Consider the following 115,343-nt stretch of genomic DNA (forward strand, 5'->3'; position numbering starts at 1 on the left):
AGATTATAAATCAGAAGATGTATATGTTATTGGGGGAGGAACTATTTACAAACAGATGCTTCATCTGTGTGATGTCGCCCATGTAACAAAGATAGATTACGCTTATCATGCCGATACTTATTTTCCGAATTTGGATGAAATGCCGGAATGGCAAGTGGAAGCAGAGTCAGAGGAACGAACGTATTATGATATTGAATATGCTTTTTATAAATATGTGAAGAAACAGTAATATTGTAATCGCTTATTTCCTCATGATATCCTGTGAAAGCAGTCGTCATAGCCATTGCAAAGCCATATAGCCATGTTGCAGCCATAAGCTATGTTGCAGCCATAAGCTATGTTGCAAAGCCATATAGCCATGTTGCAAAGCCGTAATAGTATGCTATAATTATATATAGTGTTATTAAAGACCACATATAATATCCAGAAAGAAGTATGATAGTCATGATTAAATTAATTATTGACAGTACCTGTGATCTGCCTGAGACATATATTGAAGAGAATGATATTAAAGTTTTGCCCCTTAAAATACTGCTGGAAGACAGAGAGTATCTGGATGGTGAAACGATTGATGTTGACGGAGTATATGCAGCAATGAAGAACGGGACAGTCCCTGTGACTTCACAGCCTGCACCAGACACCATATACAATACCTTCAGCCAGTACGCGAAAAAGGGTTTTGATTTTATTTATCTTGCATTTTCTGCTGCTATGTCCGGAACCTGTCAACTGGCAGCGTCCATACTTTCAGAAATGAAAGAGAAACATCCACAGACACATATGGAGGTTGTGGATTCCAAAGGCGGTTCCTTAGCCACAGGGTTAATCCTGATGGAAACCTGTGAGTATATTAAAACCAATCATTGTAAATTTGAAGAAGCACTGGCTTATATGAAAGAACTGATAAAATCTGTGGAGCATATCTTTACCATAGCAGATTTAAACTGGCTTATAAAAGGCGGACGGATAAGCAAAGCGCAGGGAATATTAGGGAATATTCTGGACCTTCATCCCATACTTGATGTAGAGGACGGCCGGATGGAGGTCGTGGAAAAAATAAGAGGTAGAAAGAAAACCTATACAGAAGTTGTAAATCTGGTTGCGGAACGAGCAGGAGAGCTTAAGGATAAGGTTATTGGAATCAGCCATGCAGATGACGAAGAAGCAGCGCTGGAACTTAAGAAGATGATACAGGAAAGACTCGGGGGTACTCATTTCATTATCCAGAAAATTGGCGGAGTACTGGGCAGTCATTTAGGGCTTGGAGGCGTAGGGATATTCTTTTTTAACAAAAATGTAGCAGAAATCAGCAAAATGGCACTATACAACTGCAATGACCGATAAGAATAGTATGTTGCTCCATACAGCCGGGGTTGTTTTCCTTTGCATGGGATAAAATAGAAAGAATTATGAAAAAAGACTTGAAAAACCTAAGCTGAAAGGCTAATATAAAACCTATACAAAAAATGAGAAGGAAAGAGGAACGTATCATGTTAAATATCAGAATAGAAAAAACCACAACTCCCAAAGAACTGCCAGGTAATGATAATCCGCTAAAATTTGGTACTATATTTACGGATCATATGTTTGTGATGGATTACGAAACCGGCAAAGGCTGGCATGATGCGAGAATTGAACCTTATCAACCAATTAGTCTTGAACCTTCAGCCATGGTATTTCATTATGGGCAGGAGATGTTTGAAGGGTTAAAGGCATATAAAACGGAGGATGGAAGAATCCTTTTGTTCCGTCCGGAGAAGAACATCGAAAGAGCAAATAACACAAACGTAAGAATCTGTATACCGGAGATACCAGAGGAAGACTTTTTGCAGGCAATCAAAGAAGTAGTTAAGCTTGATGAGAGCTGGATTCCTACAAAACCTGGAACTTCCCTGTATATCAGACCATTTATAATAGCTACCGATCCATTTTTAGGAGTAAGACCATCTGATACTTACAAATTCCTTATAATACTGTCACCGGTAGGAGCATATTATCCGGAAGGTTTAAATCCGGTAAAGATATGGATCGAAGATGAATATGTAAGGGCAGTAAAGGGTGGAATCGGAGAAGCCAAAACCGGAGCCAATTATGTTGCTTCCTTAAGATCACAGGTAAAGGCCCATGAAGAAGGTTATTCACAGGTACTCTGGCTGGATGGTGTAGAGAGAAAATACATTGAAGAAGTAGGAGCTATGAATATCTTCTTTAAAATAGGCGGAAAGATTGTTACCCCTGCGTTAAACGGCAGCATACTTCCCGGTGTTACCAGGGCATCCGTAATTCAACTTTGCAAAGAGTGGGGACTTACCGTAGAAGAAAGAAAAATTGATATTAATGAGATTAAAGAGGCGTATGATAACGGAACACTGGAGGAAGTATTTGGCAGTGGTACCGCAGCAGTAATCTCACCTGTAGGACAGTTAAGATGGGAAGATAAGATCATGCAGGTAAAAGATGGCGGTATTGGTGAGTACAGCCAGAAAATCTATGATACGATTACCGGAATACAGCTTGGAAAATTAGAAGATACCTTTAACTGGACAGTCCAGGTTAAATAATATACGAGAACAGCTGCAAACGGCTGCCCAGAAAGCTATTGCTACACCGGCTTCCTTTGGGCAGCTATTTCATATAATACCGCAGCAAAATTTAATTTTGATGTCAGAAAAGCGGAATACTGTCAGAAAATAGGTAATGTCAGGAAAGCGGTAATGTCAGAAAAGCGGTATACTGTCAGGAATGGCCAAAACACGATGCACTATGGATGATTACACCATATTGCAGTATTCTGTATTGGAAATTCCGGTAGGTAGTACTGTTATACATCCCAAGTATTTGCTGATAAAGCGGCGGTTTCGTTTGGTGCAAACAATGTAAAACAAATCCAGGGAAGAGTGACAGAAAATTTATTATGAAAGGTTGCCACATTATGGATCTTTCACTCTTATTAAATTGTGGCGGTATCACTGGTATGCCAGAGATATACAAGAGGTGTAAATATGAAAGAAATTCTTGCTTCATTACAGGAAATAAATACACTTTCCATTATAGCCAGGCTGACGCTGGCAATTCTCTTTGGCGGTTTAATCGGATATGAGAGAGGCAGAAAGCGAAGACCTGCCGGGCTTAGAACACATATCTTGGTCTGCATCGGTGCAGCCCTTGTAATGATTACAAGTCAGTATATGATGGAAATACGGAACTACACAACGGATCCCACCAGGCTTGGTGCACAGGTAATCAGCGGTATCGGTTTTTTAGGTGCGGGAACTATATTAATAACGGGAAAACAGCAGGTCAAAGGACTGACCACAGCCGCAGGGCTTTGGGCATCTGCCTGTATGGGGCTGGCAATCGGTATCGGTTTCTATGAAGGTGCGATTATTGCATGTGCGTTTATCTATATATGCAACACTGTTTTACATCGTTTTGACGTTTATACCATGTCCAGGACCAAGCTGGTTGAGGTCTATGTGCAGGTTACCACTGTAAATGCCATAAGCCGTGTATTTGAAGTAATTCGAACCAACAATATGACAATCTCTGATGTAGAAATCAGTAAAACAAGAAATTCAGAAGATACCGTAGGTTTGTTTATCACAATCAAGCAGCAGGAAAAGCATGACCATGAAAAAATTCTGTTGTTACTCAGCGGACTGGAAGATGTTTTAACAGTAGATGAGATATAATATATTATCATACATTTGTGTTTGGGATTTACTGAATCAGGTTTATCAATACCAGAGGCGACGGAACAGGAGAAACGGTTATAAAGCAAAAGACTGTTTACCAAACTACAAAAATTTAATAACATCAGGAACATCCGATACACAGGAAAGGAGTAAGATGGACAAATTCTATCGACTTTTTGCAGCAATAGATTTTTCAGAGGATCAAAAAGAAAGACTGTACGAGTATGGCAGATTGATAAAGAAGAATTCAGAAAAAGGGAGTTTTACCCGCAAAGAAAATTTCCATTTGACCTTAGCCTTTATCGGTGAAACAAGGAAACTTGAACTGGTGGAGGAGGCTGTAGAGGAGGGCGTGAAATTAAGCAGAGTGGGACCTTTTGTGGTGGAGACGGAAGGGCTTGGAAGGTTTAAGACAGGAACAGGGGACACCTTATGGGTTGGTATTCAGGAGTCCCAGGAATTGATAAGCCTCTATGAGAAAATTACCTGGTGTCTTAAGAAACGGGAATTTCCTGTGGAAGAACAGAGATTTAAGGCTCATTTAACACTTGGGAGAGGAATTCGCCTGAACAAAGATATAAACTTCGCAGAGCTGGCTCAAAAAGCGCCGAAGCAGATTGTTCCGGTAGATACCATCCATCTCATGAACTCCCATAGAGTAGAGGGTAAACTTACCTATACCAGCCTCTTTGAATCCAGCCTCAATAAGTTCTAGTACTACCTTGCGCAGCGTAAGCTTCCTACCCTAGTCAAACAGTTTCCGGTAGCTGAATTCCAGCAAACGGTGATAATGGCTGTGTCCCTGCCCGATATGAAAACAATAGAAAAACGGATCAAAGTTCTGATCGGAGAAAGAAAAAACGTATTCAAATTCAGGGTTATCTACTTCTTTGCAGGAATAAGGCTGACCGGAAGCTTTAAAAACCTCCTGAACCTGTTCCAAATCGAATTTATGGGTGTTCACCAGAGCAATCAGACTCCTTAAGAAATCCGTGGAGGAAGTATCTTTGCTTATTTGTTCTACGCCCTCACCGGAAGCGATAAAGCGAAAGCGGGAGCCTTCCTTTCGAATTGTTATGGGAATTAATCTGGCGCTGGAAAAATCGTTAAAATCCTTTATGTTCTCTAACATGCTTTCTGCATTGGTACAGTCTGTACCTAACAGATAATTTAACAGGTCAAGTTCATAATAGATACCAAAACTTTCCCCTTTTACAATACCAAGTTTTAAGATTCCTTCATATATGGTTGATTTAATATTTCTTAGTAGATTCTCAAATCCGTTAATATTAGCTGTCATAAGCACCTCTTATTTATAAAATCCAGAATTCTTAGGTTATTCTATAATATTACCCGGTATATGTCAAATTTAATACAACGGACAGAAACCTCAAGCTATCAAGCTGGATAAAAGTTAACGAAGATAGATAAAAATTCTCTATATCAATCATTATCGTGCTGATGACAGCATATATTGAAGTAATCCTATAGAAAAATAAGTGTGGACAATGAGTTATTATGATTATAAACAGCAAAGGATATATCCCGCACAAATGGGAACGGAGAGCTTTGGAAAGTTTCAGGTAAATGTAACGACAGAGCAGGGATTCCGGCCGGTACCCAATGCAAAGGTCAGAATTAGTTATACCGGAGAACCGGATTCTACTGTTGAGGAACTGACAACGGATGATTTGGGAAGAACACCTCTGATAGATCTTCAGGCGCCGCCCATAGACTATAGCCTGGACCCTGCACAAGAAGCCCAGCCTTACTCTTTATATAATGTGAATGTAACGGCGGAAGGTTTTGACAGCATTGATGTAAATGGAGCAGAGATATTGCCGGATGTTACGGCAATCCAGCCTATTACCGTAAGACCGCTGCAGGGAACACAACGTTATGTTATACCACCTCATACCCTGTTTGGCGATTATCCGCCTAAAATTGCGGAAGCAGAGATAAAGCCAACCAGTGAAAGCGGAGAAATCGTACTTCCAGGGGTAGTAGTACCTGAATTTGTCATTGTTCATGATGGTCCACCCTCAGATAGCAGTGCCTCCAATTATTATGAGCGATACAGTGATTATATTAAAAATGTCGCCTCCAGTGAAATATATGCAACCTGGCCGGCTTCTACTATTACCGCAAATATTCTCGCAATTATGTCCTTTACTCTTAACAGAGTGTATACAGAATGGTATCGAAACAGAGGTTATACCTTTACCATAACTTCCTCCACAGCCTTTGATCATAAATGGATGAGAGGCAGAAATATATATGATACCATATCACAGGCAGTGGATCAGGTATTTAATAATTATCTGTCTCGCCCTAATGTAAAGCAGCCTATTCTAACCCAATACTGCGATGGCAGAAACGTGACTTGCCCAGGATGGATGACACAGTGGGGATCTAAAGCCTTAGGTGATCAGGGAATGACAGCCATACAGATACTGCGTAATTTCTATGGTTCCAGCATCTATATAAATTCTGCCAACCAGGTATCCGGTGTACCTTCCTCCTGGCCGGGAGCCAATCTTACAGTCGGCTCAAGAGGAGACAGCGTTCGCCAGATGCAGGAGCAGTTAAATGCCATATCACAGGTCTATACGGCAGTACCCACAGTAGCTGTAGACGGAGTATTTGGGGCCCAGACAGAAGAAGCAGTAAAAGCTTTTCAACAGACCTTTGGCCTTCCTGCAAACGGAATTGTAGATTTGCCAACCTGGTACAGAATATCGGGTATTTATGTGGCAGTAACAAGAATAGCAGAATTAAATTAGTTTCGAAAAAGCCTGACACTACCTGTCTGGAAAGAGTGGAAAGGATAACAGCAAGTCGTTATCCAATACTTTCCCGCAGATATTGTCCGGCTTATTTAAATTCAATTCATAGAGTTACTCAATTCAAGTATTTCGTTAAATAGAATTATAAAGTAACTAAAATTAATATGATTTGTACAAACAATATTTGAAAAGTTGAGAAATATGATATTTTTAATAACGCGCTTATTTTGAGAGACTGGAATTCATATGAGATTGAATAATAATTTGTAATAAAAAAATTCCGTAATAAAAAAATTCGTAATAAAAATATCAACGCGTAATAAAATTAACAATTCGTAATGAAAGTAGCAATTCCCAATTCCTACCTTTAGATTCAGAAGAAATAACTCCAGAATAAAATTTTTATCCTGAATTAAGAAATAGCACACCTTTCCATGAGGTGTTTAATGTGTTAAACTTTTAATGTCTGATGTTATTTGCTAACACAAGCTAATACGGATATAGGAAAGGGACTATATCGTATTTTTATACAAAGGAGACAAGCCTATATGATAGAAATAAGCAACATAAGCAAGACATACCGTACAAATGTGAAAGACCCCGGGCTAAAAGGAGCTTTCAAGAATCTGTTTCACTCAGAATGGGTTGAAAAAGCAGCAGTTGATAGCGTTTCCTTTCATGTTGCAGAAGGACAGGCCCTGGCTTGCATCGGAGAAAATGGTGCTGGAAAGTCTACACTTATTAAGATGATGATTGGCATACTTACGCCTACAGCCGGTGAGATCAAAGTGTATGGGAAGGACCCAAGACGCAGCGGCCAGGAGTACCTTAGAAACATAGGAGTCGTATTTGGACAGAAGTCAAATCTATGGATAGATATACCTGTAATTGAGAGCTATAATGCCATACAGACATTATACAAACTGGATAAAAAGGAGTTCCGAAAGAACTTTGAGATGGTAGTGGAGCTGCTGGATTTAGCGCCTATACTGTCATCACCGGCAAGGAAGCTGTCTCTTGGTCAGCGAATGAAATCAGATATTGGTATGGTATTTTTACATAATCCAAAGATACTGTATCTGGATGAGCCAACCATAGGCTTGGATATTAATGTGAAGCATACAATACGTACCTTCCTGCGGCAGATGAATAAAGAAAAAGGAATCAGTATCTTTCTCACAAGCCATGATTTGGATGATATTGATGAAATCTGTGAGGATGCAATTGTACTTTCAAAAGGGAAAATATTCTACGACGGCACACTAGACAATCTAAAGCACAGCTATGTAAAAGAAAAGGTGGTAAAGGTAGCCGGCAATCAAAAAAATGAAATAAAGCTGCTATTACCGGAAGCCAGATTCGAAGCAGAAGGCAGAACAATGAAAATCATGTATCACACGGAACAATATACTTCAGAACAGGTGCTAAGTGCAATATCCAAAGCCTTTGAGATCGAAGATATTACCATACAGGAACCGGATATAGACGAAGTGGTTTCCCGGATCTTTTCGAAGGAGGCCAATGTAGGGTGAAAGCATTTCTAAAACTGACAGGAATATCAATGCAGAGTCATTTATATTATAAAACCAGCTTTATTATGAATCTATTTACACCGATAGTTCTGCTGGCCGGTCAATATCTGCTGTGGCAGGCCTTATATAGCCAGCAAACAGGTACGGTGATAGGTGGAATAAAAAAAGAAGAGATGTTTGCTTATATCTTAATCGCATTTGCTCTGAATAACCTCCTTAGCTGGTCATCAGAGAATACCCTGGCAAGGGAAATCAGGAGTGGAACCATAGTTGCACGTTGTATCCGTCCGGTATCCTTTTTGTCTCAATATGTATCTGAAATGACAGGAGTACTTTTACTGCAAAGTGCCGTAAACCTGATAATTGTTGTTTCAGGTTTCTTTATCTTTGGAAAATATATGATAATACCAACACAAAATACAGTATTGCTATTTATACCATGCTTTCTATTATCCATACTGCTTCGTATACTGCTGGTGGATGTGTTCAGCCTTTTGTGCTTTTTCAGTACAGGCTATTTAGGGATTACCTGGACAAGGATCGCACTCTTTGAGTTCTTCTCAGGAGCCGTACTGCCCCTTGCCATGTTCCCGGAATGGCTTAGAAATATCAGTTATATGACGCCGTTTCCGTATATGGTGCAGATGCCGATAGCGTTATTGCTGGGGCAGGAACTGCCGGTAAGCCTATCAATCATGTTCCTGATTCAAATTGTATGGATAATGTTCTTTGTTCTTCTGCACAATATGATATATGGACTTGTACGAAAGAACTTAAATGTAGCAGGAGGTTGAGAAGATGCTGAGAATATTTTTAAAACTCAAAGAGCAGTATATCAAAACGGAAATGGAATATACCTTTAATTTCTGGATGATGCTGCTTTCAGGAATACTGACACGTATATTAATTATGGCAATCCCCTTTGTAATCTATAAAAATATCCCAAGTATCGCAGGCTGGCAGGAACATGAAATCTATCTGATCATGTCCTTTCTATTTATAGCAGAAGGGCTTAACAGCATACTATTTGAAGGAATCTGGCAAATGCCGGGAATGGTATTCAACGGACAATTCGATTCAATCTTAACCCGCCCTGTATCACCACTCTATCAAGTACTGTCCTATGGAATGGGCTTACAGGGAATAGGCGTGTTCCTATTTGGCATTGTCAGCCTGAATATCTCCCTTCATGCACTGGGAAAATACGACCTCGTCTCAATACTGTTATGCTTCTTTCTCATAGTCTGCGGTACGGTCATCCTGATGTCAGTTTACCTCCTTAGTAATAGTCTAATATTCTGGTATGACTCAGGCGGAAGAACCAGCATACCTTTTACCATAAACAGCATAGGGCAATACGCAAGATACCCCATAAATATATACCCTAAAGGAGTGCAGCTTATCCTGTTATTCATTATCCCTTACGGCTTTATCGGGCTGATACCGGCATACATAGTGCGAGGAGAACATGTCATAAGTTATACGTTGCTACTGATTGGTATGTGTATAGTTTTCTTCCTGGCTGCTCGGTTTGTATTCTATCGGGGAATTAGAAAATACGAAAGTATGGGGATGTAAGGGGGAATACAGCAAAAAATTTAAAAAGGATGGTTTTCACAAGGGGACGGCGATTTGCACAAAGGAGTAAGCTCCAGGCTTCGACTCCAATGTATAAGAAGTCCTAATTCTCTGAGGCTTCTGTGCTTGACATATCCGCAAACAGATAACTCGCTACGCTCAAACAATCTGTTTGTGGATATAGCACAGAAGCTTCAGAGAAAAGGACTTCTAATACATTTCCGTAGGCGCCTGGAGCTTTCTCCTTTGTACAAATCGCCTGCTCGTTGAAGGAGACTATGGATTTAAGAGAATGAATCAAATTGAATAATTGACAGTACCCTTTCGCTTATAACCTGAGGGAGGATTTTATGCTGAAGTGGTCGGACAGTATTTATATCTTAACGTAACATCAACTAACATAAATAACTAGTATAAATGCAAGTACTAATTTCTCAGTTATGCTGAGGAGAATAGAATAGTCGGAGCTGCCAATACCATAAGGTATTTATTCCGAAATATAGAAAGTGTTGTCTGGGAAAGTCAGGGATAATGTAAGAATTATAAGTGTAGTAAATTATGCAAGTACAAAATGTGTATATTATAGCAGGAGTAGTATGCATAGACCATGTGAATATTAGTGTAGCATAGCGGACCAGTAAAAGTGCTTGCGATACCGCCCTTTTGGGCGAGCAGTAATATAGCCCTTATGAGAGCTGATTTCTAAGTCACCAAGCACCAGTTTAACTAAGTTGAACTGGTGCTTGGTGACTTAGAAATCAGCTTCACCTGTATCATAAATTTAACATCTGCGTTCTTTCATGTCATAACCTGGCTGGTTCTTTACAGATGGTTTTCATATCCAATAAATTAAATGGTCTTCTCAGTTCTTTATAATCGATAGCTTTAAAAAATATCTTAATTTCAGATTTGTAAAATCTCGTTCCTCCTTCCTCAAAATAACGGCCGTTATTTAACCTGTGCAAAAAATAGTAAATCTGCTCTGTGAAAAAAAACAGATGATTGGCGGGACTGTTTACGAGTTTTGCATTGAGAGGTTCCTTATGACACTTAAGTTCCGGTAACTGTGAATAGGTCAGATAGTGCCACTGTCTGAGCTCAACAAAGTAGTAATGCCACAGCCTGTCAGCGAGTTTGGCACTATTTGACCTGCCATGAACAGTTACCGGAGCTTTAGGGGAATAAGGGTTCTCGAACAGCAAGACGAATAAACAGTCCCTCCAATCATCGTCCGCCCCCACAACCCAAATTCTCACTCTAAAATCTTTACAAATCTTAAAAACTATCCTCTTGATTATTTTCAATTCCTCATGTATAATTATATAAAATAATGAATAAAAATAAATAACATCTCCTTATAAATCTTTCTTAAAAAACTAATAAAAAAAATTCTTGTTTTTCTAAAAGGGATGTGATAGAATACTAACAATTTGGGTATCAGTGAGCTTAATGGGGAGAGTAGTAGGTAAAAATAATGTATTCTACTCTTTTTTTTCGGGCAAAATCAGGTATAAAGGCAACAATGGCAGCCCAAGGGAACTGTTAAGTGTACGACATTGAAAGGAACAGGTGGAAGTTATGAAAGCTTTCTTAATACTGGAGGACGGCAATATATTTGCAGGAACAAGTATTGGCTCGACAAGGGATGTAATCAGTGAAATTGTATTTAATACATCTATGACTGGTTATTTGGAAATTCTCACAGATCCCTCCTATGCAGGACAGGCAGTCGTTATGACATACCCGCTGATAGGAAATTACGGAATCTGTTATGAGGATATGGAATCGAAAAAGCCCTGGGTAGATGGCTACATTGTAAGGGAAATCGCCAGGACACCCAGTAACTTCCGCAGTGAGGATACAATCGAATATTTCTTAAAGAAGAATGATATACCGGGAATAGCAGGAATAGATACCAGAGCCCTGACAAAGATCCTAAGGGAAAAGGGAACGATGAACGGTATGATTACTTGCAGAGAAGATGTGAAGGTAGAAGAAGTAATCAAGGAATTAAAAGCCCATAAAGTAACAGGTGTCGTAAATAAAGTAACCTGTGCCGAAAAAACCAGCTATAAGGCAGAAGAGTTCAAGCCCACGAAAGCTGATCTGGCAAGAAGCGGATTAAAGGTTAATCCATACAAGACAGGACATTTTAAAGTGGCTTTACTGGATTACGGTTCAAAGGATAATATAAAGGATTGCCTCTTAAAAAGAGGATGCGACGTAACCATCTATCCTGCGCTGACAACAGCAGAGGAAATCTTAGCAGATAAGCCTGATGGCATCATGCTCTCAAACGGACCGGGAGACCCCAAAGAATGTGTGGAAATAATTGAAGAAATCAAAAAGATGTATAACAGTGAGGTTCCCATCTTTGCAATCTGTCTTGGACATCAGCTGATGGCTCTGGCCTGCGGCGGGGATACCAAGAAAATGAAATACGGACACAGAGGTGCCAATCACCCTGTGAAGGATCTTAAGACTGGAAGAGTGTATATATCTTCCCAGAATCACGGATATGTGGTAGAAGACGGTACCTTAAAAACAGAGGTAGCCGAGAAGTATTTTGTAAATGCCAACGACGGAACCATTGAAGGTTATCATTATCTTGGCAAGAACATATTTACCGTACAGTTTCATCCCGAGGCCTGTGCAGGTCCTCAGGATTCCGAGTTCCTTTTTGACGAGTTTATTAACATGATGGAGGTGCAGGTATGCCAAAAATAATGGATATAAAGAAAGTTCTGGTTATCGGTTCCGGACCTATTGTCATCGGTCAGGCAGCTGAGTTTGACTATGCCGGCACACAGGCCTGCCGTTCCTTAAAAGAAGAAGGCATTGAAGTAGTACTGGTAAATTCCAATCCTGCGACCATTATGACAGATAAGGATATTGCAGATAAAGTATATATTGAACCTCTGACACCGGATATGGTTAAGAAGATTCTCTTGTTAGAGCAGCCAGACAGTGTGCTTCCCACTTTAGGCGGGCAGGCAGCATTAAATATTGCAATGGAATTAGAGGAGTCCGGCTTCTTAAAAGACAATGGGATCCGTCTTATCGGAACCACTTCTGAGACCATCAAGAAAGCAGAAGATCGTCTGGAATTTAAAACTACCATGGAAAAGATCGGTGAACCTTGCGCTCCCAGTACCGTTGTAACAGACGTAGAGGCTGCTTTGGTTTTTGCTGAAACCATTGGATATCCGGTAGTTGTAAGACCGGCTTACACCCTTGGTGGCAGCGGCGGCGGTATCGCAGCAGACCCTGAAGCATTAAAAGAAATCTGTTCGAATGGTTTAAGATTAAGCCGTGTTGGACAGTGCCTGATCGAAAGAAGTATTGCTGGCTGGAAAGAAATAGAATATGAAGTAATGAGAGATAAGCAAGGTAACTGTATTACCGTCTGCAACATGGAGAATCTCGATCCTGTTGGTGTTCACACCGGAGACAGTATTGTAGTAGCTCCATCCCAGACCTTATCCGATAAAGAATATCAGATGTTAAGAACCTCTGCTCTTAATATTATCACAGAATTAAAAATCACAGGAGGCTGTAACGTTCAATATGCCCTCCATCCCGATACGTTTGAGTATTGTGTAATCGAAGTTAATCCAAGGGTAAGCCGTTCTTCCGCATTAGCCTCCAAGGCTACGGGATACCCTATTGCCAAGGTAGCCGCTAAAATTGCCTTAGGCTATAATCTGGATGAAATCCCTAATGCTATTACCGGTAAGACTTTTGCCAGCTTTGAGCCCGCACTTGATTATGTGGTCGTAAAAATTCCCAAGTGGCCTTTTGATAAATTCATTATGGCAAAGAGAACCCTTACTACCCAGATGAAAGCTACCGGAGAGGTTATGAGTATCTGCACCAATTTTGAAGGTGCGCTGATGAAAGCCTTACGCTCCCTGGAACTGAATATCTACAGCTTAAATCACGGCAATTACGGACAATATTCCAAAGAAGAAATTATAGAATTCCTGCACCGCATTGATGACCGTCGTCTGTTTGTAGTAGCAGAGGCCATCAGAAGAGGAATCTCTTATGATGAAATCTTTGCAATAACCAGAATTGACAAATGGTTCTTAGATAAAATAGCTATCCTTGTTGAGATGGAAGAGGAGCTTAAGACCAAACCTTTGACAGCCGAACTATTAACAGAAGCCAAGAGACTGGAATACCCGGACCGTGTAATTGCAGATTTAACTGGAAAAAGCCTGGAGGAAATCAAGAAACTTCGTAAGGAAGAATATAAGATACTCCCTGCCTATAAAATGGTTGATACCTGTGCAGCAGAATTTGAAGCCAGTACTCCTTACTATTATTCCTGCTATGCCAGCACAAATGAAGTGGAAGAAACCAGAGACAGAAAGAAAGTAATGGTATTAGGTTCCGGACCTATCCGTATCGGACAGGGAATCGAATTTGATTACTGCTCCGTACACAGTGTATGGGCATTGTCCAAAGCTGGTTATGAAACAATAATTGTAAATAACAACCCGGAGACTGTAAGTACAGACTTTGATATTGCCGATAAGCTTTACTTTGAACCTCTTACACCGGAAGATGTGGAGAGTATAGTAGACTTAGAGAAACCTGACGGTGCAGTAGTTCAGTTTGGCGGACAGACAGCAATCAAACTGACAGAAGCACTCCTTAAAATGGGAGTACCAATCCTTGGAACCAGTGCAGAAGATGTTGATGCAGCAGAAGACAGGGAATTATTTGATGCCATCTTAGAAGAATGCTCCATACCAAGGCCTGCCGGAAAGACAGTATTTACCACAGATGAAGCAATTAAAGTAGCCAATGAATTAGCATATCCGGTATTAGTAAGACCATCCTATGTACTGGGCGGACAGGGAATGCAGATAGCAATATGCGATGAGGATATCAGGGAGTTTATGGATATTATCAACCTGAATGTACAGGAACACCCTATTCTGGTAGATAAATACCTTATGGGAAAAGAAGTGGAAGTTGATGCGGTCTGTGACGGAGAAGAAATCCTGATACCCGGTATCATGGAGCATGTAGAGCGTGCAGGAATCCATTCCGGAGACAGTATATCAGTATATCCGGCCCAGAATGTAACCGAAAAGATACAAGAGGTAATTGTAGAATATACCAGAAGACTTGCAAAATCACTTCATGTAATCGGACTTATAAATATACAGTTCATTGTATATAAGGAAGAGGTATATGTAATAGAAGTAAATCCCCGTTCCAGCCGTACCGTACCTTACATCAGCAAGGTAACAGGAATACCAATTGTAGAACTGGCTTCCCAGGTAATCTTAGGAAATAAATTAAAGGATCTTGGCTTTGGAACAGGTCTTGCACCAAATGCCGGATATATTGCGATAAAGATGCCGGTATTCTCCTTTGAAAAACTTTACGGAGCAGATATCAGCTTAGGGCCAGAAATGAAATCCACCGGTGAGTGCCTCGGTATTGCAAAGACCTTTAACGAAGCGCTGTATAAGGCATTTCTTGGAGCAGGAATCAATCTGCCAAAGCATAAGAAAATGATTATGACTGTAAAAGATGCAGATAAGCCAGAGGCTGTCTTAGTAGCCGGAAGATTCAAGCAGCTTGGATATGAGATCTATGCCACCAGAAGTACAGCGAAATACTTAAATGACAATGGAGTTAAAGCAATCCCAGTTAACAAACTGGATAAGGAAGCACCCACAATCATTGACCTGATAATGGGACACGAAATTGATCTGGTAATCGACACGCCAACCCAGGGAAGAGATAAATCAAGAGATGGTTTCTTAATTCGCAGAACCTCCATAGAAAATGGCGTAACCTGCCTCACTTCATTGGACACAGCAGGAGCACTTGTAACCAGCCTTGAAAATGCAGATTTGGATAATATAACACTGATAGACATTGCAAAGCTGTAGTAAAGATATGGATTGTAATTATTCATAAAAATATAAAATATGGACATGTGTCTACGTTATTGACATATGTCCATTTAGATATAACTTATAATTATTTTTATTTTCAATGACAAAGGATAAATAATTACTATAACTCTATGTTGATTAAATCAGCATTATCTATAGGTGGATAGCTTCCATAATATTTCTTAACACGAACGAAATAAAACGACAAAGCAGAGTACCAAAAATTTATGATTATAAATATTATATGAAATAAAATACAACCTACTATAAAATCAATATAATAAAAAAGTCCCATGACAAACACTGCCTAATAATGAAAGCTACTATACATCTTTCATTATTAGAAGAAGGAGACATGGAATTTTATTAGTTACTTACCAGATTATGAATTGCTTTGAGTGCTAAGCTAACGCGATTTTTTCAAACCACGAGGATAAAAACTGAGAGTAAAAACTGGCGATTGTATTTATATCTCATTCGCTGCCCTTTAATGATTATTTATACCAAACAAAGTAGTAAAGAGGTAAGGAGTCAGCACTCATACAAGAGAACAGGAAAATTACACAAAACAGAAGAACGAATGCGCCTATGGAAAGGCATTAGAAGACCTTTTCTCTGAAGATTTTGTGCTATATTCTAAAACAGATTGTTTGAGCAAAGCGAGTTATCTGTTTTAGAATATGTCAAGCACAAAAACTTCAGAGAATTAGGTCTTCTTATGCCTTGGAATCGAAGCATGAGTTTTTCTGTTTTGTGTAATTTTCCGTCCCCTTGCGAAACACTAATCTTTTGCCTAATAACCCTATCAAAAAGTCTTCAGCAAAAATCCATTTCTCACTGAACACTGCCAGGCACAGTTTCCCCGCGTAAACTGTTAAAAGAGTTGTAAATATCAAGAATCCCATAACCCCAATCTCTGTTTGGATAGGTCAGATTAGGATCTCTTTTCGCGCCTCTGAGCAAAAGATTCTTGATTTCCACGCTGTCAAGCTGTGTATAATAACCCTCTGTTATACCCCATTGAAGTGCCATAGCTGCCACGCCTGTAGTGTGAGCGGCAGCAACACTGGTACCGGATTTGGTGGTATATTGATTTCCCGGTGCAGGGCCAATAAGATTAACCCCCGGGGCGGCAAGATCCGGATTGATGCCGTTCGTTCTTGTGAAACCTCTGCTGGCATTTAAATAAAGGCTGTTATTGGTATAGTTGTATGCTGTTATTATAATAGGAATAATTGTGTTGCCGGGTGAAGTTAAAGTAGTATAGGGATTTGGTTCAACAAAAGCGGTTTCCACTGGAAGAAATTGTGAGATGGGAAGCCAGATGTGAAAATTGGATTGCAAATCACTGCTGGAATAAACTCGAAATCGCCAGATCCCTTCTGTAGGTTCTGAAAAACGCATAAGAATCAACTGATCACCGGTTTGGGATTCCACCAGCTGATAATCAATAAAAATAACGGTTTTCTCAAAAATAAACCGTATAACCCTGGTCTCACCGATACGCGCAGGAATTCGCGGGATATATTCACCGGTAGGGGATAATATATCAACCGAAAAGGTACTTGGAGCATCTCCCCATAGCTCCATGGAAAAACCGGCGACATTGCTGGCGACTCGAAGATCAACCGTAATAAAATCCGTTGTATTCTGAACATTACCATGAAAATGATGCCCGGTATTTCCTTCGTTACCGCCGGCTATGGTTATTGCAACTCCGCTGTAATCTGCCAGTAGTGACAGGTAACTGCTTAAGATACCTCTTTCATCATGGGCCCCCTGAGAAGTTCCGAAGCCGATGCATATAGAAATAGGAAGCCCAAGGTTTCTGGCTACTGCCATAAGGTAATTAACACCGAAGATAATATCATTCTCTGAATAACAGATAGGGCCATCGGGAATACGAAAAAATTGCCGCAGATATGTTTTAGCCTGTTTAAGCTTAACCACTATAATTCCGGATTCAGGTACAACTCCGGAAAAATTCTGTGCATCATTGGTATTACCCGCAGCAATACCAGCTAAGAAAGTTCCATGCCCGTCCTCGTCCACGCTTGGGACAACAGTCAGTGGATTGGGAGCTGACAAAGCTTGATTAATCTGCTCTCTTGTGTATTCACTGCCATATAAAAAGCCCTGAGGAGGAGAACCTGTCTGGATGGTCTGATCCCAGATAGATACAATTCTTGTAGTACCATCTGCATTTTTAAATGCTTCATGGGTATAATCAATGCCGGTATCAATAATTCCTACAAGAATGCCGTTGCCTCTTAAATTAAAGGCTGGAATATTACGTGTTCTGGTAATACCGGAGGCTTCCAGGCTTCCTGTGTCCATAAGTCCGAAACAACTGGGAAATACACTGTAACCATAGGATTGAACGATGTTTTCGGGAACATTAGCAATGGGTACAAATACAGCGGTATGACTGTTTGTAAGGGGGGTCTGGCAGGTGTTTTCTATAGCGGAAAACCGACTTAGCGGAGAACCATTTTCCACAATGAAGTCAGCGTAGTCATCACTAATGATATATTGCCTGCAATCCTGGTCCATGGTCTCAACTCCGGAAATAGTTTTACTAACTAAATATATGAATAAATGTGATTAATATTCGTGGAATATTTAATGTGAAATCCCAAGGAAATGGAGGGAATTCTTACGAGATTCAATAAAGAACCACCCATCCGTTCTGTTTAAAACGATTAAAATTCTTATAATTAGAAAAAAGGTGACAATATATGCAAAAACTTACAAAATTTATCGAAAATATATACGGTATTTACATTTCTGGTTGTGATTTAGCGGTTGTGGAACAGGCAAAAGCATGATATAATGTGTACAATTGTACAAGAAATGATCAGGGATGACAGGAATATACAACATGGATGGTAAGAATACTATATGTCTGACTTAAATAATAATACCTTTAGCAAAAGGTATCTCTATACAAAAGAACAATTGATGGACTTTTTCGCCAGCATTCCCTTACCGGAGGGAGTTATCGCCAACTATGTGCAAAAGGACAATTATATCAAATTTATTTACGATAAAACAATTTATTCAGTACTTATCGATGGCAGTAGCTGGGAGGAAATCAAACAGGAGCTGATGCACCGGAAAGAGCGAAGAATGATGGAAAAAAACATGAAGCTTGCCCAGGAGAAGCAGGATACCCTGACCGGACTGTATAATAAGGAACACAGCAGACAGGTGATCGAGGAATTCTTAAGGACCTCCGTGCCCGGACAATGTCATGGTCTTATGATCGTGGATATTGATAATTTTGATGCAGTCAATGAAAGCCTTGGCTATCTTTTTGGTGATACGGTGCTGGTCAATATCGCCGATGCACTTCGTAAGAATTTTTATGATACGGATATTGCAAGCCGAATAGGCGGCGATGAATTTCTTATATTTATAAAAAATGTATCAAATCTTGAATTGTTAAAAGAAAAAGCTAAAATAATATATTCTGTTTTTGCCAATACATATACCGGAGAGAATAAGAACTATAAGATTTCCTGCAGTATTGGAATCTCAACTTATCCAACAGACGGAAACAATTTCCATGAATTATTTTTAAAGGCTGATGCAGCCCTTTTATATAATAGAGAGAATCAGAATGATAAGAGTCAGTCAAGCTATGGACGTTATTACTCTGAAATACCAAAGCCAGCTCAATATTTAGATGAAGAATGTTTTGATAAATACAAGATAAATCGAACCAAAGGCTTTGGCAGCAGCAATTTTGACAAGGAAATGACGGCTTTTGCATTTGACATCATGTCAAGGACAAAAGATGTTAACAGTGCTATTAATCTGCTGCTCAATAAAGTAAGGACACAATTTGACTGCAATCAAATTTGTATCTTTGAATATGTCTCAGATGCATCCGATTACAAACTGACTTATTTCTGTTCCAATGACAGAATGGAAGCCAGTACAGAAGAAAAAGAAGAGTTCACCAGGTATCTGAAGGGCCATCAGTTTACCTTTAGTGAAAGCGGCGTTTACTCCGTACCAGATATCGCAAATGTTTCTGAACAGGAAGAGGTATTGGAAAAAATCGGTGTCAAAGCCTTGCTGCAATGTGCTATTTTTGAGAATGATACCTTAAAAGGTTGTGTCAGCGTCCATGATCTTAAAAAGAGCAGGGACTGGAGTGACTATGAGCTGGATTCCTTCCTTACCATTACGAAGATAATATCCTCTTATTTACTGAAACTGCGTGCTTCTGAGCGTGCCAGCAGGCAGTTATACATCATGAAGAATTATGATGCATTGACAGGACTGCCTACCCTTCATAAATTTAAGAAGGATGCTAATCATATCGTACTTCATTCCGGCAGCAGATGTGCCATCATCTATCTTGATATTACGAAGTTTAAATATCTGAATAACACCCTTGGTTATGAAACCGGAGACAAGATATTATGTGAGTTCGCTTATATCATATCCGGTGGAGACATTCAAAAAGAAGGTATTGCAAGAAATGCTGAAGATAATTTTGTAATATGCCTGCCTTTTAAGGAAGAACAGGAAATTATTCATTTTATTAATGACATTCACGAGAAATTCAATACTCTGCAAAAGAGTAAATATCCCAGTACCAAGTTTATCGTAGCCAGTGGTATTGCTTTTATCGATCCCGGTGAAGATATAACCGTTGCCATTGACAACGCCAATATCGCCCGTAAGACCATTAAGAATGCATCCACATCCTCCTATTGCTTCTTTGATATCAACATGCAGCTGAACCTGCAGCGAGAAGCGGAAATAAACAACACCATGGAACAGGCTTTAAGAGACCGGGAGTTTGTTGTGTATCTACAGCCTAAGGTCAACCTGACGGATAGCAGTCTGGTTGGTGCAGAAGCATTGGTGCGCTGGATTCGAAATGGTATTATTATAATGCCCGGAGATTTTATCCCTATATTTGAGAATAATGGTTTTGTAGTAAACCTGGATTTTTATATATATGAAGAAGTATGTAAAATTATAAAGAATTGGATGGAAGAGGGGATAACCCCCATACCGATTTCCGTAAATGTATCCAGAGTACATCTTCATGATGAACACTTTGTGGAGGATATCAGAAAGCTGGTTGATTCCTATGGTATACCCTACAATCTATTGGAAATGGAACTTACTGAGAGTATCTTCTTAAATAATACGGAAGCGGCCATTTCAGCCATGAAGGAGCTTAGAAGACTTGGATTCGGAGTATCCATTGATGATTTCGGTGCAGGTTATTCATCCCTGAATCTGTTAAAGGATATGGCGACAGACGTTATTAAGCTGGATAAGGAATTTTTCGGACATGATAACATGCAGAGAGAAGAGCAGATTATCGTATCCAGTATTATCAGTATGGCAAAACAGCTTAATATGAAAGTTTTATCGGAAGGTGTAGAGACACAGAACCAGTCAGATTTCTTAAAAAGCGTACTGTGTGATATGGCTCAGGGCTATCTGTATTCCAAACCTATTCCTGTAGCGGAATTCGAGAAACTGATCGTTACTTTATCAAAATAAATACGGATATACAATTTTTGCTGTACTTTATGGCTAAAAATTATGATTGAAAACCCTCCTCAAAAAAGATATACTTAAACGTATAAGGAATATTTGATGGAGGGTTTTTCCTGCACATACAACAGAAAATATACAAGCAGCTAATATCCGCAAGGGCTTATGGCTTTTTTTTGGACTTTATAGTTTAAAAGGTAAACAAATTACAAAAGCGGAGTATTTCTGCAGAAAGAGGTTAAGATGAAATTCAGTAATGGACAGTGGCTTTCTCAGCCCGGCACCGAAATATTCAGCCCGGCTCAGTTTTTTGAAACCGGCAGAACCGGTAACAGTATTACCTTTAGTGCCTCCACCCATAAAATCAGATACAGAGGTGATACCTTAGGAGGCCCCAATCTTACGATTAAGATTTCCGCACCTGGAAAGGAAGTTCTAAGAGTCCAGACCTTTCATTATATGGGAGTTGTAAATCATGGTCCGGAATTTGAAATAAATACCGACGATAACCTGCAGCTGGATATTAAGGAAGATGAGAACAGCTATGACATTTCAAGCGGTTCCTTAAGACTCCATATTAACAAAGAGAGCGCAGAACTGACTTATTATCGTGGTGATTATAAGCTAACCTCAAGTGCTTTCAAGGATCTTGCCTATGTAAGAACAGATTTTAAAGGATTAGCCTATGAAGTCGACAACAAAGGGGCTTATATGCGAGAGCAGCTGAGTCTTTCCGTAGGCGAATTGATATATGGTCTGGGAGAACGTTTTACACCTTTTGTAAAGAACGGACAATCCGTTGACATATGGAATGAAGACGGAGGAACCTCCTGTGAGCAATCCTATAAGAATATACCTTTCTACTTATCCAACAGAGGTTATGGTGTATTTGTTAACAGTCCTTCCAAAGTATCCTATGAAGTAGGCTCTGAGCAAGTCAAGAAGGTTGGTTTTAGTGTAGAAGGAGAAAGTCTGGATTATGTTATCTTTAACGGACCTACCATGAAAGAAGCACTGGTACGTTATACAGACTTGACCGGCAAACCTTCCCTGCCGCCTACCTGGAGCTTTGGACTATGGCTTTCCACTTCCTTTACCACTCAGTATGATGAAGCAACCGTAACCAGCTTTGTAGACGGAATGGAGGAAAGGGGCATTCCCTTAAGTGTATTCCATTTCGACTGCTTCTGGATGAAAGGCTTCCACTGGACGGATTTCAAATGGGACAAAGAAGTATTCCCGGATCCTGTTGGAATGTTAAAGCGGCTAAAAGCCAAAGGTTTAAAGATCTGCGTATGGATTAACTCCTATATTGCACAGGATTCCGTACTCTTTGCAGAAGGTATGAAGAATGGTTATTTCATTAAGCGGAAGAATGGCGATGTATGGCAGTGGGATATGTGGCAGCCAGGAATGGCAATCGTAGACTTTACCAACCCTGCAGCCTGTGACTGGTTTGCCGGAAAATTAGAAGAACTTGTAGATATGGGTGTGGATTGCTTTAAGACTGATTTCGGCGAACGTATACCCACAGAAGATGTGGTATATTACAATGGAGCAGATCCCAAGGCCATGCACAACTACTATACCCAGTTATATAATCAAACGGTCTTTGATCTCCTTGCCAGAAAAAAAGGAAAAGAAGAGGCAGTAGTTTTTGCCAGAAGTGCAACGGCAGGCGGACAGAAATTCCCTGTACACTGGGGCGGCGATTGCTGGTCCAATTTCGAGTCCATGTCCGAAAGTTTAAGAGGCGGTTTGTCCCTCACCATGTCCGGTTTTGGTTACTGGAGCCATGACATCGGAGGATTTGAAGACACTTCAACTCCGGATGTATACAAGAGATGGGTGGCTTTTGGACTAATGTCCTCTCACTCCAGACTTCATGGAAGCACCTCCTACCGTGTACCCTGGGCTTATGACGAAGAATCCGTAGAAGTGGCAAGATATTTCACCAAACTAAAAGCCTCCCTCATGCCTTACCTGTACACTAATTCCGTACAGACCAGCAGAACAGGAATACCTGTAATGCGAAGCATGATACTGGAGTTTGAAAATGATCCTGCCTGCGGATATCTGGATAAGCAGTACATGTTCGGTGACCGCTTACTGGTAGCTCCCATCTTTAATCCCGAAGGTCAGGCAGAGTATTACCTGCCGGAAGGAATCTGGACAAATTATATCACCGGCGAAGAAATAAACGGCGGCAGATGGATCAGAGAACAGCACGGATACCTCAGCATACCCTGCCTGGTAAGAGAAAATACCATCCTGGCTGTAAAAGACGATGCAGAGAGACCGGTATACGACTATGAAAAAGAAGTTACTTTGAAATTATATTCCTTAATAGAAAATACCTCTGCCAAAACAGAAGTATACAACCAAAAAGGAGAAAGCTGTCTGACAGTAGAAGCTAAAAAAGAAGGTTCAAAAGTAACCGTCCTTCTTAACAGCTCCTCAAACGAAACTACTGTGAAGCTGTATCTTAGCAATATACTTTCCATAAATGAACTTTCAGCAGGAAGTGTGGAAACAGCCGAGAACGGAACCTATGTTAATCTGGGAACCCTGAAAGCAGGCCAAACAGCAGTAACCCTTGTAGTTGAATAAACTCATGTAACTGAATAAGTTTATGTAACTGTATAAACTCATGTATCTGAATAAGCTTATGTAGCTGTATAAACTCATGTAACTGAATAAGCTTATGTAACTGTATAAACTCATATAACTGAATAAGCTTATGTAACTGTATAAACTCATGTAACTATATAAACTTAAATTAGCTCTCTTCACACTCTATGAATGACAGGGTATGAAGGGGGCTTTTTTGAGTTTGCATTATAATGGATATATGATATTATAATCATTGGAAGAAAAGATGCCAATATTTGTAGTCTAGGATCTGAAGCAAGCCAATCCAAAGTACATTGTGGGGCAATAAAGGTGTACGGCAAATTTTAATAATAGAAACGTTTCCTCATAAAGGAGCCAAATATATGCCGACAATATTAATCATAGAAGATAACGAAAATATCCGTATAGAGGTTTCAGAATTTTTCAAGAGAAATAATTTCCAAACGATATGCACAGCAAATATTAAGGATATTGTCTCTTTCGTACATAAAGCAGATGCAATTCTTCTTGATATAAACCTCGAAGAGGAGGATGGTTTTTGTATCTGTAAAAAAGTCAGGGAAATCTCAGGGATTCCAATCTTGTTTGTAACCGGTAGAGAAAGTGAAACAGATGAGCTGAAAGCAATGGCATCAGGTGGAGACGACTATATTCGCAAGCCTTACAGCCTCCCAATATTACTGGCTAAGGTGAGAAGAATGATAGAACGTAACAAAAATCATACAGAAGAATTTGTATTGGGAGATGCCAGTCTGAATGTAATAAAAAGCCAGTTAAAACTTGGAGAGGAACTTCTCGAACTTTCTAAAAACGAGATGAAACTTCTGTCCTGTCTTTTCCTTAATAAAAACCGCATTATATCCCAGGATGAGTTTATAGAGTTTCTGTGGGAGAATAAGCTTTATGTAGATGAAAATATCTTTAATGTAAACTTATCAAGATTAAGAAAACGTCTGACGAGCATCGGGTATCCGGACTTTATTGAGACTGTCCCCAAGGCAGGCTATCGAATCAGGAGAAAGGATACAATATGAGTTTTGCTGCTTACATAAGGGAAAGGGTACTTCTGCTATTGCTGCACATTTTTTGTGCAATTGGGCTGATACTGTTTCTTTATATCATGGATCTTCCTTCAAGCTCAATCATGGTAATCCTGCTATTCTGGATATTCATATTAACGGCTTACCTGGCATCTCATTATATTCAGGCAAAGCATAAATACAACGATATCCTACAGATTATGAAGGTACTCGATCAAAAATATCTCATAAGTGAGATGCTTAAAAAGCCTGCAAATCAGATTGAGCTGATATATTATAATATGCTTACGGAGGCTTCAAAGGATATGATAGAGGAAGTCGGAAAAGCGCAGGAGGCACAGCTTTCCTACAAAGAATATATAGAGAAATGGATACACGAGATAAAAACCCCAATTACCGCCATCCAATTAATTTGCAGGAATCATAAATCGGAAGAAACGAACAGAATTGAAAAGGAATTACAGAGTATTTATTATCTTGTGGAACAGGCGCTGTATTATGCAAGGAGCGAAACGGTAGAACAGGATTATTTTATTAAACGGATACGACTTTTTAGTATTGTACAGGCAGTTATTATGAACCAAAGAACTGCCTTGATGGATCATCAAATTTGCCTTGACATTGATGAAACCGATGATATGGTTTGGACAGACGAGAAATGGGTGAGTTACATAATAGGACAGATCCTTTCCAATTCAATTAAGTACTGTCGGAAAGAGAAGGCCAGAATTCACATATTCACCAAGGTTACAGAGCAGGGGATATATTTATCCATTGAAGATAACGGAATAGGTATCTCAGATTTTGATTTACCCCGGATTTTTGACAAAGGATTTACTGGAACAAACCGTACAAACAAACAATCAACCGGTCTGGGCTTATATCTATGCAAAAAATTATGTGTTAAGCTGGGACTGAATATCACAGCAGAAGCCCTGAGGGACCATTATACCAGAATTACGCTATATTTTCCCATTGGTAAATTTACTTCGGAGGTTTCTCAGAGCCTTACAAATTTGTAAGTAAAAAAGCAGAGGTCTGTATGCTATACTTTATCTGGTCGAGGACGGGTATCGCCGGCAATATACTTTTCCAATCGATATGAAAGGAGTACATGCAGTGGAAGCATTAATGAAAGTTGAAAATTTAGAAAAATATTATGGTACGAAAACCCTCATTACGAAAGCCATAAAGAATATCTCTTTTACCATTGAAAGTCACGAGTTCACTGGAATAATGGGAGCCTCTGGCAGCGGTAAATCCACCCTGCTCAATTGTATATCTACCATAGATACGGCTACAGCCGGGCACATCTATCTGAACGGAAAAGATCTGACAAAGCTAAAAGAGAAAGAATTGGCAAAGTTTCGCCAGCTTAATCTTGGATTTATCTTTCAGGATTTTAACCTCTTAGACACCCTGACTATGGAAGAAAATATTGCTTTGTCACTTACAATAGCCAATGTGGACTCAAAGGAGATTGAAGCCAGAGTGAAAGATATTGCCATAAAACTTGGTATTGGTGACATAATGATGAAATTTCCCTATGAGGTATCTGGAGGGCAAAGACAGCGCTGTGCCTGTGCCAGAGCTATGATTAACAAGCCTGAAATAATTCTTGCCGATGAACCCACAGGGGCACTGGATTCAAAGTCTGCGGCAATGCTTTTAGATACTCTGTATACAATGAATCAAAGTATGGGCGCCACAATACTCATGGTTACTCATGATGTCTTCACGGCAAGCTATTGTAAAAGAATTATATTCTTAAAGGATGGTAAACTGTTCAGTGAAATCTTTCGAGGTAACCAGACGAGAACGGAATTCTTTCATCGAATTCTGGACACAGTAACGCTTCTGGGAGGTGAAAGTGGCGATGCTCAATAAAATAGCTCTGCGTAATGCAAAGCGTTCCCTGAAGGACTACTGTATCTACATAATAAGCATTACTACAATTTTTTCACTGTTGTATGCATTTAATATGATTGTATATTCAGAGGATATTATAAAGCTCAGTGATACCATGCAAAATATGCCGTATCTTGTAACGGTTGTTTCAGTGTTGATTGTATTGGTTTCGGTGTGGCTGGTTTATTATATGAATAATTTTATGTTTCAACGAAGGAGTAAGGAATTTGGAATTTATATGAGTTTAGGAATTAGCAATGGTGCGATAACACGATTGTTTTTCAGGGAAAATATAATTATCGGCTTTCTTTCCTTTCTGATTAGTCTGATAGCAGGCTCTTTTTTATATCAGGTACTCATTACAATAGTCATGCATGTTTTTGAAATGCCTTATGAGATTAAAATAGCCTTCTCAATTAAAGCATTGCTTCAGACAGTATTCTATGTCATTCTAATTTATTCCTTTTCAATGATACGTTCGCAGCGGAAACTGCGTAAGCTGACCATATATAACCTGCTTTATGCTGAAAAGAAAAATGAAACACAGATGTTTCATGGTATAAAAGGAAGCTGGGGTATTTTTATTATATCACTGGCTGCCGGTATTGCCGGTGGCATAACGCTCTGGAATAATTTTAATGATGGTGATAACATTATATCTATGAAATTATTAGGTATCAGTTTTCTTTGTATGATTATATTAATTTATGGTTTTTATTTCTCTGTACCAGCAATAGTAGTTAAGTTATTGACCGGTAATCCCAGACGTAAGTATAAAAAGGGTATTTTTCTTTTGGTTCGCAGCCTGTCCGCTAAAATAAATACAATGCGTATTACACTGGGAACTCTCAGCTTATTGATAACCCTTACCCTGGCCTCTTTTTCAATCGGTATCATGCTGAAAGGCTTTTTTGAATCTCAAGTGGAATCAATTTCTCCTTTTGATATAGCCATTAGCAGCAAAAATACAGAAAATGATCTTAAGAAATATAAGAGCTATATAGGAAAAAACTTAAAGGTAGAGGGTGAGGTTACCTATCTTATTTATAAAAGTGGCAGCACGGACATTTACGACTTGCTTCTTAATACCCCACTGGGCCGTACCCGTGTAAAAGAAGACACCTTTATGAAATACAGTGATTATCAGAAACTGCGCGAATTATTAGGCTACTCGAAAGAAGAGTTAAAGGACGACAGCTTCTTTGTTCAATGTGTTCAGGGAGTGAAAGATGAACTGGATAAAAGAGACAGCTTAACTCTCAGGATAGCCGGCAGAACCCTTGGGTATCAGGGGTGTTTTCTTGAAGACTTCGCATTACAGGGGATTAACGGTCTGAATTATCTCATTGTGGTTCCGGATGAATTTATTAAGACATTAGAACCAGATCGGATTATATATGCAGCGAATACAACGGAAAAAACAACCGTGAATGACTATAATGACTTACGTTCTCTTAATACGGAATTAAAGGCGGAATCCCAGAAGGGGTTCGCTGATAATATCCTGCAGGATGACATAAAGGTAAAAGGGCAACTGCTCGCAGATAGTCGAAGTATATTTACCATATTAGCCTTCTCACTTTTTTACCTTGGGCTGGTATATATCTGTATAGCGGCAACCATCCTGGCTGTACATCATATAAGTGATTCCGTTCGCTACAAGTTCCGGTACAAAATTCTTGACAAACTGGGAATGGAAGGCAGGAAAATTGACAGTTATATACTAAAACAATGCCTTTTTTATTTTGGTTTTCCGATTCTTCTGTCATTTCCTATTGCAATATATATAGCATACTGCTTCAATCCTTTGCTTGAAGCCTTTAGTTCCAGAAATTTCTTCTCTACAGCAATAATGACTTCAGCTGGACTGTTTTTCAGTGTATATATTCTGTATTTTATTGCTACCTTTATCAGCTATAGAAAAAACGTATACGAATGAAATATGAAAGCTCTAATGCAACCCTCATGGCAGTGTACGCCATGAGGGTTGTATTCCTTTCCTCAAAGCAATCAGAGATGAATGAGGCCATACATCCTGCAAAGGTACGCTTGACAAAACTCCTCACTTTTGCTAAAACTGTTCTCATAACAACAGTAAGAGAGGACTAACCATTGAAAAAGCGAACCTTAAATACCAGTACCTGGTTAAAAATAATTAAAATAGCAGCTGGCAGCTGTCTTGCCATCATCCTGGCAGATTTACTGGGGCTGTCCTACAGCGCTTCAGCCGGTATTATAACCCTGTTAAGTATACAGGATACCAAAAAAGAAACCTTGAAAGTGGCAACAAAGAGATTCGCAGCATTTGCCACAGCAGTTCTCATCGCTCTGATAATCTTTCAAAGCCTGGGATATCATCCCGTTACCTTTGGTTTATTTCTCCTGTTTTTTGTGACAGCCAGTTATCTCTTTCACATTACAGAAGGTATTCCTATGTGTTCGGTATTGGTAAGTCATTTCCTGATAGAACAGAATATGAGTCTGGCGTTTATCGGAAATGAAGTTGCAATTTTAGGTATTGGAATTATAATTGGTGTAATCTTAAATCTCTATATGCCGGATAACACAGGTGCTGTGCTAAAAGACATAGTTCTTGTAGAGGAAGAAGTAAAGGATATACTTAAGGACATAGCGGCTGTATTAAGAGTAAAAAATAGAAAAGAACAAGAAGATGGCAGCAAACAAGAAGATGGCAACGAGGTGACTCCTGACCAGGAGAAAATGCAGGAGCTTGACCATATGCTGTCAAGTCTGGAGGAGCATCTTAATCTGGCGCAGAAACAGGCATACGAAAATATGAATAATACCCTGCTAACCGATACCAGATATTATATAGGTTATTTTACCATGAGAAAAGAGCAGGTATTGATGTTAAAGCAAACTCTGGCAGATATGAAACAGCTTAAGCTTATTCCCAAACAAGCCAACCCCCTTGCTTATATGATGGACAAGATCAAAGAGCAGTTCCGTGAATCCAATAATGCAAGAGAGCTCATAAAGGAACTTAATCGGATGAAGGAGCTATTTAAGGAAGAACCAGTGCCTGCCACCAGAGAAGAATTTGAAAACAGAGCAATACTTTATGGTATTATGAATAACATTGAGAGCTTTTTAGTAATAAAAAGAGATTTTGTAGACAGTGTCACTGAGAGTCAGATAGAACGGTTCTGGAAACGGAGCAAAAAGACAAAGCAGTAACGATATAAAAATTTGGGTGTTTTTTATTAATAAATTAGGGTATTTATTCGTACTGGGAGGGATTATAATGCACTTAATGGAAAATATGTTCGTGTAATTCAGGAACATTATCCGAAATATGAGAGTATGTAAGACGATTGGAGGAAGTGCATTGAATCATAGATTGTGGTATACATCTCCTGCTACTCAGTGGCAGAACGGTCTACCCATAGGGACAGGGCGGTTGGCCGGTATGGTGCTTGGAGGTATTGAGACAGAACGGATTGCCTTAAATCATGAGTGGCTTTGTATAGGCAGGAACAAGGATAGAAAGAATGAAGACCGTAGTGCATATCTTCCTAAGGTGAGAGAGCTTTTAATGGAAGAAAACTATGAAGAGGCTACTATTCTCGCCAATGAAGCCTGGGGGGGCAATGGGGGAGTCAGCGACAGACCTACGAGAGAGGATTCCTATCAGCCAGCCGGAGATTTCTATTTCTCCCTGGATCAGGGTGAGGCTGTTAATTATAAGAGAGAACTTAATTTAGAAAGAGCAAGAGTCAAGATAACCTATGATGCAGATGGAAGGAATATTTCCAGAACGGTTATAGGCCATTTAATAGAAGATTGTATCATAGTCAGAATATATGCCAGAGAGGATAAGATAAGCGGTACTTTCTGGCTTGATCGTATACAGGACCCCAATTGTGATGTGGCTTTTGATTCAGGGAATGCAACGATTATTATGCATGGTGCTTTCAAGGGAGGTATGAAATTCTGCGTAAAAGCAGATCTTAAGATCCGTGGCGGCAGGGTATTCCCCCTTGACAATGACAGGCTCCGAGTGGAGGACGCCAAGGAGATTCTTGTATTTATCAATATTGGAACAGATGTAAAGAATGAGCTGCCCTTAGAGGAGTGCAGAAGACATCCTATGCCCGTAAAATCCTGGGAGAGACTTTATAAGGAGAATATGGCGGAGCATGAAAAGAATTATGGAAGACTGCATTTAAACATCTATGCGGAAGAACCTGATATGCCTACCAATGATAGAATCGATGCTTATAGAGAAGGCAGGGAGGATGTGACACTTCCGTTGCTTTACTTTAACTACGGAAGATATTTATTATGTGCTTCCTGTGCCAATGGAGAACTGCCTGCGAACCTCCAGGGAAAGTGGAATGAAGAGCTGGCACCAGCCTGGGACTGTGATTATCATTATGATGTAAATTTACAGATGAATTACTGGCCGGCTGAAAACGGTCATTTAGAAGATTATACGGAATCCTTAATCGTGTATTTGGAGAAAATGATACCTTATGGACGAGAAGCTGCAAAGAAGCTGTTCGGCTGCAATGGTATCTGGCTGCCTTTATCCTCTGATGTATGGGGCTGTGCCACACCGGAAACCTATGGTTGGTCGGTCTGGGTTGGTGTATCCGCCTGGCTGGCCCAGCATATGTGGTGGCATTATGAGTATGGTCAGGATATGGAATTCCTGGAAGACAGAGCTTATCCCTTTATGAAAGAGGTAGCAGCCTTTTATGAAGACTTTTTGGTAAAAGACAAAAATGGAATTTACCAGATAATGCCTTCCCAGTCTCCGGAGAACCGGTTTACCGGAGGTGGAAGCCTGCCGGTTACCATATGTATCTCCTCAACGGTAGATGTTGAAATGGTTATGGATTTATTAAATCATTGTATAGAAGCTGCAGAAATTCTTAAAACGGACAGAGATAAGGTTCTGCTCTGGAAAGAAATAATTGTTAATCTGCCACCTTTGCAGATAGGCAGTAAGGGCCAGCTGCTGGAATGGAATCAGGAGTTTGAAGAAATTGAACCAAACCATAGGCATGTGTCCCATCTCTTTGGGGTATTTCCCGGAGAACAGATTGACAAGGAGCGTACACCTGAATTATTTGCAGCTGCCAGGAAATCCCTGGAACTTAGATTAAGTGCAGGAGGTGCCTATACTGGCTGGAGCCGTGCCTGGGTTGCCTGCCTTTACGCGAGATTCGGAGAAGGTGATTTAGCCTGGGAGCATATCAGGGCTTTGATAGGGGACTTTGCGACAGAATCGCTGTTAGATCTCCATCCCCCCAAGATTTTTCAGATAGACGGTAATTTTGGCGGAACAGCTGCAATCTTAGAGATGCTACTGCAGAGCTATTACAGTGAGCTTGATTTTCTGCCTGCACTGCCCTCTGGCTGGAAGGGTGGTAAAATAAGTGGATTGAGAGCGAGAGGTGGCTTTACCGTTGACATGGAATGGGAAGAAGGAAAGCTAACCAAAGCAAGGATTATTTGCGTAAAAGATCGTAACTGTGTAATCAAAACAGCGGGAAGAAACTACTGTATCAGAGATGGCTGGGGCAATGAAGTGGATTATTACACGGAAAATAACAGAGTAATCTTCCATATGTTAAAAGATAGAATCTATTTTGTCACAGTCACGTAAAAATGAGAAGTTTCTTGCAGTGAATTGGATGAGTGAAATAATGAATGAGGCCTATTAAGGTTTTCTTATCATGAATATAGAGTAAGTTATTAGAGGTTTGGCTTATAAACTAAAAACCCAGCAAGCTAAGTTGTTCGTAATTACATGCATTGATTTAGAATGAAAGTAGAATAAGGGCTGTCGATTATCTGTAAGTAAATTTATCAGTGGCTTCCATAGTTGATATGTTTTGAACCAATAAACGGCAACCCCTGAAAGCACGGGTAAGACAATGGTAAAGCTGAAGTTATTATGTTCGAAGTATCTGAAAATCAGAGAAAAAATGCTCCTTGTTTTTTTAGTGAGCGTAACCATTCCTTTGGTTTGCAGCAGTTTCTTCTATACCACAAATAACCGCAGACAGGCACTTACCAAAGACAGAGAAAGTCAGAGTACAGAGCTGCTGTTGGTAAAGGAGGCGATAAGAAACTATCTGCAGCCTTATAATGAGTTACTGAAGCTGTTAGGTGAAACAGATCTGAGCGGTGTAAGCCTGAAAGAAGCCAGGAAGGAATATGAGAAATATTTCCGGGTGGTTGCAGGGCTTAAAGGAATCCAGCTGATTGGAAGGGATAACACTATATATTATACTGCCTGGGCTGATGGGATGGATTTGCCGAAAGAGAGTATCCTTCCCGTAAACTATGACATAAAAGAAAAGGTTCAGTTAAGCTTATTAAAAACCGGAGAAACCTCTTATCTGATTTTATCCGTTGCGTTACAGTCAGACGGGAATCATGAGGAGGCAATCCTCTCTGTCATAACCGATACCGAGTTTCTGGAGGAGATATGCCTGGTTGGTAATGCTGCTTATCAGATACTTCTGGATGGTCAAGTCCTATTCCCGAACACTGAACGAATTAGTAGTACTAATACCAAAAAGTCCACTGTTTTAAAGGAAGAATTAAATCTTAACAATACAGAAAATCATTTCAGTATAATTAGTGAACGGGAATATCAGGATATTTATGCTGAATATAAAGGTAACAGCTGGTTCTGGCTATATTGGCTGTTTCCTACCATCATGTCTCTTGGTATCATAGCCCTTTACGCCGGCAATTTCAGCAAGCGTTTAAACAACTTCAAAGTGCAGATCCATAAAGCCGCTGCGGGGGATTTCAATCTTTTGGAAGTGAACGGAAATGATGAAATTGCTGATCTGTACAAAGACCTGAATACAATGATTAACAGCCTTCAGCACCTGATTACTACCATATATGAGGAACAGGTACAGAAGGAAAAGCTTAACAGCAGACAAAAAGAGGTTGAGTTTAAAATGCTGGCAAGCCAGATAAACCCTCATTTCCTGTACAATACCCTGGAAACGATCCGAATGAAAGCAAGATGCAACGGTGAAAAGGATATTGAAGAACTGGTAAAAATGCTGGCTAAGATAATGCGGAGAAATATACAGGCAGGAGATACACTGGTAACCTTAAAATCAGAGCTGGAACTGGTAGAGTATTATCTAAAGATACAGCAGTATCGTTTTGGGGAGAGAATACATTTTCATATTAATCTCTATTGTGATGTGGAGGAGCTTAAGATTATGCCTCTTATCATTCAGCCAATTGTAGAAAATGCTTTTATACATGGACTGGAAGCCAAAGAGGGTGAAGGTGAGATTAAAATAGATGTGAGAATGGCAGACCGTTTATATATTATTGTAGAAGATGACGGTATCGGAATGACCAGGGAGACATTGGAAGAAATAAAAGACAGTCTCAATGATTACGCAAGGCTCACCAGAAGCAGCATAGGACTAAATAATGTAAATCAGAGAATTAAACTCTTGTATGGTGACAAATACGGATTGCTGATTGAGAGCGAAGAAAATACGGGAACCAGGATTACCATTCAACTTCCAAAGGATATGAGCTGATACAACATTATAGGATATAAAGGGAATTCTTTTTCCTATTCAAGGATATAACGTAATTAGAATATCTGCCTTGGAGGAAATGAGCATAAACCAACTATTTCGTAAGGGCGAGGAGGGGTTAAATGTATCAGGTTATGATTATAGACGATGAGATGATTGTAAGAGAAGGCATTAAGTGCCTGATCGATTGGGAAGATTACAACTTTGAAGTATGTGCGGAAGGTTATGATGGGAAGGACGGCTTAAAAAAGGTATTGGAATATTCCCCTGACCTGGTGCTGGTGGATGTCAAAATGCCTGGCATGAGTGGAATAGAGTTAATCCGTGAGGCGAAGAAAGCAGGTTTTGAAGGAAAGTTTATTATCCTTACAGGGTATTCGGATTTTGAATTTGCCAAATCAGCCGTATCGCTGGGAGTTCGGGCATATTTACTAAAACCTATAGACGAAGATGAGTTATTAGAGAATGTAAAAGAATTACTGGCAGAGCTGGATGCCAAGAAGCATTTGGATGATTATTATACTCTTAGTGAATTAAAAGCGAGGCAGCAAGTACTGTCCCATCTATTATTGCATACCTCGGACAGAGAAGCCCTGAAGCGGGAAATTAAACTATATGGCATGGACTTTAAATACAATAGTTTCTGTGCGGCAATACTAAAGGATAAGGAAAGCAACGAAGAGGATGGGATCTCCCAGGAAAAAATTGATCTGATGTTATTGAATATGGAGCATGTTGATAAAGTCATTATGGACGATAAGCTGGTGCTGATCTGCAAAGGATTAAGTTATGAGGAGGTTAAAAAGCAGCTGCTTATAAACAATGAAAAGGTAAAGAAACGGTTTACAGAAGGCTTCTTTATTGCAGTAGGACATAGTGTTACCTATTGGCAGGATCTTCATTTCTCCTATGAAAGTGCAAAACTTCTCTCAGAGTATCAGTTTTCCTTTAAAGAAATGGAAGCAGTAGGGATAGAAACCTTAAAGGCCAGTGGAATAACGGAAGACAAAGAGTTTCCGGAGCAGCTGCTTAAGTTTATAGAAATAGGAGATATGGGAGCACTGAAAGCAGCTATCAGGGAGAAAGAGGAACTGTATCGCGGACAGCTGATCAAGGAATGGGATATCAAGGTTCAGGTGACCCAATGCATCTCCTACCTACATCATATCTTGGAGAAAAAGTATGATAAATACCGGGAGCAATTAAAGGATGAGTATCAGAAATATGCAGACCGGATGAAAAAAGCAGAGAGCTTATCAGTCTTACTTAATAATCTCTATGATTTCTGCGATGAAATCTCAAAAGTTATCTGTGTTGTCGCTTCTGAAAACGTAATAAAAAGAATGATAGCTTATATGGAGAAGAATTATGGACAGGACCTAAAGCTTGAGAGTATATCCAAACTATTTAACTACAATAGTGCCTATCTTGGAAAAATCTTTAAAAAAGAAGTAGGAGAGAACTTTAACAACGTTCTGGATGCCATCCGAATAAAGAACGCAAAGAGACTGCTGCAGGAAACAGACCTTAAGGTATACCAGATTTCAGAGCAGGTAGGCTACAGCAATATAGACTACTTCTATTCTAAATTTAAGAAATATGTAGGCATAAGTCCAAAAGAATTTAAAAGAACAGAAGAATAGAAGAAAAGCAGAACAGCAGAACATAAGAACATAAGAATAGATGAACAGCAGAACAGCAGAACATAAGAACATAAGAATAGATGAACAGAAGAACAGTAGAACAGCAGAACAAAAGAATAATAGAATAGAAAAACGAAAAAAAATGTCAGGTGAATTGCACCAAAAAGAAAGAACGAATGCGCCTATGGAAAGGTATTAGAAGTCCTTTTCTCTGGAAATTTTGTGTTATATTATCAAACAGATTGTCTGAGCGAAGCGAGTTATCTGTTTGATAATATGTCCAGCACAAAATTCCCAGAGAATTAGGACTTCTTATACCTTGAAATTGAAGCAAGAGTTCTTTCTTTTTGGTGCAATTCACCGTACCCTTGTGAAAAACTAACCTTCTGTTACTCAAATCAATGTAATTTATTTCTTAATCTTCACCAGATATCCGTCCTGATTTACGAAATCAGCAGTACCGGTTATATAGGCTTTCACATAAACTGCTTTATCCTTAATATCCTGGAATACTTCACCGGATAAAGAATCACTTAATTCCAATTTATCCTTTGCTTTTATTTCAGTAGTGGTAATAACTGCGATAAAGCTCTTATCTGCTGACCAGCGGTACAAAGGCTGTTTTTTAGCATCTAATACTTCAAAATCAAAAACCTGTCCGGAGCTGCTTTCAATAGTAACATCATTTTTGGTAGGATTCTTGATAATAATCTTAAAATCAAGAGAATCCTTATTCAGTAAAGCTTCAGGTTTAATGGAAACCTTCTTCTTAGCAGTCTTCTTATCCTCTTTTTTTGTACCTTTTGAATTATTTTTGGAATCCTGACTTTTGTTTGTGTTGTTCTTCTTATACTGTCCGGCTGCTTGTACCGTTGTTAATGATACGGTAAAGAGCACGAAAGCTAATATTAATAAACCAAGAATATTCTTTTTATTTTTCATAATAATCTCCAATCTGCGTGCTTTGCACAAATAAATAATGATGATAAGTGAAAGTAGTTTGCTTTCACAGTTCCTTTTTCTGCACTGCCTTTATCCTTATCTGGTTTGCAAGGGCAGTTCTTACACAAACTCGATGCTAAAAAGAGAGTTTTTACACTCTTGTTTACTTCCGTATACCTAAATGCTTAACAGGATAAAAGTAAATTGACAGATACTGCTTGATTATTCAATCCCAAGCGGGAATATGACCGGTTATATAGATTAGACGATTAAAAGGAAAAATAGTTCCTGAAAATAATAAAATAAAAGCCATTTTCTACTGTAAGTATTCAACTTACAGTGAAAATGGCTCTTATAATGTATATTATTTAAAGACCAGGACTATTTACCGCTCTCTGTGGGAGTAGCTGTAGCTTCCGGAGTAGCAGTTGCCTCAGGAGTAGTGGTAGCTTCCGGTGTAGGAGTAGAAGTAATTCTCTCTGCTTCAGGAATAGTAGTCTGTCCCATTACAACGGTATCCCATACTTTATCGTTAACGGTTATTGTGTATTCTTTTTTGATTTCATTCTCATACTTATCTGTAAAAGCTTCTGTCTTAGCGTTGTTGATGGCTTCTGTAACAGCGGCATCATAGCTTTCGGTGCTGTTGTTATCTGTCATCTTAATAATGTAGTAACCTTTAGAAGTTTTAATAATTCCATCTGTTACTTCATCGTTCTTAAGTTTCATGGCAGCTTCCTGGTATTCTGCTTCAGCAGTTCCATCATCTTTAACAAAGTTAAGAGTGGTAGTAGATAAAGCTTCATTATCTTTTGCGATATCGGCAAATGCTTTACCAGCCTGTACATCTTTCAGAGCTTGTTCTATGGCATCCTTTGCAGCAGCTTTTTCTTCATCGGTAAGCTCCTCTAACTGATAGCTTTCGTTGTATTTTGAGGTTGCCGCATATAAATACTCTGTATCGTATTGTCTGTATGTTTCTTTGTCAATACCAGCTTTGATTTCATCTTCTTTCACTGTAAGATCATCAAGAACGGTCTGGTAATACTTGTCCGCCAGCTGTAATTTCTCTTGTGCTTTTATCAGGTTCTCTTTTGTAAAACCTGTAAGTTTGAGACGCTCTTCATCATCCTTTAATGAAGTCCAGAGAGATTCAACATCTGTTTCAATGCTTGTCTTTTCTTCGTCAGTAAGAGTATTACCTGCTTCTTTTGATTTCTGATATAGAATATCCCACATAACGGCAGCATCCATAACACTTGTCTTCATCTGATCCCTCATGGTGACACCTTCGGAATATTCCATATCCCAATAGGTAGGGTAGTATTGTGCATACATCTGCCCCTGAGCTTCCATTGCATAAATAAAATACATCATATCCTGCATTGTAAGCTTTTCATCGTTAACTGTTACCACTAAGGTAGAGTCTGTTTTTTTGCTGCATCCTGCAGCGAATATCATTCCCGCTGTTAAAGCCATAACTAACAGTCTGGTAATGATCTTTTTTGATTTCTTCACTGTACTTCCTCCATTATATGTGATTCATGTGACGATTGTAGAAAAGACACATAATATCATTTTAATACTTTTTCCATATAAGTCAAGTTCATTGAATAGATTTTTGGATATATTATATGAAAATTCTGTGAAATCTAGGCAAAAACAGCCCTCTATTTTATACAAATAAGAGTTTTTTGGCATTTTGCCAGAGAGTTTACGATACGATAAATGGATTTTATGAGAAATAAATGGAAATAAAAATACCGGTATTAAAGTATTTGTAGTAAGGAGAACTGTTCAGAGAGTAAAGTATGAAAGTAAAGAAAGTACTGGTTGAGATAAATACTTAACGGTAGATGAAAGTACAGACAAAGGGTATGAAAGCAAGAAAAGTACGGGTTAAAATTTATACTTAACGGTAGATGAAACACAGCCAAAGGGTATGAAAAGGAAAAAAGTATTGGTTGAACTTACGGAGAAGGAAATATGACGGATTCTCTCTGATTAGAAGTAGAAGGGAGCTGAGAAAATTTTTGATACAAAAACTTAAAAGTCAGCAGGCTATGGAGGTTATTACGAAACTTAAGGATTTAGCTTAACGGATAAGTATCAATAATCTGATTATAGAAAAGGAGAAGTAGAATAAAACCTTCTGGCTACTCTTTTATCTGCATAAGAGCTGGTGCATCGACGAAAGATTAACTGCAATCTTAGACTCTCGGAGGAGCTACTGAAAACCCAGGAGGCAACCCGTTATGTCTGCTTTTTGCAGCTCATAAGAAAGCTTTTGCTGCCCACCGGGTTTGATAAAGCTGAGGGTAATTTTCTTATTTATACAGGGTTTTTTTGTGGTATTCAGGTTAAGAAAATCACCTTAAAAATTACTTAAAAGCAGCCAGGTTTTAAGTATAAAAATTGGGGTATTTAATATCAATATATTTGGGTGGTTTCTTTTATGCAGAAAGTTTACAATAAGTTAAGTTAATAAACAATGGAGGAAAAATTATGGGGCAGAAGAAATTAACTGGCATGGGACTGTTAATAAATATTATAAGAATACTGGTTATCTTACTGGCGTTGAGCTTGTTTGTGCCCGCACTGAACCCTGCCAGAATAAGCGGACTGATTAACGATAATCTGTCCCTTTTTACATCAGGATTGGTTTACTCAACAGCTTTTTCGGGGTTTAAAAGAGCCTTAATGAGAGGCTGGGTGGAGCAGGGGACTTTAACCTTATTATTTCTCTCAGCACTGTTATCTTGTCTTGGGTATTTTGCCTGCAGTGCCGGAGGAGCAATCAGTCTTGGACAACTTAAATTAAAAAGATTATCAGCTCGTTTAACAGCTTTCGGTTCTTTTATAAGCTTAATTGGTTTTGGGGGAATTATCTTAGCTTATAATCAGTTACTTGAAAGTACAAATCTTAAAAAGGTAGATCCGGTTCTTCCTGTTGGATTAATCATACTGGCTTGTTTATCAGTGGCCTGTTTGATACTTTCGCTGGCTGCCATCTATTTGTTACCAAGACCTTCCAAGGAAGAAAAATATACCATGGAACCAAAATATTATCTGTTCCTTCTTATGCTTCCTTTCCTTATATTATGTATGGTATTTTCTTATCTCCCTTTATGGGGCTGGCGCTACGGATTGTATGATTATAAGCCGGGACTTGGCTTAAGCGCAGAAAATTTTGTTGGTTTTAAATGGTTTCGATATCTCTTTGAGAACTCCGCAACGAGAAATGATATCTTAAGAGTCTTAAAAAATACACTTGCAATGAGTGGTTTGGGACTTGCAACTTCTATCTTCCCGATGGCCTTTGCAATATTCCTGTCAGAAATCAAGGCTACCAGATATCGTAAGCTGATACAGACGCTGACCACCATACCTAATTTCATCAGCTGGGTATTGGTATATGCTTTTGCTTTCGCCTTGTTTTCAACAGAAGGTTTTATTAATACCGTATTGGTTGATATTGGTGTGCTGAAGGAAGGCGTTAATTTCTTATTAAGCGGAGACCACATTTGGCTGAAGATGTTAGCCTGGAGTTTATGGAAAGGTCTTGGCTGGGGAGCAATTATCTATCTGGCTGCCATATCTGGAATCGATCAGCAGTTATACGAAGCGGCAACGGTAGACGGTGCCGGAAGATTCAAGAAAATGTGGTACATAACAGTACCCGGTCTCTTACCTACCTTCTTTGTATTGTTAATGCTTGCTATAGCAGGTATTCTAAGCAATGGTATGGATCAATATTTTGTTTTCAAGAATTCTGCCAATAAATCGAATATAGAGGTTCTTGACCTCTATGTATATTTACTGGGACTTGGAAGCAGTGATACCGGAAATATTCCGCTGGCAACTGTTGTCGGTATGGTGAAGTCAATCATAAGTATCATATTGCTGTTTATGGCAAACGGACTTTCCAAGTTGATACGTAAAGAAAGCATTATATAGGAGGTGTGAAAATGGGATATACAGGCAAGGGCACGGGGATTAATACAGCAAAAATTCGAAAAGTAAAAAAGAGAATCCCATCTTCTCCCGGAGATATTGTATTTAATATTTTTAATTATGCGTTCTTTTCAATTTTTACGGTTATTTGCTTTTTCCCTTTTTATTATTTGTTCATCAATACCATCAGTGATAATGAACTGATAAAGGCCGGACGTATTACCTTCCTGCCAAAAGGCATTCATTTTGACAATTATTTTGCTCTTACCAGTGTAAGCAATTTAGGAAGCTCTATTATGGTATCCATAGCAAGAACTCTGATTGGTACGCTTATCATGGTATTAGCCTCTGCATTTGTAGGCTATTTGGTAACGAAAACCGAAATGTGGGGCAGAAAGGTGTGGTATCGTCTGCTGGTTGTTACCATGTATTTTAATGCCGGTTTGATACCCTGGTATCTGAATATGTCCATGTTAGGACTTACCAATTCCTTCTTAGGATATATCATTCCCAGTATTGTAGCACCTTACAATATCATACTGGTTAAGACGTATATAGAATCTATACCTGCAGAGCTTGAGGAAAGTGCTTCTATTGATGGTGCTGGATACATTTCCAGATTCAAGGTCATTATCTTCCCTCTCTGTAAACCGATTCTTGCTACCATAGCAATATTTGGTGCTTTAGGGCATTGGAATTCCTTTACGGACTCCATGATATTAATGTCAGGGGCACCTAAGTTATACACACTGCAATACAGACTTTATGTGTACCTGAATCAGTCCTCCAATCTAGCGGCACTGATGAAATCCGGAAGCGGTATTACTTCTGATATGGTACAGCAGGCGTTAAATACAAGAACCATTAAATTTACGGTAGCCATGGTATCTATCATACCAATCCTTCTGGTATACCCCTTTCTTCAAAGATATTTCGAAAAGGGTATTATGATCGGAGCGGTAAAAGGCTGATTGTCTATTGTTAGAATTCGGGAATATTAAGTTGAAAGGTGTCTGCTTATTTATTGGTAAAAGCATTCCCATATGGCATCATCGCTTATTCAACTTATTATAGTACCGATTTTAAGATAAATAAAAAGGAGGGTATTTATTATGAAAAGAGCAAGAAGATTAATATCACTTTTGCTTATTGTAACACTTATGTGCTGGGGACTATGGGGTTGCGGGTCTGGTAATAAGAACGTAAAAAATAGTAGCGGAAATAATGCAGCAACAGAAACACCGGAAGCTACTGACGCAGCAACAGAAGAACCGGAAGAATCCGCTGAGGATCTTTTAGCAGATATTATTCCCAAAGAAACAGTAGAATTAACTGTATACAGCCAGCTGGCTAACTATTCAGGAGAGCAGATCGGATGGTTTGCTCAGGTTATGAAAGATAAGTTTAATGTTAAGCTTAACATTATTCCTTCCGGTGACGGTGTATTCTCTACCCGTATGGAATCCGGTGAACTTGGTGATATTGTTATCTTCGGACAGGATGGAGATGAGTACAAACAGGCAATTCAGGCAGGCTTACTCTTTGACTGGAATGAAGATGAGATTTTACAGGATTACGGTCCTTATATTAACGAAAATATGCAGGTAGCTCTTCAGAAGAACAAAGATATCTCTGGCGGAAAGGTATACGGCTTCGGTCACAACGTTGGTTCTTCCTCTGATGAACATGAATCCTTCTTCTATCATCCTGATATCAGATGGGATTTATATGAGAAACTAGGTTATCCTGAAGTAAATACCTTAGAAGATTTTATCCCTGTACTTGAGAAAATGGTAAAAGAGAACCCTACTTCCGATTCCGGACAGAAGACTTACGCGATGTCTTTATTCAAAGACTGGGACGGTGATATGGTAATGTATGTTAAGGCACTTGGTGCTTTATACGGATATGATGAATTCGGATTTACTTTATATGATGTAAATACACAGACTGCACAGCCTATTCTGGATGATAACAGTATGTATTTAAGAAGTCTTAAATTCTACAACCAGTTATATCAAAAGGGCTTACTGGATCCTGATTCCATGACCCAGACTTATGATGAAGCCAGCGATGCTTACAGAGATGGCTCTGCTGTATTTAATATTTTTAATTTCCTGGGTCAGGCATTATACAATACAGATGCACATACTGCCGATGGAAAAGGTATGTATCCACTTGCAGCGAAAGATATGAAGGTACTCAGCTACGGTCTGAATGTTTACGGTGGTAACAGAGTATGGTCTATCGGTGCAAATACACAGTATCCTGAACTTTGTATGGCTATCATTAACTGGCTAAGTACACCGGATGGTGTTATGACTTATACCTATGGTCCCAAAGGCGTTTCCTGGGATTATGATGATCAGGGTTATGCATACCTTACAGATTTAGGTGCAGCCTGCAAAGCAGATACAAAGACTGAAATGACAGACGGTTACAGCGGAACTTTTGATGATGGTGGCTTCAAGATGAATAACAGTACCTGGGCACTTGACAGTATTAACCCCGAGGGTAACGGAGAATCCTTTAACTACCAGTTCTGGGGTAGTACGTTAAAGAAAGAAACTACTAATGCAGAGCAGGAGTGGAAGAAGTACACCGGATATCTCAGTGCAGATGAGTACTTAAATGATGGCAGATTATCCATAGCTATCGGAACAAACTACGCTACAGGTGCTAAGAGTGATGAGCTCAGTACAACCTGGAATCAGGTAAAAGAAGCTATCAAAACCTATTCCTGGAATGCAATTTATGCGAAGACTGATGCTGAATTTGATACTATTGTAGCTGAATTACAGTCAAAAGCAAAAGAATATGGCTATGATGAGTGTATCGCCTGGTGTATGAATGAAGCGACTTTAAGAAAAGCAGCAGAAGATAAAGCAAAAGCAGCAAACTAATTTAATTATAATTGCAAATTGCTAATACTAACGGGCAGTTCACCATGGTGAACTGCCCGTTGCAGACTGCAGGTAAATGAAGTGCATAATAATAATTATAGATACGAAAGGCACGGAAATTTCCGTGTCTTTCGTATCTATGTCACTAAATTAAAATACTATTTTCACTTAAAAGACAGAACGGTATTACCGCATTTCGAACAAAGTGGCACATTCGTATTCCAAATGCCAAAAGGGATTAATCCTACATTCTATTTCGTAAGCGATAGAACGACATTGCATCTTTGTAGTGGCTTCCATTACTCATGAAGGCGTCGTATCAGTTTATATACTGTGCAATTTTCAATAACCAGAGCTTTCCTGTGAGCAAAGAATATAATACCTTCACTTGGGGCGATAATCTGTGAGATAACTTCCCCCTCGATTGGATCGACCACTTCTGCTAAAAGGTCTCCAAAGGCTACTTCTTCGCCGGGTTCTTTGAATCTTCTGTAGATACCGGATACATCTGCTCTGATGGACATCAGGCTTTCTTCTTCCAGGGTAGTAGCTATAAAGCCGTTATGGCAGTTATATTTGATAATGCCCATACGGGTGAGGAAACGAAGTACAGAGGATACAGCCTGATTAGCTGATTTCTCATCTATATAATCCGTTGCAGAAGTATATACACTAAAGGCATTGGTTCCATTCATCTGCCAGTTATAATTTAAGGTGGCAGTATCAATAGGGCGTGGTTTTCTGGTCACTACATAGGGAAGTCCGAACAGATTTGCAAGGCTGGTATTCTGATACCCGGTTTCCATCATTCTGACATGTGGAATAAAATCACCGGGGGTATGAAAGCTTGCAAACTGGATGCCGTAATTATAGCCTTTTACAGCCTTAAAGATACCATCTGCAATTCGCCTGGTGGTTTCACCTTCCGCGTCACCTGGGAACATACGATTAATATCAGTGTTATCCATAGCCCAGAAGCGTTTTTCAACGTTGATGGAGTAGTGATTTACAGAAGGTATCACCATGATTTCATTGTTATTAACGATAGCACCGGCTTTCTCCAGTTTATCAAGTATTTTAACGATCTGAGAGCAGATGTAGAGCTGCTGTACTTCATTACCACGGGTTGGTCCCACGATACAGGCAGACTTCTCGCCTTTCCCGAAATGATAGGAGGGAATGCTCAGCTCACCGCGAAAAGGAGTCTTGATGGAGTATACTGTGTCTTTTATCATGTAAAATTACCTCCTAATATACGGACTATCAAAGAGCCTTCATTTACTACGGGATATTCCCTTAAGGTAAATACCATACCGTCACAGGGAGCAAGAATATGCTGGTTGATCTCACCGGTAAGACTGTCTACGATGTCTCCGATAACTTCACCTTTCTTTATACCCATCCAGTGCTCTACCTCAGGCAGAAAAATTCCGGAGGCTTCCGCATGAACCATGGTTACTTCACTTCCGCCTTCTGTGGAGATAATTGGTGTCTTAGGTGTGATAACTTCACCCTCCCACATTCCGAGCTCTTTCAGGAGGCAAAAGATACCTTCCGTAATCTGATCCCCAAATTGCTTTGTTATGCGCATTCCGGTACCCATTTCAACGGCTATGGTAGGAACTCCGCTGGTGTTAAGGGCGTGGGTTAAGGTGGCATTTTGTACGGTGGCAGAAGGATGTACCCAAACAAAATCAAGGTTCAAAAGCTTTGCATAAGGCAAAAGCATCTTGGCATTCTCTTCGATCATTCGAACCTGTGGGATCTCACGAAGAAATATATTAGAGGAATGCAAGTCAACACAGAGCTCAGAGCCCAGGATATCTTCAACGATTGCCTGAGCAGCATTTTCTGCCATATCGCCGTTTCGGTTTCCTGGAAAACAACGATTCAAATCCAAATCAAAGGCTGGTATTCCACGTGTAAGAGACTCAATTCCCAGAGGATTCAGACAGGGATATATATCAACGATTCCATGAAGTAAATGAATGTTGGCTTTGATTCGCCGTATGATTTCATAACAGATATACTGACCTTCCAATTCATCACCATGAATTCCGGAGACGATACAGATTCTTTTCTCTGCACCACTCTTATTTAGAGGTTCAATACGGTTTTTCCATATGTGCATATTTTCTAATACCGGTAAGTCGATAGAAAATACGGACTTTATCATAAAACCACATCCTTTCCGCAGTTTTTTCAACTAATCATAACATTTTTCCGTAAGAAAAACAAGAACGGTAATTGCTGAAAATAATACTTGAGGTTGCTGTTATATTTGGGTACAATATGGTGTAATAGTGTTGGAAATGGGTGGTTTTTCGCAAGGGGACGGAGAATTGCACAAAAGAGAAAGGACTCATGTTTCGACTCCAAGGTATAAGAAGTCCTAATCTCTGAAGATTTTGTGCTTGGAATAAGGTAAAACAGATAACTCGCTTCGCTCAAACAATCTGTTTTACCTTATAGCACAAAATCTTCAGAGATAAGGACTTCTAATCCCTTTCCGTAGGCACATTCGTCCTTTCTCTTTTGTACAATTCTCCTGAAATTTTGAAAGCAGGTTTTTTTTTAATATATGAATTATGAATTAGATTAATAATACAAAGAAAGGCTTTGCAATGCAGATTGTTTTCTTCTACCGTGTACTGAATACGCCCAATGATGCGTTGTTCCGCTTTAAGCTTAATGGGCTTGAGACAGTGAACAGGGATATGAACTAGAAGGAACGGAGGAGGTCTTGAAAAGGCTCCCAGTTAATGAATGATGGCTTAAATGTTCCTGGGGATTTATGCTGGGGTGATTTTCAGAGCAAGGTGTATGTACTGAAGGCTAAATAGTATCAAAATGCTGTCCTTTTGTTAAATTGGCATTTGATGCTAAAGGTTATTATAAGATATTTAACAAAAGCATGTAAGAAAGGGGAGTTTCATCAATGGTTATAAGTGCCTCCAGAAGAACAGATATTCCAAGATTTTATACGGACTGGTTTTTTAACCGATTAGACGAAGGCAGCGTCTGTGTCAGAAATCCCATGAATGCGAAGCAGGTCAGCAGAATTATTCTGAACCAAGATACGGTGGACTGTTTTGTTTTCTGGTCAAAAGACCCTGCACCAATGCTCCCTAAGCTATCGCTGCTGCTTCAGAAGGGTTATCCCTTCTACTTTCAATTTACTGTAACACCTTATGAGAGAGAGCTGGAACTTAACTTGCGGGATAAAAAAGATATTCTGGACACTTTTATAGAATTATCTCGTATGATTGGTAGTGATAAGGTCATATGGCGTTATGATCCGATAATTTTAAATGAGAAGTACACCTTTGACTATCACCGACAGGTTTTTGAGGATATGTGCCGCCAATTATGTGGATATACTACGGTGTGTAATATCAGTTTTGTGGATATTTACCAGAAAATAAGAAAACAGGAAGAGTCCGGTATTTTTCGAAGGGTAACAGAGAGTGAGATGCTTGGTCTAAGTACAGAATTAGACGCTATTGCTGGTAAATATGGAATTACCGTTAAAAGTTGTTGCGAGGATATTCTTCAGAAGGCATCCGGTATTCAAAGAGCCAGTTGTATCGACCCGAAGCTGATAAAAGAACTCTTGGGCCGTGAAATTAAAATACGGAAAACAATCGGCCAAAGGGAAGGCTGCGGTTGCATGGAGAGCGTAGATATCGGTGCTTATAATACCTGCTCCAATGGTTGCCTTTATTGTTATGCTAATAGTGGACTGAGATCGGCAGAGAAAAACCGAAAGGAACATAACTGTAGGAATGATTTGCTGATTGGATGCCTTAAGGAAGAGGACAAGATTACGGAAAAGCTTATGAAAAGGATTTAATTCATAAGATATTTACAGGATACCGGAGAAGTAATTGGGAATACTGATTTTATAACTAAGAATGAGAAAGGATGTTATCTTATGAGTTCACCCAATGAAAAGAATAATACGATAAAAGGAGCTTCTAACAATACAAAGCAGGAACTAGAAGAAAAATACAAGAAAACAAGGGACATTTTTGTTGGTTCAGCTATGGTACACAAAGCAGCCTATGAACCTCAGTCGGAATGTAATCCGGATAACGGAGCTTTTTTTGAAGAGAGAAGCAATCCCTTGAGCAGCAAAGGAAATTAATAAATTAAAAGAAATTAAAAAGCCAGTAAAATATACGAAATTTAAGAAATAGAACGTAAATAATAAAGCAATACAAGAAATTAAGAAACGCAAGATAGTGAATAAGTAATACAAAAAAATAAACAACGCAAAAAAATAATCAGCACAAGAAAAAAGATAAGAAATACAAGAAATAATATCAGTAAAGCAAATAATAAAGTGGAAAAAGGTTGTTGCAGGTGGGAATAATTGACTTTATGAAGTCTTTTGTCCTACTGCAACAACCCTTTTTTCATCTCTTAAAGGCAATTAGCTTGTAAGCTGTTCAATAAAATATCTTGCGGCATTCGAGAGAGGTATATTATCATTATAGGCAGCCACCAGTTTTCTGGAGGGCAGTGTTTCCTTTAATTCAATAGGTTCCAGTTTATTCTCCGGGTCTCTTTTATAGCAGAAGTCGGGAATAAAAGCGACTCCAAGACCAATTTTTGCAAGATCTATCAATAAGTCATTGCTGCTTAATTCCACTGCAGGAACCAAATCCAGTGAATGCTGTAAGAAAAGATTATGCAGAAATTCGCTGGTGGTTGAATGTTTCGTAAGCATCAGAATCGGGTATTTAAGCAGTTCCTCTAAGGTAAGGGCTTCCTCTTTCACCGGATAGAAGTCCTTGTTCACAATAAAGGTATCGTTAAATTCCAGAACAGTTTCTATATGCATGCTATTTATCAGAGAAGAGTTCGGTGAGTTTGTGACAATAATGTCTACCTCATTATTTTCTAACATTTTGGCACACTGGAAAGAAGTACCGTTTGTAACCTTAATATGAATTCTGGGATATTTTCGATGGAAGTCTTCTAAAAAGGGTACAAGATAATAACGGCAAATAGTATCACTGGCACCTAGACGCAGCTGGCTCTCACCCAGTGAGGAAGCCTCAAGAAGTTGATTCTCACCTCTGCTGATTAAATTAATAGCGGGCTCAATATGTTTAAATAAAAGCTCTCCTTCTTTGGTTAAGGAGACCTTTTTTGTGCTTCGAAGGAAAAGGGTCTGATTCAGATTTCCCTCCAATACTTTAATAGATTGGCTTACAGCGGACTGTGATATATACAGGGAGGCAGCAGCCTCGGAGAAGCTTAAGGTTTTGGCAACATAATAGAATACCTTATATAGCTCGTAATTAATATCCATGTATTACCTCCTCTCATTGGTAAATATATTTTGGGATTTCTGTGACAGCTTTATTTACCTGGCAGGAATAACCTCCAGCCAATAACCATCGGGATCATTGATGAAATAGATACCCATTGTAGGATTTTCGTAACAGATGCAGCCCATTTCCTTATGCTTTTTGTAAGCACCATCATAATCATCGGTTATAAATGCCAGATGGAATTCATTATCTCCTAAGTCATAGGGATGATCCCAATCACTTAACCAGGTAAGTTCTAATAAATGGGGGGTGGTTTTATCGCCCAGATAAACGATGATAAAGCTTCCGTCTTCCGGTTCATGACGTCTGGTTTCAGTTAAGCCCAAAGCTTCGTTATAAAATTTTAGAGATTTCTCTAAATCCAATACATTGATATTATTGTGTGCAAATGTAAATTTCATATATTCCTCCATTAATGTTCTGCTAAAAGCAGATAAAGTATTAATCTATTTGAAAAGTCTGACCTTCAAACGAAATATCTATAATCTTGTCTCTGTATTTAGAAGCCTCATCCGAATTCTTAAACTTCTCAAGGATGCTGTAATCCAGCCAGAAATGCATGGGAAAAGCTGCAGAAGTCCTGGTGTTTTGCATAAAATAATCAAAGCCGAGACTGTAGAGTTCCTCCTGTCTGGGATCCAGGGGCAGAAAAGCCAGGTCAATTTCTTTGCCGGATATTTTATTTATTTCATCTTTATAATTCTTTGTCATATTATTATATTCAGAGGTAGTATCATCCTTCCAGACCCACCAGTTTAAGTCACCTGCATGGTAAAAAGTCTTGCCTTTTTCACTTATAAGAAAAGCAACACCTTCATCTGTTGAACGAAGCGTATCAACTTTAAGGGAATCTTTCAGGGTTATGGATTCATTTTTTCCGATTGTAATAATATTATAAGATTCTCTGTTCAGTTCTTTTAAACGGATATCTTTCGATAAAATATAAGTAACGTCAGGATATTTCTCTGACAATTCAAAAATCACAGGGTTGAAATGATCCTGATGGAAATGGCTGGAGAAGACAAAAAGGGGTTTTTCTTTCGTAAAATTGGGGATATTACCTTTATAATAATCAAAGAGAAAAATTGATTCTTCTGTTTCAATGCTAAAACAACTGTGATGAATATAAGTAATAAGCATAGGCACCTCCTTATTTCACTGCATTAATAATGATATTCTAACTCATATGCAAACATTTGTACAGCCTTATGGATGAAAATAGCCAGGTTATTTGAGAAATATAATAAGATGTAAATTAATGTTGATTTTTATTGAAAAGACTTGAAAAAAAAGTAAATCTTGTATATTATTAAGTTATATCATTTGCTTGGGAAGCAAGAAATGGTATCGGATTGTACTAAATTTAATATCGTTGTTCGACAGTATTCACACGAAATAGAGGGCAATTAAGGGGTTATGAGATACGGTTGGAGGAGGATAAAATTATGGAAGCTAAGAGCAGGCTTTACAAGAATAAGTATAGTAATCCGGAAGAGAGTGTTGTGAGTGGTTCTAATCTAAGATATTTTGATATTGAGAAAAAGCGTCAGGAGATTCACAGGTTATTAAATGTGTATGATGGTTCATTTGATAGTGTTGAAGTAATCGAATTAGCGAGAGAATTTGATGATGCCATGATTGAATTGTACCAGAGAAAATAAAAGCAATAAGATAGTAATGAAAGCAGCAAATACAATAACAGCTGTAACAGTATAATAAGGTAAATCAGGTGCTGTGCTAAACAAACAGTACCTGATTCAACCTTTTTCAGTTTTATCAGAAGGTGTATTTTTCTGATATAACTGTATCATATGACCCTTAATGTAATCTTTCTGCTCATCACTAAGCCTTCTGTAGTAGCTTAATGTATTCCATTCATCTCTGGTTAAGGATTTATCGGAATGATAAGCAGAACCCTCTTTTATAAGATCCTTAGATTTATCTTGCTTTACATTAAATAAGTAATCAACTGTAACATCAAAGTAAGTTGCTAATTTTAATAAAATATCAGGATCCGGGGTGCTGATATTTCTTTCATAGTTAGACATGGTTGATTTACTCACCCCAAGTATATTAGCAAGTTCGTTCTGGGTGAGGGGTTTGGAAAGCCTCAGGGTTTTTATTTTTTTACCAATATCCATAGAAATCACCTCTCCAATAAATAGTATCATAAATAGTTACATTTAAAATGGTGTTCTATTAATACTGGAATTATTCCAATATAATTTGACAAAGTAGTAAATATGTGTTACAATAAAAAACGTAATTTACTGGATATTTCAGCCATATATTTATAATAAAGCATAAGACAGCTGAAAACTCTATAACCCCTCAATAAAGTTGATTCTGTTTTATGCTTTATTATAAATATATGTATGCCAAATAATAAACTGCCAATAAGTTCTATACATCATTTCCAATTGAGAGCAAATATGTTATAATCTAACTATGTACAAACCTGTGTTGTAACTTAATACTGCAAAGTGTCTCAAATACACCGAAAAGTATATATCAGGGGAAGAATGTACATAATTGAGAAGAATATATTAGAGAGGATGATGGCATATGTTAAACCCGGAAGTATCAAAACTTTTAAATGAACAGGTGAATAAGGAATTCTATTCTGCTTATTTGTATATGGATATGGCTAATTACTATGCAGATCAGAGCCTGGATGGATTTGAGAACTGGTTTTTCGTCCAGATGCAGGAGGAAAGAGATCATGCATTATTATTCCGAAAATATCTATTAAACAACGGAGAGCAGGTAACCTTAACTGAGATTGCAGGACCGGAAGGCGGCTACAAGGATTTTAAAGAGCCTTTAACGCAGGCATTGGAACATGAGCAATTTGTAACTGCCTCTATTAATTCCATATATGAAGCAGCTTATCGTAATAAAGATTTTCGTACCATGCAGTTCCTTGACTGGTTCATCAAAGAACAGGGAGAGGAAGAGAAGAATGCAGAGGACAATATCAAGAAATTTGAACTTTTTGCAGGAGATCCAAAGGGACTGTATATGTTGGATAATGAATTAAAGTCAAGAGTTTATGCAGCACCTTCACTTGTTTTAGATTAATTTTTAATCATACTATTAAATTAAAAAAACCGGCAATTTTCTTATATACCTCCCATGCCTTTGGCTGAGAGCAGATTATATAGAAGATTGCCGGTTTTTTGTACTATATTGATTCAGAAGCAACTTTTAACATACTGCTTTCCGTAGTGCCGCTTGTAAGCAGTATGGAATACGATGGGAGCTAGTGTAAATCTGACTTCCATTTCACCCGCAGAATCAGGATTGTTGTTATAAGTGCAGCTGCATAGTTAGAGAAGAGGTTCCCCCAGAATACGGAATAGTAGCTTAATTGCTGCTCAGTAGCCAGAATAAAGATATATCGCAGCAGCCAAACACGCAGGATACTAAGCACCAGTGTAATCTTTGTCTTACCCAGTCCGATAAAGGCTCCCTGTTCTACCATACAGATTCCAAAGCCGATGACGGAATATGTATATATATGAAGCGCTTTATTGGCGATTGCCAGGACTTCCGGTTCACGGGTAAACAGGACCGTGATGTGGGAGGACAGTGGTACGACTACGGCAATCAATATTGTTGCAGTAATGGCACTGATGATACAGCCTATCAAGCAGGAATATTTTGCCCTTTTGCTTTGTCTGGCTCCGATGTTCATGCTGACCATGGTGGTTACGGCAGAACCAAAGGAGGAAGGGAGGATAAAGCAAACGGAGGTTATGTTATTGGCAATGCCCTGACCATTTAAAACAATTGCTCCGTATTTCTCTACCTCATTGTTGATTAAGAAGAAACCTAAGTTCAGCATGAGACTGGAGAGCATCGAAGGAAAACCGATGAGCAGTAGCTGACGGATGGTAGCTTTCTCAAAATGGAAGCCTTTTAGGTCCAATCTGTCCCCTGATTTTTTAACAAAGAGTTCATAGAACATCCATAGGGTTATAATGATATTAGAGGCCAGGGATGCCATTACAGAACCAATCAAGCCCCAGGAGAATACAGCTACGAACAGGGTATTAAAAAGTACTTTGAGCACCAGCATAATAATCATACGGATAAAGGCATCCTCAGGTTTACCGCTGGCATTTTTGATTGCGTTATATATGGATTCCAGAAATGAGAATGGCAGAACAAGCGCATTCAAAGAGATATAGAGGAATACATAATGTGCAATTTCTTTGTCAACATGGGAGGAGATGGGAAAGGCCAGGCCAACTAACAGCGGAGCCAATACAAAGCCCAGGATAAATGCAAAGACTACTAATTGTATTGTTATACGTCTGCTGGCTTTAAAGTCTCCCCGGCCATTTGACTGCCCGATGATTGCCATTCCTGCGACACTTAAACCCTGTGAGAGGGCGGCAGTCATATTGACGATGGGAGTTGAGTAGGTTACAGCGCTGGCGGCTGTTGTACCTGCAAGATTATTTAGAAACAGACCATCTATAACGGGTATCAGAGATTGTACCACACCCATCATTAGTGCGGGTATTGAAAGGAGCAGGATTGTTGAGAAGACATTTCCATTTAAAATAAGTTCTCGGCGCTGTTCCATGTTTTGATTTAGAAACTTAAACTTCATTGTTTATCACCTGTAAGTTATTCTAACGGAGACTAATGTGACCGTGTAAAAAGGTATTATACGCCTTTTGAGGGGGAAGGTCAAGGGGGAGGGGGATTTGGAGGTTTGGAATGGAGGGGATTTCTGAGGTTTATGGGGAGGAGTAGGTTGTGGAAAGGGGACGAAAATCCGGCTTCCTCTTTGTGCGTTTTGTTCGGACAAGAACCCAGCATCCACTAAGGCTGCAAGGATTGCTTAAGACAGTTCCGATAAAGCCAAACTCGCGATTTTTGGTTGTGGTTGTGGAGGCTTTATGACGCTCAGACATGGCTTTTTCGGAACTTGGCGCAACCCGTGCAGCCTAAGTGGATGCTGGAACCTTTCCGAGACAAAACTCCCAAAGAGGAAGCCGGATTTTCTTTGGATTTCGACGATTAGGGGATTTGATTACTTGGAAAGGATAAGTTTATTGTAAAGTGAAAGAGTAAGGGTGAAAGAGTAAGGAATGAAAATTGAAAGATATTGTCATAACGTAAGAAGGTTTTAATCGAAATAATTTTATATAATTTGAAATATTATCCATATAGTGGTATATTTAAACTAGTATATTAGCGATAATGCGTAATAGAGGATTTGAATTTGTGGAGAAAGGATGTTCAAACTATTAAGAATAAAGTTCGTAGTCTGTTAGAAGACATAATTGATAGTGTGGAATTACAGGAGTGCCAATTGGAGAAAAGATACAAAATGCAGGGAATTGCTATTTTCGGTCTGAATGGAGGTGGGAAGTCGACTCTAACTCATGCTTTAGCAAAACAAATAGGTTATTTTGAGATGGATATGGAAGATTATTATTTTCCTGAGCAAAGAGAATCAAGAAAATTGTCCTTAGAAAATAACAGTGTAGTTGATACAGATCATTTAGACGAACTACCTTTTTCTAATCCCAGAACAAAGAGTGAAGTACAAACTGCAATTATGGAGAATATAAAGACTCATCCTAGGTTTATTATTTCTGGAGTTACAATGAATTGGAGTGATGAAATTCTTTCTCGTATTGATATTGCTTTTTGGGTTCAAACGCCACTTGAAGAAAGATTGAAGAGAGTTCAAGCGAGGGAAGAAAAAAGGTTCGGAACAAGAGTTCTTGATGGTGGCGATATGTTTGCACAACAAATGGAATTCCTAAAAGAAATAAAAAATCGCGATTCAAAAGCAGTTGAAGAATGTGCAATGAAACTTGGTTGTCCTGTTATTGTAATTGATGGAACATTATCTGTAATACACAATCTAGAGAAAATTATAGATATTCTTAATCATTTATTGTGAAGGAATCTAGAACTACAAATTCCAATTTATGAGCAAATTCACTACCCATTATATTTATTAGAGATGATAGTATTAAGAAATTGAGACATGCTGTAGGTGGCGATATGAACTAATGATATATACGTATTTTCGGAGGTGTTATAGTGGCAACTTTTTACTTAATAAGACATGGCGAGGCTGACTATAGTGAATTAATGGAACATCATTTTTTTGGTTTTGGAAGAGACTTAGCCCCATTGTCTGAGAAAGGCATAGCACAAGCAGAGGAAACGGCTAAGGATGAGAGACTAAAAACTGCTGAACTAATTATTTCGTCCCCTTATACTAGGGCATTACAAACAGCTCAGATTATTTCGAGAAACACTAGTATTGTGGTTAAGGTAGAACTTGATTTACATGAATGGCTTCCTGATTTATCAAATAAATATACTACATCTGAAGAAGCTTTTCGCCTAACAGAAGAATTCGTTAAATGTAAAGGTGTTTATCCATTAGGAACTAGAAAGTTATGGGAAACGGTTAACGATATGAGAATAAGGATGAGAAGAGTTGCTGATAAATATGCAGAATATGATAAAGTAATTCTTGTCGGGCATGGGATGTCCTTAAGAACCTTGACTTATATTGAAGAAATGAAACCAGCCGAAATTGTAGAATGCAATTATGAAATAGGAAAGGAACAATGTATCTATTCCTTTTGCTAAGTTCACACTCTTATTGTTATCTTATTTAACAGTTGATAGCGACATCGAACTTCCCATTATATTTACAATGATTAGTTTAAATTTAAGTTACTAAACAGCTTATTATTAGCAAACTGAGAAGTTATGATATTTCTCATTAAGTTTAGAGGTCATGCGTAGTATATAGACAAATAATAATATGTAGGAGAGAAGTTAAATGTTTGAAAGAATTAAAGTTAAGAAATTGAATGATCATATTTATCTGATGGATGATAATGGCGAAGCTACTGGTTATTTGGTAATAGGAGACAAAAAGGCTTTAGTTATTGATACAATGAACGGATATGAGAATGTATATGAGGTGGTTCGTACTTTGACAGATTTACCTCTCATGGTAGTAAATACTCATGGCCACTGTGACCATATATTTGGAAATATATATTTTGACGAGGCATATATGAATCCAGATGACAATGAGGTTGCGAAAGAACATATGGCGTTTCAGGAGTTCGTTGAAGCGTGTAAGAAACACAATTTACATATGCCACCATTTAAACCTATTAAGGATGGTGATGTTATTGACCTTGGTGGGCTAACGCTTGATATTATTTCGTTACCTGGACATACGCCTGGAGGTATCTGCCTTTTACTAAAAGAGGATAGAGTTTTGTTTACAGGGGACGGTATTAACCATGGACTTTGGATGCAGCTTAATGAAAGCAAAATGTTAAAGGAATTATTGAATAATCTCGATAAAATTATGTATGTGACGAAAGAGGCTGATTATATTCTACATGGTCATGCACAAGAAATGGACAATATTTCTTTGATAACTGCATTAAGAGATGGTGTTGCTGATTTAATAGAAACCAAAGGCGAAGGTGATAAGGACTATGAATGGTTTGGTGGAGTAGACAAACAACATCTTTTTGGAGATGGGAAGAGTGCTATTTGCTATTCAATTGATAAACTCTAAAACTGACCTTTGAAGTATTTGCAGAATATGAAGTAAACTTTCAGTTCGTATTTAATTCAGAACTTCCCATTATATTTATTAATCTTATAAAGAATAAACTAATCAGAGATATATGATAGAGGGAATTTGGTTCGCTGTTGTTAGTAACTGTGAACTGATTTTTATTTATATATTAGCGGAGGCTAAAAATGACTACTATTGAAATGGGTTGGGAACGCAATAAAAGATTACATTTTAACGATATAGTCGAAAATTATGATAAAATGCGACCAGAATATCCACAAGAAATTTTTGAAGAGGTTATAAATTATTCCAATGCTCTGACGGGAAAACACGCCGTTGAAATAGGGGCAGGAACAGGAAAAGCCACTCATCCTTTTCTTGATGCAGGATATGACGTAACGGCTATTGAGATAGGTTCAAATATGGCAGACTTTCTTTTGAAAAGATTTAGTGGTCGTAAAGGATTTAATGTTGTCGTTTCTTCTTTTGAAGATGCTGTATTACAAGAAAGTAGTTTTGATTTAATCTATTCTGCGACAGCTTTTCATTGGATAGATGCCGAAATAGGGTGTCCAAAAGCATTTCGCTTGTTAAAAGATGGTGGAACAATTGCCTTGTTTCGTTATAATGCTATTGCTGCTAATGGCGATGAGCTAAATGATGAAATACAAGCTATCTATGAAAAACATTATTATAGTTATTACACATCAGATACAAGGCCAATAAAAAAATCAAAAAAAGATTTTGAAAAGCCATCCGAAATTTACAATTCCTTTAGATTTGAGGATTTAAGGACTTATGGTTTCAAGGATGTATCTATGAAATTTTATGATAGTTATAAAGTATTTAATGCAGATGAATATATTACCTGGCTTGAAACTATGTCTGACCATAGAGGCTTACCAGACAGTAATCGAAAGTTACTTTATGCTGGGATAAAAGAAGCAATCATAGAACACGGCAATCACAATAAAATAGATTTCATTTTCCAATTATATATGGGCAGAAAATAAACATAATCTGACATTGCTTAGCTTGCAATCTTAATAAACAACGAACAAAAACATAACAACAACTTCCAATTCCTAGGGAGCATGAACTTAACATTATATTTATAATGAACCAATGAGGATGTACCTCGATAATTGGAATGAGAAGTTATAAATTCTAATTTTATGAGATTCTGAACATTCCATCTTATTATAAATGAACAGGTGAGGAGAAATAATTGTGAAGAGAAAAGTAGTAACTTTATGTGGTTCGGTAAGGTTTTGGAATAAAATACAAGAGATGTCTGAACGATTAGAATTAGAAAATGAATATGCTGTAATAGGAATTATACCTCATGTTATGGATAGAGATTTAACAGAAAATGAAAAAAATACATTAGGTGAATTACATAGAATAAAAATTGCTTTGTCTGATGCAATTTTTGTTGTAAATGTTAATGGTTATATAGGAGAAAGTGTAAAAAAAGAAATAGAATATGCTAAACAAGAAGGAAAAGAAATAATTTATTTAGAAAGTGCTGATTAAGCAAATTTAAATCTATAGATATACTGTTACTTCCCATTATTTTTATTGGGTTATAAAGAATAAACAAATAAGAATTTGTAAGGAATTGTTAATACGCTATTGTTTTTTATTGTGATATAAAAATATTTATATTTAGAGGTGTAGAATGCTGAAAACAAAACGGCTTGCATTGGTTGGGTTTGATGTTAAATATGCAAACGATTTCTTTGAATTATGGAGCGATTTTGAATTAGTAAAATATACATTTACACCTTTAGTGAATACCATTGATGAATGTATTAACTTAATTGAACATCAGATAAATCGGACAGACAAAGACTTCATAGACCGCTTTGTTATTCTGCTAAATAATAAAGCTATTGGTATGGTTGGTTGCATTTGTATGGATAAAGCTAATTTTGTTTATGGGCTTTATTATCAAATATCTCGAGTTTACTGGGGGTGTGGTTATGCAAGCGAAGCAGCGAGTGCAATAATGAATTATGTTTTAAATGAGTACCCAAATGCAATTTTTAAAGCAGAAGCAGTATCTGAAAATCCAGCAAGTGTAGCTGTATTGATGAAAATTGGATTAAAATTAACGCATGTGGAAGAAAATGGATTTAAGCGAAATAATTTTGTACTTGATTTAATACATTATTCTAATGCTTAATCCTATAAAATGAGCGTATTTTTATTTCGTATTCTTTCAAAAAGCGAATCAAATCTAAGAGAACAGTTCCAATTTTTATAGGATTCTGTACGGAACAGAGATGGGAACGGGGCGGCGTTCGACATGGTGATTTGAAATATTAAAAGTATGATAAAGTCCAGACGATAGACTGTTTCGAAAGCAAAAAATAATGGGTCATAACATGGAGGAATAGTATTGTATATAAAAGAGGAGGATTGAAAGGAAGAAATGAAACATGAAAAAAATAAAGCGAATAAGGTAACAATTATTTTATTTATCATATATTTAATTGCTGTGTTTGAAATTATTGTATTCAAATTAGAACTGCCGTTTAGTAATATAGGATATCTCAGAAATATAAATTTAATTCCATTTCATGAATCCCTAGTAGTAAACGGAAAAATTGATTTTTCAGAAATTATTATGAATTTAGTAATTTTTGTACCTCTAGGTATTTATGTAGAGATACTATTTTCGAAATGGTCCACTGCGAAGAAGTTTTTATTATTTTTTGTTATAAGTTTGATATGTGAAGTAGTGCAATTTATATTTGCTGTAGGGGCTTCTGATATTACTGATATCATCGATAATACGTTGGGAGGAATTATAGGTTTCCTGATATTTAAGGTAATTGACAAATTATTTAGTAATAGGGATAAAGCCCATAAATTTGTTAATCTAATTGCAACAATCGGAACTGTTTTAATGTTATTACTCCTTGCTATCATTTTAATCACTAATTTGTAATCGTTTGATTTAAAAATAGAATTCAGTAAAATCAAAATCCTTCGTCACACGGTAATTATGTGCCATAAAGGAAATTTTCTGTATAAAAAGTCATTAACAATATAATTTGAAATACTAATTTTTGATATTTATAATGGGGTATCTTTATGAAAATGAGAAAAATTTTTTTCTTGGTAATGGTATTGATGTTAATATTATCATTATATGGATGCAAACAAAGAGTGTTATCAGAAGAATCACATCTCACCAGGAGTGAAACGACAGAAATTATATTGCCATCAGACACGGTGAAAAATACCTCTGTTAATGATGAGTTTCAAGCTTTTGTTGAAAAATGGGAACTTTTCGGACTTTTACCCGAGAGCCGTACTCTGACAACAGAGAATCAGAATGAATTTGTGAAATATTTTAATCAGTATGATGATGTTACAAGAAATTATATAATATTACTTTTACAGGGGATAGCGGCTGGTACAACAACATTAGGCGACGACACCAACGACCATAAATACGGTGTTTATCTTATGAATTGCCAGTATTGCTTATATGATATGAACCAGGATGGAGCACCAGAATTTATATTAAAGACGGGTGATTGTGAGGCTGCTTACAAGTATACAGTCTTTACGGTCGTTAATGGTAAACTGATTTATTGTGGGGAACTTTACGGTAGCCATTCCAGTTTGTATACCAATGGTTCTGGCAGTTTTGTGCGGTATGAGGGTCATATGGGGGTATATAATATTGATGTATCAATATTGGAGGGAACAACTCTACAAACACAAAAAATCGCAGAGGGTGTGATTGACTTCGAGAAGAAGGAGGATTACCCTGAATTGGGTAAATATGACTATGGTGATTACGATCAGCTTTTGTCGTTTAACGGTATATCGACACTTTTTCTCGCTCCAGCAGGCTGATAAAAAATATCAGTGAATCATAGAGTATTATCACCGCATTATAAGTGCTAATAGGATACAAGAGAAAGAAAAAGACTGAACTCCCCACGAATTTGTACAATGTAAAGTTAAGTTGCGGAACTGTAAAGTTGATGTGGTGGCATCAGAATGAGTATTTTACTATAATGATATTACCATATCAAAGGAGAACTACATATGAAATTAGCAGAAAAAATATTAAACCTTAGAAAGCTGCAAGGAATGTCACAGGATGATTTGGCTGAAAAACTGAATGTTTCCAGACAGGCGGTTTCTCGTTGGGAATTGCAAACAGCGCAGCCTGAAACATCAAATGTGTTGCAGTTGAGCAAGCTCTTTGGTGTTACGACTGATTACCTGTTGAACGATGATTATGAAAGTGACTATGATGTACCCGTTGTGAAAGAAACTGAAAACAGTACAAAGTACGAAGTTAATCGACAATTATCATTCATTATTCTAACTGGTCTAAATGTTATGATTTTAATTCATCAGTTGATTGTTTGCTTTATCTTTCAAAATCCTATCTTCTCTTTGAGTGGAACAATAGTCAGTATTGTTGTAGTTGTCAGCTTTGAACTTGGATACCGTAAAATTGCAATTAAGTCAGAGAATTCAAAGTTATACTACCATAAATTTCATATTGTTGCTTTTTGGCTTGCAGCATATTTTCCTATTAGAGTATTGGCAAATATGGCAATGATGCTTTACCCACATTCCTACTCTGGTCTTGTATTTGAGATTATTGTGGTGTTGGTGTACTTGCTAACCTCTATTATTGCCACTCATTTGATTATGAAAAAGACAAAATAAAAGCAATAACAACTTTCATGTTGTATATCCTTATTTAGATGAGTGTGATAATGTTGTTCTTGCAGCACCAATTTGGTTTTCATCATTAAGTGGACCACTCCTTAATATTGCAAGCCGTTTTCAAACGCTTTTTGCAGCTGCATATTTTCGTAAAGAGCAGAAGGCTGTAAAACAGAAAAATGGAGTAATACTCATGGTAGGAGCAGAAAAAGGTACGGAAGTAATCCCGACCAAAAACGCACTGACCATAATGAAATTTATGAATGTCAAACGTCCCAGTGTTGCAACTGTGTATTCCCTTGATACAGACAAAATCCCTGTTGTAAAAGATAGAACAGCCATAAAGAAAGCCCATGAAGCAGCCCTCCTACTTAACCGCTTGTGTGATAATAATCTCGACGGATGAGATCTATAACAAAGTTTGGAAAATACTTAAGTGTATGTGATTCTTTACTTCCCGGTAGTAAACTAAGAAATAGAGACAACGAGAGAAAAGGAGGTACGAAATGTCTGAAAATGTTAAGCAGGTAATAACATCGGTACCCAAAGAAGGGTTTGATGGTATATTTTATCCTTCACTGCAAAAGGAACAGGTGATTATTTTTATTTCAGGTTCTGAAGGTGGATTGGGTACAGGTAAGAGAATGGGAGAATACTATCAGGGACTTGGTTACGCTACATTAGCACTCGGCTTGTTCCATACCGGGTATACAAGTAAATACCTTTCCAAAGTACCAATTGAGTATATGGAAAGGGCTGTTAATTGGCTGAAAAAGGGTGGTTACAGTAAGATTATAGTAGATGGAATTTCCAAAGGATCAGAATATGCATTATATGCATCAGCTGTCATATCGGATATCAAAGGTGTTATTGCCAGAGTGCCTTCTTACTTTATCAGTGAAGGGCTGATTAACAAAAGGCCTGCTGGTAATTCCTGCTGGAGCTATAAAGGAAATGAACTTCCATTTACGCCGTATAAAATTAGAAAAATTAGCAAGTTTAAAATGTTATTGTTGGAAAAACAATTTTCCTTGCTGTCTATGAACAGCGATAAAAATGTCACGGAGGATTCTGTCATTCCAATAGAGAAAATACATGGATCGATTTTATTAATGTCTACAAGAGCAGATACTATATGGCCGTGTGATACATATGCAGAAAAGCTTGTTGAACGATTGGCAGAGAAGCATTTTCCATATGAGGTACGGCACCTTTCCTTTCAATATATGAGTCATTTTCTTTTACCAATGACCCAAAAGAAATCACTTAAGCTGTTACGTATACTTTTTCGTTCCGAACGTCTGCACCTACAGGAGTGTATGCAGGAGCGTAAAGAGATGGAGAATGCGACACTACAATTTCTGCAACAAACATTCTTATAGACAGGAATCAGCATAAAAATAATAATGAGATGCATTTTATTGATAAAAATGGAGGGAATATGGCGATAGAGATACGCAAGTTGACACCAGACCTTGCAGAAGAGTATGTGAATTTTTTTGATGTAACACCCCACGATGATAACGTGGAGGAACATAAATGTTATTGTGTGTGTTGGTGTAACGATGATTATATAAGCAAAGATTTGTCAACAGCAGAGAAAAGAAGAGAATTAGCTTTTCAATATGTGAAAGGCAATAATCTTCAAGGTTATCTTGCTTATAGTGATGGCAAGGTGGTTGGGTGGTGCAACGCCAATACCAAATCAGATTGCTTGAAATGCGCCAGCTGGCAAAGATTTATGTCATATGTGCCTTTAGAAGAATCGGACACCGATATAAAAGTGAAATCCGTATTCTGCTTTATGATTGCATCGGAAAAGAAAAGACAAGGTATAGCCACGCTGCTATTGGAGCGTGTATGTCAGGATGCGGAACAAGATGGATTCCACTTCGTGGAGGCATACCCGTACAAAGAATCTAGTTATCAATCATCGGATTTTGGCGGATATTTTGAGCTGTATAACAAGTTGGGATTTCAAGTGGTTTTAGAAACAGAACAAGGACTTGTTATGAGGAAGAAGCTATCGTGAACAGTTTAGCTAATTCGCAATTGCTACTGATTGTAGATCAATGATATTAACATTTTATGGAGCAATATAACTTATGGAGATAAAAGTGATCCAAGCTATAAAATTAGATACTTTAATGAATTTTGAGATAGAACTGCAAATAGACGATTATGAAACTCTTGATGAAATTATAATATCGACTATCCTTCCTGAAATAACGATAAGTAAGAAAGGTGAATACTATTTTGCTACTTTTCAGCAGTTTAGAGATCAACTTTTAGATATTGGTATTGGATTAAAATGTGCTGGTTCGTTATTAAATGTATGTCAATCACATTTGGCAAGTTATACAGAAAAAATATATATCATAAAGCTTGGTGAGCAAGCCAAAGCTGATAATATAGTCTGTATCTTTGACTATATGGATTTAGATAAATTCTCACACACACTTGAACAGGAAGATTTTTATCAAAAATGGATAACCAGCCTTGGATAATACGATTTGGACTGAACAGTATTTTTCATATTTTGACGGGAAGATATATAACTGTTACCTTCAGTTATATATTAGTTTTTTATCATTGGAGGTGTTGTAAATTTATTTATATCATTATTTCGATAAAACCATCGGTCCATTTGTCAATTTGTCAGAATTAACTATTAATGAGGCTAAAGCTACGCTGGAGAAGATAAAGATATCAAAACCGAATTCTCAAAGTGCACAAAGGCATGATAAATATATAGAGTATAGGCATAATTGTGAGAAGATAATCCGGTCAGAGTTTGAAAAGAAAGGAGGTATTATAACCAGGAAATCACCACATTATATGGTGATCGGACATAGCCCGTGGTTAAGTACCTGGTTTGAAGATAGTGCTTATGTGAAAATTCCGATTGAGGAATTTGACTTAAATACGATATCATTTACTTATGGCGATTCAATGCCTACCTTTAGTCCTACAATTAATGATGGAAAGGAATATCGTAAAAAGTTATATACTTATGAGGAAATACGAATTCTTATTCAGAAGTATGGATTACCTCAGGACTGGAATGATGATGGGAAATACGGACCGGAACGATATATTGAAGCTCACATCTGGAGTGATGAAACAGTTAATAGATATCGCATTATTCCCTAATAAGAAAGCTTTCTATAATAAGAAATAAAGATAATTTCTTGTTAATAGGGATTAAGAGATTTAAGGATTAAGAGATTTAGGGATTAAGAGATTTAAGGATTAAAAGATTTAAGGATTAAAAGACTAAATGATAAGAGACCAATGATTAAGAGACTAAATGATTAGGAGTTTTAATTAAAGATTTAAAATTAAGCAAATAAAATAAGAAATTAAAAACTAAGAGATCTAAAAAACCAAGAAATTTAAGATTTATAGAAAGCTGCTGTAATCCGATATTACAACCCTTCCTTAAATAAGAGGTGTTATCGTTATACAGCAGCTTTTTTGAGTAATTTCTATGTTAGTTATTAATAAACGTTGTAGTAGAGAATATATGGCAGTGGTACAGATATTTTATAAGGTAATGTGAAGATTTGTATGTAATAGGTTCCGGCATCAAGATCTGCAAAGATATCATAAAAACCGCTTTCATCTTCATAGCCTAACAAGATAGGGTTTCCGGTTGAATCGGATATTACCATATACATGTTATCCATATCAGTGTCATAATCGGTGGTGGTTCTGCCTAACAAGCTTACACGGGATTTCTTGGTAAGTGTTATTTTATAGGAATCCAGACCATTTGCAACTACAGAGGTATCAATGCTTCCGGTTATAAAGTAGCCGGTTGGTATTTCCTGTGCTGTGGCGATGTTACCGCTTTTGGCGGTATCTTCTGTAATGGTTACCTTATCGTAATCCACATCTTCTTTTGGTACCGTAATGCTTCCCACAGAAATTGGAGAAGAGGTATCCAGTGTATAGAGTTCGGTTATGCTTACTGCGAAGTTTAGATTCTGTCCTTCTTTTGTCTGCATGGTGTTTATACCGATAACTTCACCGAATTCATTTAAGAGAGGACCTCCGCTGTTTCCAGGTGAGATGGCAGTATCGGTCTGAATATAGTTTACTTTGTCTATTACTCTTGAACTGTTTGATATGATTCCGGTACTAAAGGTGTTGTCAAGTCCCAATGGATTTCCGATTGCATAGGCAGTTTCTCCGGTCTTTGGAGCATATCGGCTAAGAGTCAGAGGTGCTCCCACGTTAGGGATACTTAAGAGAGCCAGGTCTTTCTCTTTGTCATAGCCAAGGATAGTAGTGACTTTATACTCTTTTCCAGTGGTTAGCTTAACAGTTATAGAGGAGGCATCTTCTATTACGTGGTAATTTGTAGCGAGTATGCCTTTTTCAAGAAAGAATCCGGAACCAAGGGCCAGGTCAGTTGTGATCTGTACTACGGAAGGAGAGCATTTTTCTGCTATTACAGATGCCTTAGGTATATCCTTGTCCGTACGTTTATCTTTTCCTACGGTTACTTTTAGGGTTGCTTCACCAAGACCATCTTCGGTTTTAAGGGTTATGGTGGTTGAACCTGTTTTGGTAGAGGCTGGTTTAAGATAGAGTTTTAAACTGTCTTGACCGATGGGCCAGTCACCCCATTCACAGGTTATTAAGCTTTTATCTCCCACCGTGTAGAGTATTTGCTCATCATCTAAGGAATTCTTAACGGTGACTGTCACGTAGCTCTTCTGATTTAAGGAGATTTCTGAAGTGCTGACAGTGAGTTTTGAATCGATGATGGTTACTTTACAGGTATAGGTACCGTTTTTGTCCTTGGCAGTGATGGTGGTGGTGCCGGCAGCTTTGGCCGTTACAAGTCCTTTTGAACTAACTGTTGCAACTTTTTTGGAGGAACTGGTCCAGGTAACGGTCCCTTTGGCACCGGTAAGCTTTAGTGTAGCAGTGTTCCCTTTCTGAAGCTTTAAGGTGGTTTTATCCAGGAAAGGTTTTCTTACGGTTACTTTGCAGTTGTATTTTTTACCGCCCACAGTAGCAGTTACAGTTGTTGTGCCTGCCTTTACACCGGTTACCACACCTTTGCTGGATACAGTTGCAATCTTTTTGCTGCTGGTAGTCCAGGTGACTTTTGAGGAGGTTCCGGTTATTTTTAAAGTAAGGGTATTTCCTGTGTACACAGTCGCATTGGTGGTGCTTAATTTAACGGCAGCAGCTTCGGCATAACGAACAATGGGAATACCGGGAATGGCAGCCGGGGATAGTGCAAGAGCAGCAGCTGTCATTATGATAAGAGCTGTTTTCTTAATCTGTTTCATTATGTACTCCTTCTTAATGTTATGTTGCTATTATGTTAGAATGACTTTATTATACATTATTTGCTATTACAGGGCAAGCATATAGTAATAACAGCCCATAGCCAGGCCAGGAAGAAGAGCTTTCAAACAGCCGGATAAGATGGGGGCATACTTGAGGATTTTTCTGTTCAGTCTTTTAAATATCATGAAAAGGGCGGCAAGTTGTACCTGGACAGGTGAAAGGATACCAAATTCGCTGTAAAGCACCCAGACAATGGTATCCTATAAACCAGGCACAACTGCCGCCATTTTATCGTTATGAAGAAGCTTGAAAAATCCTAAAATGCTGGGAAATTTCATCTGTTTATTTACAATCGTTCACTTTATCGCCTGTTTGTGCAGGTTTGTCGATATCAGGAACATCTCCGTCACCATACTCTGTATTATAATCATAATCCAGATTGATTTTATCCATAGTATTATAGTTTGATAGCCCATCCTTCTGGCTGTCAGTATGCGCTTTGATATTATTTTTTTTCTGTGCCACTGTATGACTCCTTTCCTGTAAGCATAATAAGTATGATATACATAGACAGGAAATTTATTCAGTTATCAGAAAGAACTAGCTGTTTTCTCTGCTTTTCTGGATAAATGTGAGAATCGTCTTAAAACTGTCCTCCATGGACTGATAAACAGAGGCGTCTACAAGCTGTTTGTTTCCGGCATATTCGCAGAGAAAACTTGAAAATGCCACAAAACGTACATATTGACGGAGCAGGTCAAATTTTTCCGTATCAAGATAGCCTTTTATAATTCCATAATTATAATTTGTTATAGTAAGGACAGTTTCTTTCTCCGTACTGTCTAATTTTTCTGTCAGTTCATCAAGCTTGTTTTCAACAAAGAGTTCTTTCAAATCGGTATTTAAGTTGTTCATTTCTTCAGTCATTCATCAAAATCCTTTCTGTTTATGAATTGATTCCTTATTTCTGTTTGCTTCAACTGTATGCCTTGGCAGGCTTTCTTATGATACCACATTTTCGGTATCAGAATCAATTCCAGAAAATACAGATTAAGACCTTTGTGTTCGTAAGGAACTTTCTATGTAAAAGTATGCATTCCCTGCATTTAACCTATTATAAAAAAACCTACCGCTGCGATAATATATATGGATACCAGCTTCAGTCCTTCCATCCAATTTGATCTTCCGGATTTGACCACCTGGTTTGCCACTAACACACTGGAGAAGAGCAGAAACAGCTCTACCGGTTTTAATACAATACTCATAGGCGTATATAGAAGGCTGATAAGTACCGATACCGGGATAACAAAAAGTGCGATTTGAAGACTGGAACCTACTGCTATTTCTATGGCAATATCCATCTTATTTTTAAGAGCCATTATAATGGCGGTACTATGTTCCGCAGCATTTCCTACAATGGGAATAAGGATTATACCGATGAACATTTCAGAGATGCCGGCAGAGGAGGTCATAGGCTCTATGGTTTCGACCAGAAGTTCGGACTCAAAGGCAATAAATACGGTACAGATCGCCAGTATGATAACACTTAATTTCAGGCTCCAATTAGAATCGAAATCTTCCGCATGTTCCACTCCATACAGGTCTTTTTGAGTCTTGAAGGAATAAATCATTCCCAGGACATAGATAATTAGCATGATAACACTTGTAATGATGCTAAAGCTTTCATATTTAGAGGAAACAAGTGTTTCTGATACATGGTATGTAAAAACAGCAGGAATGGACAGTCCAATAACTGCAAAGAGCAGCATGGTGGCAGTAAACGTACCAAGCTGGGAATCATACTTTAATTCCTTATGCTTTAACCCTCCGGCTAAGATGCTGCAGCCCAGTACCAAAAGTATATTTCCAAGAACGGAACCTACCAGGGAAGCCTTTACCACTTCAAAGAGTCCTGCCCGTATAGCAAAGAAACTGATGATTAATTCCGTGGCATTTCCAAAGGTTGCATTTAAGAAACCTCCAAATTTAGGACCTGTATAAGCAGCTATTTCTTCTGTTGCAGTACCCAGCAAACCGGCTAAGGGAACAATGGATAAACATATCAGAAAAAAGGTAAGGGTAGAATTCCACTTTAAATAATAACCCAAAATCGAAAAAGGAACACAGAGTAAAAGGAACTTTAAATATTTCATATGTAAAAGTCCTGTAGTGCCATTGTATAGTAAGAGCAAAAGAGTCGCTGGCATCCTTTCCGTATCATATTTCCCTGCTCCAAACATCGGTATCTTATCCCTGTGCCACTGATTATTCTGCCTGACATACCAAATGTACCCTGAATTATACTCCTGTGTATTTATAAAATCAATGAGTCAATATGAATAGAAAACCAGAAATATACTGTAGGTTATCACCAATAAAGCAGAAATATAAACGGTACAAATTTGTATATTTGCGCTATACCGAACCGGTTATTTTCAGTAGATTTGATTCTTTACAAGAGAGAAATCCGGTAATTATCCGGTATAGTTTTCTGAAATTGACATAATTCTGATTTAACAGGCAGAGAGCCATATAGTCAATTAATCCTAATGGGTTTTAGGAACACCGCACAAATCAAGGAATGAGCTGATTTTACAGGGATTCAGGGACAAAAATCATCTTGACAAAAAGAATCGATTTACAGTATATTTTGTATAAAATAGGTGATGTAATTACCTTAAGAAATCAAGATATTCACTTTGCTGATAATCGATAGGGTCAGAGCGGTGATGGAGGGCGAAGAGAGGTTTCGGATTATTGATTACAATAACCAGGACAAAAAGGAGTCGAAATTATGGATATAACAATGATAATTAGTATAATTTTCGCGTTCGGTATGTTAATAGGTGCCTTTGTATTAGATGGAGGGCATGTGGGGGCTTTGTTCAGACTTACACCTGCCATGATCGTTATCGGTGGTACCATCGGAGTTGTCGGCGTTTCCTTCCCGTTATCGGTGCTCAAAAATATACCTAAGATTCTTGGTATAGCTTTTCGTAACAAGAAAGAAAACAGAAAAGAAATCATAGAAATCTTCTATAGAATTGCAAATCTTGCAAGAAGCAACGGTCTCTTATCTTTGGAAACAGAGCTGCAGAATAATCAATATGATCCCTTTATCAAAGATGGATTACAGCTTGTAATGGACGGAACAGATCCTGAAATCATAAAGAAGATACTGGAAACGAAACTTGACAATATGGAATTCAGACATTCAAAAGGGATTGCAGTATTTGAAGCTGCCGGTGGTTATGCACCAACCCTGGGAGTACTTGGTACCGTTATGGGTCTGGTACATGTATTGGGTAATCTCTCCGGCGATACGGCGGTACTGGGAGAATCCATTGCCATTGCATTTATTGCGACCATGTACGGTGTTGGTACTGCCAACCTTCTTTGGCTTCCCATAGCTACAAAACTAAAGGAAATAGATACAGATGAACTGGTTACAAAAAATATGATGATGGATGGGATACTGATGATTCAGGAAGGCGGTAACCCGGCATTAATCGTAGAAAGGCTAAAGGGATACCTAGATGATGAAAAAGAAGGAGAAGAAGTCAGAGAACAGTGAGAGATGGCTTCTGACATACTCTGACTTAATAACGTTGCTGATGATTTTGTTCGTGTTATTCTATTCGATCAGCAGCGCAGACCAGGATAAGTATGAGGACATTGCGGCATCCTTAAGAGATGCTTTTGGAAGCAATAACCAGGGTGGATCCATTATACCTCAGGGCGGCGGTGTGCTAAACGGTGGTCAGACAATCGATCCCGGAAACGGAAATGGTAACGGTACAGAAGCGGAAGTCGGTGAAGGGAAAGGAACCGGAATTGAAGATATTACGGAAGTCAGCAAAGATGAATATACCCAGCTGAAAGAGTGGCTTTATGATGCTATAGGAAACGGGGAATTCAAAGACAGCTTAAGTATCAGCATTATGGATAGCGGTATTGTAATAACCCTCTCCAACGATGTGTTGTTTGACAGCGGACAGGCAGATATCAAAAGCAATATGAAGAAAAATCTGGACATTATTGCACAGCTCTTAAAGCAGGTAGACAATAAGATACAAATTGGCGGACATACGGACAACGTACCTATCAACCGTGGAATATTTACCTCTAATTGGCAGCTTTCAGCGCAAAGAGCAGCAAATGTAGTAGAATATATGGTAAATGAATATGGCATTGATCCCAAACGAATGGTAGCCAGCGGATATGGTGAGTATGATCCCATAGACACCAACAAAACCAAAGAAGGCAGAGCCAAGAACAGAAGAATCAGTATAACGATTCTATTTAATAATAATGGAAATACGGATGAAAATAATCAATGATAAAATCATAGCAGGAAGGCACTGTAATTCCTTAATCTGTAAGGGAAAGGAATTACAGTGCCTTCTTTTCTGCCTTAAAACGTATTTAACAGAGTAAAATACTGGAATGACTATGCTATAAATCAGGTTGTTAAAATAAGGAAATCAATACATGTATTCTTAAAATAGTATTGACAAATCACCATTCCCATTGTACACTTTAACGAGTAAAAGTGTTAAACTACACAACATTAAAGTGAAACTGCTTTAAACTGATATACAGTAGGAGGAAAACATGAAAAGAAGATTATTAGCAGGGTTATTATCGGTCTCTATGGTCGTATTGGCACTCACAGGCTGCGGTGTGAAGGATAATAGTACCACCACAGGCAGCAGCAACTCAAAATCAGAAGGAAAAGTATACCGAATCGGTATCAATCAGTTAGTAGAACATGATGCATTGGATGCTTCGTATAAAGGTTTTAAGGATGCCCTTGCAGAAGCCGGTTATGTAGAAGGTAAGAATCTGGAATTGGATTATCAGGTAGCACAAGGGGATATGTCAACAGCAGGTACCATTGCAACGAAACAGGTTAATGACAAGCCGGATCTGATACTTTCCATAGCAACACCATCTGCACAGGCAGTAGTAAACGCTACAAAGGACATTCCGGTATTGGTAACCGCGGTAACCGATCCCGCAAGTGCGGGTCTGGTAGCTTCAAATGAAGCACCTGGCGGCAATGTATCCGGAACCTCAGACCTGACACCTGTTAAGAAGCAGATAGAACTGTTAAAACAGCTGGTACCTGATGCGAAGAAGATTGCGGTACTTTATTCCTCCAGCGAAGTGAATTCCGTGGTACAGGCCGATCTTGCGAAAGCGGCCGGTAAGGAACTTGGAATAGAAGTGATTGATTCAACGGTATCCAACTCCAATGAGATACAGCAGGTGGTTCAGTCACTGGTTGGAAAGGTAGACGCTGTGTATGCTCCCACAGATAATCTTATTGCTTCCTCCATGTCCACAGTAGCACAGGTTGCTAATGCAAATAATCTGCCGGTAATCTGCGGTGAAGGCGGTATGGTAGACAATGGCGGACTGGCTACCTACGGTATCGATTATTATGAACTGGGAGTATTAACCGGCAAGCAGGCAGTAAAAATACTTGAAGGTACTGCTACTACAGCAGACATGCCGATAGAATACCTCCCGGATGAGAAATGTAAACTGCAGATTAATTCTGAAGTAGCAAAGCAGCTGGGAATCATAATACCAGAGGAACTGCAGAGCAATTAACATAAGTTGAATAGTCAGAGTATTTCTGTACGTGTCCATACAGTCTAAAAGCTGTCCCGGGGGCTGCTTCTTTTGGCAGATCGCTGGGGCAGACTTTTCATTTCTCAGAAGTAGAAAGCAGCAGGAAGGGAAGGTTAAGAAATTAAATGGAATCATATATTTTATCAATACTTGGAGGAACCTCTCAGGGGTTAGCCTGGGCAGTCCTTGCTATCGGTGTGTACGTGTCATTTCGAATACTGGATTTTCCCGATTTGACAAGTGAAGGCAGCTTTGCATTGGGAGGCAGTGTCAGCGCGGTCTGTATCGCCGGTCTGGGGCTTCATCCGGTGGTAAGTCTTCTGATATCAATTGCAGCTGGTATGGCAGCAGGTGCTATTACGGGATTCTTACATACCAAATTAAGAATTCCACCAATATTATCCGGAATTCTTACCATGATAGCTCTGTATTCTGTCAACCTTGGCATTATGGGAAAAGCCAATACTCCTTTACTTGCTAAGAAGACAATCTTATCAATGGCTCTGGAGCTGTTCTCCGAAAAAGCAGGCATCAGCTATAATCTGCTACAGATACTGATTACTATGGGGCTGGGTTTGATTTTTGTTGTACTTGTAATTATCTTCCTGTACTGGTTTCTTGGAACCGAAACAGGGTGTGCTCTTCGTGCTACTGGCAATAATGAAGCAATGGTGCGGGCCCAGGGAGCGAATACGGATGCACTGAAGATTCTTGGACTTATGGTAGGAAATGGGCTTATTGCCCTCTCTGGCGGACTGGTTGCCCAGACCCAGGGCTTTGCAGACGTATCAATGGGTGTAGGTGCCATTGTTATCGGACTTGCTTCTATTGTAGTAGGAGAGGTAGTCTTTAAGAAGGTACGCTCTTTTGCTGTCAGGCTGATCTCCATCGTAGTAGGCTCTGTCATCTACCGTATTATTATTGCAACGGTATTATTCCTTGGATTTAATACCAATTATCAGAAGCTATTAACTGCCGTACTGGTTGCAGCAGCTTTGGCCATACCTGTATTCAAGAAGGAAAAGGTCAGGATCGTAAAGGAGGCAGAATAATGCTTGAGATAAATGAGTTATATAAGACCTTTAATGCCTATACCATTAATGAAAAGAACGTCTTTAAGGGGCTCAATCTGGAACTTGAGAAATCGGATTTTGTTACGGTTATAGGCGGTAATGGTGCGGGAAAATCGACTATGCTTAATATGATAGCCGGCGTGTATTATTCGGACAGCGGAAAGATAAAACTGGATGGTATTGATATAACCAGGATGCCGGAATATAAAAGAGCTGCCTACCTGGGCAGAGTATTTCAGGATCCCATGATGGGAACTGCGGCACATATGGAAATTGAGGAGAATCTTGCTCTTGCATACCGCAGAGGAAAGAAGAGAGGATTAGGCTGGGGAATCTCAAAAGCAGAAAAAGAGCTGTTTGCAGAACAGCTTAAGAAACTGGATCTTGGACTTGAAAGCAGGCTCACCTCCAAAGTCGGTCTACTCTCAGGTGGTCAGAGACAGGCACTGACCTTATTGATGTCAACACTTAAGAATCCGAAGCTCCTGCTCCTGGATGAGCATACAGCAGCCCTGGACCCCAAAACAGCCCAGAAGGTACTGGAACTGACGGACAACATCATAAAAGAAAATGCGCTGACAGCTTTCATGATCACACATAATATGAAACATGCAATTCAGTATGGAAATCGTTTGATTATGATGCATGAAGGCAGAATAATCTTTGATATCGCAGGGGAAGAAAAGAAAAAACTTCAGGTAAAAGATCTGCTGGAGAAATTTGAGAGTGTCAGCGGAAGTGAATTCAGCAATGACAGGATGCTATTATCCTAAGGTGTTATGAAAATAATTGTACCGTTTTGAATGAAAAAATCATAGTATTCACTCTTTTAAGAAATATCTGGTAAAAAGAAAATCTACTCATATTCGACATATTATGTTATAATTGTAAACTGATAGTTGGTTTTTATAACAGTCTGATTTAACAGGACGGAGATTACAAGGCAGTATAAGCTGAGCTGGTATTCTACTGAGTTCACCTTATCAGGACGTAACGTAATTGGAGGATATGGAGTATGAGATTTATTTCCATAGATAGAGTTGCACCCGGTGATGTTCTTGCTAAACCGATTTATGGCAATCAAGGGATTATATTATTAAGAGAGAACCTGGAGTTAACAGAAAGTATTTTAGCCAGATTAAAGACGCTGGGTTACACCGGGTTATACATCGAAGATGACATCTCAGAAGGAATCATGATTGAAGACATCGTAGATGAAGGACTTAAGCTTCGGGCTGCTACCAGGCTGGAGGAAATAGTGAACAACAATGGAAGTATAACTGAGATGCTTCCTATGATTAAAGAAATTGTCGGCAGTGTTATTACCAATAAGGATGTAGAGCTGAATATGCGTCATTTATGGGGGCATCATGAGTATACCTACCTCCATTGTGTAAATGTTGCAATACTGGCAGTCAGTGTTGGTATAAAGCTGAATCTGCCTGCGGAGGATCTGAATTATCTGGGGACGGCAGGGATACTTCATGACATCGGTAAGAAGCAGATTCCACAGGAACTTCTGGACAAGAAGGAAAAGCTAACGGACGAAGAGTATGAGGCCTTAAAGAAACATCCGGAATATGGATATGCCATGCTTTTAGGTGCACAGGAACTTACAAGTGTTACCAGAGCAGGTGTATTGCAGCATCATGAGAGATATGACGGATCTGGATATCCAAGGGGATTAAAAGGAAACGAGATCACGCTCTATGCCCGGATACTGGCTGTGGCAGACACATACGATGCCATGACCTCGGACAGAGCTTACAGGGATGCCTTTGTTCCTTCCGAAGCAGTTGAATACCTTATGGGCAACGGTAATCTTCTCTATGATAATATGGTAATTGATGCCTTTATCAAATGTGTTACCATATATCCCATCGGTTCCTGTGTAGAACTGAGTAACGGGATACAGGCAATTGTCTTAAAAAATTATTCGGATTGTATTTTACGGCCGGTAATCAGAACCATAGATACAAAAGAAGTAATCGATCTTAAAAATGAGTCCAAATATTTAAATTATTGTATAACCAAGCTGGTAATTTAGCGTTAAGGTTAAAGTATAATTTTATTATATTGACAAATAATATTAGGACTGATATCATGATAGAAGCAAAAGGCGAAGATGTTCTTTAGAAGGACGTTTTCGCTTATTTTTCGATATATAGACTGTTTGACATAATTTTGCAGTCCTTAAATGAAGCTGTAACTATGAAATTAATAATATAAGGGAGAGGATTATATGAATCGTTTTTCAAAGCAGGATATAATCAGGTTGGTAAAGGAGGAAGACGTGGAATTTATCAGGCTTCAGTTCACCGATATTTTCGGTAATCTGAAGAATGTAGCCGTTACTACCAGTCAGCTTGACAAAGTACTGGATAATAAGTGCATGTTTGATGGCTCTTCCATTGAGGGATTTGTACGTATTGAAGAATCTGATATGTATCTGTACCCGGATCTTGATACCTTTGAGATATTTCCCTGGAGACCGCAACAGGGTAAAGTAGCCAGGTTTATATGTGATGTCTATAGGCCGGATGGTACTCCCTTTGAAGGAGATCCCAGATATATTCTTAAAAAAGTAGTGGAAGAAGCGAAGGAATTGGGATATGCCTTTCAGGTAGGACCGGAATGTGAATTTTTCTTATTTAACACCCTTGATAATGGCGAGCCAAGCCTTGATACCATGGAAAAAGGCGGCTATTTCGATGTAGGACCTTTGGATAATGGTGAGAATGCAAGACGTGAGATGGTCCTGACCCTTGAAGACATGGGATTTACCATAGAAGCCTCTCATCATGAGGTTGCACCGGCTCAGCATGAAATTGATTTTAAATACGACCATGCTATGAAGACGGCAGATAATATCATGACCTTTAAGCTGGTGGTAAGAACCGTAGCCAAAAGACATGGACTTCATGCTACTTTTATGCCAAAGCCTAAATTTGGTGTAAATGGTTCAGGAATGCATATTAATATGTCAATTGAGAAGGATGGCAGGAATCTATTTGATGACCCCAACGGCAAACTTGGTCTTAGTACGGAAGCATATCAGTTTATAGCAGGAATTATGTTGCATATGCCCGGAATGGCTTCTATTACAAATCCTTTGGTAAACTCCTATAAGAGACTTACCCCCGGTTACGAAGCACCCGTATATATTGCCTGGAGTGCCACCAACAGAAGCCCTCTTATCCGTATACCGGCAGCAAGAGGAAGCAATGCAAGGGTAGAGCTCAGATGTCCTGATTCTGCGGCAAATCCCTATCTGGCTCTGGCTGTCTGCCTGGCTGCAGGTCTTGATGGTATTAAGAATAAGCTGACACCACCTGACAGTGTGGATCAGAATATTTTTGAAATGAGTGAAGCAGAGAAAACAGAGAAAAATATTAAGAGCCTGCCCACCAGTTTAAAGGAAGCTTTAGCTGCACTGGAACAGGATGATCTGATAAAAGGAGTTCTTGGAGAGCATACGACGAAGAAGTATCTGGAAGCAAAATATTCCGAATGGAACCAATACGCTGTACAGGTGTCAAAGTGGGAGACTGATCAATACTTACACCGCATTTAAATATTTATGTATAAAAAGCGTGGAGGTGATCGAATGTGCCCAGTATAATTATAGCTTTCCCTAAAATGGAAGATACCGTGAGCATTAAAAATGCACTGGTACGAAATGGATACGATGTCAATGCAACCTGCACCACCGGGGCGCAGGTTGTAACCATAGCAAATGAGTTGGATGACGGTATTGTAGTATGTGGTTACCGTTTTTCTGACATGCATTACAGCCAGCTAAACGGATATCTGCCCAAAGGTTTTGAGATGCTTCTCATAGCCTCCCCCAACAAATTGGAAGAATGTACGGATAATAATATTGTCTGTCTCAGTATGCCAATTAAAATGACCGACCTTGTGAATACCCTTCAAATGATGTTTTACAATTATTCTCGACGCAGGAAAAAAGAGAAGGATAAACCGAAACTCAGAACAGAAGCGGAGAAGGAAGTCATTAACAAAGCCAAGCTTGTATTGATGGAACGAAATAATATGACAGAAGAAGAAGCACATAGATATATTCAGAAGAACAGTATGGACAGCGGCACCAATATGGTTGAAATGGCTGAAATGATTCTAAGCTTGATGTAGGATAGGGGCTATGGTAAAATAGGGAGTGCTTATGTATCCTTTTATTTACCATAACCCCTTTCCTTTTATAATCGAAGGGACAAGTTATTCTGGGTAAGGTAACAGCATTATATGCAATACATATAGCATTTTTGAAGTATTTTCGTCAGGAAATGTTATTTAAAATAGTAGTTAACATCATATCTGTATGCTGAAGGTGTTAAGTTATATAAAAAATAAGAGCCGTTCAGCGGGTAGAATGAAATTATTAGTGTTAACGGAGGTATTTATGAAATTTACAAAAATGCATGGTTGCGGAAATGATTATGTCTATGTGAACTGCCTGAGAGAGAAAGTAATTGATCCGTCTGCCTTGGCCATTGCTGTCAGTGACAGACATTTCGGTATCGGTTCTGATGGCCTGATACTCATTAAAGCTTCCGATAAAGCGGATTTTATGATGGATATGTATAATGCCGACGGCTCTTCCTCCGGTATGTGCGGAAATGGGATCCGTTGTGTGGCAAAGTATGTGTATGATTACGGCTTAACCCAGGAAAAAGAAATCTCCATAGAAACCGGTGCCGGTATCAAGTACCTGTCACTGACGACGATAGACGGTAAAGTAACAGAGGTAACGGTTGATATGGGAAATCCGATTACAGAGCCCTCTTTGGTTCCTGTAAAAAGTCAGGAGGATAGTGTAATTGACCAACCTATTCACGTGGGAAATAAGGATTACCGTATAACCTGTGTCTCCATGGGAAATCCTCATGCCATCGTATTTGTCGAGGACACAAAGAATATTGAAATCGAGAAAATTGGCCCATTATTTGAGCATCACGAATGGTTTCCCCAGAGAACCAATACAGAGTTTATTCACGTAATTGACAGAAAAAACATTGAATTGAGAGTATGGGAAAGAGGTTCAGGTGAGACCCTGGCCTGCGGTACCGGAGCTTGTGCCAGTGTTTATGCCTGCATCCTGAATGGACTTACAGAGGATGAGGTAAAGGTTAAGCTGCTGGGCGGTGAATTGACAATTCGTTATGACAGAGAAAAGAACAGAATATTTATGACCGGGCCTGCTGTCACGGTATTTGAAGGTGAATTGCTCTGATTCAATTTGAAAGCTATGAAAGGGTTGCCAGAGGTTTACGAAGTAATGTGGAGTTATCTATAATTGTTCCTGTGACGATTGCATTTAACAAGAAAGCCTGTGCAACAGCTTATATAAAATAGAAAGAAAGCCAGGTTGAATAAAAAAATGCGTATTCAACTATTGATTAAATTGCGTGTCGCAACGCGCAGGTGGTATAAAGATGTTTAAAATCAATGATAATTATTTGAAACTGCCGGGAAGCTATTTATTTTCCGATATTGCAAAGAAAGTCAAAGCTTTTGGTGATGCCAATCCGGATAAGAAGATAATCCGTTTAGGTATTGGTGATGTAACGCTTCCTCTGGCTCCGGCAGTAATCGATGCTCTGCATAAGGCAACCGATGAAATGGGAAGCAAAGACACCTTTAAAGGATATGCACCGGATCTTGGATATGATTTCCTTCGTAGTCTTATAGCAGAAAATGACTACAAATCAAGAGGTGTAACAATTGCCCTGGATGAAATCTTTGTAAGTGACGGAGCTAAAAGTGATTCCGCAAATATCCAGGAGATCTTCTCACAGGATAATAAAATTGCCGTTTGCGATCCCGTATATCCGGTATATGTAGATTCCAATGTAATGGCTGGCAGAACAGGAGACTATCTTGCAGACACCGGCAGATGGACCAATGTTATTTATATGCCCTGCACCAGTGAGAATAACTTTGTACCTGAATTTCCAAAAGAAGATCCTGATATTATCTATCTGTGTTATCCGAACAATCCTACAGGTTCTACTGTAAGCAAGGCTGTATTACAGGACTGGGTAGATTATGCGAATCGTATCGGTGCGGTGATCATCTATGATGCTGCTTATGAAGCTTATATTTCGGAGGAGGATGTACCTCATACAATCTATGAATGCGAAGGAGCAAAGACCTGTGCCATCGAGCTAAGAAGTTTCTCCAAAAATGCAGGTTTTACCGGAACCAGACTCGGCTTTACCGTAATTCCCAAGGAGTTAAAAGCAGGAGATGTTATGCTTAACAGCTTATGGGCAAGACGTCACGGAACCAAATTCAACGGGGCACCCTATATTATTCAGGCTGCCGGTGCTGCAGTCTACAGTGCAGAAGGAAAGAAACAGACCAAGGAACAGATAGCTTATTACATGAACAATGCAAAAGTAATCAAGGAAGGTCTTGAAAGTGCCGGCTACAGTGTGTCCGGTGGCGTAAATGCGCCTTATATCTGGCTTAAGACACCTGATAAGGTGACCTCCTGGGAGTTCTTTGATTATCTGCTGAATACCGCCAATGTTGTTGGAACTCCCGGTTCAGGTTTTGGACCCAGCGGCGAGGGATACTTCCGTCTGACTGCTTTTGGCACCTATGAGAATACGGTAGAAGCCATAGAGCGTATCAAGAAATTATGATTTACCCGGAATTCTTAAAACAAAAGGACTTTATAGCAATAGCAGCTCCCTCCGACGGCAACCGTAAAGAAACAGATTTTAACCGGTTGGATAACGGAATCAGGAACCTGAAAGACATGGGCTTTCAGGTTCTTGAGGGAGCTCTTATACGTAACAGCATCAAGGGCAGAAGTGGTGACGGAAAAGCCAGAGCAGATGAACTGGAAGCTTTTATCCGTGAAAAGGATGTAAAATGGATTATCGGGGCCAAAGGAGGAGATTTTCTTATGGAAATGCTGTCCTTCTTTGACTTTGACAGCATCAGAAAACATCCAGTTTGGTATCAGGGTTATTCAGACAATACCGGCCTTACCTTTACTATAACTACCCTTTGTGATATTGCAACTGTGTATGGCGGTAATTTCAATGATTTTGGTATGAAAGAATGGCATAAAAGCCTTACGGATAACATAAAGCTTATAACCGGTGAGCGTATTGTACAGAACAGCTTTGATCTGTATGAAGATGGTTTTTATGACCAGCCCACAGGTCTGGAAGGTTATGTACTGACAAAACCGGTTGTTTTAAGACAGGCGTCTGGAGAAGAAGGAATACCTCTGACCGGCCGTCTGCTAGGCGGTTGCCTGGATGTACTCCTGAATCTGTGCGGTACCCGTTTTGACCGGACCGCTGCATTTGTGGAAAAGTATAAGGAGGAGGGCATCCTCTGGTATCTGGAAAGCTTTGCTCTTAACAGTGATAGTCTCATGCGAGGTTTGTGGCAGTTAAAAGAGGCTGGCTGGTTTAAGTATGCCAAAGGTTTCATCTTTGGAAGACCTGCGTTCTATGAGGAGAATTACGGAATAACCTATGAAGAAGCAGTGACTTCTGTGTTAAAGGATGTTCCTGTTATCCTGGAGGCTGATATCGGACATAAGGCTCCAAGCTTTACGGTAATCAACGGCAGTATGGGAACTTTTCAATATAAGGATGGCAAGGGAAAATTAATGATGGAATATCGATAGGACACTCTGACAATTTGTCTTACAATTCCATAGTCTGTTTTTATTGTAATCCAAAAGAGGAAGTTACAAAACATGAAAGCATAAGCAGAGTTGATTTCATGTGATTTAATAATTTAGCGTGAAAAAGTAAAATTTACCCCTTGCCAGATAATATTTTCTGTGATAATATAGCTTAAAAGTAATTCTTGTATATTTATAAAGGCTGAGATAGAGACTGACCTTTAGGGATTTCACTTATAGACAGGAATGGCGTGCCACCGACTGAGAGCATGCCTTTGGTGATAGCTATTGGAAGGAACACTCTGGAGCTCGTGAGCTGAAGAAGCAGAGTTGATTTAACAGATGAAGCCAGTATCTGGTGTATGTTAATAAACGAACTTGCAGTAGGTCCATGCGCGGCACGCGTTATGTGCTTGAGAGGAAAGCGGATGCTTTCAACGCGGGTGGTACCGCGGGTTAACTCTTAACGTAAGACGATTGCCTTTTTTGCAGCCGCTGTTGAATTCCCGTCCCGGATAATTATGTGTTTTTGCACATAATTATCCGGGACTTATTTTTTTGTTTCAGAGGAGGAACATCATGGAATTTGTTAAAGGAATCAAAGAAAAGGATGTATTAGAAATTAGTGATATACTTACCGGAGAGTGGTTTGGTAAAGAGGTTGTTTTAAGAGGATTCGTTCATACGGTTAGAGATATGGGAGAGATCTCCTTTGTGGTATTGCGTAAATATGAAGGGCTGGTACAGTGTGTTACCGACAGTAAGGTAAAGGGACTAGAGGGTAAAGCCTTAAAAGAGGGAATGACTCTCGAGGTAAAAGGAATTGCAGCAACAGAAGACAGAGCTCCCAACGGATTTGAAGTCCGTCTTACTGATATCAGAGTATTATCAGAACCTGCAAAAGATTCTACCATGCCGCTGCCAATCAGTAAATGGAAGCTAAATACTTCTTTGGAGACGAAATTATCCTTAAGGCCCATTGCATTAAGAAATGTCAGAGAAAGAGCCATCTTTAAGATTCAGGAGGGGTTAGTAAGAGGATTTCGTGACTTTATGTTCCAAAATCATTTTACGGAAGTAAGGACCCCAAAGATTGTTGCCGGTAATGCAGAAGGCGGAGCCAATGTATTTAAGCTGGAATATTTCGGTAAGAAAGCTTTCCTGGCACAGAGCCCTCAGTTCTACAAGCAGACCATGGTTGGAATCTATGACAGGGTATTTGAAGCAGCACCGGTTTTCCGTGCGGAGAAGCATAACACTACCAGGCATTTGAATGAATATACCAGCCTTGATTTTGAAATGGGTTATATTGACGGCTTTGAAGATATTATGGATATGGAAGCAGCAATGCTTACCTATACCTTTGAATTCTTAAAGAAAGAATATGCCAAAGAGTTGAAATTATTAGATGTGAAACTGCCAGCAGCAGACAATATCCCTGCCGTGCGTTTTGATGAAGCAAAACAGCTGGTTGCAGAAAAATATGACCGCAAGATAAAGAATCCATATGATCTGGAACCGGAAGAAGAAATTCTGATCGGCAAGTATTTTAAAGAGGAGCACGACAGTGATTTTGTATTTGTAACGCATTATCCTTCTAAAAAGAGACCCTTCTATGCAATGGATGACCCGTCAGATAATAAATTTACCTTAAGCTTTGACCTGTTATTCAAAGGCATGGAGGTGACCACCGGAGGACAGAGAATCCACAACTATGAAGAGCAGGTGGATAAGATGGTGAAAAGAGGAATGGACCCGGAGGAATTCACCAATTACCTGATGATTTTCAAGCACGGAATGCCGCCTCACGGAGGACTTGGAATTGGTCTGGAGCGTCTTACCATGAAGCTCTTAGATGAGCAGAACGTAAGAGAAACCACTCTCTTCCCAAGAGATGTATCAAGATTGGAACCTTAATAGTAGGTGGAGTGTTTAAGTGCATCGAAAGATTTAAACCTCAATTTGTATCAATTTTTAATTTTTATAAATGATGAGAAGCAGCACACCGCAAAGCAGACAGTCAGAACCGTATAAATACTCTCCAGGTAATAAGTTAAAATGTATAATTGTCTTTGCATGAATTAGAAGCCCTTATAAAAAGAAAAGTCAGACAGGAGGAAATAATGGAAGTTACAGATAAGACCATAGATTACGTGGCAGCCCTTGCAAAGCTTGAACTGACACAGGAAGAAAAAGAAAAAGCGAAGGTTGACCTGGGTAGCATATTAGAATATATGACTACCATGAATGAGTTGGACACAGAGGGGATACAACCCATGTCCCATGTATTCCCCATCCATAATGTATTTCGTGAAGATGAAGTATTAAACGGACCGGACAGAGACAGTCTGTTACAAAATGCACCTGCTAAAAAGGATGGCTGCTTTATGGTTCCTAAAACAGTGGAATAAACAAAGATTGAGTATTCAGGAAAGAGGACAATATGGATATTACCAAATTATCGGCCCTGGAATTAGGGAAAAAAATCAAAGAGAAAGAAATCTCCGTATCCGAAGCGGTAAAGCTCCAGATAGACAGAATCAAAGAGAAGGACTCAGAATATAACTGTTATGTTTCTGTTTTGGAGGACAGTGCCCTTGCAGAAGCAGCAGAGGTTCAAAAGCGAATTGACAGCGGTGAACTTGACAATGCTCCTCTGGCAGGCGTGCCCGTAGCTGTGAAAGACAATATCTGCACCAAAGGTATCAAGACCACCTGCAGTTCCAAGATTCTGCATAACTTTCTTCCTCCTTATAACGCAACGGTTGTAGAGCGGTTAAAGGCACAGGGAGCTGTTATAATCGGAAAGACAAATATGGATGAATTTGCTATGGGAAGCACCACAGAGACCTCCTATTTTGGAATTACCAAAAATCCCAGAAATACAGATTACGTTCCAGGTGGCTCCAGTGGTGGTTCAGCCGCAGCGGTAGCCGCAGAGGAAGCCTTTTATGCACTGGGATCTGATACCGGAGGGTCTATTCGTCAGCCCAGTTCCTTCTGTGGTGTTACGGGTATTAAGCCGACTTACGGCACCGTATCCCGTTACGGTCTGATAGCATATGCCTCTTCGTTGGACCAGATAGGACCGATAGGTAAGAACGTAGCTGACTGCGCGGCAGCCCTTGATATTATTTCAGGTCATGACAGGAAAGATTCCACCAGTGTACCCACAAAGAGCTATGAATATCTGAAAGCACTGGACGGCGACGTCAGGGGGATGAAGATAGGTATACCCAGAGGGTATTTAGGAAACGGTCTTTCAGATGAGGTTAAAGAAAACATCTTAGCAGCAGCAAAGGAATTGGAGAAGCAGGGAGCGATTCTTGAAGAGTTTGACTTAGAGGCGGTGGAATATGCCATACCGGCTTATTATGTAATTGCTTCGGCAGAAGCCAGCTCCAACCTTTCCAGATATGATGGTATCAAATATGGCTATCGTACACCTGATTTCGATGGACTTCAGGAAGTATATAAAAAGACCAGAAGCGAAGGCTTCGGCAATGAAGTTAAGCGCAGAATGATGATAGGTGCCTTCGTATTAAGCTCCGGTTACTATGATGCGTATTACAACAAAGCCTTAAGAGTAAAAGCAATTATAAAAGAAGGCTTTGATAAAGCCTTTGAAAAATATGATATCATTCTAGGGCCTACAGCGCCTACCACAGCACCTAAAATCGGCGGAAGCCTGGCAGATCCTTTGCAGATGTATCTTGGAGATATCTATACGGTATCCGTTAACTTAACTGGGCTTCCGGCTATCAGTCTTCCCTGTGGTGTAGACAGTAAGGGGCTGCCTGTTGGTCTTCAGCTTATCGGTAAGCATTTTGGTGAAAAGGATATCCTAAAAGCAGCCTACGGTTTTGAACAAAGCAGAAAGGAAGTGACGCTATGAAAACATACGAAACTGTCATCGGTCTTGAAGTCCATGTAGAGCTGGCAACGAAGACTAAGATATTCTGCGGCTGTACCACCCAGTTCGGAGGAGACCCGAATACCCATTGCTGTCCGGTGTGTACCGGCATGCCGGGTACCCTTCCCGTGTTAAATAAAAAGGTAGTTGAATTTGCAATTGCAGCAGGACTTGCAACAGGCTGCAGCATCCATCAGGATTGTAAATTCGATCGTAAGAATTATTTCTATCCCGATCTTCCAAAGGCTTATCAGGTATCGCAGCTTTATCTGCCTATCTGCCATGACGGCGGTATTGAGATTGAGACCTCAGCCGGTAAGAAGGTAGTGGGTATTCATGAAATCCATATGGAGGAAGATGCGGGTAAATTGATCCATGATCCCTGGGAGGACTGTACACTTGTAGACTACAACCGTTGCGGTGTCCCTCTTATTGAAATTGTAAGTGATCCGGATATGAGATCTGCAGAAGAAGTAATTGCATATCTTGAGAAACTTAAATTAATCCTGCAGTACCTTGGTGTTTCGGACTGTAAGATGCAGGAAGGCTCCTTAAGAGCAGACATCAATCTGTCTGTCAGAGAAGTAGGCGCCAAAGAATTTGGGACCAGAACCGAAATGAAGAATATGAACTCCTTTAAAGCCATAGCAAGAGCTATTGAAGGAGAGAGAAAACGTCAGATTGAAATGCTGGAATACGGCAAGGTTGTAGTTCAGGAAACCAGACGTTGGGATGATAATAAGGATACCAGTTTTGCCATGCGTTCCAAAGAAGATGCACAGGATTATCGTTACTTCCCTGAACCGGACCTGGTACCTATTTTGATCAGTGATGAATGGCTGGAAGAAATTAAGAACAGGCAACCTGAACTTCGCGACGAGAAAATGCTTCGTTATGAGAAGGAATATGATATTCCAGTATATGATGCAGGAATTATTACCGGCTCCAAACATCTGGCAGATCTCTTTGAAGAGACCGTTAGCTTATGCAGCAAGCCAAAGGAAGTATCCAACTGGCTTATGGTAGAGACCATGCGTCTTTTGAAGGAAGAAGAGAAAGAACCGGAGGATATTGCTTTTCGTGCTGAGAATCTGGCGGGTCTTATTAAGCTCATCGGTGATAATAAGATCAATAGAACCGTTGCTAAGGAAGTATTTGAGAAAATATTCAAAGAGGATATCGATCCTGTTAAATATGTAGAGGAAAAGGGTCTTTCCATGGTTAGCGATGAGAGCCTCTTAAAGTCTACGATAGAAAGAATTGTAGCAGAAAATCCTGCTTCTGTTAATGATTATAAGAGCGGTAAAGAAAAAGCCCTTGGTTTCCTGGTTGGGCAGACCATGAAGGAAATGAAAGGGAAGGCGGATCCGGGAATGATTAATAAGATCTTGAAGGAGATATTGGCTCAGTGATATTCACGATTTTATATTGAATTCATCAGGTTTAATAGGGTTTTTGAGGATTGGTTTTTTAACAAGGGGACGGCAAATTGCACAAACCAGAAAACTCATGCTTCAATTCCAAGGTATAAGAAGTCCTAATTCTCTGGATATTTTGCCCTTGTCATATGATAAAACAGATAACTCGCTTTGAACTGCTTCCCGTCAAGTAGACAATTAAAAAAATATAAATCTTTCTGCCAGTAAAGTATAACTTACTGGCAGTTTTTTATGCTGCCTGTAGATATAACTCATGTTTCTCCATCGGAGTTAATACACCTAGATTTCTTTGTAAGCGTTTATTGTTATAGTATTTCATATATTTCTCGATCATTTCAACAACTGCTTTCTTACTCGTAAAACGTTTTCCATAATAACGCTCTCTTTTAATAATTCCCCAAAACCCTTCCATTGGCCCATTGTCAATGCACTTTGCCACTCTTGACATACTCTGAGTCATTCCTGCTGATTCAACTTTTGAACGGAAAATCCTGTTTGTATATTGAAATCCTCTGTCACTATGAAATAGTGGGCAAACACCTGGGTTGGTCTCAATCGCAGCATCAAATGTATCAAAGACTAACGAATTATTGTTGTTGTCACGAATGATGTACGATACAATCCGACGGTCATACAAATCAAATATGGCGCTAAGATAGACTTTATGCTTTTCGATACCAATGTAATAGTGAAATTCAGTTACATCGGTAAGCCATTTCCTGTTGGGTGCATCCGCTTTAAACTCGCGGTTGAGTAAATTTTCTGCTATGTAGTATGGGTTTACTGCTTGTCTTGTACATCCATAACTAGAGTACTTGATTGTTGATTTTATATTCCGATTCCGGCAGATTCTCAATACGCGTTTATCATTTACTTTTATATCATGATACCGTTCCAGGTCATCCCGGATTCTTCGATACCCTTTATCTGGGGATTCCTCATGGATCCGTTCAATGATATCTGCTATGCGCCTGTTTTCGGTTTCGCATGCGGGGATATTCCTGTTTATCCACTTATAGTATGCAGAGCGGGAAATACCACCAAGCTTACATAAAGTATGTATAGGATAGCCGTATTTTTCGTTTTCCTCTTTGATTGCCTGGTAAATACTTTCATGGCGAATCAGGCTTAATACCGCCTCCTTTCTATCTCCTCGAGTTTTTTTAAGAAGGATACCTCCATTTCGGCTCGTTCTTTTTCTGCTCTCAAAATCTTGTTTTCAGCCTGGAGTTTCTCTAACTCGTTCATTTGTTCTTTCGATTTCCTTTTTCCACGACTATCATTTAAAGCTTCAACTCCATCTGATTCATATTTAATGGTGTAATTGCGTGCCTGCTGATAGGATATCTGGTGTTTTTCTGCTGTTTCTCTGTAATTGTGATTATGTGCAATACAATACTGTACTATTTCCACTCGCTCATCAAATGTGGTGTTTCTACCTTTGGTCATAATAGGGCCTCCTGTTCCGGAAGCTTTCAGCTTCTCATGACCATTATACTTCAAAATCCAGTTTCGTAGTTGGGATGATGAACGAATTCCATATTTTCTGCAGAGTTCAGAATAGGAACCCTTACCATTTAGATAATCTAGTACAGCATTTTTTTTTGTATCCGAAGAATAAGCGGTATTCTGGGAAGTAGTAATAAGACCTTCTTCTCCCAAAGATTGATATAAAGAAATCCACTCCAAAATGCGTGTCCCGCTGATACCTAATAACTGCGCTTCATGATTAGCAGAGGTCTTACCTGATAAATATCTTTGAACAATATTTATCTTTATTTCGAAAGAAAACTTAGCTTTTCTTCCCATAAAAATATGCTTCCTCCTAAGTAACAAGTTTTTTATTATTTCACTTGTCTACTTAGAGGGAAGCATATCACTTCGCTCAAACAATCTGTTTTATCATATAGGGCAAAATATCCAGAGAAAAGGACTTCTAATACCTTTCTATAGGCGCATTCGTTCTTCTGGTTTGTACAATTTGCCTGAAATCGTAGTGAAACGATGATTTTAGTAGCTTTTATGTTTGATATCATATTAATAATATCAATATAAATATTATTATTCCTATAGAAATTTAGCGTTATATATGTCATCTCATCTGACTATAATTGATTACTTAATATTTTATGTTGTAATTTTAGGCTATAATCATTTAGTATCAGTAAATTTTTAGTGGGTATAATCATTCAGTATTAGTAGATTTTCAGTGGATATAATCATCCAGTATCAGTAGACTTTCAGTAGATATAATCATCCAATATCAGTAGACTTTCAGTGGGTATAATCATCCAGTATCAGTAGACTTTCAGTGGGTAAAATCATTCAGTATCAGTAGACTTTCAGTGGATATAATCATCCAATATCAGTAGACTTTCAGTGGGTATAATCATCCAGTATCAGTAGACTTTCAGTGGGTATAATCTTTCAGTATCAGTAGACTTTTAGTGGATATAATCATCCAGTATCAGTAGATTTCAGTGGGTATAATCTTTCAGTTTTCTGTAGAATTTCAGCAGTTATAATCTTTCAGTATCTGTAAAATTTCAGCATCTATAATCAATTAGTGGCGATAACCTATATCAGTAGCTGTGATTATTCAGTAGTTATAACAAAAGTTATATCCTTTCAGTGCCTATAACTCTTTCATATCTTCACCTTTTCTATTTCTTTTCTGTCGCCATAGTTTTTCTTACTTACAATTGTTAATAGAAGGGTTTTACTTTATATTGCTAATTTCTTGATTTCATACTGTGTATTTATTAGTAACCAGGTATTAGTTATAAAATACATTACATTCCACACTGAGAAACCCTGCATTCCTAGATTTTGAGCATAGGACAAGAACAGCTGCAGAGTTCTGATATCTTTAAACCATGCGATATATTCTTGGTTATTATTTAAATAACGAAAATATGAGGTTTGGGAAGGTTCATTAAACTGTATGACAGAACCAGTATCATTGGCCAGCTCGATTGCCGAAAAATAATTGATAAAATTTGCTTCAGTAATTGCTGCAAAATAGGGAAATTCCCAAAGGTATCCGATATTTGTAAAGCCCAGAATACTCTTTTGTGGAGTAAGCTGTATAACTGCTTTATTGATGGTGTTAAGCACAGCATCAAAGGGCAGCACACTAATAGGAAGAGTTGTGGGGGCCTTCCACTCATAGGTCAACTGATATAGTACAGAATTGGCGGCTCTGCTTAATCCGATGTAATCCACTCCTTCATAAGTAATTCCGGTTGCTGCTTCAAAGGTACTTGGAGCAATTGTTATGGATACCATGTAACCTTCCTGATTAAGTCGTTTTGTTACTGTATTTATAAATTCCACGTAGGGCTGCCTATCCAGCGGCTGTATATAAGGGGTATCTATGTTTATTCCGTAATAACCCTTATTTCCCAGTGTTAAAAGGAGATTGTCTATAAACGCCTTCTGCACTTCCGAATTGGTAATTAAGATATGGGCAATTTCGGTATCTATGTTGTTCCCTTCCGGTGATGCGGTTATAAACATGATAGGGGCAACCCCATAACTTCTTGCTATTCTGACGACTTCACTATCATCAATTCCTATAAGACTTCCGTTTCGGGTGACCTGGTAAGCGTAAACCGATAGGTAGGTAAGGTATGGCAAAGCCTTTATTAATACCTCCTTATCAATAAAAGGGTAGGTGAATCCATTTATTTCTATGGCTGCGGCCCTGGTATCAGCATAGCGGATAACGATTTCTTCCCCTATATAGAGTCCCCTGTCAGATACCCATGGATTATTGCGGAGCAGTTCCAGTATATCCGTCTGTTGAGAAAGGGAGATGCTTTCAAGGGTATCACCCCTTTGAACAATATAAGTGATAGAAGGCTGCAATATTAAAAGTGCTTCCCCCAGGGTGAGATTATCCGGTTCTAAGAGGTCGTTTTCCAGCGCGAGCCTTTCAGGCGAAATCCCATAAGCATTTGCAATTGAAGTTATTGTATCACCAGGCTGAACGATGTGAATATACATGTGCACTCCACCATAATGTGGTTTGTATATTATATTTATAATGGATAGAAGTTATTATTATTTTATTTCATGGCTCTGTCATAACTTTTAGTTAATATTTATTCTTTTTAGAGCAGAGCTAATAATGCTCTGCTCAATTGAAATATCTTTATCTCGCATTTGAGAAAGAAAGTAAACCTAATACTTTGTGAAAAAGGATTCCTGGCTACTTTTTCTTTTTTATAGTAGCATACATTATTGTAGGAAAGTCTGGCTCAATTGCTGTAAAACCACTATTGAGCAAAGTTAAGTTGTTTTCTAAAATCTCCTTTGACAGGGTATCAAAACTAACCATTCTACATGATGTTCCTGCTATGAATAGTTCTTTGCCTGTTGCTTCATGTATTCTTTTTTGTAAATCAAAAGCCTGAGATATATTAGTTCTTCTTTCTTCTATACCATCACCAATAGTACATATTAAAGCAATTCCTGTATCATTTAATTGACTATATATAAACTCGTAAAAGGATTGTCTATCTTCATCTTGTACCAGCATATGCACAACTGCAATGGCATAGATAAAATCAAATTTTACTTGTAGGTTATCGGTCAAAAAATTTAACACCTGAAAACTATCTGCATAGCTTGGATGGCTATTTTTGCAATATTCTATTGCTGTTGGTGAAATATCAGTTGCTAACACATCATAATCTTCTTTAAGTAAGTAGTGAGCATCACGACCTTCCCCACATCCAATTTCAAGTATCTTAATTTTTTGATTGTTGAAATAATAGTTAATTGTATCAATTACGATTTTAGAATTGTTTTCAGAAAACCATGTAATAGACTCTTTATGGACTTGTTTGTATCTATCTTCATATGCTTCATAATACTTCTTTGCTTTTTCCATAGCTACCCCTCCTACTGGAAACATATATTAATACTTTACTTTTTGTAACAAATATGAATTTTCTTGTAATACAAATCATACATCAAATAACATAATATTACAATTGTATCAGTTTAAACATTTATAGGTATTGTAGGTCGCATAGACAAATGTCTGAAATGAACAGATATAGCGTTGCTTATCAATGTTTTGTTACCATCCTTATCCGTTTTATAGGTATGACCATTTCTGGAAATATGATCAACGCAACCACAATGAGGGCATACGAGCTTTTCTGTTCCTGCAATTAAAGCTGTGTGTACAGAGTAAATACATCTCTTATATCTGGAATATAATATTCCTCCAGTTGTGATTCATGAATAGCATATTCTAACAACACAAACAAATGTTATGAATATCAACAATAGGTTGTAAAAGAGCCTATCTTATTAAGGTATTCCCTTCTGCTTTCTTGGCTGGATTGGGAAAAGCATTGAATAAAGGCTATTTTAATGTTATACTTCTTTAAAAGACATATTTCCATAATATGTTATATTACAAAGTGTTTAGGAGGTCAAAATGGAAAATGTGACTGGTAATTTAACAGAAACCATAGTTGCAAAAGAGAAAAGAAGAGGAATACCAGGTAGTACGTTAAAATTAATAGCAATTTTTGTTATGCTGATAGATCATATAGCAGCAACTGTTATAAGTAATATTTTGGTATCTGTGAACTTTTTTATGATGGGTTCGGCAGCATCTCAGGATACTTACTATCAAACTATGAGTACAGTATATTTTATTATGAGATGGATAGGCAGGTTGGGATTTCCTTTGTTCTGTTTTTTATTGGTAGAGGGATTTATACATACCAGAAGTAAAATGAAGTATGTTATAAGACTGGCCCTTTTTTGTTTGATATCTGAGATTCCTTTTGATTTGGCTTTTACTGGACGAGCCTTTTACACGGGATATCAAAATGTATTTTTTACGCTCTTAATTGGATTTATAGTAATGTGTGGATTCCAGGCAATCTCTGAAAGATTAAAAGAGAAGAAATGGGTGCCGTTACTTTCTGTAATTGGTGTAGCCGGTGGTGGGTATATCGTCGCTACGGTAGCAAACAGTGGCATTTACATGTTGAATAGTATTATTTTTGCTGCAACAGGAAAATCGCTTCCTGGTTCTTTGATCTACTATAGTGATAAGCGATTTATTGTAATGGTTTTAATTGGAGCAATCCTTCTGCTGATAATCTATCTTGCTGGAAGAAAGTCACATAAGAGTTTTGATACTTTGTTTGCTGACTTAGCTGTTCTTGCTCTTGGAATGCAAGTGGCTAATTTATTACGTACGGATTATTCTGCTTTTGGCATTCTTACCATTGCAGTGTTCTATGTATATAGAAGAAATCCTTTCAGGTCTGCACTGGCAGGTTGTATTGTATTAAATATTATGACACTGGATGAAATAACAGCATTTTTTACATTGATACCAATTGCTAAGTATAACGGTGAAAGAGGCTTAAGGCTAAAATATGTTTTTTATGCCTTTTATCCCGTTCATTTATTTCTTCTATATATCATTTGCAGGATTATGAAGATTGTATAAGTATTAGATTAGGGATGAATTGAGTAAGTGGTGTCAATCGGAATAAGACATCAATCTTAGTAAGACGTCAAACTGATTTATGTAAGGTATCAGAATAAGTAAAGCATCAGAATAAGTAAAGCATCAGAATAAGTAAAGCATCAAAATAAGTAAAGCATCAAAATAAGTAAAGCATCAAAATAAGTAAAGCATCAAAATAAGTAAGGTTTCAAAATAAGTAAGGCATGAAACTTAGTAAGGTACCAGCTGAGTAAGACACCAATCTAAGTAAGGCAGAAAATTAAATAAAATAGAAGGTATTTTACATAAAAGGGTGTATCTGAAAACTGAAATGAGTTATCAGACACGCCCTTGGTTGTTTTTCAAAGAAAAGCTTTGCATAAATATGCCATTTGTTAACACAGATTGACCTTAAGCCCTTATATCAAAATGATACCGCTTCTCCTGTGAGTTCTCCGCAGAGGTTTCTCCAGAGGAATAAAGATTACCGGACAGAATGTCTTCGGAAGGAGATGGGGTGCTCGCTCTGTCATAAAATTCGGTGGATACCTGATAACCTTTCGTACTCAGCTTCTTTTCCAGGGCTTCCATGTGTGTGGATAACAAATGAAGTACATCTTTGTCTTCTAGATAGAAGGTATTCTTTAGGTGATTACTTGTCAGTTCAACGGATACATCCAGGGGTCCCAAATGTTCCATATTAAGATGAAGAACTATCTTCACACCCTTTGTTATATCCAGCTCTGATTTCTTGTTTGAGTATACATAAAGCTCACTGTCCGTGAACTGGTTCTTTAACTTTACCGGCAGCTGTAAAAATGAAAACATATTCTGGAACATATTCATATACTGCACCGTGTCCGTCATATGGGAAAGCTGTGTGGTAAGAGATGGCATTTCATGAAACATACCCTGTTCTGCGATAGAATTCAATTCGTTTAACTGTTTCAGAAGGCTTTCATAATGAGAACTTAAGGGGGAGGGTTTGTTTAAGTCCTCCGGGGTCAGAGTCCAGTCGGATAATAGCTTGGAATTCAGTAAGGCATGAAACTCTTTGGAGGAGAGCAGCTTCTCGCTGGATTCGGCAGGCTGTGACACCAGCTCTTCTGTAAGAGAGGGAGTCAAAAAGCTTAAAAGGTCCCTGGCGGAAATACTTCCGTCCATAACACCGTTATTGATGGAAGAAGGAAGATTATCTGAGCCAAGCAGATTTGTTAACATAATCAGAAGATTTCCTCTATCCTGGGCAGGCAACAGTTCTTTTAGCAGTGTTTTGTTATCTGAAGCGGAGATTGAAAGCAGCTTATCCATTATATCTGATGCCGGTTGTTTTACCTCCAGCGGGTCAAGCAGGGAATAAGCTTTCAATATATTGGTCAGCTCAGTTGCCTGTACAGTGTCTAGGGTGCCATTTAATACGTTGTTGATTACCTCCGGAGAGATTAGGTTAGTGGGAAGTGTCTTAAGACTCTCAGCCAGTTCCGTTCTTTCAGAGAGGTTCAGCAATTCACTAAACAGAATGTTTCCGGTGTTCGCAGCTATATTACCAGCTTGCATCTGTTCCTGAGTTCCTGCCGTTGAGGCAATTGGAATACCTTGCAGCAGGTTTTCCTTTGCCGGGATTTCCGCTGACAAGGGAGTCTGCGTGTCTGCTCCCAGTAATATCTGCAGCAGTTCCTGCTTGGCGCTTACGTTGCTGGAGGAACCTAGGAACTGATTTATATTGTCAGAGAGTGTAGAAAGATTTTCAATCATTTTACCGTCAGAATGAAGAAATCCTTCCGCTATTTCAATGCTGGCACCATTAACTGGAAGTTGATAACGTTGCAGGAACAGTAGTGTTTTAACAGAAACATCGGGGAATTGTGCCAGTTGTTTCGCAAATAGGTTAAGTGTATTTTTATCTATTGACATACGGGCGTTGAGAAGTTCGCTTACCAGACGTCTATTCCGAATAGTTTTTCCCAGATTAGCAGCTTCCAAGGCTTTATCTATAGTAGAGGAGAGATAGGAAGCAGAGCTTTCAGGAATAATCTTTAAGGTGAGGGATTGTGAGGTGGCATCTTCCACCCGGAAAGTAACCTTACTTCCTATTGAAAGAGTGCTGTTATCAGCCTGGAGTTTTGCCTTTAATACCTGACCGTCTGCCAGTTTTACAGTGACTTCATTATTCTTAAGGTCAATTACTTCACCTTTTATGACATTACCTTTTTCTAAGCCATAGGCAGTGGATGAACCTTTGTTATCTCCGGAAGATATGTTATGAGAGCCTTGGGAGGAGGCAGTGTTAGTCGGGGTGTTAGATTTGAGAGTACCAGTTTGTGTTACACTGCTATTTATCATATAAGAGCCTCCTTTTCTGTGGGTTGTCAGTTTAGCAAATATCTAAGATTATTCTATAGTGCTTACGCGATTGTAATAAATCTATTTAAATACATTTGCTGAAGTTATATTTTCATATTTTATATCGGTTGAAAACACCAAATTCAAAATGCCACTTAATTAAATAACGTTTATTCGATAAAAAAACTTATAAAATAAATTAAAATGAAAAAAAAGATTGATTTTTTATGCGCCGTATATTATAATCTGTTACAGAACGAAGATGTTCTTAGAGGCCCGGCCTTTGAGAATGTCTTTTTTTGTATGTTGAAATATGGAAATATTATTATACCATGAATATTTATTCTGTGAAATGCTTATCATTATAATTTTTTGTCTAACATTAATGGTAGGAATAAGGAAATGCATTCACTTCACCGCGTTGAATAATCGGTTATTTGATTGTTCGGGCAGCCGTTAAAGCAATGGATATATTACTTCATTATTTATTATTTTACCGGTCGTAATTATTTTATTAGAAAAGAGGCGTGCGAATGGACAGATATGGCGTAGAAGAAACTAAACGTACATGTGAGGGCTTATATGACCCCAGATTTGAACATGATAACTGCGGTATAGGTGCAGTTGTTAATATCAAAGGTGTTAAGACTCATGAAACAGTAGCCAATGCATTGAAGATTGTTGAGAATCTGGAACACCGTGCCGGTAAGGATGCGGAAGGAAAGACCGGTGACGGTGTAGGTATCCTGCTTCAGATATCCCATAAATTCTTCCAGAAAGAAGCGGAAGCTCTCAACATTAATTTGGGAGGGGAACGAAATTACGGAATCGGTATGTTCTTCTTTCCTCAGGATGAGCTTTCCAGAAATCAGGCAAAGAAGATGTTTGAGATTATTGTGGAAAAAGAAGGGATGGAGTTCTTAGGATGGAGAAAAGTTCCCATTGATCCCAAAATTCTTGGAACACAAGCTGTTGAATGTATGCCATGTATCATGCAGGGATTCGTTAAGAGACCATCAGGTGTTAAGAAGGGCTTGGACTTTGACCGCAGACTCTATATTGCAAGAAGAGTGTTTGAGCAGAGCAATGACAACACCTACGTTGTATCCTTATCCAGCCGTACCATTGTATATAAAGGAATGTTCCTGGTTAATCAGCTTCGTATGTTTTTTATCGATCTTCAGGATAAAATATATGAATCTGCTATTGCCATCGTTCATTCACGTTTTAGTACCAATACCAATCCAAGCTGGCAGAGAGCCCATCCTAACAGGCTTATTGTACACAACGGTGAGATTAATACCATCAGAGGAAATGTCGATAAGATGCTTGCCAGGGAAGAGACCATGCAGTCCAAGTACCTGAACAAAGAACTTCATAAGATACTTCCTGTTATCAATGCAGAAGGCTCAGACTCCGCCATGCTTGATAATGCGTTGGAATTCTTGATTATGAGCGGTATGGACCTGCCACTTGCGGTTATGATAACCATTCCGGAACCCTGGACGAACGATCAGAATATGAGCCAGGAGAAGAAGGATTTCTATCAATATTATGCTACTATGATGGAACCTTGGGACGGACCTGCTTCCATCCTGTTTAGTGACGGAGATATTATGGGGGCCGTACTTGACCGTAATGGTTTAAGACCTTCCCGTTATTATATCACCGAGGATGACCATCTGGTTTTATCCTCAGAGGTAGGGGTACTGGATATCGCACCTGAGAAAATAGTGAAGAAGGAAAGACTTCGTCCCGGTAAGATGCTCTTGGTAGATACCGTAAAGGGCTGCGTAATTGACGATGAAGATTTAAAAAACAGCTATGCCAGCGGAAGTCCTTATGGAGAGTGGCTGGACAGCAATCTGGTGAAGCTGAAAGATCTTCATATCCCCAATAAGAAAGTATGGGAATATGACGATGAGGAAAGAGCAAGGCTTCAGAAGGCATTTGGCTATACTTATGAAGATTACAGGACTACAATCCTTCCTATGGCAAGAACCGGTGCAGAACCGGTAGCAGCTATGGGTGCTGACAGCCCCCTGCCCATTCTGTCAAAGAGCAACCCTCCGTTGTTCAGCTATTTCAGGCAGCTTTTTGCTCAGGTAACCAATCCTCCTATTGATGCTATCAGGGAAGAAATCGTAACCTCTACAGATGTATATATAGGAGAAGACGGAAATCTCTTGGAGGAATGTGCAGAAAACTGCAAAGTACTTAAGATTCACAACCCCATCCTTACCAGCACCGATCTCTTAAAGATCAAGTCCATGAAGATACCGGGCTTTAAGGTGGAAACCATTCCGATTATTTATTATAAGAATACCTCTTTAGAGAGAGCGATTGATCATATATTCGTAGAAGCCGACCGTGCATATAAGGAAGGAGCCAATATACTGATCCTTTCCGACCGAGGCGTTGATGAGAATCATGTAGCTATTCCTTCTCTGTTAGCGGTGTCCGCGATGCAGCAGCATCTGGTAAGAACCAAGAAGAGAACAGCAGTTGCTATGATATTAGAAAGTGCAGAACCCAGAGAAGTTCATCATTTTGCAACTCTTTTAGGTTATGGAGCCTGTGCGGTTAATCCATATCTTGCCCAGGAATCCATTAAGCAGCTTATTGCCAACAATATGCTGGATAAGGATTACTATGCAGCGGTAAATGATTACAATAAGGCAATATTAAAGGGAATTGTAAAGATAGCCTCCAAAATGGGTATTTCAACAATCCAGTCCTATCAGGGTTCCAAGATATTTGAAGCAATCGGTATCTGCAAAAATGTAATTGACAGATATTTTACTGACACTGTAAGCCGTATCGAAGGAATTTCTATTAAGGATATTGAGAAACAGGTAGATGAGCTTCATACCAAAGCATTCGATCCTCTTGGACTTAATGCAGACTTAACACTTGATAACAGTGGTAATCACAAATTAAGAAGCGGCAAAGAAGAACATCTGTATAACCCTCAGACCATACACCTGCTTCAGAAGGCAACCAGAAATGGTGACTATGAATCCTTTAAGGAATACACGAAGCTTATTGAGAAGGAAGAGGAAGGCATCAACTTAAGAGGTCTTTTAGATTTTAAATTCCCGGAAGCAGGCATTCCCATTGAAGAAGTAGAAAGTGTTGATTCCATTGTAAAACGCTTTAAGACTGGTGCCATGTCCTATGGTTCCATCTCACAGGAAGCACATGAAACCCTGGCAATTGCAATGAATATGTTATCCGGTAAATCCAATAGCGGTGAAGGCGGTGAGAGCTTAGAACGTCTGAATATCTCAAAAGACGGACTCAATAAATGTTCTGCTATTAAACAGGTGGCTTCCGGAAGATTCGGTGTAACCAGCCAGTACCTGGTAAGTGCAAAGGAAATCCAGATAAAGATGGCACAGGGAGCAAAACCCGGTGAAGGCGGTCAGCTGCCGGCTGAAAAAGTATATCCCTGGGTTGCTAAGACAAGACATTCAACGCCTGGTGTAGGTCTGATTTCACCGCCGCCTCATCACGATATTTACTCTATTGAGGATTTGGCACAGTTGATTTATGACCTGAAGAACTCCAACAAAGACGCCAGAATTTCTGTTAAACTGGTTTCCGAAGCAGGTGTTGGAACTGTTGCGGCAGGTGTTGCAAAAGCAGGTGCACAGGTTATCCTGATTTCCGGCTTTGACGGTGGTACCGGTGCTGCACCCAGAAATTCCATTCACAATGCCGGACTTCCCTGGGAGTTAGGTCTTGCAGAGACACATCAGACACTTATCATGAACGGACTTCGCTCCAGGGTAATGGTAGAGACTGACGGTAAGCTTATGTCAGGAAGAGACGTTGTAATAGCAGCGCTTCTTGGTGCAGAGGAATTCGGTTTTGCAACTGCGCCACTGGTGACCTTAGGCTGTGTCATGATGCGTGTATGTAATCTGGACACCTGTCCGGTAGGTGTTGCTACCCAGAATCCGGAGCTACGTAAGAACTTTAAAGGTAAACCGGAATATGTAATCAACTTCATGCGCTTTATCGCAGAAGAAGTAAGAGAATATATGGCAAGACTTGGTGTACGCAAATTGGAGGAGCTGGTAGGAAGAAGCGAGCTGTTAAAAGAAAAAGAAAATGCAATGACCGGAAGAGCAGCAAGAATTGACCTTTCCAGGATTCTTAATAATCCTTACGCAGGAGACAGTGAAAAGGGTCATTTTGATCCCAGCAAGGTATATAACTTTGAGCTGGAAAAGACCATTGATGAGAGAATTCTCTTAAAGAAACTTAAGAGTGCTATAGCTGCCGGGCAATCCAAGACCGTTGAAGTGGAAGTATCCAATATCGATCGTACATTCGGAACCATCTTAGGTTCAGAAATTACTAAAGCTCACGGTACTACTCTGGAAGAGGATACTTACGTTATCAAATGCCAGGGCAGCGGCGGGCAGAGTTTCGGAGCTTTTATTCCGAAGGGACTTACCCTCGAATTATCCGGTGACAGCAACGATTATTTCGGAAAAGGTCTTTCTGGCGGCAAGCTGGTAGTATATCCTCCCAAAGGAACGAAATTCGAAGCAGATAAGAACATTATTATCGGTAATGTTGCACTTTACGGTGCTACCAGCGGTAAGGTGTTTATAAACGGAGTTGCGGGAGAACGTTTCTGTGTACGTAATTCCGGAGCCAGTGCTGTTGTTGAAGGGGTGGGCGACCACGGCTGTGAGTATATGACCGGCGGAAGAGTTGTAGTACTTGGTACTACCGGGAAGAACTTTGCGGCAGGTATGAGCGGCGGTATAGCTTATGTACTGGATGAAGGCAGCAATTTATATAAGAAGCTTAACAAGGAAATGGTATCCATGGAAGCTGTAACCGAGAAGTATGATGTTCTGGAATTAAAGAGCATGATTACAGAACATGTAGAGAAAACCGGCTCCTTAAAAGGTAAGGATATCTTAGAGAACTTCATGGATTATCTGCCTAAGTTTAAGAAGATTATTCCTTATGATTACAGCCGTATGCTTATGACCATTGTTCAGATGGAAGAAAAAGGCTTAAGCAGCGAACAGGCACAGATAGAGGCATTCTTTGCCAACACCAGGAGCTAGGAGGTAGGAAGCAATGGGAAAACCAACAGGATTTATGGAATATGACAGAAAGCTGAGTAAAGGACTGGCTCCTGAAGAACGTATCAAGAATTTTGACGAATTCCACATTCCTCTGCCAAAGGAGGAGCAAAGGATACAGGGAGCAAGATGTATGGACTGCGGTGTACCTTTCTGCCAGTCAGGAGTTATCCTAAACGGAATGACTTCTGGTTGCCCGTTAAATAACCTTGTACCGGAATGGAATGATCTGTTATACAACGGAAATATGAATCAGGCACTAAACCGCTTGTTTAAGACAAATAATTTCCCTGAATTTACCGGGCGTGTATGTCCGGCTCCCTGTGAGCCGGCCTGCACCTGTAATGTGGCGACCACTCCGGTAGCTATCAAGGAAAATGAGTTAAGTATAATAGAAAACGGATACAAAGCAGGTTTTATAACTGCCCAGCCCCCCAAGGTAAGAACCGGTAAGAAAGTTGCCGTTATCGGCTCCGGCCCTTCCGGTCTCGCAGCAGCAGACCAGTTGAATAAACGCGGTCATCAAGTAACCGTGTTTGAACGCTCCGACCGTATTGGCGGACTGCTGATGTATGGCATCCCCAATATGAAACTGGAGAAGCACGTTATTGACCGTAAGGTAAACCTCATGAAAGAAGAAGGGGTAACCTTTATCACAGGAGCTGATGTAGGGAAAGATATAAAGGTATCGCAATTAAAGAAGGAATATGACAGCATCATCTTGGCATGTGGGGCCTCCAAACCCAGAGATATCAATGCGCCTGGAAGGGAAGCGAAGGGAATCTATTTTGCGGTGGATTTCTTAAAGGGTGTTACGAAGAGTCTGCTGGATTCTAATTTCGAAGATGGTGCCTGTATCAACACCAAAGGTAAGAATGTAATCGTAATCGGTGGTGGAGATACCGGAAACGACTGTGTTGGTACCAGTGTAAGACAGGGAGCCCAATCTGTTCTTCAGATCGAAATGATGCCTAAGCCCCCGGAAACCAGACGGGAAGACAATCCCTGGCCCGAATGGCCCAAGGTATTAAAGACTGACTATGGTCAGGAGGAAGCCATTGCAGTATATGGAAGTGATCCGAGAGTTTATGAATCAACGGTAAAAGAATTTATAGCAGATAAGGATGGCAATCTGATCAAAGTTAAGATTGTGAAGCTTTGCAGCAAATTCAATGCTGAAACAAAGAGGTTTCAGATGGAAGAGGTACCGGGCAGTGAATATGAAGTAAATGCAGATTATGTATTTATTGCAGCAGGTTTCCTCGGAACAGAAGAATATGTGGCAAAAGCCTTTGGTGTCGAGTTAAATGCGAGAACCAATGTTGCTACAGAGGAAGGCAAATATCAAACCAGCCAGGAGAAAGTATTTGTAACCGGTGACATGCGCAGAGGACAGAGTCTTGTAGTATGGGCAATCAGAGAAGGCAGAGAAGTTGCTATGGCTGTGGATGAAAGTCTGATGGGATATAGTAATTTATAAGATAAGAAAGAATGGGAGTGATGCTGTTTTATGGTGGCATCACTCCTTTTATCATCTCATAAATTAGTGATTTAATAGATACGTTGAAATATAAATTTTAGAATTTATTATATAACCTAAATGAAATTTTTATATATGAAGAAAAATACTAGAAATCTTTTACCAGGCGATAATATTACAATGACGAGCAAAAGTGCTTAATTACAGGATTTTCTTAATATTATGAGAAAAGTGGTTTTACTTGGTAAAAAATTAAAAATTCATTGATTTTACTGTGATTTAAGAGTATTGTTAGTATTATATTTATAGCGATTATGCGGATAGAACCAAAACATGAGATGTATTGAAATTCTTGCAAAGCATTATTTTTAGAAGCATAGACAACTATAGAACCAAAACATGAGATGTATTGAAATACGGCTAATGCAGAATATTTAAAAATTATGAATTCAATAGAACCAAAACATAAGATGTATTGAAATAACTGTTTTAAGAGAGCTATACCGGCTGCGGAAGTATAGAACCAAAACATAAGATGTATTGAAATGAAAAATGTTGATGTCACCACTGGAGAGATTGAAATAGAACCAAAACATGAAATGTAATAAAACCAAAACACAAAACAATTTTTCGACCTTAACATAGACCCGATGATCCGATGGATGGCAGTAATGTGCGGTAGATGTGAAGTCAGCTACCGCACATTATAACTATGAGAATCAATCACATAAAGGTAAATCAATCCACCTACTATAGTTACTGTATCCCAGGAATCTTGGGCAATCCATTAAAACCAATAGCTAAATCCTCGTCTGTCGGTATATAATCCGTCATCTTACCACTCATATAAGCATTATAGGCTGTCATATCAAAATATCCTGTTCCGGTAAGTCCGAACAATATTGTCTTAGCTTCTCCGGTCTCCTTGCATTTTAGAGCTTCATTAATTGCACCAAGAATAGCATGAGAAGATTCCGGTGCCGGCAGGATAGTCTCCTGTTTGGCGAAGAGAGTAGCTGCTTCGAATACCTTCGTCTGCTCCACAGAAACAGCCTCCATATAACCATCATGATACAATTTGGACAGAATGGGAGACATGCCGTGGTATCGTAAGCCTCCCGCATGGTTGGCAGAAGGAACAAAACCGCTTCCCAAAGTATACATCTTAGCCAATGGTGTGATTTTACCTGTGTCACAGAAGTCATAAGCATATTTTCCTCTGGTAAAGGAAGGGCAGGAAGCAGGTTCCACAGCAATTATGCTGGGATTGGCTTTTCCGGTCAGTTTATCCTGCATGAAAGGAGCTATAAGACCACCAAGATTGGAGCCACCACCGGCACAGCCGATAACGATATCCGGATATTCATCAATCAGTTCCATTGCTTTCTTGGACTCCAAGCCGATAATAGATTGATGGAGCAATACCTGATTTAATACGGAACCTAAGACATAACGGCAGCCGGGAGTCGTAACCGCCTTTTCCACAGCCTCTGAGATGGCACAGCCAAGGCTTCCTGTGGTATCAGGATCAACTGCCAGTATAGCACGACCGGCATTGGTGGTATCACTGGGGCTTGGGTATATCTTGCCGTCAAAAGTTTCAATGATTGCTCGTCGGAAAGGCTTCTGTTCATAGGAACACTTTACCATATAAACTGTCAGCGGGATGTTGTAGTAAGCGCAGGCTTCTGATAAGGCGGTACCCCATTGTCCGGCACCGGTTTCTGTAGTCAGACTGGTCAGTCCCTGTTCTTTGGCGTAATAAGCCTGTGCAACTGCAGAATTTAATTTATGGCTACCGGAAGTATTATTTCCTTCAAATTTATAATATATCTTTGCAGGCGTTCCAAGGTATTTCTCCAGATTGTAAGCCCGGATCAAAGGAGAAGGCCGGTACATCTTATAAAACTCCTGGATTTCTTCAGGGATATCAATATAGCGGGTGGTATTGTCCATTTCCTGTTTTGCCAGTTTTTCGCAGAAGACCGGATATAGATCCTCCACAGTAGCAGGTTGATTCGTAGCAGGATTTAACATGGGTTCCGGCAGTTCCTTCATGTCAGCGCGAAGATTATACCAGCTGGTGGGCATCTGCTCCTCGGTAAGATAGATTCTGTGTGGTATTTTTGCCATAATATTTGCTCCTTTCGAGATAAAATAATTATTTTGGCTTTGCCGGGTGTACACTGTCTTCATTTAGCACAATAAAAAAAGACCTCTGTCACAGTATAAATATACTGGGACAAAAGTCTGAAACTTCTGCGGTACCACCCATTTTGATGCACAAAGGCATCCTCTTATTCCATATACAGCCTATATATGCTTCCTTGGTAACGAGTGAAGATCTCGTCAGGCATTACTCAGCTATTGCCTTTCTTCCTGCCCTCTTAAGTCCATTCAGCAAAATCCTTGTTGCCGCAATTCCACCACCTGCGGCTCTCTTAAAACAGAATATTCTGCTTACTACTCTTAATCAACGGTTTATTACACTCAGTATATCCTTGGTATTAGGATTTGTCAATTGTAAAATTATTATGATAATAGAATAATTACCAGTAGGAAAATTTGTGGTTGAAGAATGCCGGAGGCAGCAGAAAAGTTATCTAAAAGTTACTCGTCATAAAAATTGATTTCCCAGTTGAGTCAGCAGCAGATTAAAAGTTATCAGAAAGTATATGAAAATTCTTCCGGAGCAGCATCTTTCGAGGCTAAAATCTGCTGATAGTTTAATAAATTTCACTCAGATAAAACTCAAATTTATAACACTGATGTTCTTGAAAGGTCAGCCAGAAAATATTGAAATTATAAACACAGATACTAAAATTTGATTCAGATAATTCAAAAATATAAATTTTACACACTGATGTTTCTATAATATAAGTCAGATAACCCCTAAATTTAGTACACAGATATTCCTAAATTTAGTACAAAGATATTCCCAAAATTGATGCTACGGTTATTCCTGAAAAGACAACCAGAATATTCCTTAGAAACACCTGTAATACTGGTTGAAAGGCTGTAAAAGTGATAAAATAAATCTATCTCTGAAAGGCTTTAAGTAGTTTTAAGGTTATGATGGTATACTCTCCTTAGGAAATGACATTCATATTGAACGGAGGGATACCATGCAACAGTATAAATACAATATTCAATGTGATACACTAACACCGGAGCAGGAATTTTATCAGGAATCTTATGTCTTTTTAGAAGGTGCTATTATTGAAGTTCTTTCAAGACTTGAGATAATCCGTAAATATAAACTTACAAAAGGCTTAAATGATCCAATCGAGCACTGTAAGGCTAGAATAAAATCAGCAGAAAGTATGAAAGAGAAGCTTAAGCGAAAGGAACTATCAGTAACCGTAAGCAATGCGCTTACGCAAATATTTGATGCCGCAGGTATTCGTATTATTTGTACCTTTCTTGATGATATTTACTGGATTGTTGATATGTTAAAGAATCAGGAAGACTTTGAAGTAATCGAAGAGAAGGATTACATCAGAAATCCCAAGCCAAATGGCTATCGAAGTTATCATCTGATTCTTAAGGTACCTCTTCATTTAGAAGATCATATCCAGAATGTATATTGTGAGCTCCAGATAAGGACCATAGCAATGGATTGCTGGGCAAGTCTGGAACATCAGATGAAATACAAAAAGGATATAACCTGTCCGGACATGATAACAGCAGAATTAAAGCGATGTGCCGATGAGATGGCATCAACCGACTTAAATTTTCAAACTATTTTGGATATGATAAAGGTAAATGCCATGAAGCTGTAGCATCAAAAGAAAGGTAATAAAATTACGTACCAGTTTAAGAAAAACTGTTGAGAAAATAAAAGGATAACTTGTTTGTACTTTTTCCTTGGTACTGGCATACAATTTGGAAGCTGGAGTAAATAAAATAAAACCTACACCAACTAAACAGGCATTCCCGATAAGCGTTACCGCAGACAAGCTTACGGTATGCATATTGTCAGGGTGTAAGTAAATTCGATTATAGAAAGGTGCCACAAAATACATTCATCAACCTGTATGATTTGTGGCGGTATCGCAGGCAGGCATGCGATATGCAATGGGTGAGATTATGAGAATACTTTTAGCAGAAGATGAAAAAGAACTGTCCAATGCACTGGTTGCCATACTTAAACATAATAATTATTCAGTAGATCCCGTATACGATGGGGCGGATGCCTTGGATTACGGATTATCAGAGAATTACGATATTATTATATTAGACATCATGATGCCGAAGTTAAGCGGCCTTGAAGTGTTAAAAAAACTCAGGGACAAGGGTATCCACACCCCAATACTAATGCTTACGGCAAAGGCTGAAATAGAAGACCGGATAACAGGGCTTGATTTAGGAGCAGATGATTATTTGAGCAAACCTTTTGCAATGGGAGAATTACTGGCTAGAATCCGTGCAATGGGCAGAAGAAAATCTGAGTTTACCCCTAACATCATTGGTGTGGGCAATGTGTCTCTGAATAAAGAGAACTATGAACTGACAAATGATAAGGCTTCTTTAAGGCTGGGCAATAAAGAATACCAGATGATGGAGATGCTTATGGTAAATCCGAAACGTCTGATTTCCACAGAGCAGTTTATGGAGCGTATCTGGGGATACGATGCTCAGGCAGAGATCAATGTTGTATGGGTATACATTTCCTACCTTAGAAAGAAGCTGGATTCCCTTGAAGCAAATGTAAAAATTAAAGCCGTAAGGGGAGTTGGCTATCAATTGGAGGTCTGTGAGGAGGCAGAGAATGATTAGGGAACTGCAAAAGAAATTTATTACGATTACTATGGTTTCCTTATTTTTAGTTGTTCTTTTACTGATTGGAACTATCAATGCTGTTAATATCTATCAGATGAATCATAAGATAGACGGAGCTTTAAAGATCTTATCGGAGAATCAGGGAACCTTTCCTAAGTTGGATAAAGGGAAACCACCCGGTGAGAATTTTGATTTCGGCTTCCGGTTAAGCGAAGAGACACCCTTTGAAACCAGATATTTTACCGTAAGGCTCAATACAGAAGGTACAGCCAGCCAGATCGATACCAGTCATATCAGGGCAATCTCCTCAAGTGATGCAAGAGAATATGCAGAAGAAGCCTTTCAAAATGGAAAAAAGAGCGGTTTTAAGGAATCTTATAAATATGTAGTGGTTGCACAGGACAGCGGATACCTGGTTATCTTCATAGACTGCAGCAATTCCCTGCAGACCATGAGCTTTTTTCTCTTTATTTCCATCGCTGTTGCTCTAGGCACCTTGTTGCTGATGTTTATATTAGTCTCAATCTTTTCCAGAAAAGCTTTGACTCCGATTATTGAAAGCATGGAGAAGCAGAAGCAGTTCATAACCGATGCAGGGCATGAAATAAAAACACCCCTTGCCATTATCTCTGCCAATGCAGATGTCCTGGAACTAACCGGTGGAGAGAGTGAATGGATTATGAGCATAAGAAATCAGATAACAAGACTTGATAAGCTGGTTAAGAATCTTCTGATGTTATCAAAAATGGATGAGGGTACCATGAAGACCGGCTTTGCAGAATTTGATATCAGCAGAACAGTCAAAGAGACCGCCGGCTCCTTTAAAGCAGTTGCCGAAACCCAGAATAAGACTTTTCTGTTAGCGGTAGAAGAAGGTCTGAAGCTCTACGGTGAAGAGAACAGTATCCAGCAGTTAGTATCAACCCTTGTGGATAATGCCTTAAAGTATTCATCAGCAGGTGGAAGAATAAAAGTGAGCCTTACCCCTTATAAGAGAGGGGTAAAGCTGGAGGTATTTAACACGACGGATATGTCAGCAGATGCCTTGACAAAGGAGAATCTTAATAAGCTTTTTGACCGTTTCTACCGTGCTGACTCCTCCAGATCCAGAGATACAGGCGGATATGGTATTGGTTTGTCCATTGCGAAATCCATTGTAGAGGTACATCATGGAAAGATTTCTGCCAGATGTGAAAATGGAAATGAGGTCTGCTTTTTTGCAACCCTAGGATAAACTGGCAGCAGAAATATTTTTATCTTTATTGGTTTGTCAGGTAACAGTAAAAGATATTGAAGAATTAATAGAGCGGAATCCTTATCAGCGTAAGCGGTAAAGGATTCCGTTCTTTTAAAATCCCGGGGACTCCTTCCACCGGGATTTAATTTTTTTACTATAAAAAACGTATATCATGCAGCAATTAAGATTATGTAAATGTTTCCTTCTGCTTTTGTAAATTTAAAGTAAATTTAAAGTCTGATTTAAAGTTCGTTTTAAGTTGGCAGGTTACAATTAGTTTATCCATTAGAACAAAATTAGAAAAGAGAACAAAAGGCAGGAGGGATATTTATGAGTCAGTTTCAGGGAACCTTTAAACGTTACGAGAAGAAATACTTATTGAGTGAGATGGCATACAAACAGCTGAGAGCAAGGCTTCAAGATAAATTAAACGTAGATGCATATGGTAACACAACGATCTGTAATATTTATTTTGATACGCCTTCTTATCAGTTGGTAAGAACCTCAATGGAAAAACCCGTTTATAAAGAAAAGCTCAGACTAAGAAGCTATGGTACTCCACAGGAAGGAGATATCGTATTCATAGAATTAAAGAAAAAATATAAGGGTGTTGTCTATAAAAGGCGCGAAAAGCTTGAACTTAATAAGGCTGAAAATTACTTATACGATAAGAAACCTGCAGAAGAAAATTCACAGATTATCAGGGAAATAGACTGGTTCCTTCAGTTTTACAAGGATATTGCTCCCGCCATGTACATTTCATATGAAAGAGTTGCCATGTATGGACTAGAGGATTCTGAATTAAGAGTTACTTTTGACACAAACATTCTCTGGAGAGAAGATACATTGTTTCTTGAGGCCGGTAACTATGGTAACGCTTTATTGCCCGAAGGCTATCGGTTAATGGAAATCAAAATACCCGGCACAATGCCCCTCTGGTTGACTCATATACTGGATGAACTGAAGATTTATCCGACCTCTTTCTCCAAATACGGCAGAGGTTATGAGCAGCTTACAAATAGAAATATATACGAAAGAATGGGAGGAAAAAAATATGCTTAATTCTATTTTAACAGGAACCTTTACAATACAGTCATTTCTGCTTTGCACAGCGTGTTCAATTATACTGGGAGGAATTGTTGCCTGGGTTCACAGCAAATTCAGTAACAGCAGCAAAGGATTTGTAATGACGATAGCTTTAATGCCCGCAATTGTTCAAATGGTAATTATGCTAGTCAATGGTAACTTAGGTACAGGTGTTGCGGTGATGGGAGCTTTTAGTTTGGTACGTTTCCGCTCCATCCCGGGTCATGCAAAGGAAATTACAAGCATCTTCATGGCAATGGCGATCGGTCTTGCCACCGGTACCGGTTATCTGACAGCAGCAGGGCTCTTTGTCCTGATAATTATAATAGTTACCTGTTTATATAACTTTACCGGTTTTGGTGAGACAAAGCAGCAGGATAAGGATTTAAACATTACCATACCCGAAGGATTGGATTATTCCGGAGTATTTGATGATCTATTTGAAAAATATACAAACAGATCGGAGCTGGTTATGGTAAAGACAGCAAATATGGGAAGCCTTTATAAATTAAGTTATCGTATCGGATTAAAAAATCCGGCACAGGAAAAGGCATTTATTGATGAACTTCGCTGCCGTAACGGCAACTTGGAAATTTCCTGTAAAAAGGCATCCTTTGGCACCGAAGAATTATAGCAGCGAATATTCGATCAAAGATTGATATTCAGGAAGGAGTCACTATGAGAAAACTAAATTATATAATTGCAGCAGTAACCATAACTGCTATGGTAATAACAGGCTGCAGCAGTTCAGATACGAGTAAAACAGAGGATAATTCAACCACGACTACAACAACACAAGAGGCAGAGAATTCCTCCTCGACTACTACCGCTATTCAGACAGGTATTGTACCCACCTCACAGATAGAAGTGGACAAGGAGTTTACGGCAAGAGATCTGGAAGTTGGGTATGAGGAGAGCACTGCTATCACTATTACATTAAAAGATAAGGCCTCTACGGTGTCGGGTTCCGGTGCAGAAGTGAAGGATAACACCATCACTATCAACAGTGAAGGCACCTATGTAATCAGCGGAACTTTATCAGAAGGGCAGATCGTTGTGGAGGCTGCTGATACAGAGAAGGTACAGTTGGTATTAAAGGGAGTGACCATTCACAACTCCACCTCCGCAGCCATTTATATCAAGAGCGGGGACAAAGTGTTTATTACACTGGAGGAAGGTACCGTTAATACACTGACAGATGGTACAGAATATGTGCAGACAGATGATAATACGGTAGATGGTGTAATCTTCAGTAAAGCGGATCTGACCTTTAACGGCAGTGGAACCCTTAATCTTACAGCCAGTTATAAACATGGTATCGTGTCCAAGGATGATGTTGTAGTAACAGGTGGTATCTATAATATTACCGCAGTGAAAGATGCCATTAACGGTAAAGATGCAGTAAAAATCAAAGCGGGTACCTTTACCTTAAGCTCAGATACTGGAAATGGTATACAGTCAAAGAACGCAGATGATACGACGAAAGGTTATGTATATATTGCCGGCGGTACCATAACAGTTGTTAAATGCCAGGAAGGTATTGAAGGAACAGTAATCATTATAGATGATGGTGTAATTAATATTACAGCCTCGGATGATGGTATGAATGCAGCAAGCGGTTCAAATGATACCAGTGAGACCGATGGAACAGAGAATGGTTTCCCTCAGGACGGTGAAAATATGACTCCTCCGGAGGATGGTTCCTTCCCTGGCCCCGGTTCAACAGATGATAATGGAAACACAGCCTCCGGGGATACCGCAAGTACTGGAACTGCACCAGCAGGAAGAGGGCCTCAGAACAATACAACGGATACCTCTGGAACTTCGGATACCTCAGGAACCACAAATACCTCTGCAAAAGCTGATAGTACAGATGCTACCTCAGAAGCAACAGAAAATTCCCAGAATGCTGATGGACAGGAAAACAATGGACAGGAAAGACCCCAGAATCCCGGTAACTTTGGCGGTGGAAATTTCGGCGGAGGAGGAGGTATGGATCAGGTCGACACCAATTGCTACATCTTAATAAACGGCGGTACTATTACGGTGGATGCCTCTGGTGATGGGATTGACAGCAACGGAGACTTATATATAACAGGCGGTACTTTATATGTTTATGGTCCTACGGGCAATGGTGATGGCGCACTGGATTACAATGGTACTGCAGATATAAGCGGAGGAAATGTATATGTTGCCGGAAGTTCAGGAATGGCACAGGGATTTTCCGATACCTCAACTCAGTATTCTATCCTTTATAATTTAACAAGTGTCAGTACAGCAGGAACAGAAGTGACCTTAAAAGATTCAAGCGGTAAAGTAGTTGCCTCTTTTACCCCCACAAAGGACTATCAGTCAATTGTCTTAAGCCTTCCGGAGTTGACGAAAGATGCAACCTATACTTTAACCAGCGGCGAACAGACAGCCGATATTACACTTTCTTCTGTTGTTACCAGTAATGGTCAGCAGGGAATGGGAGGTCGGGGAGGTTTTGGCGGCGGTACCAGAAAATAAGTAAATGCTTGATAAAGCACTGGAAATAGCAGCAGAAGTTGCTGCAGATATAAGGATAAGTTGCTGCAGATATAAGAATAAGTTTTTAAATAAAGTCTTTAAATAAAGTCTTACGGGACACAAAAAAGAGCAGAGAAGTACCTGCTCTTTTTTGTTACACTACAAAGCAGCTTATAGAAATTTGTTCAGGTTAATCAGACAAAATTTTTGATGCATTTTGTTGGAATAAACCTATAATGGTAGAATTTATTCGAAAAACACCTAATAAGAATGGAAAATTATCACACATTATTGACAAAATACTATAGGCTATGCATAAATTATGAGGTATAATTTCGTTATGTAATGCTGTAAAAATATTAATCTGATACTTAGGGTGTATTTAAAAACTGCTTGCAACAGTCTGGGGTTTCGCTTTGTAGGAGACAAAGCGCTTTTCCTGGTATATAGTCACGCTATGATCTGGAAAATGTGCAACCCGGCCATAACCAAAATGTGAAGCAACCAGACCGGCAAAATAAGCTTTTAAACACATTCTGGTAACCGAGGGAGGATTACAATGGAGCTTACGATCGGTGATAACATTAGTTATTTACTTAAACAAAAGAATCTTACACTTAGCCAGTTAGCAGTTCTTATGGAAGTACCGTCAGAACTTGTGGGGAAATGGGTAAGCGGTAAGGTATTGCCACATCTTTATTATCTGATTAAGATAGCAGATATTTTCGACATAAGACTTGATGAACTGATCAGGGCTGACATGGAGAGTGAGGTAGTGACAACAAGATAAAGAGGCAAAAGGAAGTAAACTTATGACAAAACAAACCAGACGTGGGTATAAGGACAGTGACGAAAAGGAATTCGGTGCGGAGGCATTCAACAGGTTAACCAGTGCAGGCAAAGATATCCGATACCTGATAAATCAGGGGTACCCGGTTTCAGGTGCTTCCGTATTTGTGGGGAATCATTATTTGCTATCCGAGAGGCAGCGTATGGCACTGCTTCGCTGGGCGGCTACAGAGGAGGCCATAAACTTACGAAAATCCAGAGAAATATATGATCTAAGAGACAGGATACTGCATATTGACGGATTTAATATCTTAATAACATTGGAGGTTATTCTGTCAGGTTCTCCGGTGTTTCGGTGCCTTGATGGAACAATCAGGGACCTTGCGGGTCTCAGAGGCACCTATCATCCTATTGATAAGACGATTACAGCTCTTAGATGGTTAGGTGATTTTTTTGAAAAAAAGGGAGTAAAAGAAATTATTTTTTACCTTGATGCACCTGTTTCTAATTCCGGCAGATTAAAGGTATTGATACAGGAAGAATTAGAACCGTTCAGTTTTCGTACACAGGTCTTTGTAACAAATGAAGTTGATAAAATATTAAAGACCAAGGAGTGTGTGGCCACCTCTGATTCCATTATACTGGATTACGCAAGCAATTGGGTTAATCTGAACAGCCTGGTACTTTCAGGAACCAGTAATCTGTGGATGGTGGATTTTCTTAACGGAGACCCAGGTGAAATGTAGTAAAAGAATATAACCTCCGGTCATTTGGATTTCATGAGAAAGTATATCATCCTGAAAGAGCATCAGTTCGCTGTATTCAATCTGCCTGGAATTTCCAAGTGAATTAAGGGCAGTACCGCTGCAGTTAAAATTCATGTAACTTAAACCTTTATAGGTAAGCTGCCAGGTGTCTATCAGATCATAGAGTATTATCTGACATTGGTTGATGCTCTTGATATCGGAACGATTATATTTGATATATTTACTTCCGTCAGATAACAGGATATCATTGATAAGATAATGATGGAACCCAAAGTTACTTTCATATGATTTTATAAATGCCTTTGTCAGATGACTATTGGCTTTCAGATATTCGGACTGATATAATTTTATGTTTTCATTCCATTTTGATAAAGCGTTAAGGCGCCTGGTTTCATCGCCGCAATTGATATCTCTCCATAAATCCGAATGAAGATATTTCATATCTGTACACCTCCAATCTTCTAGTTCAGCTTCTTATATTTATAATCTGTGAAATCACCTGATTATAGTGTAGACCTTTTTTTGCAATTTATTTCATAATTATTGAGCCACTTTTTTTGTTTGTATTGACAGAAAGTTAACAATAGGTAACAATAAAGATAAGATTACGGATAGTCAGTGAAGATTTATAGGTAGGATTGATATTGCATTAGATTTATTCGTGGGCGAAAGCACACAGATGGGAGTGCTATGAAGCGGGAAGAATTTTCTTTTCAGGCAATGGATGGGATCCGTATCCATGGATATCGTATTAGTCCGGAGGCTTCTGTAGAGATAAAAGGAATTGTACAGATAGCTCATGGAATGGCAGAAACAGCACAAAGGTATGAGCGTTTTGCAAATACTCTTGCGGAGCATGGGTATAAGGTGTATATTCATGACCACAGAGGGCATGGTAAAACCGCGGGAAGTGTGGAAGAGCTTGGACATCTTGCGGAAAAGGAGGGTTTTCGATGGCTGGTTTATGACATGCATCAGCTAAGTGTAATTATAAGTAAGCATCACCCTTCTTTGCCATTGTTCTTATTTGGGCACAGCATGGGTTCCTTTGCGGCACAAAAATACTCCATGCAGTACGGAAAAGAATTGAAAGGCCTCATATTATCCGGTTCAAACGGTAATCAAGGGTTTGTGTTAAATGCCGGAATCCTGATAGCCTCTCTGGAAGCAAGGAAAAAGGGAAGAAGAGCAAAAAGTGAGAGGATGAACAGCCTTCTGTTTGGCAATTTTAATAAATTGTTCAGTCCTAATCGGACGGAGTTTGACTGGCTGAGCAGGGATGAGGCAGAAGTGGATAAATATGTGGCAGATCCTTTTTGCGGTACAGTATTTACCTGTGGTTTTTATTATGATTTCTTAAAAGGCCTTAAGGACATAGAAAAAAGGAAGAACAGAAAGAAAATGCCTTCGGAACTTCCTTTGCTTCTGATTGCCGGAGACAGAGACCCTGTTGGGAAGTGCGGTAAGGGGGTTACAAGCTTAAGTAAGCTCTATAAGAGAGTTGGGGTGAAGGATATAACCTTAAAGCTTTATAACGAAGCCAGACATGAGCTGTTGAACGAAAGTAACCGGGAGGAAGTTACGGAAGAGATACTTACATGGCTGGATAAACATATATATTTAGTGTGAATGCTTGGAATCAGAATTCACATACGGATTTATACCTGTGGCGCATCTGCAAGGAGGTGCGATATAGAATGGAGGTGTGCCTCCTGGCTTTTCTCTAATTGACTGCCTGAAAGAAATACTATTGATATGTGTGCTAAAACAACAATTTGTATATGAAGCACATAAGATTGGTTATATATCTTTCAGCGGTGTTTTAAGGAAAGCCAGGAGGCTCTTATCATATCATTGTTGAAATTGCAAAAGTCTATGCAATAGGAGATTATTGAATAAATATTCGGTTTAATAAGTACAGCTTATTGAAATAAGGTCGAATTATCACTTTTAATAACAGTATTACTGTGTTATAATACTGTAAAAATACCAACGGAGGTAGTGAGATGTATTCATTTGAAGAAGTTTTGGGCTATGACCCTGAGCTTGCTGAGGCTATAACCAAGGAAATTGGAAGACAGGAAGATCACATTGAACTGATAGCGTCTGAGAATTTCGTTAGTAAAGCAGTAATGGCAGCAATGGGAAGTCCACTTACGAATAAATATGCAGAAGGTTATCCCGGCAAAAGATATTATGGTGGCTGTGAATTTGTTGATATTGCTGAGAATCTTGCCATAGAACGTGCAAAACAGTTATTTGGCTGTACTTATGCCAATGTTCAGCCTCATTCCGGTGCGCAGGCTAATATGGCAGTATTTTTTGCCCTTGTGAAACCCGGTGATACCATTATGGGTATGAACCTCGCTCATGGCGGACATTTAACCCATGGCAGCCCGGTGAATATGTCCGGCAGCTACTTTAATATCGTTCCTTATGGTG

The 115,343-nt window shown here is 39.0% G+C and carries 93 protein-coding genes, 1 CRISPR repeat array and 1 other annotated feature (2 of these 95 running past the window's edge); of the genes, 70 read left to right on the forward strand and 23 right to left on the reverse strand.

Features of this window, described 5'->3' with window-relative positions; all coding sequences use genetic code 11:
- The 5 genes from R2R35_RS17360 to thpR form a co-directional block, all read left to right on the forward strand.
- A protein-coding gene (locus R2R35_RS17360) for a dihydrofolate reductase (protein ID WP_317731096.1) crosses the window boundary here: on the forward strand, nt 1-229 show its 3' portion. 260 nt of this gene lie to the left of the window's left edge; the window shows 229 of its 489 coding nt (coding positions 261-489); its start codon lies beyond the left edge, outside the window; it ends in the stop codon at nt 227-229.
- A gap of 215 nt (nt 230-444) precedes the next feature.
- Complete coding sequence (locus tag R2R35_RS17365) at nt 445-1,344, forward strand: DegV family protein (RefSeq protein WP_317731097.1); 900 nt, start codon at nt 445-447, stop codon at nt 1,342-1,344.
- Between the two features lie 146 nt (nt 1,345-1,490).
- Nucleotides 1,491-2,561, forward strand: coding sequence for a branched-chain amino acid aminotransferase (locus tag R2R35_RS17370; RefSeq protein WP_033168220.1), 1,071 nt, complete (start codon nt 1,491-1,493; stop codon nt 2,559-2,561).
- A 441-nt stretch (nt 2,562-3,002) separates the two neighbouring features.
- The gene (locus R2R35_RS17375; protein WP_317731098.1) at nt 3,003-3,692 is read left to right on the forward strand and encodes an MgtC/SapB family protein; all 690 of its coding nucleotides are present in this window, start codon (nt 3,003-3,005) and stop codon (nt 3,690-3,692) included.
- A gap of 157 nt (nt 3,693-3,849) precedes the next feature.
- A complete protein-coding gene (gene thpR, locus R2R35_RS17380; RefSeq protein WP_317731099.1) occupies nt 3,850-4,410 on the forward strand; it encodes an RNA 2',3'-cyclic phosphodiesterase in 561 nt (186 codons plus the stop codon).
- 30 nt (nt 4,411-4,440) lie between these two features.
- Here thpR and R2R35_RS17385 read toward each other — a convergent pair whose 3' ends face one another.
- Nucleotides 4,441-4,995 (reverse strand): DUF3877 family protein, encoded by a 555-nt coding sequence (locus tag R2R35_RS17385; protein ID WP_317731100.1) that lies wholly within the window; start codon nt 4,993-4,995, stop codon nt 4,441-4,443.
- A gap of 208 nt (nt 4,996-5,203) precedes the next feature.
- Between R2R35_RS17385 and R2R35_RS17390 the strand changes: the two genes are divergently transcribed.
- The 4 genes from R2R35_RS17390 to R2R35_RS17405 all read left to right on the forward strand — a co-directional run bounded on the left by R2R35_RS17390 (nt 5,204) and on the right by R2R35_RS17405 (nt 9,591).
- Nucleotides 5,204-6,478, forward strand: coding sequence for a peptidoglycan-binding domain-containing protein (locus R2R35_RS17390; protein WP_331670153.1), 1,275 nt, complete (start codon nt 5,204-5,206; stop codon nt 6,476-6,478).
- Nucleotides 6,479-7,029: 551 nt separating this feature from the next.
- Complete coding sequence (locus tag R2R35_RS17395) at nt 7,030-8,013, forward strand: ABC transporter ATP-binding protein (RefSeq protein WP_317731101.1); 984 nt, start codon at nt 7,030-7,032, stop codon at nt 8,011-8,013.
- Nucleotides 8,010-8,807, forward strand: coding sequence for an ABC transporter permease (locus tag R2R35_RS17400; RefSeq protein ID WP_317731102.1), 798 nt, complete (start codon nt 8,010-8,012; stop codon nt 8,805-8,807). The genes R2R35_RS17395 and R2R35_RS17400 overlap by 4 nt, the downstream gene beginning before the upstream one ends.
- Nucleotides 8,808-8,811: 4 nt before the next feature.
- Entirely contained in the window at nt 8,812-9,591 is a 780-nt protein-coding gene (locus R2R35_RS17405; protein ID WP_317731103.1) for an ABC transporter permease, read from the forward strand.
- A gap of 803 nt (nt 9,592-10,394) precedes the next feature.
- Here the strand turns inward: R2R35_RS17405 and R2R35_RS17410 are convergent.
- On the reverse strand, nt 10,395-10,847 hold the full coding sequence (locus R2R35_RS17410; protein ID WP_317731104.1) for a hypothetical protein: 453 nt from the start codon (nt 10,845-10,847) through the stop codon (nt 10,395-10,397).
- 322 nt (nt 10,848-11,169) lie between these two features.
- On the opposite strand from R2R35_RS17410, the gene R2R35_RS17415 reads away from it, so the two are divergent.
- Complete coding sequence (locus R2R35_RS17415) at nt 11,170-12,318, forward strand: carbamoyl phosphate synthase small subunit (protein ID WP_317731105.1); 1,149 nt, start codon at nt 11,170-11,172, stop codon at nt 12,316-12,318.
- Entirely contained in the window at nt 12,306-15,506 is a 3,201-nt protein-coding gene (gene carB, locus R2R35_RS17420) for a carbamoyl-phosphate synthase large subunit (protein WP_317731106.1), read from the forward strand. The genes R2R35_RS17415 and carB overlap by 13 nt, the downstream gene beginning before the upstream one ends.
- Nucleotides 15,507-16,346: 840 nt before the next feature.
- On the opposite strand, the gene R2R35_RS17425 is transcribed toward carB, so the two are convergent.
- Nucleotides 16,347-18,065 (reverse strand): S8 family peptidase, encoded by a 1,719-nt coding sequence (locus R2R35_RS17425; protein ID WP_317731107.1) that lies wholly within the window; start codon nt 18,063-18,065, stop codon nt 16,347-16,349.
- 348 nt (nt 18,066-18,413) lie between these two features.
- Here R2R35_RS17425 and R2R35_RS17430 point away from each other — a divergent pair, with 348 nt between their 5' ends.
- From R2R35_RS17430 to R2R35_RS17475, 10 genes are all read left to right on the forward strand, one after another.
- Nucleotides 18,414-21,047, forward strand: a complete 2,634-nt coding sequence (locus R2R35_RS17430) for an EAL domain-containing protein (protein ID WP_317731108.1) — start codon at nt 18,414-18,416, stop codon at nt 21,045-21,047.
- Nucleotides 21,048-21,284: 237 nt separating this feature from the next.
- Nucleotides 21,285-23,651 (forward strand): alpha-xylosidase, encoded by a 2,367-nt coding sequence (gene yicI / locus R2R35_RS17435; RefSeq protein ID WP_317731109.1) that lies wholly within the window; start codon nt 21,285-21,287, stop codon nt 23,649-23,651.
- A gap of 386 nt (nt 23,652-24,037) precedes the next feature.
- Entirely contained in the window at nt 24,038-24,709 is a 672-nt protein-coding gene (locus tag R2R35_RS17440; protein WP_317731110.1) for a response regulator transcription factor, read from the forward strand.
- Nucleotides 24,706-25,737, forward strand: coding sequence for a sensor histidine kinase (locus R2R35_RS17445; RefSeq protein WP_317731111.1), 1,032 nt, complete (start codon nt 24,706-24,708; stop codon nt 25,735-25,737). The genes R2R35_RS17440 and R2R35_RS17445 overlap by 4 nt, the downstream gene beginning before the upstream one ends.
- 97 nt (nt 25,738-25,834) lie before the next feature.
- On the forward strand, nt 25,835-26,602 hold the full coding sequence (locus R2R35_RS17450) for an ABC transporter ATP-binding protein (RefSeq protein WP_317731112.1): 768 nt from the start codon (nt 25,835-25,837) through the stop codon (nt 26,600-26,602).
- Nucleotides 26,592-28,562, forward strand: coding sequence for an ABC transporter permease (locus R2R35_RS17455; RefSeq protein ID WP_317734810.1), 1,971 nt, complete (start codon nt 26,592-26,594; stop codon nt 28,560-28,562). The genes R2R35_RS17450 and R2R35_RS17455 overlap by 11 nt, the downstream gene beginning before the upstream one ends.
- A gap of 173 nt (nt 28,563-28,735) precedes the next feature.
- Entirely contained in the window at nt 28,736-29,821 is a 1,086-nt protein-coding gene (locus R2R35_RS17460) for an aromatic acid exporter family protein (protein WP_317731113.1), read from the forward strand.
- A gap of 151 nt (nt 29,822-29,972) precedes the next feature.
- Nucleotides 29,973-32,258, forward strand: a complete 2,286-nt coding sequence (locus R2R35_RS17465) for a glycoside hydrolase family 95 protein (RefSeq protein WP_317731114.1) — start codon at nt 29,973-29,975, stop codon at nt 32,256-32,258.
- A 271-nt stretch (nt 32,259-32,529) separates the two neighbouring features.
- Complete coding sequence (locus tag R2R35_RS17470; RefSeq protein WP_317731115.1) at nt 32,530-34,179, forward strand: sensor histidine kinase; 1,650 nt, start codon at nt 32,530-32,532, stop codon at nt 34,177-34,179.
- 122 nt (nt 34,180-34,301) lie between these two features.
- Nucleotides 34,302-35,822, forward strand: a complete 1,521-nt coding sequence (locus tag R2R35_RS17475; protein WP_317731116.1) for a response regulator transcription factor — start codon at nt 34,302-34,304, stop codon at nt 35,820-35,822.
- 408 nt (nt 35,823-36,230) lie between these two features.
- Here R2R35_RS17475 and R2R35_RS17480 read toward each other — a convergent pair whose 3' ends face one another.
- On the reverse strand, nt 36,231-36,764 hold the full coding sequence (locus R2R35_RS17480) for a BsuPI-related putative proteinase inhibitor (protein WP_317731117.1): 534 nt from the start codon (nt 36,762-36,764) through the stop codon (nt 36,231-36,233).
- Nucleotides 36,765-37,145: 381 nt separating this feature from the next.
- Complete coding sequence (locus R2R35_RS17485; protein WP_317731118.1) at nt 37,146-38,282, reverse strand: peptidylprolyl isomerase; 1,137 nt, start codon at nt 38,280-38,282, stop codon at nt 37,146-37,148.
- Between the two features lie 987 nt (nt 38,283-39,269).
- Here R2R35_RS17485 and R2R35_RS17490 point away from each other — a divergent pair.
- The 3 genes from R2R35_RS17490 to R2R35_RS17500 all read left to right on the forward strand — a co-directional run bounded on the left by R2R35_RS17490 (nt 39,270) and on the right by R2R35_RS17500 (nt 43,621).
- Nucleotides 39,270-40,721, forward strand: coding sequence for an ABC transporter permease (locus R2R35_RS17490; protein ID WP_317731119.1), 1,452 nt, complete (start codon nt 39,270-39,272; stop codon nt 40,719-40,721).
- Between the two features lie 11 nt (nt 40,722-40,732).
- Nucleotides 40,733-41,689 carry a carbohydrate ABC transporter permease gene (locus R2R35_RS17495; RefSeq protein ID WP_317731120.1) on the forward strand — a complete coding sequence of 319 codons (957 nt, stop codon included), beginning with the start codon at nt 40,733-40,735 and terminating at the stop codon, nt 41,687-41,689.
- Between the two features lie 141 nt (nt 41,690-41,830).
- On the forward strand, nt 41,831-43,621 hold the full coding sequence (locus R2R35_RS17500) for a hypothetical protein (protein WP_317731121.1): 1,791 nt from the start codon (nt 41,831-41,833) through the stop codon (nt 43,619-43,621).
- A 299-nt stretch (nt 43,622-43,920) separates the two neighbouring features.
- On the opposite strand, the gene R2R35_RS17505 is transcribed toward R2R35_RS17500, so the two are convergent.
- Together R2R35_RS17505 and R2R35_RS17510 are read right to left on the reverse strand one after the other, a co-directional pair.
- Nucleotides 43,921-44,856: a M14 family metallopeptidase gene (locus R2R35_RS17505; protein ID WP_317731122.1), complete on the reverse strand. Its 936-nt coding sequence runs from the start codon at nt 44,854-44,856 to the stop codon at nt 43,921-43,923.
- Nucleotides 44,853-45,797, reverse strand: a complete 945-nt coding sequence (locus R2R35_RS17510; RefSeq protein ID WP_317731123.1) for a M14 family metallopeptidase — start codon at nt 45,795-45,797, stop codon at nt 44,853-44,855. Before R2R35_RS17510 ends, R2R35_RS17505 begins: the two co-directional genes overlap by 4 nt.
- A 762-nt stretch (nt 45,798-46,559) precedes the next feature.
- Between R2R35_RS17510 and R2R35_RS17515 the strand changes: the two genes are divergently transcribed.
- Both R2R35_RS17515 and R2R35_RS17520 read left to right on the forward strand, forming a co-directional pair.
- A complete protein-coding gene (locus R2R35_RS17515) occupies nt 46,560-47,474 on the forward strand; it encodes a DUF1848 domain-containing protein (RefSeq protein WP_317731124.1) in 915 nt (304 codons plus the stop codon).
- 81 nt (nt 47,475-47,555) lie between these two features.
- Nucleotides 47,556-47,768: a hypothetical protein gene (locus R2R35_RS17520; protein WP_317731125.1), complete on the forward strand. Its 213-nt coding sequence runs from the start codon at nt 47,556-47,558 to the stop codon at nt 47,766-47,768.
- A gap of 288 nt (nt 47,769-48,056) precedes the next feature.
- Here R2R35_RS17520 and R2R35_RS17525 read toward each other — a convergent pair whose 3' ends face one another.
- From R2R35_RS17525 to R2R35_RS17535, 3 genes are read right to left on the reverse strand one after another with little or no spacing between them, the layout of a single operon-like run.
- Nucleotides 48,057-48,941 (reverse strand): LysR family transcriptional regulator, encoded by an 885-nt coding sequence (locus tag R2R35_RS17525; RefSeq protein WP_317731126.1) that lies wholly within the window; start codon nt 48,939-48,941, stop codon nt 48,057-48,059.
- 54 nt (nt 48,942-48,995) lie between these two features.
- The gene (locus tag R2R35_RS17530; protein ID WP_317731127.1) at nt 48,996-49,364 is read right to left on the reverse strand and encodes a VOC family protein; all 369 of its coding nucleotides are present in this window, start codon (nt 49,362-49,364) and stop codon (nt 48,996-48,998) included.
- A 40-nt stretch (nt 49,365-49,404) separates the two neighbouring features.
- Nucleotides 49,405-50,103 (reverse strand): MBL fold metallo-hydrolase, encoded by a 699-nt coding sequence (locus tag R2R35_RS17535; protein ID WP_317731128.1) that lies wholly within the window; start codon nt 50,101-50,103, stop codon nt 49,405-49,407.
- Between the two features lie 305 nt (nt 50,104-50,408).
- Here R2R35_RS17535 and R2R35_RS17540 point away from each other — a divergent pair, with 305 nt between their 5' ends.
- Nucleotides 50,409-50,624, forward strand: coding sequence for a hypothetical protein (locus R2R35_RS17540; protein WP_317731129.1), 216 nt, complete (start codon nt 50,409-50,411; stop codon nt 50,622-50,624).
- 96 nt (nt 50,625-50,720) lie between these two features.
- Here the strand turns inward: R2R35_RS17540 and R2R35_RS17545 are convergent, their stop codons facing one another.
- A complete protein-coding gene (locus R2R35_RS17545; protein ID WP_317731130.1) occupies nt 50,721-51,104 on the reverse strand; it encodes a helix-turn-helix domain-containing protein in 384 nt (127 codons plus the stop codon).
- 424 nt (nt 51,105-51,528) lie between these two features.
- Between R2R35_RS17545 and R2R35_RS17550 the strand changes: the two genes are divergently transcribed.
- Nucleotides 51,529-52,044 (forward strand): ferritin, encoded by a 516-nt coding sequence (locus tag R2R35_RS17550; RefSeq protein ID WP_317731131.1) that lies wholly within the window; start codon nt 51,529-51,531, stop codon nt 52,042-52,044.
- Nucleotides 52,045-52,225: 181 nt separating this feature from the next.
- On the opposite strand, the gene R2R35_RS17555 is transcribed toward R2R35_RS17550, so the two are convergent.
- A complete protein-coding gene (locus tag R2R35_RS17555; RefSeq protein ID WP_317731132.1) occupies nt 52,226-53,584 on the reverse strand; it encodes an MATE family efflux transporter in 1,359 nt (452 codons plus the stop codon).
- A 618-nt stretch (nt 53,585-54,202) separates the two neighbouring features.
- Between R2R35_RS17555 and R2R35_RS17560 the strand changes: the two genes are divergently transcribed.
- The 14 genes from R2R35_RS17560 (at nt 54,203) to R2R35_RS17625 (ending at nt 64,414) form a co-directional block, all read left to right on the forward strand.
- Nucleotides 54,203-54,892, forward strand: coding sequence for an AAA family ATPase (locus R2R35_RS17560; RefSeq protein WP_317731133.1), 690 nt, complete (start codon nt 54,203-54,205; stop codon nt 54,890-54,892).
- A 143-nt stretch (nt 54,893-55,035) separates the two neighbouring features.
- Nucleotides 55,036-55,596, forward strand: coding sequence for a histidine phosphatase family protein (locus R2R35_RS17565; RefSeq protein ID WP_317731134.1), 561 nt, complete (start codon nt 55,036-55,038; stop codon nt 55,594-55,596).
- Nucleotides 55,597-55,792: 196 nt separating this feature from the next.
- Nucleotides 55,793-56,551 (forward strand): MBL fold metallo-hydrolase, encoded by a 759-nt coding sequence (locus tag R2R35_RS17570; protein WP_317731135.1) that lies wholly within the window; start codon nt 55,793-55,795, stop codon nt 56,549-56,551.
- 188 nt (nt 56,552-56,739) lie between these two features.
- Nucleotides 56,740-57,567, forward strand: a complete 828-nt coding sequence (locus R2R35_RS17575; protein ID WP_317731136.1) for a class I SAM-dependent methyltransferase — start codon at nt 56,740-56,742, stop codon at nt 57,565-57,567.
- A gap of 217 nt (nt 57,568-57,784) precedes the next feature.
- Entirely contained in the window at nt 57,785-58,090 is a 306-nt protein-coding gene (locus tag R2R35_RS17580; RefSeq protein ID WP_317731137.1) for a hypothetical protein, read from the forward strand.
- A 145-nt stretch (nt 58,091-58,235) separates the two neighbouring features.
- Nucleotides 58,236-58,742: a GNAT family N-acetyltransferase gene (locus R2R35_RS17585; RefSeq protein WP_317731138.1), complete on the forward strand. Its 507-nt coding sequence runs from the start codon at nt 58,236-58,238 to the stop codon at nt 58,740-58,742.
- Between the two features lie 249 nt (nt 58,743-58,991).
- Nucleotides 58,992-59,510 (forward strand): VanZ family protein, encoded by a 519-nt coding sequence (locus R2R35_RS17590; RefSeq protein ID WP_317731139.1) that lies wholly within the window; start codon nt 58,992-58,994, stop codon nt 59,508-59,510.
- Nucleotides 59,511-59,656: 146 nt separating this feature from the next.
- Nucleotides 59,657-60,430: a hypothetical protein gene (locus tag R2R35_RS17595; protein WP_317731140.1), complete on the forward strand. Its 774-nt coding sequence runs from the start codon at nt 59,657-59,659 to the stop codon at nt 60,428-60,430.
- Between the two features lie 195 nt (nt 60,431-60,625).
- The gene (locus tag R2R35_RS17600) at nt 60,626-61,261 is read left to right on the forward strand and encodes a helix-turn-helix domain-containing protein (protein WP_317731141.1); all 636 of its coding nucleotides are present in this window, start codon (nt 60,626-60,628) and stop codon (nt 61,259-61,261) included.
- A 193-nt stretch (nt 61,262-61,454) separates the two neighbouring features.
- Nucleotides 61,455-61,667 (forward strand): hypothetical protein, encoded by a 213-nt coding sequence (locus R2R35_RS17605; RefSeq protein ID WP_317731142.1) that lies wholly within the window; start codon nt 61,455-61,457, stop codon nt 61,665-61,667.
- A gap of 100 nt (nt 61,668-61,767) precedes the next feature.
- Nucleotides 61,768-62,643 carry an acyl-CoA thioester hydrolase/BAAT C-terminal domain-containing protein gene (locus R2R35_RS17610; RefSeq protein ID WP_317731143.1) on the forward strand — a complete coding sequence of 292 codons (876 nt, stop codon included), beginning with the start codon at nt 61,768-61,770 and terminating at the stop codon, nt 62,641-62,643.
- 59 nt (nt 62,644-62,702) lie between these two features.
- A complete protein-coding gene (locus R2R35_RS17615) occupies nt 62,703-63,293 on the forward strand; it encodes a GNAT family N-acetyltransferase (protein WP_317731144.1) in 591 nt (196 codons plus the stop codon).
- Nucleotides 63,294-63,366: 73 nt separating this feature from the next.
- Nucleotides 63,367-63,768 (forward strand): hypothetical protein, encoded by a 402-nt coding sequence (locus R2R35_RS17620; protein WP_317731145.1) that lies wholly within the window; start codon nt 63,367-63,369, stop codon nt 63,766-63,768.
- Between the two features lie 148 nt (nt 63,769-63,916).
- Nucleotides 63,917-64,414 (forward strand): hypothetical protein, encoded by a 498-nt coding sequence (locus tag R2R35_RS17625; RefSeq protein WP_317731146.1) that lies wholly within the window; start codon nt 63,917-63,919, stop codon nt 64,412-64,414.
- Between the two features lie 347 nt (nt 64,415-64,761).
- Here R2R35_RS17625 and R2R35_RS17630 read toward each other — a convergent pair whose 3' ends face one another.
- From R2R35_RS17630 to cax, 4 genes are all read right to left on the reverse strand, one after another.
- The gene (locus tag R2R35_RS17630; protein WP_317731147.1) at nt 64,762-66,570 is read right to left on the reverse strand and encodes a trypsin-like peptidase domain-containing protein; all 1,809 of its coding nucleotides are present in this window, start codon (nt 66,568-66,570) and stop codon (nt 64,762-64,764) included.
- A 343-nt stretch (nt 66,571-66,913) separates the two neighbouring features.
- A complete protein-coding gene (locus R2R35_RS17635) occupies nt 66,914-67,096 on the reverse strand; it encodes a hypothetical protein (RefSeq protein ID WP_317731148.1) in 183 nt (60 codons plus the stop codon).
- Nucleotides 67,097-67,171: 75 nt separating this feature from the next.
- Complete coding sequence (locus tag R2R35_RS17640; RefSeq protein ID WP_317731149.1) at nt 67,172-67,498, reverse strand: hypothetical protein; 327 nt, start codon at nt 67,496-67,498, stop codon at nt 67,172-67,174.
- A gap of 179 nt (nt 67,499-67,677) precedes the next feature.
- Entirely contained in the window at nt 67,678-68,724 is a 1,047-nt protein-coding gene (gene cax, locus R2R35_RS17645; protein ID WP_317731150.1) for a calcium/proton exchanger, read from the reverse strand.
- 641 nt (nt 68,725-69,365) lie between these two features.
- Here cax and R2R35_RS17650 point away from each other — a divergent pair.
- The 15 genes from R2R35_RS17650 to gatB all read left to right on the forward strand — a co-directional run bounded on the left by R2R35_RS17650 (nt 69,366) and on the right by gatB (nt 86,281).
- Entirely contained in the window at nt 69,366-70,145 is a 780-nt protein-coding gene (locus tag R2R35_RS17650; RefSeq protein ID WP_317731151.1) for a flagellar motor protein, read from the forward strand.
- The gene (locus R2R35_RS17655) at nt 70,108-70,911 is read left to right on the forward strand and encodes an OmpA/MotB family protein (RefSeq protein WP_317731152.1); all 804 of its coding nucleotides are present in this window, start codon (nt 70,108-70,110) and stop codon (nt 70,909-70,911) included. Before R2R35_RS17650 ends, R2R35_RS17655 begins: the two co-directional genes overlap by 38 nt.
- A 274-nt stretch (nt 70,912-71,185) precedes the next feature.
- Nucleotides 71,186-72,190 carry an ABC transporter substrate binding protein gene (locus R2R35_RS17660; RefSeq protein WP_317731153.1) on the forward strand — a complete coding sequence of 335 codons (1,005 nt, stop codon included), beginning with the start codon at nt 71,186-71,188 and terminating at the stop codon, nt 72,188-72,190.
- A 146-nt stretch (nt 72,191-72,336) separates the two neighbouring features.
- Nucleotides 72,337-73,263 carry an ABC transporter permease gene (locus R2R35_RS17665; protein WP_317731154.1) on the forward strand — a complete coding sequence of 309 codons (927 nt, stop codon included), beginning with the start codon at nt 72,337-72,339 and terminating at the stop codon, nt 73,261-73,263.
- A complete protein-coding gene (locus R2R35_RS17670) occupies nt 73,263-74,057 on the forward strand; it encodes an ABC transporter ATP-binding protein (protein ID WP_317731155.1) in 795 nt (264 codons plus the stop codon). Before R2R35_RS17665 ends, R2R35_RS17670 begins: the two co-directional genes overlap by 1 nt.
- Nucleotides 74,058-74,299: 242 nt before the next feature.
- A complete protein-coding gene (locus R2R35_RS17675; RefSeq protein ID WP_317731156.1) occupies nt 74,300-75,331 on the forward strand; it encodes an HD-GYP domain-containing protein in 1,032 nt (343 codons plus the stop codon).
- 195 nt (nt 75,332-75,526) lie between these two features.
- The gene (glnA, locus tag R2R35_RS17680) at nt 75,527-76,858 is read left to right on the forward strand and encodes a type I glutamate--ammonia ligase (protein WP_317731157.1); all 1,332 of its coding nucleotides are present in this window, start codon (nt 75,527-75,529) and stop codon (nt 76,856-76,858) included.
- A gap of 35 nt (nt 76,859-76,893) precedes the next feature.
- Nucleotides 76,894-77,436: an ANTAR domain-containing response regulator gene (locus tag R2R35_RS17685; RefSeq protein ID WP_317731158.1), complete on the forward strand. Its 543-nt coding sequence runs from the start codon at nt 76,894-76,896 to the stop codon at nt 77,434-77,436.
- A 268-nt stretch (nt 77,437-77,704) separates the two neighbouring features.
- Complete coding sequence (gene dapF / locus R2R35_RS17690) at nt 77,705-78,535, forward strand: diaminopimelate epimerase (RefSeq protein WP_317731159.1); 831 nt, start codon at nt 77,705-77,707, stop codon at nt 78,533-78,535.
- A 202-nt stretch (nt 78,536-78,737) separates the two neighbouring features.
- Entirely contained in the window at nt 78,738-79,952 is a 1,215-nt protein-coding gene (locus R2R35_RS17695) for an LL-diaminopimelate aminotransferase (RefSeq protein WP_317731160.1), read from the forward strand.
- Nucleotides 79,949-80,956, forward strand: coding sequence for a S66 family peptidase (locus R2R35_RS17700; protein ID WP_317731161.1), 1,008 nt, complete (start codon nt 79,949-79,951; stop codon nt 80,954-80,956). Before R2R35_RS17695 ends, R2R35_RS17700 begins: the two co-directional genes overlap by 4 nt.
- Nucleotides 80,957-81,535: 579 nt before the next feature.
- Nucleotides 81,536-82,873, forward strand: coding sequence for an aspartate--tRNA(Asn) ligase (gene aspS, locus R2R35_RS17705; RefSeq protein ID WP_317731162.1), 1,338 nt, complete (start codon nt 81,536-81,538; stop codon nt 82,871-82,873).
- 206 nt (nt 82,874-83,079) lie between these two features.
- Nucleotides 83,080-83,367 carry an Asp-tRNA(Asn)/Glu-tRNA(Gln) amidotransferase subunit GatC gene (gatC, locus tag R2R35_RS17710; protein WP_317731163.1) on the forward strand — a complete coding sequence of 96 codons (288 nt, stop codon included), beginning with the start codon at nt 83,080-83,082 and terminating at the stop codon, nt 83,365-83,367.
- Nucleotides 83,368-83,399: 32 nt separating this feature from the next.
- Entirely contained in the window at nt 83,400-84,851 is a 1,452-nt protein-coding gene (gene gatA / locus R2R35_RS17715; protein WP_317731164.1) for an Asp-tRNA(Asn)/Glu-tRNA(Gln) amidotransferase subunit GatA, read from the forward strand.
- Entirely contained in the window at nt 84,848-86,281 is a 1,434-nt protein-coding gene (gene gatB / locus R2R35_RS17720) for an Asp-tRNA(Asn)/Glu-tRNA(Gln) amidotransferase subunit GatB (protein ID WP_317731165.1), read from the forward strand. Before gatA ends, gatB begins: the two co-directional genes overlap by 4 nt.
- A 256-nt stretch (nt 86,282-86,537) precedes the next feature.
- Here the strand turns inward: gatB and R2R35_RS17725 are convergent, their stop codons facing one another.
- The 4 genes from R2R35_RS17725 to R2R35_RS17740 all read right to left on the reverse strand — a co-directional run bounded on the left by R2R35_RS17725 (nt 86,538) and on the right by R2R35_RS17740 (nt 91,205).
- On the reverse strand, nt 86,538-87,482 hold the full coding sequence (locus R2R35_RS17725) for an IS3 family transposase (RefSeq protein ID WP_317734812.1): 945 nt from the start codon (nt 87,480-87,482) through the stop codon (nt 86,538-86,540).
- Entirely contained in the window at nt 87,437-88,117 is a 681-nt protein-coding gene (locus tag R2R35_RS17730; RefSeq protein ID WP_317731166.1) for a transposase, read from the reverse strand. The genes R2R35_RS17725 and R2R35_RS17730 overlap by 46 nt, the downstream gene beginning before the upstream one ends.
- 915 nt (nt 88,118-89,032) lie before the next feature.
- Nucleotides 89,033-90,316: a LysM peptidoglycan-binding domain-containing protein gene (locus R2R35_RS17735; protein WP_317731167.1), complete on the reverse strand. Its 1,284-nt coding sequence runs from the start codon at nt 90,314-90,316 to the stop codon at nt 89,033-89,035.
- 205 nt (nt 90,317-90,521) lie between these two features.
- The gene (locus tag R2R35_RS17740) at nt 90,522-91,205 is read right to left on the reverse strand and encodes a class I SAM-dependent methyltransferase (protein ID WP_317731168.1); all 684 of its coding nucleotides are present in this window, start codon (nt 91,203-91,205) and stop codon (nt 90,522-90,524) included.
- Between the two features lie 558 nt (nt 91,206-91,763).
- On the opposite strand from R2R35_RS17740, the gene R2R35_RS17745 reads away from it, so the two are divergent.
- Complete coding sequence (locus R2R35_RS17745) at nt 91,764-92,795, forward strand: TraX family protein (protein WP_317731169.1); 1,032 nt, start codon at nt 91,764-91,766, stop codon at nt 92,793-92,795.
- A gap of 411 nt (nt 92,796-93,206) precedes the next feature.
- Here the strand turns inward: R2R35_RS17745 and R2R35_RS17750 are convergent, their stop codons facing one another.
- Complete coding sequence (locus R2R35_RS17750; protein ID WP_317731170.1) at nt 93,207-95,138, reverse strand: flagellar hook-length control protein FliK; 1,932 nt, start codon at nt 95,136-95,138, stop codon at nt 93,207-93,209.
- A 533-nt stretch (nt 95,139-95,671) separates the two neighbouring features.
- Here R2R35_RS17750 and gltB point away from each other — a divergent pair.
- Nucleotides 95,672-100,231 carry a glutamate synthase large subunit gene (gene gltB, locus R2R35_RS17755; RefSeq protein WP_317731171.1) on the forward strand — a complete coding sequence of 1,520 codons (4,560 nt, stop codon included), beginning with the start codon at nt 95,672-95,674 and terminating at the stop codon, nt 100,229-100,231.
- A gap of 13 nt (nt 100,232-100,244) precedes the next feature.
- A complete protein-coding gene (locus tag R2R35_RS17760) occupies nt 100,245-101,729 on the forward strand; it encodes a glutamate synthase subunit beta (protein ID WP_317731172.1) in 1,485 nt (494 codons plus the stop codon).
- 320 nt (nt 101,730-102,049) lie between these two features.
- Nucleotides 102,050-102,340: a CRISPR direct-repeat array (repeat unit 30 nt; unit sequence ATAGAACCAAAACATGAGATGTATTGAAAT).
- A 145-nt stretch (nt 102,341-102,485) separates the two neighbouring features.
- Here the strand turns inward: R2R35_RS17760 and R2R35_RS17765 are convergent.
- Nucleotides 102,486-103,862, reverse strand: a complete 1,377-nt coding sequence (locus R2R35_RS17765) for a TrpB-like pyridoxal phosphate-dependent enzyme (RefSeq protein ID WP_317731173.1) — start codon at nt 103,860-103,862, stop codon at nt 102,486-102,488.
- A 102-nt stretch (nt 103,863-103,964) separates the two neighbouring features.
- Nucleotides 103,965-104,215 (reverse strand) — a binding site (T-box leader).
- 639 nt (nt 104,216-104,854) lie between these two features.
- Here R2R35_RS17765 and R2R35_RS17770 point away from each other — a divergent pair.
- From R2R35_RS17770 to R2R35_RS17805, 8 genes are all read left to right on the forward strand, one after another.
- Nucleotides 104,855-105,511: a GTP pyrophosphokinase gene (locus R2R35_RS17770; RefSeq protein ID WP_317731174.1), complete on the forward strand. Its 657-nt coding sequence runs from the start codon at nt 104,855-104,857 to the stop codon at nt 105,509-105,511.
- 307 nt (nt 105,512-105,818) lie between these two features.
- Entirely contained in the window at nt 105,819-106,508 is a 690-nt protein-coding gene (locus tag R2R35_RS17775; protein WP_033168871.1) for a response regulator transcription factor, read from the forward strand.
- Nucleotides 106,501-107,745, forward strand: a complete 1,245-nt coding sequence (locus R2R35_RS17780; RefSeq protein WP_317731175.1) for a sensor histidine kinase — start codon at nt 106,501-106,503, stop codon at nt 107,743-107,745. The genes R2R35_RS17775 and R2R35_RS17780 overlap by 8 nt, the downstream gene beginning before the upstream one ends.
- Nucleotides 107,746-108,078: 333 nt before the next feature.
- On the forward strand, nt 108,079-108,810 hold the full coding sequence (locus R2R35_RS17785; RefSeq protein WP_317731176.1) for a polyphosphate polymerase domain-containing protein: 732 nt from the start codon (nt 108,079-108,081) through the stop codon (nt 108,808-108,810).
- Complete coding sequence (locus tag R2R35_RS17790; protein WP_317731177.1) at nt 108,803-109,468, forward strand: DUF4956 domain-containing protein; 666 nt, start codon at nt 108,803-108,805, stop codon at nt 109,466-109,468. Before R2R35_RS17785 ends, R2R35_RS17790 begins: the two co-directional genes overlap by 8 nt.
- 44 nt (nt 109,469-109,512) lie before the next feature.
- Complete coding sequence (locus tag R2R35_RS17795) at nt 109,513-111,345, forward strand: carbohydrate-binding domain-containing protein (RefSeq protein WP_317731178.1); 1,833 nt, start codon at nt 109,513-109,515, stop codon at nt 111,343-111,345.
- A gap of 559 nt (nt 111,346-111,904) precedes the next feature.
- Entirely contained in the window at nt 111,905-112,135 is a 231-nt protein-coding gene (locus tag R2R35_RS17800; RefSeq protein WP_317731179.1) for a helix-turn-helix transcriptional regulator, read from the forward strand.
- Nucleotides 112,136-112,157: 22 nt separating this feature from the next.
- A complete protein-coding gene (locus R2R35_RS17805) occupies nt 112,158-112,880 on the forward strand; it encodes a DUF434 domain-containing protein (RefSeq protein ID WP_317731180.1) in 723 nt (240 codons plus the stop codon).
- Here the strand turns inward: R2R35_RS17805 and R2R35_RS17810 are convergent.
- A complete protein-coding gene (locus R2R35_RS17810) occupies nt 112,821-113,342 on the reverse strand; it encodes a hypothetical protein (protein WP_317731181.1) in 522 nt (173 codons plus the stop codon). The genes R2R35_RS17805 and R2R35_RS17810 overlap by 60 nt on opposite strands.
- A 249-nt stretch (nt 113,343-113,591) precedes the next feature.
- Between R2R35_RS17810 and R2R35_RS17815 the strand changes: the two genes are divergently transcribed.
- A complete protein-coding gene (locus tag R2R35_RS17815; protein WP_317731182.1) occupies nt 113,592-114,530 on the forward strand; it encodes an alpha/beta hydrolase in 939 nt (312 codons plus the stop codon).
- Between the two features lie 377 nt (nt 114,531-114,907).
- Nucleotides 114,908-115,343, forward strand: partial view of a serine hydroxymethyltransferase gene (gene glyA, locus R2R35_RS17820; RefSeq protein WP_317731183.1) — the 5' end (the start) only. 806 nt of this gene lie beyond the right edge of the window; the window shows 436 of its 1,242 coding nt (coding positions 1-436); it begins with the start codon at nt 114,908-114,910; its stop codon lies off the right edge, out of view.

The sequence above is a fragment of the Anaerocolumna sp. AGMB13020 genome, from assembly GCF_033100115.1.
Taxonomy (GTDB): domain Bacteria; phylum Bacillota; class Clostridia; order Lachnospirales; family Lachnospiraceae; genus Anaerocolumna.

Excerpts from the sequence above, each read along its gene's own strand:
- R2R35_RS17365 (WP_317731097.1), top strand. The coding sequence starts at position 445 with ATGATTAAATTAATTATTGACAGTACCTGTGATCTGCCTGAGACATAT.
- R2R35_RS17370 (WP_033168220.1), top strand. The coding sequence starts at position 1,491 with ATGTTAAATATCAGAATAGAAAAAACCACAACTCCCAAAGAACTGCCA.
- R2R35_RS17375 (WP_317731098.1), top strand. The coding sequence starts at position 3,003 with ATGAAAGAAATTCTTGCTTCATTACAGGAAATAAATACACTTTCCATT.
- thpR (WP_317731099.1), top strand. The coding sequence starts at position 3,850 with ATGGACAAATTCTATCGACTTTTTGCAGCAATAGATTTTTCAGAGGAT.
- R2R35_RS17385 (WP_317731100.1), bottom strand. The coding sequence starts at position 4,995 with ATGACAGCTAATATTAACGGATTTGAGAATCTACTAAGAAATATTAAA.
- R2R35_RS17390 (WP_331670153.1), top strand. The coding sequence starts at position 5,204 with ATGAGTTATTATGATTATAAACAGCAAAGGATATATCCCGCACAAATG.
- R2R35_RS17395 (WP_317731101.1), top strand. The coding sequence starts at position 7,030 with ATGATAGAAATAAGCAACATAAGCAAGACATACCGTACAAATGTGAAA.
- R2R35_RS17405 (WP_317731103.1), top strand. The coding sequence starts at position 8,812 with ATGCTGAGAATATTTTTAAAACTCAAAGAGCAGTATATCAAAACGGAA.
- R2R35_RS17415 (WP_317731105.1), top strand. The coding sequence starts at position 11,170 with ATGAAAGCTTTCTTAATACTGGAGGACGGCAATATATTTGCAGGAACA.
- carB (WP_317731106.1), top strand. The coding sequence starts at position 12,306 with ATGCCAAAAATAATGGATATAAAGAAAGTTCTGGTTATCGGTTCCGGA.
- R2R35_RS17425 (WP_317731107.1), bottom strand. The coding sequence starts at position 18,065 with ATGGACCAGGATTGCAGGCAATATATCATTAGTGATGACTACGCTGAC.
- R2R35_RS17430 (WP_317731108.1), top strand. The coding sequence starts at position 18,414 with ATGTCTGACTTAAATAATAATACCTTTAGCAAAAGGTATCTCTATACA.
- yicI (WP_317731109.1), top strand. The coding sequence starts at position 21,285 with ATGAAATTCAGTAATGGACAGTGGCTTTCTCAGCCCGGCACCGAAATA.
- R2R35_RS17440 (WP_317731110.1), top strand. The coding sequence starts at position 24,038 with ATGCCGACAATATTAATCATAGAAGATAACGAAAATATCCGTATAGAG.
- R2R35_RS17445 (WP_317731111.1), top strand. The coding sequence starts at position 24,706 with ATGAGTTTTGCTGCTTACATAAGGGAAAGGGTACTTCTGCTATTGCTG.
- R2R35_RS17455 (WP_317734810.1), top strand. The coding sequence starts at position 26,592 with ATGCTCAATAAAATAGCTCTGCGTAATGCAAAGCGTTCCCTGAAGGAC.
- R2R35_RS17470 (WP_317731115.1), top strand. The coding sequence starts at position 32,530 with ATGGTAAAGCTGAAGTTATTATGTTCGAAGTATCTGAAAATCAGAGAA.
- R2R35_RS17475 (WP_317731116.1), top strand. The coding sequence starts at position 34,302 with ATGTATCAGGTTATGATTATAGACGATGAGATGATTGTAAGAGAAGGC.
- R2R35_RS17480 (WP_317731117.1), bottom strand. The coding sequence starts at position 36,764 with ATGAAAAATAAAAAGAATATTCTTGGTTTATTAATATTAGCTTTCGTG.
- R2R35_RS17490 (WP_317731119.1), top strand. The coding sequence starts at position 39,270 with ATGGGGCAGAAGAAATTAACTGGCATGGGACTGTTAATAAATATTATA.
- R2R35_RS17495 (WP_317731120.1), top strand. The coding sequence starts at position 40,733 with ATGGGATATACAGGCAAGGGCACGGGGATTAATACAGCAAAAATTCGA.
- R2R35_RS17500 (WP_317731121.1), top strand. The coding sequence starts at position 41,831 with ATGAAAAGAGCAAGAAGATTAATATCACTTTTGCTTATTGTAACACTT.
- R2R35_RS17505 (WP_317731122.1), bottom strand. The coding sequence starts at position 44,856 with ATGATAAAAGACACAGTATACTCCATCAAGACTCCTTTTCGCGGTGAG.
- R2R35_RS17510 (WP_317731123.1), bottom strand. The coding sequence starts at position 45,797 with ATGATAAAGTCCGTATTTTCTATCGACTTACCGGTATTAGAAAATATG.
- R2R35_RS17515 (WP_317731124.1), top strand. The coding sequence starts at position 46,560 with ATGGTTATAAGTGCCTCCAGAAGAACAGATATTCCAAGATTTTATACG.
- R2R35_RS17520 (WP_317731125.1), top strand. The coding sequence starts at position 47,556 with ATGAGTTCACCCAATGAAAAGAATAATACGATAAAAGGAGCTTCTAAC.
- R2R35_RS17525 (WP_317731126.1), bottom strand. The coding sequence starts at position 48,941 with ATGGATATTAATTACGAGCTATATAAGGTATTCTATTATGTTGCCAAA.
- R2R35_RS17530 (WP_317731127.1), bottom strand. The coding sequence starts at position 49,364 with ATGAAATTTACATTTGCACACAATAATATCAATGTATTGGATTTAGAG.
- R2R35_RS17535 (WP_317731128.1), bottom strand. The coding sequence starts at position 50,103 with ATGCTTATTACTTATATTCATCACAGTTGTTTTAGCATTGAAACAGAA.
- R2R35_RS17540 (WP_317731129.1), top strand. The coding sequence starts at position 50,409 with ATGGAAGCTAAGAGCAGGCTTTACAAGAATAAGTATAGTAATCCGGAA.
- R2R35_RS17545 (WP_317731130.1), bottom strand. The coding sequence starts at position 51,104 with ATGGATATTGGTAAAAAAATAAAAACCCTGAGGCTTTCCAAACCCCTC.
- R2R35_RS17550 (WP_317731131.1), top strand. The coding sequence starts at position 51,529 with ATGTTAAACCCGGAAGTATCAAAACTTTTAAATGAACAGGTGAATAAG.
- R2R35_RS17555 (WP_317731132.1), bottom strand. The coding sequence starts at position 53,584 with ATGAAGTTTAAGTTTCTAAATCAAAACATGGAACAGCGCCGAGAACTT.
- R2R35_RS17570 (WP_317731135.1), top strand. The coding sequence starts at position 55,793 with ATGTTTGAAAGAATTAAAGTTAAGAAATTGAATGATCATATTTATCTG.
- R2R35_RS17575 (WP_317731136.1), top strand. The coding sequence starts at position 56,740 with ATGACTACTATTGAAATGGGTTGGGAACGCAATAAAAGATTACATTTT.
- R2R35_RS17585 (WP_317731138.1), top strand. The coding sequence starts at position 58,236 with ATGCTGAAAACAAAACGGCTTGCATTGGTTGGGTTTGATGTTAAATAT.
- R2R35_RS17590 (WP_317731139.1), top strand. The coding sequence starts at position 58,992 with ATGAAACATGAAAAAAATAAAGCGAATAAGGTAACAATTATTTTATTT.
- R2R35_RS17595 (WP_317731140.1), top strand. The coding sequence starts at position 59,657 with ATGAAAATGAGAAAAATTTTTTTCTTGGTAATGGTATTGATGTTAATA.
- R2R35_RS17600 (WP_317731141.1), top strand. The coding sequence starts at position 60,626 with ATGAAATTAGCAGAAAAAATATTAAACCTTAGAAAGCTGCAAGGAATG.
- R2R35_RS17605 (WP_317731142.1), top strand. The coding sequence starts at position 61,455 with ATGGTAGGAGCAGAAAAAGGTACGGAAGTAATCCCGACCAAAAACGCA.
- R2R35_RS17610 (WP_317731143.1), top strand. The coding sequence starts at position 61,768 with ATGTCTGAAAATGTTAAGCAGGTAATAACATCGGTACCCAAAGAAGGG.
- R2R35_RS17615 (WP_317731144.1), top strand. The coding sequence starts at position 62,703 with ATGGCGATAGAGATACGCAAGTTGACACCAGACCTTGCAGAAGAGTAT.
- R2R35_RS17620 (WP_317731145.1), top strand. The coding sequence starts at position 63,367 with ATGGAGATAAAAGTGATCCAAGCTATAAAATTAGATACTTTAATGAAT.
- R2R35_RS17630 (WP_317731147.1), bottom strand. The coding sequence starts at position 66,570 with ATGAAACAGATTAAGAAAACAGCTCTTATCATAATGACAGCTGCTGCT.
- R2R35_RS17640 (WP_317731149.1), bottom strand. The coding sequence starts at position 67,498 with ATGACTGAAGAAATGAACAACTTAAATACCGATTTGAAAGAACTCTTT.
- cax (WP_317731150.1), bottom strand. The coding sequence starts at position 68,724 with ATGAAATATTTAAAGTTCCTTTTACTCTGTGTTCCTTTTTCGATTTTG.
- R2R35_RS17650 (WP_317731151.1), top strand. The coding sequence starts at position 69,366 with ATGGATATAACAATGATAATTAGTATAATTTTCGCGTTCGGTATGTTA.
- R2R35_RS17655 (WP_317731152.1), top strand. The coding sequence starts at position 70,108 with ATGATGAAAAAGAAGGAGAAGAAGTCAGAGAACAGTGAGAGATGGCTT.
- R2R35_RS17660 (WP_317731153.1), top strand. The coding sequence starts at position 71,186 with ATGAAAAGAAGATTATTAGCAGGGTTATTATCGGTCTCTATGGTCGTA.
- R2R35_RS17665 (WP_317731154.1), top strand. The coding sequence starts at position 72,337 with ATGGAATCATATATTTTATCAATACTTGGAGGAACCTCTCAGGGGTTA.
- R2R35_RS17670 (WP_317731155.1), top strand. The coding sequence starts at position 73,263 with ATGCTTGAGATAAATGAGTTATATAAGACCTTTAATGCCTATACCATT.
- R2R35_RS17675 (WP_317731156.1), top strand. The coding sequence starts at position 74,300 with ATGAGATTTATTTCCATAGATAGAGTTGCACCCGGTGATGTTCTTGCT.
- glnA (WP_317731157.1), top strand. The coding sequence starts at position 75,527 with ATGAATCGTTTTTCAAAGCAGGATATAATCAGGTTGGTAAAGGAGGAA.
- dapF (WP_317731159.1), top strand. The coding sequence starts at position 77,705 with ATGAAATTTACAAAAATGCATGGTTGCGGAAATGATTATGTCTATGTG.
- R2R35_RS17695 (WP_317731160.1), top strand. The coding sequence starts at position 78,738 with ATGTTTAAAATCAATGATAATTATTTGAAACTGCCGGGAAGCTATTTA.
- R2R35_RS17700 (WP_317731161.1), top strand. The coding sequence starts at position 79,949 with ATGATTTACCCGGAATTCTTAAAACAAAAGGACTTTATAGCAATAGCA.
- aspS (WP_317731162.1), top strand. The coding sequence starts at position 81,536 with ATGGAATTTGTTAAAGGAATCAAAGAAAAGGATGTATTAGAAATTAGT.
- gatC (WP_317731163.1), top strand. The coding sequence starts at position 83,080 with ATGGAAGTTACAGATAAGACCATAGATTACGTGGCAGCCCTTGCAAAG.
- gatA (WP_317731164.1), top strand. The coding sequence starts at position 83,400 with ATGGATATTACCAAATTATCGGCCCTGGAATTAGGGAAAAAAATCAAA.
- gatB (WP_317731165.1), top strand. The coding sequence starts at position 84,848 with ATGAAAACATACGAAACTGTCATCGGTCTTGAAGTCCATGTAGAGCTG.
- R2R35_RS17730 (WP_317731166.1), bottom strand. The coding sequence starts at position 88,117 with ATGGGAAGAAAAGCTAAGTTTTCTTTCGAAATAAAGATAAATATTGTT.
- R2R35_RS17735 (WP_317731167.1), bottom strand. The coding sequence starts at position 90,316 with ATGTATATTCACATCGTTCAGCCTGGTGATACAATAACTTCAATTGCA.
- R2R35_RS17740 (WP_317731168.1), bottom strand. The coding sequence starts at position 91,205 with ATGGAAAAAGCAAAGAAGTATTATGAAGCATATGAAGATAGATACAAA.
- R2R35_RS17745 (WP_317731169.1), top strand. The coding sequence starts at position 91,764 with ATGGAAAATGTGACTGGTAATTTAACAGAAACCATAGTTGCAAAAGAG.
- R2R35_RS17750 (WP_317731170.1), bottom strand. The coding sequence starts at position 95,138 with ATGATAAATAGCAGTGTAACACAAACTGGTACTCTCAAATCTAACACC.
- gltB (WP_317731171.1), top strand. The coding sequence starts at position 95,672 with ATGGACAGATATGGCGTAGAAGAAACTAAACGTACATGTGAGGGCTTA.
- R2R35_RS17760 (WP_317731172.1), top strand. The coding sequence starts at position 100,245 with ATGGGAAAACCAACAGGATTTATGGAATATGACAGAAAGCTGAGTAAA.
- R2R35_RS17765 (WP_317731173.1), bottom strand. The coding sequence starts at position 103,862 with ATGGCAAAAATACCACACAGAATCTATCTTACCGAGGAGCAGATGCCC.
- R2R35_RS17770 (WP_317731174.1), top strand. The coding sequence starts at position 104,855 with ATGCAACAGTATAAATACAATATTCAATGTGATACACTAACACCGGAG.
- R2R35_RS17775 (WP_033168871.1), top strand. The coding sequence starts at position 105,819 with ATGAGAATACTTTTAGCAGAAGATGAAAAAGAACTGTCCAATGCACTG.
- R2R35_RS17780 (WP_317731175.1), top strand. The coding sequence starts at position 106,501 with ATGATTAGGGAACTGCAAAAGAAATTTATTACGATTACTATGGTTTCC.
- R2R35_RS17785 (WP_317731176.1), top strand. The coding sequence starts at position 108,079 with ATGAGTCAGTTTCAGGGAACCTTTAAACGTTACGAGAAGAAATACTTA.
- R2R35_RS17790 (WP_317731177.1), top strand. The coding sequence starts at position 108,803 with ATGCTTAATTCTATTTTAACAGGAACCTTTACAATACAGTCATTTCTG.
- R2R35_RS17795 (WP_317731178.1), top strand. The coding sequence starts at position 109,513 with ATGAGAAAACTAAATTATATAATTGCAGCAGTAACCATAACTGCTATG.
- R2R35_RS17800 (WP_317731179.1), top strand. The coding sequence starts at position 111,905 with ATGGAGCTTACGATCGGTGATAACATTAGTTATTTACTTAAACAAAAG.
- R2R35_RS17805 (WP_317731180.1), top strand. The coding sequence starts at position 112,158 with ATGACAAAACAAACCAGACGTGGGTATAAGGACAGTGACGAAAAGGAA.
- R2R35_RS17810 (WP_317731181.1), bottom strand. The coding sequence starts at position 113,342 with ATGAAATATCTTCATTCGGATTTATGGAGAGATATCAATTGCGGCGAT.
- R2R35_RS17815 (WP_317731182.1), top strand. The coding sequence starts at position 113,592 with ATGAAGCGGGAAGAATTTTCTTTTCAGGCAATGGATGGGATCCGTATC.